Genomic DNA, 115,343 nt, shown 5'->3' on the forward strand with positions numbered 1-115,343 from the left:
AGCCCAGCGAGCGCACCGCCCGCGTCCCGCTCTCGGCGGCCTCCACCGCCTGCTGGGCGTACGGCAGCAGTTCCTGGCCGGCCGCGGTCAGGGTCAGGGTGCGGCTGCCGCGCGCGAACAGCTCTGCGTCCAGTTCCGTCTCGAGGCGGCGCACCAGTTCGGAGGCCGACGCCTGGGCGATGTCCATGGCCCGCGCCGCTGCGGTGAACGACCCGAGCCGCTCCGCCTCGACGAAGGCCCTCAGCTGGTTGAGGGTCATGCGTTCGTCTGTCCTGTCGAGTCGGTGATCCGCGTCGCGGACGCGGTGATCCTCGTTCTACCACGGGCTTGCGGAGCGACCGCCGGACGGACGCCCGTGCGCATCCACTGGGTCTCCCTGTGGATGCCGCTGGGAGAGGGGATCTTGTCCTGTGGAAGGCGCGATGATTGGCTCGTCCGCGCCCCCGGAGACCACCCTGCGCGGAAGGTTGCCCCTGCGATGACGATCCCCCTGCCGATCGGCCTCGTCCAGACGGCCGCACGGCATCACGCCGCCGACGACCCGGACGCGTTCGCCGAAGACGTACGCCGCGTCACCGAGGCGCACCCCGGTGTCCGGCTGCTCGCGTATCCGGAACTGCACCTGTGCGGCCACAAGCCCGGCGAGGATCCCGAGACGGTCATGACCGAGGCGGCCCAGCCGCTGGACGGACCCCGCGGCACCCGACTGGCGGCCCTCGCTCGCGAACTGGGCATCTGGCTCGTGCCCGGCAGCGTCTACGAGCAGGGCGCGGACGGCCGGGTCTACAACACGGCCCCCGTCTACTCGCCCGCGGGCGAACGGGTCGCGGAGTACCGCAAGATCTTCCCGTGGCGGCCCTACGAGACCACGGCGTCCGGCAGCGGTTTCGTGGTCTTCGACATGGAAGACCACGGACGCGTCGGCCTGACGATCTGCTACGACGCCTGGTTCCCCGAGATCACCCGCCATCTGGCGTGGCAGGGCGCCGACCTCGTACTGAACCTGGTCCGCACGCCCACCGTCGACCGCGCCCAGGAAGTCGTGCTCGCGCAGGCCAACGCGATCGTGAACCAGGTGTTCATGGCCAGCCTCAACGCGGCGGCGCCGGACGGCGTCGGGCGCAGCCTCGTCGTGGACCCCGAGGGGCACACGCGCGCCGAGGCCGGGCCCGGCCCGGAGGAGGTGCTGACGGACGTGCTCGACCTCGCCGAGGCCCGCCGGGTGCGGGCGCGGGGAACCGCAGGCCTCACCCGGGTGTGGGACCCGTTCGCGGACGACCAGCCGCCACTCGAACTCCCCCTGTACGCGGGCCGGATCGACCCCGAGCGCTGGCGACGTGGGGCCCGCCCCTGAGGCGGCCGCCCTAGCGGTGACCGCCTGCCCGACCGCTGCCGTCCGTCCGTGAGCTCCCCGGTGTCCGGCCGGACGGCACGACCGGCCGACCCGACGACGCGAGGGGCCGGACACCGCTCCTCAGCGGTCGGACGCGGATCCGGTGCGCAGCCAGGCGGAGGTCCACGGCGGGAGCTCGTCACCGGTCAGCGGGCCGGAGGCGAGAAGGACCTCCCCCCTCGGCAGCGGGACGGGCTCGTCCGACAGGTTGCTGACGGTGTGCCAGCCGCCGGCGCGGGCGAAGTGCAGCAGCCCTCGACGCGTCTGCTCCCGCGATCCGACCCACTCCAGTGCCTCGTCGGCGACCAGGGTGCGGCGCAGCCGCAGGGCCGCGCGGTACAGCTCCAGGAAGGATTCCTTGTCACCGCTCTGCGCGTCCGCCGCGTACCGGCCCCAGTCGGCCGGCTGCGGCAGCCACGAGCCGCCGGGGCCGAACCCGAAGGTCGCCCCCTCACGGGTCCAGGGCAGCGGCACCCGGCAGCCGTCGCGGCCCTTGACGCGTCCGCCGCTGCGGACCCACATCGGGTCCCGCAGGTCCGCGCGGTCCAGGTCGGCGACCTCGGGCAGACCCAGCTCCTCGCCCTGATACACGTACGCGGACCCGGGCAGTGCCAGCATCAGCAGCGCCGCGGCGCGCGCCTTGCGCACACCCGCCGGCAGGTCCGGGGCCGGTTCCCGGCCGTCGGTGAGCAGCCACGCCTCGATGTCGCGCTTGGTGCAGTCGCCGGGCAGGGCGTAGCGCGAGACATGACGGACCACGTCGTGGTTGGACAGCACCCAGGTGCTGGTGGCTCCCGCGCCGCGGGCGTCGGCGAGCGCGCTGTCGATGAGGGTGTGCAGCTCGGCGGCGTCGAGCCGTGCGCCGAGGAAGTCGAAGTTGAACGCCTGCCCCAGCCCGGCGGCGGAGGCGTAGGCCGTACGCCGCGAGGCGCGCACCCAGGCCTCGGCGACGGCGAAGCGCGGCGGGTCGTACGCGTCGAAGACCTGCCGCCAGCCGCGGTAGATCTCGTGCACCGCGTCGCGGTCCCATAGCGGATGGCTGCCGTCGACCGGCAGGGCGTCGGGCTGGTAACTCCGCTGCTCGCCGAGGTCGCGCAGCGGCGCGCGCAGGTCCTTGGCGAGGCCGTGGGCGACGTCGACCCGGAAACCGGCGACGCCCCGGTCCGACCAGAAGCGCAGGGTGCGGTGGAAGTCCTCGCGGACCTCGGGGTTGTCCCAGTTGAAGTCGGGCTGCTGGGGAGCGTAGAGGTGCAGGTACCACTGGCCGTCCGGCACCCGGGTCCAGGCGGGGCCGCCGAAGCTGGACGGCCAGTCGGTGGGCGGCAGTTCACCGTCCGCGCCCCGGCCGTCGCGGAAGACGTAGCGCTCGCGGGCGGCCGAGCCGGGCGCGGCCGCGAGCGCCTCCTGGAACCAGACGTGCTGGTCGGAGGAGTGGTTGGGGACGATGTCGACCATGATCTTCAGGCCGAGCCGGTGGGCCGTGCGGACCATCTCGTCGAAGTCGTCGAGGGTGCCGAGCCGGGGGTCGACGTCGCGGTAGTCGGCGACGTCGTAGCCGCCGTCGGCGAGCTGCGAGGGATAGAACGGGCTCAGCCAGACGGCGTCCACGCCGAGGTCGGCGAGGTAGGGCAGACGGGAGGTGACGCCGGGGATGTCACCGATGCCGTCGCCGTCGGAGTCGGCGAAACTGCGGGGGTAGACCTGGTAGACGACGGCCTGCCGCCACCAGTCCGCGGCGTGCGGGGAGGGGGCGGGGGAGTCGTGGTGGGGCATCTGTGAACCTCTCGGGCGCGTGCCCAGGGTGGGGTGCGGGTGTGCGGACGGGCGGAGGGAACGGCCGGAAGCGGCCGTCACCCGGGCAGGGGGCTCGGTGCGGGCCGCTCAGCCCTTCACGGCGCCGGTGGTCATGCCGGAGACGACCGACCGGCGGAAGATCAGCACCAGGACCGCGATCGGCACGGTGGCCACCATCGCGCCGGCGAAGATCACCCCGTAAGGGACCTGGTACTGACTGGTGAACAGGGCGATGCCGACGGAGACGGTGCGCCGGTCGTCGGAGCCGTTGAAGGTGAGCGCGAGCAGGAACTCCGACCAGGTCGCGGTGAAGGAGAACACGCCGGCCGTGAACAGCCCCGGCCGGGCCAGCGGCAGGATCACCGTCAGGGCGGTGCGCAGCGGGCCGGCGCCGTCGACGACGGCGGCCTCCTCCAGCTCGGCCGGAATGCCGCTGAGATAGTTGCGCATGATCCAGATCGCGAACGGCAGATTCAGCGCCACGTACGGGATGACCAGGCCCGGATAGCTGTTGAGCAGCCCGGCCTGGCGCTCCATCAGGAACAGCGGTACGAGCAGGGCGATCGGCGGGAAGACCGACAGCATCAGCAGCGCCGTCATGACCGCCCCGCGCCCGCGCAGCGGCAGCCGGGCGAGGGCGTACCCGGCGAAGAACGCCAGGGACAGGATCAGCACCGTGGACAGACAGGCCACGACGACGCTGTTGAGGAAGTAGTGGCCGATCCCGTTGCGCTCGAAGGCGGTCTCGTAGTTGCTGAGGGTGGGGTCCTTCGGCAGCAGGGTGGGCGGCGTCGCGCTGATCTCGCCGGGCCCCTTCAGGGACGCGGACGCCATCCAGATCAGGGGCAGGGTGGCGCACACGGCGATCAGCAGTCCGCCGAGATTGACGGCGTTGACGTAACGGCGCACGCCCGTGCGCGGGACGTGGCGGCTCATGCCCGGCCCCCTTCGTCGACTTGGGCGCGGAAGACGCGCAGGAACAACAGGCAGCAGCCCAGGACGATGACGGCGGTGGTGACCGCGACGGCGGCGCCGCCTGCGAAGTCGAGGTTCTGGAAGAGGATCCGGTACCCGAGGATCGCCACCGACTGGGTGGCCGTGCCCGGGCCGCCCTGGGTCAGCACGAACGGCAGGTCGAAGATCCCGAACGCCTGGAGGATGCGGAAGAGCACCGCGATGGCGATGATCGGCCGCAGCTGCGGCAGCGTGACCTTCCAGAAGGTGGTCCACGCCGAGGCGCCGTCGATCTCGGCGGCCTCGTAGACGTCACCCGGGATGAGCATCAGACCGGCGAGTACGACGATGGCGACGAACGGCGTCGTCTTCCACACGTCGACGGCGACCATCGCCGCCATCGCCGGCACCGGCTGCCCGAGAATGTCGGGCTGGGTGCCGAACAGCTGCTCACACATCCAGCTCACCGCACCGTAGGTGCCGTTGAACAAGTACGACCACAGCTGTGCGGCGATCACGTTGATCAGCGCCCAGGGCAGCAGAAGCAGCGCGAGGATCCAGCCCCGTGCGGCCCCGAGCCGCTCCAGGACGAGCGCCGTGAGGGTGCCGAGAACCAGCTCGACGGAGACCGAGACGATGGTGAAGCCGAGCGTGAACGCCAGGGCCCGGTACCACTCGGGGTGCGTCAGGAGCGCCTCGTAGTGAGCGAGGGTGGGCGAGCCGAACCGCAGGCCGCCGTACTCGAGCCGGACCTCGCAGAACGACAGCACCAGCGAGAAGACGACGGGAAAGACCGTCACCGCGGCGATGACCAGGAGGGCGGGGGAGGCGAACAGCCACCCGGTGCGGGCGCGGCGGCGGGCGGTGGAGCCCGGGGGCGCGCTCGGGGACTTCCGCGGGGCCCCGGTGCGCACACCGCCACCCTCGCCCCTCGACGGCGTCTGCGCCGTCTTCGTGTGCAGTACGGACCTCACAGCGCTTTTCCTTCCAGGGCCGTACGCAGCCCCTCGCGAGCGGCGCGGACACCGGCCGCGGGGGAGAGACTGCCGCGCACGACCGCGTTCGCCGGGGTGTACAGCGCCTTGCTGACCTGCGGGTAGTACGGGGTCTGCACGGGCCGGGCGACGAGTCGCAGGTCGGCGGCGCGCAAGACCGTCGGGTCGCCGGCGGCGCGCGCCTCGGGGCCGTCGAGTACGGAGGTCATCGCGGGGATGACACCTGCTTCCCGGGCGAGGAGGCGCTGCACCTCGTCCCCGGCGCAGAACCGGGCGAACTCCATGGCGGCGCCCAGCTCCTGGGAACTGGGGTTGACGAAATTGCTCCAGCCGCCGGCGCAGGAGACGCCGGAGCGGCCGGTGCCCTCGAAGCCAGGACGCAGTGCGGCCCCGATCTTCCCGGCGACGCGGGAGACCTGGGGCGTGCTCGCGTTGACCCAGGCGTACGACCAGTTGCGCAGGAACAGCCCGCGCCCGTTGACGAAGGCGTCCTGCGAGTCCGATTCCTCGTAGGTGGCCACGGTGCGGGGCGTGACCCCGCGGGCGGTGAACTCGGCCATCAGCGAGAAGGCCCGCTCCGCCTCCGCGCCGCCCAGTGCGGCCCTGCCCCGCCCGTCCAGGACGGCGGCGCCCGCGTCGGCGAGGAACTCGGTGACGTTGGCCGTCAGCGACTCGGTCACCGCCGCCTGCCACAGGAACCCGGCCTCGACGTCACCGGCCCGCTGCACCGTGCGGGAGGTGTGCAGCAGCTCCTCCCAGCTGCGGGGAACGCGCAGCCCGTGCTTGGCGAGAAGGTCCTTGCGGTAGAAGAGGTAGGTGCTGTCGGTGAAGAAGGGCACCGCGTAGGTCCTGCCCCGGTACGTGGAGCCGGTGCGCAGGGCCGCCGGGTAGGCGTCCCAGAAGCCGCTCGGGAGCAGCTTCTCCACCGGCAGCGCGAGCGCGGAGTGACCGAACTGCGCGGGCCACGTCGTGTCGCCCAGGTACACGTCGGGCTGGGGGGAGCCGCCGGCGAGCTGGGTGGCGATGGCGCTGCGGTTGCCGTCCGAGGTGGACAGTGCGTTGATCTTCGAGACGCGGATACGGGGATGCCGCCGCTCGAAGGCACGGATGATCAGATCCGCGACGACGGCGCCCCGCCGGGAGGGGATCTCGGAGACCCACCAGGTCAGCCGGGCCGGCCTCCGGGGAACGGTCGCGGCCTGCGCCAGCAGGTCGTCGAGGTCCTTTCCTCCGCATCCGGCCAGCGAACCCGCCGCGGCGGCGCTCAGGGCGCCCGTCAGCAGTGTTCTGCGGTTCAGGGACATGGCGTACTCCTCCCTTCTCGAACTGCCTGATGACAGCGCTGTCACCGTAGGGAGCGCTGCAAAGAGTGTCAATGGTCGCGGCGAATTCAACTTTTGAAGCATGTGGATGACAGCGCTGTCATTACATCTGACCTGGTGAGACGGCCGTTGTGTTAGCGTCCCGCACATGGTCGGTGAAGCCGTTGCAAAGGGCGCCACACTGGCGGATGTCGCCCGGAGGGCCGGGGTCTCGCCCTCGACCGTCTCGCGCACCCTGCGCGGTCTGTCGACGGTATCCCCCGCGACCCGGGCGCGCGTGGAGGAGGCGGCGCGCGAGCTGTCGTTCGCGATCTCGCGCAGCGCGTCCAGCCTGGTCACGGGGCGCACGGGCCGGGTCGCCGTGCTCGTGCCCAACCTCGACGCCTGGTTCCTGGGTGCCGCGCTCGCCGGCATGGCACCCGCGCTCAACGCGGCCGGCCTGGACATGCTGGTCTACAGCGTCACCACCGCCGAGCAGCGCGCCCAGTTCTTCGACCGCCTGCCGGCCCGCCGCAACGCCGACGCCCTGCTCGTCGTCAGCTTCGCGCTCTCCCCCGAGGAGCGAGCGCGCCTGGACGACCTGGGCATGCCCCTGGTCTTCGTCAGCCAGCACGAACAGGGCAGGGCCGGCGTCTCCGTGGACGACGTGGAGGCCGCCCGGCGCGGCACCCGCTACCTGCTCAACCTCGGCCACCGGCGCATCGCCTACCTGGAGCCCGCGGACCCCTCGGGTTTCGCCTGGAGCAGCAGAGCCCGCCTCGACGGGTACCGCGCGGCCCTGGCGGAGGCGGGCATCGACGGGGACGACGACCTCGTCCGCCAGGTCGCCGACTGGCAGGGGCCGAGCCTGGACGCGGCGGTGGGGCGGCTGCTGAGTCTCGCGGAGCCCCCCACGGCGATCTTCGCCGAGACGGACGATATCGCCTTCAGGCTTCTCACGGTGCTGCGCGGCGTCAACGTCCCGGTGCCGCGGCGGATGTCCATCCTCGGTTTCGACGGCCACGCGATGGCGGAGCCGTGGGACCTGTCCACGATGGCCCAGCCGGCCCGCCGACTGGGCGAGGTGGCGGCGGAGCTGGCCCACGGCGTGATCCACGACCCCGAGGCGTACCGGGAGCGGCACGTGGTCCTGCCGGTGGAACTCGTCCCGCGGGGCAGCACGGGCCCGGCGCCGGGCCCGCGCCCGCGGCCCGGTGACGGGGACGGCGTTCAGTAACGCCGGGCGTGACGGGTACGGACCCGGCGCCGGGCCCGCGTCCGCGGCCCGGTGACGGTGTCCAGGAACGCCGGGCGTGACGGGTACGGACCCGGCGCCGGGCCCGCGTCCGCGGCCCGGTGACGGTGTCCAGGAACGCCGGGCGTGACGGGTACGGACCCGGCGCCGGACCTGCGTCCGCGGCCCGGTGACGGTGTCCAGGAACGCCGGGCGTGACGGGTACGGACCCGGCGCCGGACCTGCGTCCGCGGCCCGGTGACGGCGTCCAGGAACGCCGGGCGTGACGCGAGCCGGAACCCGGTGGGGCCGCGGACATCCCGCGCCCCGCCACCCGTCCCACCCTGGCCGGCCCCGTCACCCGCGATCGGGTCCGCGGCCGGCCGCGACGATCAAGCAGCTCACCGTCCAGGAATCCCGCCACGAGCTCGCCCGCGACATCTGCCACGGCAAGAAGGGCACCCTCCACCAGGCATACCGGGACGGGATGGAAGATCAGTTGGGTTCGTTGGGTCTCGTGCTGAACGCCGTGGTCCTGTGGACGACGCGCTACATCGACGCCGCAGTCGCCCAGCTCCGCGCCGAGGGCCACGAGATCAGGGGCGAGGACGTCGCCCGGCTCTCCCCGCTCAAGCACGAGAACCTCAACTGCCTGGGCCGCTACAGCTTCACCGCCTCCCAGCCGGCCCAGGGGCTGCGGCCCCCGGCAGGATGACGACGACGGCCAGGAGGAGTGAACGCCGCATCCGTCGTCCGGGGCGGGTCGTTGTACTCCGGGAAGACCACGGCCGACCGGCGGCTACGGCGGGCCGCGGACACCGCTGTCGGCGATGTCCCGAGTCAACTCAGAGGCGCGGCTCGTCCGGTGCGGCACGCGCCAACGCGGGTTCGAGTCAGCCGATGGAGGAGATGCCGCCCTCGCGGGCGTCGAGCAGTTCGTCCCAGTGCTCGGCCGCCCATCGGCACGAGGCGGCCAGCGGCTCCAGCACGCTGCGGCCCAGCGGTGTCAGCGCGTACTCCACCCGCAGTTTCGGGTCGGCGTGCACCGTGCGTGACACGAACCCGTTCCGCTCCAAGCCGCGGAGCGACTGGGTGAGCGCCTTCGGGGTGACGCGGCCCAGTGGCACGCGGAGTTCGGAGTATCTGCGCGGGCCGTCTTCCAGGCAGCTGAGGACCATGGATGCCCATTTGTCGCCGAAGCGGAAAGGCAGCAGCGAGGACGGGCACAGCTCGTCGAACAAGTCGGGTGGCAGCGGGGGCCGTTGCGCCATCGAGGGTCTCCTGTCTCCGGTCTTGGTATCCAGATGGTGACCGACCTTCTGGATATCTTCCGGAGCATCGACTCGGCGGGAGGTATTCCGACGACGGGCAGGATCGTGGTTTTTCGGGGCGGGTGGCCGCCTGCCTGCTCGGCGACCTCACCGATCCGCACCCGGCCTCCTCCGGCCGGATGAGGGCCCGCGTGCCGATGTGCACCTCATCAGAGTAACGGGCGTCGAATGAATGCCATCATTTCGACCTATAAAGGTAAGGCAGGACATTATGCGTGCAGCCCGTTTCCATGAATACGGCGGAGCGGAGAGCCTGGTGATCGAGCAGGCCCCCGACCCCCACCCCGGACGTGGTGAGATCCGTGTCCGCGTCGCGGCGGCCAGCGTCAATCCCATCGACTGGAAGCTGCGCGCCGGCGCCCTGCACCAGCTGATTGCCCTGGAGCTGCCCGCCATTCCCGGGCGTGACGCCGCCGGCGTGGTCGACGAAGTCGGTGACGGAGTGCAGGGGGTCAGCATCGGCGACCGCGTCTTCGGGCTGGGCGGTGTCACCGGCGCAACCGCAGAGCTGGTCATCCTCTCGGCCTGGGCCCACGCCCCCGACACATGGAACGATGAGCAGGCTGCGGGCGCCGGTCTCACGTCCGTGACCGCGATGCGTGGCCTGAACGCGCTCGGCTCCCTCGCGGGGCGCACCCTTCTCATCGAGGGCGCCGCCGGAGGTGTGGGCAGTGCGGCAGTCGCGATTGCTGTGGCACAAGGTGCCACCGTGATCGGGACAGCCAGCGAACGCAACCACGAGTTCCTCACCTCTCTCGGCGCCGTTCACACCACCTACGGCCCTGGCCTCGCGCAGCGTCTCTCCGCTCTCGCTCCGCACGGCGTCGACATCGCGCTCGACACTGCGGCCTCCGGATCCCTGGACGACCTCGTCGCGATCACGGGCGACCCGACGCGCGTCGCGACGGTCGCCGACTACGCAGGCGGGCAGCGCCTGGGCACGCATGTGGTCAACGCGGAGAACGACTCCACCCTCCTGTCCGCGGCCGCGGAACTGGGCCGGCAAGGCCGCTACACACCCCACATCGAACAGACCTACCCCCTGGAGCGGATCGCCGACGCCCACGCGCACGCCGAGCGCGGACGCACCCGCGGAAAGATAGTGATCCGCATCTGAAGCAGGGCATGGCACAGATGCGCCAACCCGCCAAGCGAAGATCTTGGCGGGCCGGCGCTGACTGTTCAGCGATGGGCGTCAGCCACTGACGGATGCGCGGGTCCGACGGGAACGTGACACGGGATGCCCCGGATCAGCAGTCGAGGCCGGGCCCGTCGGGCTCAACTGCCCACTTGACCGCCAATGTCCGCGGCCAGCGCCGCGTAGATGTACTCGCTGCCCCAGCGATCCCCGTCGAGATCGTTCTCGACCAGTGCGCCTCCCGACGCATCCCGAGGCGCTCAGGGACTCGCACAGACCCGGTGTTCTCCACATCCAGCCGTGCGTAGAGCCGGTGCACGCCCAGCCTGTCGAAGGCAAACCCGGCCAGCGCCTCGGCCGCCTCCGTCGCATAGCCGTGCCCCTGGTGACGTGGGTCGAGAGTCCAGCCGATCTCGGCCTGGGCGGCGCGGGCATTGGCCAGGGTGAGCGTCACCTCGCCAAGGACGCCGGGCTCATCGCGTCGGCACACAGCAAGCGCCGGCTCGTCCCCGTCGGCGCACCAAACCGAGTGCGCCGCGCGCTCGGCCGCAACCTGCTCAGTGCGCTCCCGCGTGTGCGCCGGCCGGTACAAGTAGCGCGCCACGCTCGGCAGGCTCTGGTAGGCGTACAGGTCGTCGGCGTCGCCGGGAGTGAACAGACGCAGCGACAGCCGGGGCGTGGCCAACGGCAGCAGCGAGGTGACGTCCATACGGACCTCCGGAACGCGGATGTGGATCAAAATGCGGAATTGATCGTCGCATCACGACCGACGGACAGCCACGGTCTTTCAACAGCTGCGCCCGACAGCCTCACTCCACCTCGAGGCGCGGTATTCCAGGAGTTGTTCACTGGCGCACGATCCTAGTTAGCGTCAATGGTGTTGCGGGAGGCGCCAAGGAGCTTCGCGATCGAGGTGACCGTGTTTTCCGACGGGCGAGCAGATCGTGGGCGTGACATACCTGTCCTTCAATCATCGCCTGCGGGCGGCCGCAGCGGGCGCAGTTGGCGTTCAGTCCCTCGTTACGGCGAGAACCCCCGGGGCACTCGCCCCGGGGCTTCACATCAACTCATCGGTCAGCGCGCGCCGGGACAGGTTCCGGCGTCGTCGGGGAGGTCGGCTTGGCGCGCTTCATGGAGGGCGAAGCCCAGTCCCGCGCCTCGCCTCACGATCCGTCGATCAGCTCCTGTACCTCGGGGGGAATCTTCTTGTCAGAGCGGAGGACCCTGAAGGCTTCCGCCTGTTCAGGAGATGGCCCGATCGCTATGGCCAGGTCCGGAGAGATGCCGCTCACCGCATAGGCGTTCTCCGAGGTCTCCGGTACTTCGGCGGCTTGGTCATTGGTGTCACGGCACGGCGGACGCGTGGCGGTACCGAGCTTCTGGCCGGCTTCGAACTCGACATTCGAGAGCCTTATGTATGTGCGACCTTCGTAGAAGACGTCGCTCGCGCACACACTCTCGCTCTTCGCGTCGGCACCCTCAGACCCATCTGGTCCACACCCAACCGCGGTGAACGCCACGGCTGCCAATCCCACCGCCATCGCACGTGGTCCGACCCAGCTCACGGAGTCCTCCTAATAGATGCTGCGAAGCCCCATGACGTCGCCCTTACCGAGTGTCCTCTTCTTCACTTCGCAGCGGTCCGCCTTGGTGTACATGGTGAGATTCGAGTGCCCGGAACCCACGTGGCCCAGCCCGAAGATGTGACCGGCCTCGTGTGTGCCAGTGTTGGGCGAGCATGGGCATCCAGGCCAGCAGGTCGAGGGCGATCTGGACGATCTCGAGCCAGGCCTTGTTCTGGGCTGTGGTGTGCAGGGGCAGGTTGCGCAGGCCGGTGGCCCGGGCGGCCCGGATCCGGTCCTCGGCGCGGGCCCGCAGCCGGTGACGGAGCTCGAGTTCGGCGATCGGCCGGCGGTGCGCCCGGCCCCGGCCGGCCCTCACAACGCCGTGGCCCAGCCGGTTTGTCCGCACCTGTCGCGCAGCTCCCGGAACGTGCTCCAACCGGGCGTCGAACGGGCACGTGAGGGGCCGATTCGGAGCTTGCGCGGGCCCCCGTGTGCGGGGGGTGTGTGGCATTCTGGGCTCCCCGGCTGATCAGTGTCGGCGCGCGCATGTGCGTACGGAGTCAAGGGTTCTGGTGGAGATGTGGCCCGGAGGACGGCGAGAGGTAGTGCGAAGTGTGCCCCGGCCGCCGTTCCCGAGACGGGGCGGAGCGCCCGTGGGGCTGAAGTTCACCTCATCGGCACACGCGTTCACGTCCGCGGCACCTCACCATGACACGGTCCGGTACGGATCACACCCGGCCGGGCTTTCGCGGCGGGGATCTCACCAGGCATGATCAGCAGACACGTTGACGGTCCGGAGCAGGACGCACGGACCAGGCGTACGGACCGGATGTACGGAGCGACAGACCGACGCGGAAGGGCGGGGCGGGCGTGACGGAACCGCTGGAGAAGCGTCTGGAGAAGGCGATGGCCGAACTCCAGGCGGCCCAGGAGGCGGTCGCGCGCACGGAGCGCGAGCTGCGGCAGGCGTCGTTCGCGGTGCTCTCCTCCGACCGCGCGGTCCGTGCGACCGTGGGCCCGCAGGGCGAGCTGACCGGGATCGAGTTCCTGGAGAACAAGTATCGCGACATGTCCCCGCAGGAGCTGGCCGCCAGTGTGCTGGAGGCGGCGAGCGCGGCGCGGGTGAAGATGAACCGGCACGTGATGAAGGCGATGGCGCCCTTCACCGAGCCGAGCAGCAATGTGCCGGAGCTGAAGGGTTTCGAGCTGGACTGGGAGCGGATCTTCGGCCCCGAGGTGCTGCACGAGGACGACGAGGACACCGCACGTGGCGGCCGGGACACTCCCGCGTGGCGGGACGCGCTCGGTGAGGACGGGGAGGACTGACCATGGGACAGCGGTACTACGTCGACCCGCACCGGATCGAGGCCCTGGCACGGCAGTTGGAGGAGATCGGCACCCTGGCCAGGGGCATGACCGAGGAGTTCCTCGACGAGCTGGCCCCGACGGTCACGTGGCCCGGCACGCAAGGTGAGTTCGCCGAGAAGGCCAGGCCGCAGGAGCAGAAGGAGCGGCAGACCACCAAGGAGACCATGATGTCCATCCGCGACGCGCTGGTGGGCATCACCGATGCCACGGTCAGCCAGGTCCGGATGATGAAGGACACCCGCGACCACAACCTCGAGGAGATCGAGCGGAGCAACAACCGTGTCGAAACCCACGGGCTGAACGGCGACCCGGGCGGGCATGGCCGCCGCTGACCTGCGCACCGTCGGCCGCTCCCGCACCCTGCCGGGAGTGGCCGCTGCGTCCTGCCCGCACGGCCTCCAGGACGGTCCGCGATGAGCATCATGCCATCGCCCGAGGTCAACGCGATGATCTTCATCCTCACCGGGGAAAGGCTCATCGACGCCGACGAGGACCTCGCCTTCGACAGCCGCCGGCCCTACTCCGGTCTGGGCCGCAAGCTCGACAGGATCTCCTCGCTGATCGACAAGTCGGTCCACGACATCGCCGAGTCCATGCCGGACGACCTGGCCAAGTCGTACGCCAAGGCGATGGGCATGCTCATCGACGACGGCGGCAAGAACTACCTGCGCGAGTTCGCCGAGCAGCTCGACAAGATCGCCGAGGGCCGGCGCAAGACCTCCATGGACATCATGGAGTCCAAGTGGCAGGTCATCGCCGAGGTCATCCGGCTGCTCATCGAGATCGCCATCTACCTGGCGATGTCCTTCTTCACCGGAGGCGCCTCGGCCAGCCAGATCATGATGGCCAAGCTGCGCAGCCGGTTCATGATCCTCACCACGCTCAGCCATCTGCTCCAGCGGCTGCATCTGGCGCCCTCGCTGACCGAGGCGTTCGCCGAGGCGTTCACCACCTTCGCGGTGCGGCTGGCGATGATGAACTTCGCCCCGGACGGCCGCCGCCCCGACGGCATCGACTGGAGCGACATCGGGAAGGCCGCCGCGTTCGGTGCCGCCGCGGGCGGACTCACCAGCATTTTCGACAGCTGGGCCAGGAACATCGTCAAGAGTTACGACAACAACTTCCTCAAGGACGGCCCGGACCTCGACTTCAAGAACAACCCCCCGAACCTGAAGAACGACGGTCCCGGCCCCGACCTCAAGAACAACGGCCCGAACCACAAGCCGAACCCGGACCCCACGCCGGGCCCCAACGGCCCCAACGACCGTCCCGACCCCACTCCGTACGACGGCGGTCCGAACCCCACGAACACGCCGACCACCTTCCGGAACGACCCGCTCTCCTTCCGCAACAACCCCAACCTGTGGCGGAACAACCAGATCTGGCGCAACAACGCCGACCGGCCGGGCGCGCTGGCCGGGCACTACGGGCTCAAGGGCACGGCCGACTTCCTCGCCGCCGGCTCCGGCGAGGCGCTCGCCGAGATCCTCATCAAGGGTGCCTTCGACGGCGACTGGTCCACCAGCTGGACCACCTTCGTCGGCGCGGGCCTCAGCAGCCAGGTCGAGGCCACGCTCACCGACACGGCCATCAACAGCGGTGCCGAACTGCGTCACGCCATCGACAACCTGCGCAACCGGCCGCTGACCGTCTCCGGCGGCGGCAACGATGCCGACACGCGGGACTCCGCCGGTGCCCCGGGCTCGCGCGACACCGACGCGGACGGCGACGGCGCGGACCGCACCGGCGGCCCTTCGGGCGCGGGCCTCACGGGCGGCAACGGCTCCGCCCTCGCCCCGCCGCCGCCCGTCACCGCCCAGAACACGGGCCCCCAGGGGGACTTCACTGGCAGCGAGGCGCCCCCGCCGTACGTCGCGGAGAACCCGCCGCCGTACTCGACGCCGGAACCGCCGCCGTACACCCCGGGCACGCTGCCCGTGACCGCCGCCGAGAACGCGCTGTGGCAGCAGGTCCACAACGGCTCCGCCGAGGTCCGCGAGCAGGCCCTGCGCGACATCGCCGCCCTGCGCGGCTCCCCGCTGCCCGCCGGCGCCGAGATCGGTGTCCGCGACGGCCTGCACAGCAGCCTGTCCCAGCTGCCCGAGGTGCGGGTGGTGCCGGCCGGGAACGGCCCCGCCGCCGAGATCGACGCCGACGAGGTCCGCCGCGCCCTCGACGGCTTCGGCACGCCGGTCACAGTGGACACCCCGCTCACGGGGACGTCTGGTGGTGCGGGGCTGGGTGCGTCGGGAGGCGCAGGGCTGGGGACGTCCGGGGGTGCTGGGCTGGGGACGTCGGGTGGTGCCGGGCTCGGTGCGTCGGGTGGCTCGGTCGGCACCAACGGGTCGGTGGACACGGCCGACTTCACCGCCGGTTCCTCGGGAGACGTCGCCGGGCAGGACGACGGACAGACGTCGCCGACGCCGGGTGAGGGCCTGGGGGACACGGGCTCGGTGGCCTCCGGGGACACCGGCGGTACGACGACGCCCGGCACGGGGACGTCCGAGGCGCCCGGAGCGGGACCGTCCGTGGCTACCGGGCCGGACACGTCCACTGCCTCTGGGCCGGGTACGAACGTCGCGCCCGGGGCGGGCGGTTCGGCGACGCCCGGCACCGGAACCGCGGCGCCCGGTACGGGCACGTCCTCGGCATCCGGGAGCGGTACGTCCTCGACGTCCGGAGCCGGTAACTCCTCGGCGTCGGGCGGCACCGGGGCCCGGGCGAGTGGCACAGGCGCTCCCGGCAGCAGCCCGGCCGCCCCCTCCGCCACGCAGCCGCCCCCGGCCACGCGTACCCCGGACGGCACGGTCGCGGGGGACGGCACGCAGATCACGGCGGACGACGGTGCGCAGGGTCCGCAGATCTCGCAGACCCCGGAGACCTCGGAGACGACGGAGGCTTCGGAGTCCACGCAGACCGCGGATTCCTCCCCGTCCCCGGGGACCACGACCTCCCCGGAGACCACCTCCTCCTCTCCGGAGATCCGTACCTCTTCGGAGACCACCACCTCCCCGGACGGCCTCGCGGCTCCGGAGCCCGGGCCCACGCCCGCACCGGAGACTGTCAACTCGGCCGATTCCAACGACACTTCGGGGTCTCCCGAGAGCGTCACCGGCACGGCCGCCGATCTCACCGGTGCTCCGCCGGAGGTGAGCACGTCGAGTTCGTACGGCGACACCGGCGACACCGGCGACACCGGCGACGTACGTGACCTGCGTGACGCGAGCGACGTTCGTGACGTGAAGGGCGGGCCCGGGGACCCCGCGTCCACGCAGGCGCCGCCGTTGACGATCGTGGTCTCGCAGGTGCCGCCGCCGGGTGAAGGGTCGCCGGAGGCGGCCGAGTTGCTGGACGGCGCGGGGACCGACCGGGCCGTGGTGCTCGGGCCGGCGGTCGCGTCGGACGGGGCGGGGCGCCCGGTGCGTGCCGCCGTCGAGCTGACCCGTGAGGCGCCGGGTGCCCCCGTCAAGGTCCGCCCGCTGACCGGCCCGCCGCCCGCCGTGACGCCGGACGGCGGCAGCACGGACGTCATCGCCCCGGGTGCCGAGGACAAGTCCGGCAGCGACACCGACACCGCGTTCCCGGGCGCGGACGTGCTGCTGCCGCTCGCCGACGCACTCGGTGTGGTGCCCGACCCCGCTCCCCGTCCCGTCACCCAGAGCACCGGGACGGCCGACGGCGACAGCGGTCCGCTCACCACCGACCCGGCCAAGCCGCCGAAGACGGTCTCGGAGACGGCGCCGCCCACCCGCGGCAACGGCACCGGCCCTGACTCCACGGTCACCCCCGAGCCCGCCGCCACCAAGATCGCCACCCTCTCCCGCCCCTACACCGAGCCGGCGACCGACCTCCACCTGGAGTCCGGCAACGACAACAGCGACAGCGACAGCGACATCAACGGCCGCGGCACGGCCGAAGGGGTGGGCGGGTCCGGCCCCGGCAGGGGCGGTACACCGCCTCCGCCCCCGACCACCACCCCGTCGGGCGACACCGCGCCGGTCACCAACGTGACGGCGCCGCCGCCGGGGCGGATCGTGGTGCGGGCCGCGGGGCAGCCGGCCGTCACCACGCTGGACGGCCAGTCGGTGCCCGTGGCACAGCTGCGGCGGCTGGTCCCCGACACGGCCGTACGGCCCGAACCGGGGCGCGCGGTCCAGACGCTGACCATCTCGCAGGGGCCGGCCGAGGACGGTACGGCACAGGACGCGGGGCGGCGCGCGCTGCTCGGGCAGGACACGTTCCGCGGGGTGCGCACCACGTCCGCCGCCCCGGCCCCGACAGCCGCCCCGCCCCGGGGAACCGCCTCCGAGACCGTCGCGGAGCCACCCGTCCGCCGGACCGTGTTCACCGGCCCGCCGGCCGCGCTCCCCGGCTCCGGCACCGAGCGGGGTGCCGACTACTTCGCGGGGCACGGCACCCCCCGTACCGTCACCCTCGGCACCGAGGACGCGGCGCGTCCCACCGTGAAGGTCAGCGGTGTGCAGCTCGGCGAGGTGCTCAAGTCGTGGGCGGGCGACGGCGACCGGGACCGCCCGCTGGTGCTGTTCTCCTGCGAGACCGGGCGGCAGCCGGAGGTCGCCGGTCTGCCCGTGGCGCAGCACGTGGCGAACAGGACCGGACGGCCGGTGTACGCGCCGACGACCGAGGTGGGTACGGCCCGTGACGCGGACGGCAACGTCCGCGCGGTGCTCACCGAGGGCCCGGACGGGCCGGGGCGGTGGCGGCTGTTCACCCCCGAGCCCACCGGCGCCGACCTGGACGCGCTGGCGCGCGACGCCGGCCTGCACGCGGGTCCCGGCCCCGCCGACGCCTTCGCCCTGGCCCGTACCCTCCAGCAGGTCCGCACGCTGCGCGGCGCCCTCGGCCCGGACGCCGAACAGCGGCCGGAGAACCGGGAGCTGCTCGCCGGGCTCGCCCACGTGGACGGCCTGCGCTGGCTCGACCCGGGCACCGCGGCCCGCTACGGCGACGGCCGGATGACCCCGGACCTGCTGGACCGGATGGTCACCGACTGGCACGCCGCCACGGGCGGCACCGCCGTCGATCCGGCGACCGGTCCCACCCCGGAGCAGTACACCGCGTTCCTGCGCGCGGCGGCCGACCTGCGGGCCGCCGCCGGGCCGGACACCACGCTCGACGTCCTGCTGCCCCCGCCGCCGCCCGAACTGCCGCCGTCCACGCTGGTTTCGCGGGAGGACGCGCGCGGACTCTCCTACGCGCCCTCGGCGAAGATCGCCTGGGCGCTGTCGGACGCACCGCTTCCGCTGTCCGATCTGGGCCTCGGCCCCGAGGACACCGCCGAGCTGGCACGCCGCCTGCACGACCCGGCGCCCGCCACCACCGCCCCCGCGGAACAGCGGTCGTCCCTCCCGCCGGCGCCGACCGAGGTCAACGCGGCCACGGCGCGTCAGAGGTTCGGGATGCCGGAGAAGAACTTCAAGGGCTTCCGTGACGTGTCCCGGAACAACAGTCTGGTCATCGATGTACGGCCGACCAATCCCAGTGCCCCGAAGTGGCTCGAGTCCGGGGCGATGGCGAAGCCGCAGGAGATCAAGGCCAAGACCGTCGACGCGATCGACACCTTCCTCGGTGCCGATCCGGGGACCGTCGGGCTTGTGGGGTATTTCAGGCCGGTCCTGCCTGAGCCGGGGTCGGTTCCCGAGGGGCAGTGGGACAGGGTCCTGTCGCGTTTCAACCAGCGTTCCACGGAGTTCCGTGAGCTGGCCGCGTCGATGGCCGCGTACGAGGCGGAGAACAGGTTCGTCGTCAGGGACGGGGTGGTCCACGGTGTGGACGAGGACGGGGAGCGGCGTCCTCTCACGGGCGACCATGACGTCTTCGACGTGTCGACGCCGGGCGGTACGCGCGTCTCCGGTCCGCGGCACGACGCGCTGATCGAGGAGATGCGGGGCAAGGACATCGCCGTGATGCACGGCGCGCACATGTTCTGGAACCCGTCGACCGCCTTCGACAAGTCCGTCTTCGACAAGGTGGTCGATTCCCACCAGGGCCCGGACGGTGAACCGCTGCTCCGGTTCCGCCCCGGCAGCGAACACGCCGAACTCACCTGGCCCGCGCCGCTCGGGACCGGTGAGGTCAACGCGGCCACGGCGCGTCAGAGGTTCGGGATGCCGGAGAAGAACTTCAAGGGCTTCCGTGACGTGTCCCGGAACAACAGTCTGGTCATCGATGTACGGCCGACCAATCCCAGTGCCCCGAAGTGGCTCGAGTCCGGGGCGATGGCGAAGCCGCAGGAGATCAAGGCCAAGACCGTCGACGCGATCGACACCTTCCTCGGTGCCGATCCGGGGACCGTCGGGCTTGTGGGGTATTTCAGGCCGGTCCTGCCTGAGCCGGGGTCGGTTCCCGAGGGGCAGTGGGACAGGGTCCTGTCGCGTTTCAACCAGCGTTCCACGGAGTTCCGTGAGCTGGCCGCGTCGATGGCCGCGTACGAGGCGGAGAACAGGTTCGTCGTCAGGGACGGGGTGGTCCACGGTGTGGACGAGGACGGGGAGCGGCGTCCTCTCACGGGCGACCATGACGTCTTCGACGTGTCGACGCCGGGCGGTACGCGCGTCTCCGGTCCGCGGCACGACGCGCTGATCGAGGAGATGCGGGGCAAGGACATCGCCGTGATGCACGGCGCGCACATGTTCTGGAACCCGTCGACCGCCTTTGACAAGTCCGTCTTCGACAAGGTCGTCGATTCCCACCAGGGCCCGGACGGTGAACCGCTGCTCCGGTTCCGCCCCGGCAGCGAACACGCCGAACTCACCTGGCCCGCGCCGCTCCCGACGACGCCCGACCCGGACCGGCCGGCGAGCCCGGCCGGCGACCTGACCCTGTTCAGCAAGGGCCCCGCCACCCCCGGACCGGCGGACACCGTGCGCGCGGACGGCGTCGTCTTCCAGCGGCTGGACACGCCCGGCGGCGGCAACAGCCTGTTCCGGGCGCTGCTCGACGGCGCGCGCAGCCGGGCCGTGCCGCCCGCCTGGGCGGCGCGCGACATCGCCGGACTGCGCCGGTTGCTGCGCGACCGGATCACCGGGTCCGAACTGGCCGCCGCGGCCGCCGAGGCGTCCCCGGACCCGGTGCTCGCCGTGGTGGACGACCTCCGGATGGGCGCCCTCGCCGGGACGGCCGACCCGGACGAGCAGAGCCGGATCACCGAGGACTGGAACCGGATCGCGCAGGCGGTCGTGACCGACGGCGACGCCGCCCAGTGGCAGGGGATCCTCCGGGACAGCCCCTACCCGCACCTCGCCGACGTGGTGCCCACCCCCGCCGCCGCGCGGCGGCTCGGCACCGGGGAACTGATCGCCGCGGCGGCCGAACTCCCCGGGCTGTGGGCCTCTCCCTTCGCCGACGTGCTTCCGCAGGCGCTGGCCCACACCCTCGACCTCGACCTGCGTCTCGTCCAGCCCGACCCGCAGGCGCCGGGGAACACCGTCGTCACCACGCTCCACCCGGGCGGCCGGGGCGGCACCCTGCACCTGGCGTACAACGGCACCGACCACTTCGACGCGCTGGTCCCCGCGGACGCCCCGCTCACCCCCGTACCGGACCAGGGCCCGGACACGACCGCCCAGGACCAGGCGACGACCTCCACCGCCACGGACGGTTCCACGACCAGCCCGACCCCGGACCCGGCCACCCCGGACCCGGCCACCCCGGACCCGGCCACCCCGGACCCGGCCACGCAGGACCCGGCCACGCAGGACCCGGCCACCCAGGACTCGGACGGCTCCGACCCCTTCGGGGAGTGGCTGCGCGGCATGGGCGGCATCACCGACGTCTACGGCCCCGACGCTCCCGACCGGGGCTCCCCGGTGCCGCTGGAGACCCAGCTCGAACGGCACCGCCCGGCCCGGCTGATGACCGGTCAGGACGTGCGCCCGCCGGGGCCGGCACCGCGCACCGTCACCTTCGACGACGGCAGCCGGCTGCCCGCCGCCCTGCTCAGCCCGGACGCCGATCCGCACGACGGGAGCCCGGACGGGCGCACGAACGGGACCCCGCGGACGACCGGGCTCTTCACCGGCCTCGGCGCCGTCACCCTGCGCTCGCCCGAGCAGGTGGCGCAGGAGATCCTCGGGAAGCTGCCGGAGAAGCTGCGCGCCCAGTTCGACGAGGCGGAGCTGCTGCGTCTGCTGACCGACCAGCCCGGAGCCTTCACCGCCCCGCGCGGCGCCCGCTTCGTGGGCCGGGAGAAGTCGGGCGTCGGCCACGAGATGACGGTCGAGGCGGTCCCGTACCACCGCTGGGAGCGCTTCTCCGAGGTGAACGGCGGCACCACCCGTCTGGACAGCATGCGGCGCGGGCAGGCCGGCACGGGCGGCGGGCGCAGCGTCGGCTTCGGGCGCCGGATCGCCGCGGGTCTCAGCATGGGACCGCCGCTCAACTGGCTGCTGAAGATCGGCCTCTCGCTGGGCTGGACCCGCAGGACCGACTTCACCCTCGGCACCCAGGCCTACAACCAGTCCGAGTACCGGTCCTACGAGGGGTCGCACCTGCACCTGGACGACGTCTACTACCGGGTGCGCGTGGACCGGGTCACCGAGGCGCCGAGGACCGGCGGCCGGGACACCGCGTCCGGCACGCCCGCACCGGTCCTCCGCTGGGAGCGCAGCGAGGTGCACAGCGCCGGGTTCGCCGTGCGGGACGGTCTGAGCTGGCGGCTGCCCGACGACCTCACCGTGCCCTTCACCGGGCCCCGGCGGGCCCCGGAGACGCTCACCTTCCCGGACGGGGCCGAGCCGCGGGCCACCGACGTCACCGCACTGCACCTGGTGGACCCGCCGGAGGACCTGGCGCTCGCCCTGTCCACGGCACGGCCCGGCAGCTCCGCGCACCGCACCCTGGTCTCGTACGTCCGTCCCGGGCGGCTGCTCGCGCTGTTCGGGCGGTTCGCCGGGCCGGTCAGCGGACCGGAGCTGACCCGGGGCGGCAGCCAGCACCCGCTGGGGCACCTGATCGTGGAGCGGTCCATACCGCACCGCGGCACCCTGGTCGCCGAGTCGCTGAAGACGGAGGTGCGCGACCTCGCCCAGACCACGTACCAGAACCAGCGCGCTCACGTCCGCGACACCCGCTTCGGCATCCAGGTCACCTCCGGGCCCAACTACCAGCTCGCCGGCCCGGAGACGGACGTACGCCTCCAGGGCGGCCCGCTGGTCCGGGGGGACTTCAGCACCGGGCGGAGCCACTTCCTCGGCACCGAAGCGGCCCGCAAGATCACCGCGCGCATCCGCAACCACCCCCTCGCGCTGTACCGGGTGGAGCGCACCCTGATGGTGCGCATGGCCGGTGAACCGCGGTCGGCGGTCCGGCCGGTACGGGTGGTCAGCCTGGACTGGATGTCCACCGAGGACGCGCGCCGGCTCGCGGGCTGGGACAGCCGTACGCCCGGACGGACCGGACCCAACCCGGACGCCGAGCCGCCCGTGCCGTGGTACCTCACCCGCGAGGACCCGGTGCACCTGGGCGGCCAGGTCCGCGCCGAGGGCTTCGTCCCCGAACGCCCGCGGACCGATCCGCTGTCGAGCCAGCACCAGGAGCAGGGTCAGGGCCAGGACCAGGAGCAGGGCCGGAACCCCAACCCGAGCCAGAGCCAGGACCCGATCCCGAGCCAGGACCGGAACCCGAGCCAGAGCCAGAGCCAGGACCAGGACCAGGACGGGCGGCCCGCCCCCCAGGACCCGTCCCGGGACGCTCAGGAGCCCGAGACCGCGCAGAAGCCCCTGAGTGTCTTCGCGGACGCCGTCCTCGACACCCTGCACCGGTCGTACCCGTCGTTGTTCGTCCCGCCGTTCATGCTGCGGCACCCCCGGCTGGCCACGTTCTGGTACGGCGACGGGCGGATGCGGACCGCGCGGTACAACGACCGCCAGGTGCGCGAGGCGCTCAATCAGCCGTCGCTGGCCCAGAGCCTGGACGAGCTGACCACCACGGGCGTGCAGGTCACCCTCACCGAGGACGGCAAGGTGCGACGCGGCCACCACACGCTGACCCTGCGGGCGCGGCTCACCGACCGGCGGTTCGAGACCACCTTGAGCGAGCGTTCGCTGCGCAACGCCGTGACCGGCACCGAGGTCTCCGGGCAGGGACAGCAGGCGTCCAGCACCCTCTCCGCCGGCGTCGAACTGGGCATCTCGCCGCGTGACCACGACAAGGTGCCCGGGGTGGGGCTGCCGCGCCAGACCGGCAGCGTGTCCGTCGGCGCCCGCTACGCCCTCACCGACCAGAAGGCCACCCGCAGCACGGTCGCGGTCAACCACGACAACCTCACGTTCCAGAACGGCGCCGACCTCTACAGCTACCGGGTGGAGCTGGGCGCCTCCTTCGAGGGGCACCGCCGCCCGCGCGGCTGGGCGCGGCTCGCCTCGCTCGGGGTGCTCGGCGCGGGCGTCTTCGTCAGCAGGGTCGAGGACCGTCCGCTGTTCAGCCGGGGCAACGAGACCGTGGGCCGGGTCGAGCTGGCCGTGCCCGCGGTGCACGGCTCCCACCGGTACCCCCCCGCCGACCCGCCGACCGCCGGCACCGGGGCCACCCCACCGGCGGCGGCGCCCGCGCCGCGGCGGCTCTCCGCCACCGAGGCGGACCAGCTCCTCGACGGCACCCGCCCGCTGCCGAGGGGCGACTCGGCCGACCGGCGGCTCATCCAGCGGCTGCTGAGCGCCCCGTACGCGGTGCTCGGCACCGAGGGGGGACAGCGGCGCCAGGAGCTCATGCAGGACACCGCCGACCGTGCCTCGGGCACCTCGTGGCACGTCAGCGCCCCCGGTACCCCGGTGCGCACCGCGCTGCGCCGGGCCATGGCGAACCTCAGTGTGGCCGGGCAGCTCGGCCAGTACCTGGGCCCGTTCGGCTCCCGCATCACCGGACTCAACGGCGCCGGGCCCGTGCAGACCCACTACCTGAAGGCCGCGATCCGCGGCGAACTGCACAACCTGCGGGTCAAGAGCGACCCGAAGCCGTCCAGTCTGGAGGCCACCCTCGGCAACGAGCACCGCGTGGCCGGCAGCGCGAGCACCGTCTCGCGCACCACCCTCGGTCTCCAGGGCTCCCACATGCCCCTCCAGCAGGCCCCCGGAGAGCAGGCGCTCGTCGGCTCCTACTCGACAGCCCTGCAGTACGCCTGGGGCAGGGGCCGCGGCCTCACACAGACGCTCACCCGGGGACGCAACACCACCGTCGCCTTCGCCGGCCGGATGTACCTGGTCGTCGCCGACGCCGCCGAGACCATCGCGGTGCGGGACCGCTGGACGGCCGCGATGGGCACGGCGGGCACCCGTGCCGGGGAGCTGGTCAGCTCCGCTGCCGGGCGGCTCTCCGAGCGCCTCGGCAACCGCCTCGCCCCCCGCCGCGCCGCCGCCGCGCTCCAGCACATCCGTGACGCGGTGATGTTCCACCTGCCGATGCAGGACGCCATCGAGGCCGGGCTCGCCCCGGACGGCCTCGACACCAGCACCCCGCGCAACCTCGGCGGCGGCTACCGGGTGCCCGCCTTCCTGCGCGGCCGCCGCTTCCCCACGCATCCCAGCGGCCAGCTCGACGCGAGCCCGGTGGTGCCGGGGCTGATGGCGCAGCTGGAGAAGATCGGGGTGCCGTCGCACGACCGGGAGCAGGTCCTCCAGCGGCTCTCCCCGGACTTCCTCCGCAGCCACCTGCACGAGCTGACGACCGACGGGCTGGCCCTCCCGGTCCGCTACCGTGCCTGGTCCCGGCCGCACCACCTGACGGTCGGCGGCAGCCCCGGGCAGGTCCGCTTCCGGCTGACCCCGGTCACCACCACCGTGGAGCGGCTGCGCACCGGCATCGAGATGGAGGACGTCCGCAGCACCGGGCGCGACGACTCCGACGGTGTCTCCCAGGACCGCGGCGCCGACCTCACGTTCAGCGCGGGCCAGCGCGCGGCGAGCAGCGGCATCCTGGTCGCCAACCCCTCCGTCCAGGGCACCGCGGCCAAGCAGCGGTCGAGCACCCGCACCGACACCGTCGGCAGCGTCACGACGCCGAACATCGCCACCACCCAGGCGCACGCCGAGATCGTCACCGGCTACACCCTGACCGTCACCATGGTCGACGCGTCCGGCGACCCGCTCGCCCCCCACGCCACCACCCCCGTCGGCAGCCTCCACGAGATCGTCCCGGCCGGCCTGCTCACCCCGGACGGTGACGGCGCCGACGGCGCGCTCACCGAGCAGGACGTGCCGGAACCGGAGCGCGCGATACGGCTCCTGACGGCCGAGCAGGCACGCCCCGAGGGCATCGCCGCCTGGCGCACCTCCGCCGCCGGCGACCCGTCCGGCGGGCCCGACCCGGACGTGCTGCCCTTCGACGAGCGGATCGGCGCCGGCCTCCTCGCCGTGGACGTCCGGGGCGCGGACCACGTGCGGGACGCCCTCACCCTGGCCACCGCCCGCGCCGACGGTTTCGGCGACGGCGACCTCGGCCGGCGGCTCACCGGCAGCACGCTCGACGGACGCGTCCGCATGGCCCGCCACACCCCGCTCACCGGCCTCGGCACCGCCCCCGCCGAGGCCCAGCAGGAGGCCACCACACAGGTCGGCCTCACCGCCGCGTTCCGCGAGGCGCTCGGCGCGGACGGCTCACCGCTGCCCACCCAGGCCTCCGCCCGTCTCTTCGGCCAGTTCCACACCGCCGACTCCCGCCTGTACGCGAAGATGCACCGCCGTGGCGCCCGGCTGCTCGCCGTGGAGAACAAGCCGCGCATGGAGGCCATGCGGCGCACCAAGGCCTCCGACGCGATGGAGTCCGGCATCACCGACAACGTCGAGGGCGCCGTCGGCACCGCGCCGCTGGCGGGCACCAGCAACGCGGGCATGACCAACCCGGGTGCCACGGTCCCGATCGGCGGTTCGAACGACGGCACCACGCTCAAGGGCACCACGGACACCCACCAGGCCACCCACGTCAAGGTGGTCGCCGACCGCAGCATGCTCTTCGCGCTGCCGGTGACCTGGCTGTCGGTGGCCGAGGCGGACCACCGGCTCACCGACAGCCGCCCGCTGCGCGCGCTCGGCAAGGCCAGGCGCGGGCCGCGCGGCGCCGAGAGCGAGACCACCGCCCTGGTCTGGCTGCGCGAGGACGTCGCCCGGGAGTACGGCCTGCTGGACGACGGCACGTTCCCCGACGAGGTCGGCGCGGCCTGGGACGACCAGGCGAAGGCGGCGGGCGACCTCGCCACGGCCGAGCAGCGCTACTACGACGCCCGGGCGCGGGCCCGCGAGACCTGGCTCGACCTCAGCGCCGAGGAACAGGCCGCGCTCGGCGACGGCCGGCCCGACCTGCCGACCGTCCTGCCGCGGGCGGTGGCCGAGTCCCCGGCCGTCGCCGCCTGGCAGAACGCCCGCGAGGAGGTGCGCCGCTGGGAGCAGCGCACCGGTGACGCCGCCGCGGACCACCACCGGCTGCACCTCGCCGCCTCCCGCCTCACCGCCCACCACCAGGGTTCGGCCACGGTCCCGGTGCCGGACCGGCCGCAGGAGTACACCGAGCCGGAGTGGCGCTCCGAGGCGCCCGAGCCGTACACGGTCACCGACGGCACCGACGGCGCCCCCCGCACCCTCACCTCGCCCGACGGCGGTACGGTGCGCGAACTGCACGACGTGCCGCACGACGGCGCCTCGTTCTTCCACGCGCTGCTCGCCGCCGCCGGGCAGCGGGGCCGGCTGCCGCACCTGCTCGGAACCGACCTCGCCGGCCGCTTCACCGCCGCCCCCGGCGACCCCGCGGTCACCGCCGAGGCCGTCGGCACCGCCCGTGACCGGCTGGCGTGGGCGCTCGGCGAGGACCGCAACCAGGACCTCCTCGACGCCCTCGCCCTGGACGTCGAGGACACGTTCACCCAGGCCGAGATCGACGCCGCCGGAGTGACGTTCACCCCCTCGCAGCAGGCCGAGTTCGACGCGCTGGGCCGGCTCCCGGTGACGTTCTGGCCGACCCCCGAGCAGCGGGTCGCGCTGGCCGTCGCGGCCCTGTCCCGGCCCTTCACGGCCGAACCCCGGCAAGGCGGCGGGCCGGACACGGAGGCGGGTGGCACGCGGGGCGTGGACGTTTCGCCGGCCGTGCCCGAGCGCCGCGCCGGTGACCACGGCGGCGCCGACCTGCTGCCCGCCCTCGCCGCGCGCGTCCTGGGCACCCCGCTCACCGTCGTGACCGGTGAGGGACACGAACAGCTCTTCCTCCCGCCCGGCACCGACCCGGCCGCCGTCGACCCCGCCGCCGACCCGGTCCTGTTCACCGCCGACGGCTTCTTCCACGCCGCCCTCCCGCCCGGCACCCCGCCCCCGGCCGCCACCCCGCTGCCGGCCCCCGCGGCCACGACGGACCCGGGAACGGGCACCGGTACGGACAGCGGCGCCACGCCCGCGGCGCAGCAGCCGCCCGCGCACCGCAGCCACGCCACCCCGCCCTGGATGCCGCCCGCCGACAGCACCGGCCCGCGCTACCGCCTCGCCCGCGACGGCGTGCTCACCGCACCCGACGGCGCCACCTACACCCAGGGCACCGTCACCGGCCGCGGCAACGGCTTCTTCGGCGCGCTGTCCACGGCCCTGAACCTGGCCGCCGAACAGCCCGGCCTCGACCGGCGCGAGGCACGGCGACTGCGCAACCGCGCGGACTCGCCCCCCGCCCGGCTGATGCGCCTGAACGGCCTGCCCGGCACCCCGGCCGAACGCGACACGCTCTTCACACCCCCGCCGATGAACGTCCGCCGCGGCGCGCCCACGCCCAGCGCGGAGGCCCTGGAAGGGCACCTGCGCCGTCACCTCTCCGAGGCCCCGTGGGGCCCGGCGGCCGACCGCGCGGTGGCCGAGTGGGCCGCCGCCGCGACCGGCACCACCGTCACCCTGGTCGAGGAGAACGGCACCGCCCACACCTACCCCGGCCCGTCCTCCGACTCCCCCCACCTGCGACTGCGCCGCCGAGGCGGGGACTTCGCGCCCCTGCTCCCGCGCACCCCGGCACCCGAGCCGGCGGCGAACTCCGCGCCGTCGGCCGGCACCCCGGCAGCCGAGCCGGCGGCGAACCCCGCGCCGTCGCCCGGCACCCCTGCCGGCGGCGACGTCCCGGGCCTGGACGGCGAGGAGGAGGCGTACGAGCTGAGCACGCTGTCCGGCGCCGAACCGAAGACCGGGCAGACGACCGGGCCCGAGGACGGCCCGGCGTACCAGCAGCCGCCCAGGCGCCGCAGCGGCATGCCGCGGACCGAGTCCGAGGCGCTGGCGCAGTTCCGGTTCGACGACCCGAGCGACAGCGACAGCGACACCGACAGTGAGGACGGCGCCGCGCGGACCGTCCCGGAGGTCTGGCTCGACACCCTCTTCGGCCCCGCCGCCCGCAGCGACTACTCGCACGAGACCCTCGTCGACACGGCGGAGTCACTGCGGGAACTGGCGCGGGCGAACGCCGCGCCGACGTCCGTCGCCACCGGAGTCCGGGACGAACTGAACGAGCTGGCCCGGGAGGTGCTGGGCCTCGACGACGACGCCGCCGTGCAGGGCCGGCACCTGATGATGCTCGGCTCGCTGGCGCTCAGCGCCTCCCCGGAGGAACTCGCCGACGCCGACCGCCTCGCCGAGTACCTGACGCGCCACGACGCCGCCCTGGGCCGGGACACCCACGTGCAGACCGCGAACGGCGTCGCGCGGAACTGGATCGGCACCGGCGACCAGGTGCCGCCCCTGAACGCCTACGGGGTGGAGACCGAGGACGGCGGCCTGACCACCTGGACCGCGCCGTGGACGCAGCCGTACGTCGTCCTCGCCCAGGAGGGCACGGAAGCCGTCCACCTGGTCACGCCCCGCGGCAGGTTCACCCTCGACGACCCCGGTGAGATCGCGCGGCTCGTCACGCGGGACCCGGGGCGGCCCCCGGGCGCCGACATCGTCCTGGCCTTCCCGCACGACGACATCGAGTTCCTGGCCCGGCACGTCGCCGACCTGACCGGCTCCAAGGTCTGGTACTCGGAGCACGACCCCCGTCCGTCCACGGACTGGCGGTCCGGCACCGACCACATCACCCTGGGACCCGTCCCCGATGGCCCCGGCACCGCGTGGACCTCCGTCGGACCGGGCACGGACGACGGCAGCGAAGGGGACGTCGCCGACATCGTCGACCTGTACGGGGGCGACTCCGAGCACGCCGAGGGCGTCGAAGCGCGCCGGCCCAAGCCGCTGACCACGAGGGACTACGGCGTCGTGGACCACCGCGGCGAGGGCGTGCTCTTCCGCAAGCCCGGCGCCGTCCGGGACGCCCGGCAGAGTCCGCGGGCGCTGACGGACTCGGAGGACGCCCCCGAACTCAGCATGTCCATGCAGGACTACCACGAGACGCTCGCCACCGAGCGGCCGGTGCTGCGGATCTCCCCGGACCGTACGCTCGCGGTCGAGAACGGCGCGTACGGGCAGCAGGTCTTCGCGACGCCCGAGGCCGTCGCCCGCGCGTCGGTCGATCTGGCCCGTGCGGGTCTCGCGGTGCGGCTGCGGACCGACGAGGACCTGAGCATCCTGCTGCCCACGCCCGACGGGGGCAGCAAGCGGCTGTTCCGCGTGACGCCCGACTTCCTGACCCGCTCCGGGCAGTCCTCGGAGGAGGTCTGCCGGGACTTCGCCGACATGCTGGCCGAGAACTCCCGCACGTCGCACATGGTCTTCCGCGATCCCCGCACCGGCCTGGTGGTCACCGCGCCGGTCAACGCCTCCGACGGGGTGGAGGTCACCGGCACGCACCACCTCGCCGACGCCCTGGGCCGTGTCGCGGACGGCGACGTGGCGCCGGAGACGGCGGATCCGGCGTGGGCGGCCTCGTACGTCCGCCGCGACGACCGGCCCACCGGCGGCGACGCCGGTCCGCTGCCCGGCCGCGCCTACGGCAGCGCGCTCAGCCTCGCCGAGCCGGTCGACCCGCGCCGCGACGCCCTGTCGGACGCCGCGCGCCGGATCGGGATCAACGAGTACGCGTGGGCCGGCGTCGGCGAGGGCTACGTCGTCCAGTCCGTCGCGGCGCAGGGCGGGGAGGGCCAGCCGAGCCTGGAGCACAACTACGCCAAGCCGCAGGCCGCCGCCAACCGCTCGCACTTCGGCTATCACTTCGGAACCGTGGTCCTGGCCAGCGAGGACGGCAGCACCCAGATCTCCCTGGAGAACCACGCGCGCGCCTCGCAGCGCAACAGCTGGCACCGCAGGGCCGTCGAGATGAACCTCAGGAAACACAGCCTGGACGGTCTGCGGGAGACCGCGGCGCGCCTGCGCGGCGAGATCGAGCAGCGGCAGGAGTCCGGCGGCGAGGAGCACCTCACCGAGCTGCGCGGCTACCTCGATCTGACGCTGGCCCTGGTACGGGCGAAGCAGGCCCAGACGGAGATGCGCGCGGCGCCCGCCGGTTCACCGGAGCGCGCCGCCGCGCAGCGCACCCTGGAGGGCGCCACCCGGGCCGCCGCGCAGCGCGTCGGCCGGATCGAACAGGTCATCCCGGGCAAGCACCAGTGGTACATGCGGATGTACTCGCAGCGTCCGGGCGAGTCGGCTCACGACACCAACGCGGAACTGCTGGCCGACAAGCCCGCGGCGGAGGCCAATCCGCTCACCGCCGTGGTGGTCCGCGGCCAGCAGGCGCTGCCGGTGTCCCTCTCCTTCGACAAGGGCGCCACGCAGACGCCCGACGGCGCCCAGCACTCCCTGCGGTACCTGGCCAAGGTGGTGGCCAGGACCGCCCTGTGGAACACCGCCAACGGGCTGCCGCTCCCGGACGTCAAGGTCACCGGCCGGCGCGGCGGGCTCCTGACCGGCCGGGACATCGCGAAGGCGCGCGCCGAGGCGGTCGCGGCCTCGTTCCGGCAGGAGCTCGCCGACGCGCTGGCGGCGCTCCAGGACGGCACACCGGGGCCGCACGTCACCGCCGACCGGTTCACCGTGGAGCCGGTCTCCGCGCGCGACCGCCGGGTGACCGCGTCCGAGGCGGGCACCGGCACCGTGGACATCACGGTCGAGGACCACCGCGGCGGGCCCCGGCAGGTCGCCACCCGTGGTCCGGGCGGCGCCCGGGGCGGTCTGCCGGGCGGTTCGCCCGACGACGGTCTCGACCCGGTCGCGGAGCAGTGGCCGATCGGCCGCCCGGTCACCGTCATGCGGCCCCGCTACGGCGGTGTCGACCCGAACGCGGTCGTCCCCCTCACCGGCGTACCGGCGCTCGCCGCCTCCGGGCCCACCGCCACGGCGGACACCCCGCCCGGCACAGGAACGGACACGGGCCCGGACACGGGCGAGGGAGCGGGCAAGGGCAAGGGCAGGGCGACGGACACCGGCACCGGCCCGGACGCGGCGCCGGACACCGAGGGGCCCCGGCCCGGCCGGTGGTTCACCTACACCCGTCCCGCCGAGTCGCGCTCGGAACCGTTCCGCTACGACGTCGCCGACACCGGGCACATCAGGCTGCCCGGCGGTCCGGAGATCCCGCCGTCCGGGTGGACGCGCTTCGGCCACGACTTCGTGCACGAGGCGACCGGCGCGATCCTGCGCGGCGACAGCGGCTGGATCGGCCGGGTGGCCAACATGGACACCCTCGCCCTCGTGATGGCCGACCTCGACCACGACGTGACACCGCACCGGATCGTGGCGGACTCCACGGCCCTGTACCTGGTGCCGGAGAACGGCGGCGACACGGCCCTGCGCATCCCGCTGCACCAGGACGCCGACACCGCCCCGCAGCCGCAGCCGCAGCCGCAGCCGCAGCCGCAGACGCAGACGCGGACCGCGACGGACCCGGCGGCCGAGCCCGCACCGCCGCCCCGTGCGCGCCTCGACGACCGCCCGCGGATCGTCGTGCGGTCCGCCTTCGACGTACGGCGCTTCGCCCACGGCGGGGAGACCGTCACCGACCTGACCGTGCGCCTCGCCCTGCGCGGGGACGGCGAACGCACCGACACCGACGCCGTGATGGAGCGGGTGCTCCAGGGCGTCGAGGAGTTCTACAACCGGCCGGGGCACCGGCTGCCGGGCGGCGACCGGCTGCACGTCACCGTCGAGCGGGTCGCGCCGGACGAGGACCCCCACCTGACGGTGGACCTCGTCGACCGGGACCGGCCCATGAACCAGCGGGCCTGGTGGGCCGACGCCGACCCGGTGGAGTTCGCGCACGAGCTGGGGCACCAGCTGTTCCTGCGGGACGAGACGCGCGACGCGGACCACCCCGGCCGGCTGCACGCGCCGGGCAGCCTGCTCGGCCCGTTCCGCGAGACCGCCCCCGACGGGCTGGCGCAGACCGGTCTGCGCCCGCGTCACCTCCAGCTGTGGGCCGCGGTCGCCGGAGACGTCGAACTGCACACCCCGCCGGACGGCACGAGCTGGGCCGACGCCCGCCGCGGCGCCCCGGTGGAGCGCCGGGAGCCGGCGTGGGTCGACCCGGTGTCGCTGCCCGCGCCCACCCCGGACACCGGCCCGGACGGCGCGGTCCCGCCGCCGCTGCCGGCCGGCCGCGGCCTGTCCCCGCTCGCGGAGGCGTCCGACGAGTCGGACTCCGAGCCGGACTCCGACGACGACGAGCCCCCGGTCTGGACCGACCCGGGCTGGCTGGACCTGCTGTTCGGCCCGTTCCGGGCGACCGTGCCGCGCGACCGGCTCCGGGAGACCTCCGAGGCCGTGTACGACCTCGTCGTGGAGCAGGCCGGCGGACGGGAGACGCAGCAGGCGCTGCGCGGCGGACTGGTCCGCCTCGCCCGGCAGGTCCTGCACATGGACAGAGCGGCCGGGCCCGGGCCCGCGGACTTCCACCTGCTCGGCTCGCTGGCGCTCGACGCCTCCTCCGACGACCTCGCGACCGCCGACGCCCTCTCCCTGTACTTCGTCGAGCGGCAGATCGAGACCGGGCGCGGCGCCCTCGACGAGGCCACCCTGCTGCGCGACGACGCCGGCAACCCCGTGGGCCGCGACTACACCGCGCCGGGGCAGAGCGTCCCCGAACTGGAGTCGTACGCCGTGCGCGGCCGGGGCCGGGTCGTGCCGCAGCCCGCGCCGTGGCGGAACCCGTACCTGGTCGCCGCCCGCCCGGCCGGCCGCGCCGTCGAGATCGCCATGCCGGGGCGCACCTTCCTGGTGGACAGCCCCGAAGAGCTCGCCATGCTCATCTCGTACGACGCCCGGCGGCCCCGGGGCGCGGAGATCGTCCTGGCGCTGCCGCCGGCGTACGCCGCGACCGTGGCGTCCCTCGTCGCCGGGACGACCGGCCGCCGCGTCTGGTACCCCGAGGCGCCGGTCGGCGTGGCCACGCACCCCACGGCCGGCACCCGCCACCTCATGCTGGAGCTGGGCGCCGCGGACACGGGCGCGCGCTGGGCCTCGACCGAACCGCCCGCGGACGGCGGTCTGCCCGGGGCCCGCGACCTCGGCGGCGAGAGCGAGCCCGACACCGACGACGACGGGTCCACCAGCGACGGGGACGCGGAGTTCGACCGCATGGTCGAACAGGCCGTCCAGGAACGGCGGATCGAGGAGCGCAGGGCCCGGCCGCTGACGACCCGCGACTACGGCGTCATCGACCGGCACGGCGACGGCGTCCTGTTCACCCCGCCGCCCCCGGTGACCGCCGGGGACGTCCGGGCCGACGACGGCACGGACGCGCCCGCGCTGGTGATGCCGCGCCAGGACCAGGGCACCGTCCGGACGGCCGACCGGCCGCCGCTGCGCATCTCCGAGGACCGCACCCTGGCGACGTTCGCGCCCGAGGACGGCGGGAACGGCCGCAGCCGCCAGGTGTACGCCACCCGCGCGGCGATCGAACGCTCCTCGGCGGCGCTGGCGGCGGCCGGGGCCGGGGTGCGGCTGAAGGCCGACGAGTCGGTGGGCGTGCTGCTGCCGAAGGACGACGGCTCCTACGGCGAACCCCTGTTCCGGGTGGAGCCGGAGTTCCTGACGGAGTCCGGCACCTCGGAGCACGCCTTCACCCGGGACTTCGCCCAGATGGTGGCAGGCGAGTCCGCCGCGCCCCTGTCCCACATCGCCTTCCGCGACCCGTCCGGCGCGGTCACCACCGCCCCGGTGAACGGCCTGCACGGCCGGGAGGTCACCGGCACCCACCACCTGGCGCAGGCGCTGACGGAGGTCGCCGAGGGCGCGCGGCCCGCCGACGGCGTCACCCCCCGCTGGGCCGCCCGCCAGACGGGCCGGGACAACCGCTTCACCGGTGGCGTGGTCGGCGCGCCCACCCCCGGCGAGCGCTACGGCAGCGCCCTGAGCTACGAGCCGCGGGACAACCCGCTGCGCACCCCGCTGGCCGCCGCCGCGCGGCGCATCGGCGTCAACGAGCACGCGTGGGCGGGAGTCGGCGAGGGCTACCTGATCCAGTCGATCAGCACCACGAACGACAGCGGCGCGCAGCTGTTCACACACAACCACGCCAAGCCCGGCGACCCGGTGGGCCCGCACGCCCCGTACCACTTCGCGCAGGTGGTGCTGGCCAGCGAGGACGGCACCCACCAGATCACGCTGGAGAACGAGAACCACTCGCGCGGCGAGATCCCGGCCGGACTCCTCGACGACGTCATCGACGAGAACCTCGACCGCTACGGCGAGGACGAACTCGACCGGCTGGCCCGCTCGGCCGAGCAGCGCGCCGCCGAGGCGCGGCGCGCCGGCGACGACGGGACGCGGACCGCCCGCCTGGACGGCTTCGCGCGGGCCGCCAGGGCACTGGCCGAGGTCCACCGGGCCGAGCAACTGCCCTGGTACTTCGACGAGGACCGGCCCGAGCACGCCCTGGCGGTCCGTGAGGCGGCCGGCGCGCGAGCCCGCGCCAGGGAGGTGATCCGGGCCGCCGCGCCGGTGGTCGAGCACAAGGACCAGTGGTTCTTCCGGGCCTACAGCAAGCGGCCGGGCGAGTCCGCCCACGAGGTCAACGCGGCCCTGCTGTCGGAGGGTTCGCCCGCGGTCGTGAACCCGCTGACGACGGTGGTGCTGCACGGCCACGCGCCGCGCAGGTACCAGCGGACGATCCGGTTCGAGGAGCAGGAGCACGCGCTCTCCGCCGCGGACGCCGACACCATCGACGGCCTGGCCACGACGCTGGCCCGCGCGGGCCTGTGGAACCGCGCGCACGGACTGCCGATGCCGGCGGTCACCGTCACCGGCCACGGCAACCGTTCGCAGAGCAGCGGGCAGAAGCGGGCCGACGCCGTCGCCAAGGCGCTGGGGGCCAGGCTGGGCCAGGTCCTGCGGACGTTCCAGGGCGGCGGGGGCGGGTCGCGGCCCGTCACGGTGCGGGACTTCGCCCTCACCGTGGACGCCAAGCGGGTGCGCAGCGCCACCGACCCGGCGCAGGGGCGGGTCGTGACGGTCGACATCGACGACCGCCGTCAGGTCCCGTCGGCGCCGGCGGGGCAGGCGGGTCCGTCGGCTCCGGCGGTTCCGGCGGGTCCGGGAGCGTCGGGCCGTACGACGCCCGCCGGCGCACCCGTCCGGTCCGACGAGCCCACGCGGCCGGTGAGCACCGCGCCCGCACCGGCCACCGGACCGGGGACCACCACCGACCCGGCGACCACCACCGACCCCGCGACGGCCACCGACCCGGCGACCACCACCGACCCGGCGACGGCCACCGGCCCTGCGACGGCCACCGACCCTGCGTCCACGCGGCCCGCGTCCGCCGGGCCCGTGACCGCCGAGTCCGGTCCGGCCGGTTCCACGGCCGGTGGCGGGCGGGCCAGGTCACGGCCGCCGACCCGTCCCGGGCAGCCGGGCCGGGAGCGCCGGAACAGCGACGCCCCGCCGTGGGTCCGGGCGCGCATCCGCTACGCCGAGGAGTCCGCCGCCTTCGACAAGCGGCTCGGCGCGTACCTGGCCGAGCACGAGGCGGTGGTCGCCGAGTACCGGAAGATGGCGAACGCCGCGTGGGCGACGGCCCGCCGGGACCATCCGCGCAACCTCGCTATGTTCGGCGACACCAGCAAGTACAAGGCGGGCGTCGTCGGCACGTCCCGCCCGGCACTGCAGCAGGTGCTGCGCAGCGGCAACCTGCGGGAACTGGTGGCGCTCCTGTACGAGGGCATCTCCAAGGACTTCGTGCCGTCCATGCTCGGCGGCCCCGAGGAGCAGCACCCGGAGATCGCGGCGGAGCGGCCGAGCCGGCGGCAGCGCGACGCCTACGCCGAGTTCACCCGGCGCTTCGGGGAGATCCAGGCCTCGGACCTGCCCGCCGAGGAGAAGGCGGCGGCGGTCGAGGAGCTGGAGCGGTCGGTGACGATCCGGACACGTCCGGAGGACGCGCGTCCGCCGCTGAGCGGGGCGGAGCGCCTCTTCGCGGTCAACGACTCCGGGCTGACGTGGATGCCCGCCACCTCGGTGTACGACATCGCGATGAGCGCGGACTTCCAGGGGCGTTCGGAGGACACGGGCGGGCTGGTGGCCACCGGCACCGCCGGATCCACGTACCGCTTCATGCTGCACGCCGCCCGGATGCGGGACCAGTGGGGTCTCGACCTGGACCTGGGGCTGATCCGGGCCGGAATGCTCGCCGTCTCGCTGACGGTGGACCACCACACCTTCCACGAGGTGATGCGCGGCGCCCAGCTCGCCCTGAACGACGTGGCCGGCCACGACCCGCGGCTGGACTACACGGACAACTGGGGCCGCTACTGGAACGTCCACCCGTTCAGCGAGCGGGAGTTGCGCGAGCACGTCGCACGCGACGGCCTCTTCCCCGACGAGCATGCCCAGCGCCTGCTGGACGAACTCGAAGGGAATCCGGCGACGGCCACCGGCCCCCGTGACGGCGGCGGCACCCGCTCCGTGCTCCCGCACCGCCCCGGACCGTCCGGCCGGACCATTCACACCCGGCCCGTCGCCGCCGAGCCGAACCACCCGGTGCCGCAGCTGCCGAGCCCTCCGGTGCCGCAGGCGCCGAACCCGTCCGGCACCCCCACCGCCGGGCAGAACCCGGGCGGCACCGCGCCCGTGACCGTGCTGCCCGACGAGGCGGAGCGGCACCGGGAGGCGGTCCTCGACGCGCTGTACGGCCTGGGCGCCCTCAACGGCGTCGACCGCGAGCGGGCCGACCGCGCGCTGGAACGGCTGGACCGGCTCCGGGACGCCGACCCCGACCTGCGCGGCGGCTTCCTGGACCTGGACGCAGTGGTCCGCCGGGTGCTGCTGCTCGACCCGTCCGACACGGTGAACGCCGCGGCGCGCGGCGCCCTGGTCCGGCTGGCGACCGCCCCCGTCACGGCCGGCGCCGGCACCCTGGCCGCGCTGTCCGCCCACTACCTCGCCCAACGCGGCGCGTTCCACGCCGACTTCCGGCTCACCGACGCCCAGGGCCGCCCGCGCGGCTGGAACTGGCTCGGCCGCCCCCTGCCGGCCGACTTCGACACGGGCAGCACCGGCAGGATCTCCCGCGCCGCCGACGGCACGACCAGCCACAGCGGGCCCGAGCCCGCGCCGTGGCGGCCCACGTCCGGCGACCCCGACCCGTATCTCGTGCTGCTGTCCGCCCGGCCGGACGCGGTCGTGGTGCGCGGGCTCGGCGGCTTCGCGCGCCCCGTGCCGCCCGAGGTCTTCCACGAGCTGATGGCCCTCGACCGCGACCTGGCGGGCCACCCCGCCCGGCCGCCGGTGCTGCTCCACGTCGAGCGGTCCGCCGCCGACTCCCTCGACCTGCCGCGCGGGCTCGCCGACCGGCTCGGCCGCGACGTGTGGGCCACCACCGGACGGGCCGGCATCGGCCGCCTGCCGAACGTGCCGGGCCGCTCGATGGTCCTGCTGCTGGACGAGGTGAAGCAGGCGCCGCGCGGTCAGTGGTTCGTCAACACCCCGGCCCCCGCCGGTACGCTGCCCGCCGCCGAGCCGGACGACCGGGTGTCCGCCCTCTCCGTCGCCACCCAGGACCACCGGTCCATGGGCTACATCTCGATGGACCTCTCCGAGGCGCCGGGCGGCGGCTGGGCGCGGACGCTGGCGCACAGCCGGCTCGGCACGGTCACGTCCTACACCCACCTGCGCAACGCCTACGGCCCCGGCGGCGACCCCGCCCCCCTGCCGTGGACCGAACTCAACCTGCCGGCGCCGTACTTCGCCAACAACCACGGCACGCCGGGCGCCGTCGTCTGGCACACCCCGCAGGGCCGGCGGGACGACGACGGGCCGCGCTTCGCCCGCACGCTGGCCCGCCGCCGCAGCCTGGCCTCGCTCGCCCCGGAGCACCCCGTGGTGCTGCTCATCTGCTACGCGGCGACACCCGCCGGCATCGGCGAGGTGCCCGGGTACCACGTCGAGGGCCCGCTGCCGTTCGTGCCCGACCCGCTCGGCACCGTCGCGGTCGGCCAGGACACGGCCAACGAGACGGGCCGCACGGTGTTCGCCACGCAGTTCATGAACTCCACCGGCGAGACCCGGCCCGGTGATCCCACGACGTACATCGGGGTCTTCTCCGACGCGCGCGGCCGTACCCGGCCGTGGGTGATGTTCCGTCCGGAGCCGGCTGGGGACGCGCTGGACCGGCGGGCCCGCGACGCCGGGCTGCACCAGGGCCCCGGGCCCGTCCCGGAGGCGACCCGCGAGCGGACCCTCAGGCTGGTGCGCGCGCTGCGGCAGGTCTTCGGCCCCACGGTCGACGAGACCGCCGAATACCCGGACCTGCTGCGCGGCATGGGCGCGCTCGACCTGATGCGCGAGGCCGACCCGCGGCTGGACCGCGACGGCGCCCGCCGGTTCACCCTCGACCTGTACCAGCAGATCCTCACCGGCTACCACGGCGGATTCCCGGCCGGGCAGGTCCCGCAGTACACGCCGGACCACCACCGCGGCCTGCTGGCGGAGGCGGCACGACGGTGGGACGCCGGCGCGCGCGGCCCCCTGACCGGCTGGATCGGACTGCCGGGCCTGGTCCGCATGCTCGACAGCCTCGCCGCATCCTCCCACCGCGAGACCGTCGCCCGGCAGGTCCTCGGACTCGACGCGGGTGACCCCTTGGGCGAGGACGAGTGGTCGCGGCTGCTGTGGGCGTCGTACCGGATCGCCGAGGTGACCGGCCCCCAGCCGGACCGGGGCGCGTTCGCCGCCGCGGTGCTGCACCTGCCCGCCCCCGACCCGGCGCGGTACGGCGAGGCGGTCCTCGTGGCGCGGCGGGCGGCGGCCGCGGGCCGCGACCCGTGGCAGTTCCACGAGGTGGCCGCCCACCACCTGGAGCAGCAGGGCGCCCTGGACGCCGACCGGCTCCTGACGGACGGTCAGGGCGAGGCCTGGGGCCGGGGGCTGGACGGCGCCAACCGGCCGCCCGGCACGTTCGACCCCTCCGTGGTCACCCTGCTGGGGTACGCGCCCGACGGCACGCTCGTGCCGGTCGGCACCGAGCCCGCGCCCTGGAAGGCCGACCCGTACCGTCCGGCGCCCTTCGTGTACGTCGCCGACGGTGACGCCGGCGGGCTCCGCATGCCGGGTCCGGTGCCGCCGAGCGAGTTCGGCGAACTGGTGCTGCGCGACCCGCAGTTGCTGGGCATGGACGGGTACGCCGAGGTCGTCGCTGTGGTGCCGCACGCCCGGCCGTCGGGCGCCCCGGCGCAGGGCAGCATCCCGGGCGAGGGCGCCCGCAACTCGGCCCGCAACTGGTGGAGCACCGACAGCGCCACCACGCTCCACCACGACCCGGCGACGGGGACGTACACCGTCGCGCTGCTGCCCGGCCCCGACGGCCGGCCGGCCGCGCCCGGCACGTGGGGGCGGACCACACCCGCCGAGGGCGACCCCGCGGGCACGGGCACGGTGACCAACGGGACGGCGCCGGGTATGGCCGTGGCGGCGCCCAACACCGCCGCGCCCGCGCCTTCTTCCACCGGAACCCGAGCCGATGACACGGACGGCACGGACGGCGCGGACGGCACCGGCGAGGCGGTCGGCCTCGCGGCCGCCTGGGACGCGCACGCGTCGGCGCTGGCCGGGTTCCGCGCGGCCGCCGCCGAAGCCGCGACGACGGAGCGGATCAGCGGCGACGGGACGGCGGTGGCCGACGCCTGGGCCGCGGTCGACGACGCGCGCCGCGCCCTGGAGGACGCCGAGGCGCACCTGTGGACCCTGGGCGTCACCCCGGACGAGCTGGGCGCGGCGCGGGACACCGGCGACCCGGCCGGCACCGGGAGCGGCCTCGGCGCGGACACCGGGGACGCGGTCCCGGCCGTCCCGGCGGACGCCGACGGGCGCCGCTGGATCGCGGCGCGGATCACCGACGACGACCTGCCGTCCGGCCTGCCCGCCCCCTCACCGGACGAGACCGTCGGCACGGACGAGCTCGCCGCCGCGGGCATCACGCTCTCCCCGGGCCAGCAGATCGAGCTGATGCTGCGCGGCGACGACCGGCTGCCCGCGACCACACTGGAGGCCCCGGACCTGGCCCGGGTGCGGATGGCGCGGCCCGGCGCCTGGACGGACGCGCAGGCCACGGCGGCCGCGAACGCGTCGCGGCGGCTGTGGGCGCGGGAGTACGCCGACTTCGCGGACGCGGTGCCCGAGGGCACCGACGCGGCGGACACCGCCCGTGCCTGGTCCGCCGCCGTCTCCCTGGTCCTGCCGGCGGAGCCGCACCCGGTCCTGGCCGACGCCCGGTACGCGGGCGACGGCTTCCGCGACGCGGTGCGCCGGGTCGCCGGACACCTGCTGGACGAGGGGACCGGCACCGGGGCCGTACCGGTGTCCGCCGCGGAACTGGCCGACACCCTCCGCACCGGCCTGGGCCTGCACCCGCGCTGGACCACGCCCGCCACGGACGCTGCGGCCCCCGACGGCACGCATGTCACCGACCCCGCGACCGCGGCCACCCCGGACGTCACGGCACCCGCCGGAACGGGCTCGCCGACGGCGGCCCCGGCGCCGCTGCCGCAGACCGGTACGAGCAGTACGACCGGTACGACCGGTCCGGAGGCGGCGGCGACCCCGCTGCCGCAGTCCGGAACCGGCGCGGACATGCCCGACATCGACATGACGAACGCCGGCGACATCGACATGTCGATCCTCGACGACCTCGACCTGTCGGCCTTCGACGCCTTCGACTTCGACACCGTCGACTTCGACGCCTTCGACTTCGATTTCGGCCTCGACCCCTCCGGACCGGACGCCGGCGACCAGGAGATGACCGACGCGGGCCCGACCGGAACCGACGCGGACCCGACCGCCGTGACCACGGAGAACGGGCAGCAGGTGTTCGCCGCACCGGCGGCGACCGCCTCGTCGGGCCGCCCGCTCGCCCCGCTGCCCCGGCTGAGCCTCGTCCAGTTCGACCAGGGACGGACGACCCCCTCGTCCGACGCGCGGCAGGCCGTCGAACGGCTGGCGTTCCAGGTGGCCAGGGCCGGTCTGCGCAACCGGCGCACCCGGGTGCCGCTGCCGAAGGTCGACATCGCCGGGTACGGCGCCGACGGCCGGCAGGAAGGCACCGCGCAGGTGCGGGAGCAGGCCGCCCGGCAGCGCGGCGACCAGCGCGCGCGAACCGCGCACGACCTGTTCACGCAGAAGCTGGAGCACGCGCTGAACACCCTCCAGCGGAACCTGCCGCAGGACCGCCCCCGGCTGACCGCGAGGGACTTCAAGGTCACCTCGCGCGGCCGGGCCAGGGTCCCGGGCCAGGGCGCCACCGTGGGCTCCGCCCAGCAGGTGAGCCGCGCGGACCTCGGACGGCAGGCCACGATCGCCGTCACCTCGACCGGCCACGCCGCCGCCGTGGAGACCCTGGACGCGCTGCGCCGCGCCGACCGGACGCTGCGCACCGGGGCGCTCGACGTGGACGCGGTCGCCCGGCGGATCCTGCACCTGGAACCGTTCGTGCTCGTCGACCCGGAGATGCGCAAGGACCTGTACGCCATGGTGGAGCGGGCGACCGCGGCCGGGCGGGCGGACAGCCTGGCGGCGCTCACCGCCTTCCAGCTCGACGAGGCGGGCGTGCTCGCGGCGGACCGCGCCCGGCACCTCACCGTCGTCGGGAACCGCGTACCGGGCCTGAACTGGGACGGGTCCGACACCGCCGAACTGGACGGCCTCTTCATCGAGGGCCTCACGCCCGACCCGTCGGGCGGCTTCCTTCCGGGGATGCCCGACCTGGCCCCGTGGGCGTGGGACGTGACGCCCTACGTGGTCCTGGCCGACGGGCGCCACGACGCGGTGACGGCACGGCTGCCCGACGGCACGACACAGGACCTGGACCCGGACGAGTTCGCCGAACTGGTCGCCGCCGACCCGGCGCTGAAGGGCCTGCCCGCGGGCGCCCCGATCGTGCTGGCCGTGCCCTTCGCCGGCGACCGCTACCTCGACCTGCCGAGGAAGGTCGCGGACCGCACCGGCCGCACCGTGTGGGTGCACAGCGGCCTGGCCCGCCGCCACCCCGACCCGGCCACCGCGCAGAGCACCATCGCCGTGATCCGGCGGGACGGGCTGCCGCACGGCTCCTGGCTGCCGGTCCGGCCCGGACTGGCGCCCGACACCGACGACGGCGCCCCCGACTGGCACCGCGACGTGGTGTCCCAGCCCGTCGTCAGCACGCTGACCGGGCAGCAGATCGGCCGCAGCCTGCACGATCCGTCCGAACTGCCCTCGCGCGAGGACCACTTCGCGGCCCTCGACCAGATGACGCAGTTCGTGCACTTCAACCCGGCCACGGGCACGTACTCCGCCAAGCTGCCGCTCCCCGACCCCGGCCCGAAGGACAAGGCGTACCACCTCGCGGGCCACGGCCTGCCCGGCGCCCTGATGATGCCGCTGGCCGGCGGCGGGTCGCGGACGGCCGACCGGCACGAGGCGGGGGAGTGGCTGCGCCGCCGCAAGAGCCTGTCCGGACGGCCCGCGGACCACTGGGTCGACATGGTGGTCTGCTACTCCTCGGCCCCGCAGGACGGCGCGGTGCAGGACCTCTCGCAGGTCGGTTCCTCCTTCCCGGTGCCGTTCGCCGCCGATCCGCTCGAGGACGACGCGATCTCCCTGGGCCAGCACCTGTCGAACACCACCGGACGCACGGTGCGCATGTCCTACGCCCTCCAGGGCGCCTTCCACTACCAGGACGACCCGGTGCGGGTGCTGTTCACCGACGCCCGCGGACGCCGCTGGTGGTGGGAGACCAGCCGCCCGGAGCCCGGCGAGGCCGAACTGGACCGGCTGGCGACCCTCGCCGGCATCGAGGGCGAGCCGACACCGCGCACCCGGGCCGAACTGCTGCGCGTGGTGCGGACCCTGCGGCTGGTCCTCGGACCCGACGTGGAGGACGCCGACGACTACCCGACGCTCCTCCTCGGCGCCGCCGCGATCGACAACATGTGGCACGTCGATCCGGACCTCGGCCCGACCGGCCCGTTCTCGCCGGACCTGCTGCGCCGGGTCGTCGCGGCGCACCCGCAGGCCGCGTCCGGGGCGGACCGGCAGGCCACCCGCCGGGTGCTGGCCGCGGCGGCGCGGACGTGGCGGTCCGGGGCCCGGCTGGGCGTGAGCCGGTTCGTGCACCTGCCGGTGCCGCTCTCGGCCGCCGGATGGCTGCGGGACACGGCCGCGGTGGAGGCGGCGGCCGTCGCCGCGCTGAAGCTCGCCGGCCCCGACGACGTGGGACCGGCCGTGCGGGCACGGATGTTCTGGGCGCGGGTCAAGGCGGAGGAGACACTGCGGGCGGCTGGCCCGGACGCGGACGCGCTCACCACGAGGGTGCTGCACCTCGACCCCGCCGTCGAGGTGGACGACACGCTGCGCGGCGACGCGCTGACCCTGCTCACCCGCGGTTTCGCGGCGGGCCGTGACATGACCGACGCGGACGTGGCGGCGGCGTACGACCTCGAGGCGCGCGGTGCCTTCGACGGGTCCGAGGCGTCCCCGACCATGGGGCTCGTGCTGGGTGACGGCCGCGACTGGAAGGACGGCGCGGCCTCGCTGCCGGCGCTGGACAGGTTCCGGGTGGCGGACGCGGTCGTCGACGCCCCGTGGGCCGGACAGGACGCGTCGGGCAAGGACAAGCCCGTCCCGTACCTGGTGCGGGCGTCCGTCGACCTCCAGGACGGCAACCTCCTGCACGTGGGCTTCGGCGGCGAGTCGTTCCCGGTGCCGGCCGCCGAGTTCGCCGAACTGCTCGCCGCGGACGTGCGGTTGCGGCGCAAGGACCTGACGACACCGGTCCTGCTGGTGGTCGACGGGTTCGACGGGCCCGCCCCGGGCGTCGCCGACGTGATCGCCCAGCGGCTGGGCCGCGGCGTGTGGTGGAGCCGCTTCCCGGTGGAGCTCTCCGGGACGGACGACGCGGGCACTCCGGTGCCCACGCTGGTCGATTCGCTGATCACCCTGACCAGCCCGACGGCCGCCGACTGGCAGGAGGCCCGGCCCGTCGACCAGGGCACGGCCCAGGAGGGCCGCCGCCCGGTCGACCCGCCACTGCCCGCGGCACCGCGCACCGACAGCGGTATCGCTACCGAAACCGGTCCCGGTACGGACGCCGGTCCCGGTACGGACACCGGTCCCGGTACGGACGCCGGTCCCGGTACGGACACCGATGGCGGTACGGACGCCGATGCCGGGAGCACGGGCGGTGACGGCACGGCGAGCGCTGCCCCCGCCAAGGCGCGTTCCTCGGCCGGGGAGCCCATGGAGGGCGTGGAGATGACCTCGGTGCCGGTGCCCACCGGCCCCGCATCCACCACCCCGGTGTTCACCAGCCCGGTCGCCCCGCCGTCGGCCCGCCCGCTGCCCGCCCTGCCGTCCCGCGGCCTGGTGGCCTACGACCCGGGGAAGACCGCGCCGTCCAGGAGCGGCGAGCAGACGCTCGAACGGCTGGCGTCGCAGGTGGCGGCCGCCGGACTGCGCAACCGGCGGGCGGGCGCCGCACTGCCGCGCCTGTCGATCACCGGGTACGGCGCCGACGCCCGCCGCGGGGACGGCCCGCAGACCGCCGAGCAGTCCGCGACGGCCAGGCGGCGCGGACAGACCGCGCGCACCCAGTTCCTGCGGAGGCTGGACCGCGCGCTGAACGACCTCCAGCAGGGCCTCCCCGCCGGTGAACCGCGCCTGGCCGCAGCCGACTTCACCGTCGGACTGCGCGCCCTGGCCCGCGTCCCCGCCGACTGGACGGGCACGGGCGCCCTCGACGGTGTGACCCCGTCCGCCCTGGGCCGGCAGGCGCTGTTCAGCGTCTCCCTGACCCCGGACGCCGCCGCCGTGCAGACGCTGGACACCCTGCGCGGCCACGAACGGGCCCTGCGCGCGACCCCGTTGGACGTGGACGGGATCGCCCGCCGCGTGCTGCACCTCGGCCCCGGCGCGGCCGTCGGCCAGGACACGCGCGAGGCACTGTTCGGTCTGGTGGACCGGGCGACGGCGGCCGGCGCGGCGATCAGCCTGGCCACGCTGGGCGCGTTCCACCTGGCGGAGCTGGGCGTCCTCGCGCCGGACCGCGCACACCACTTCACCGTCGGCGGCCACCGCGTCCCGGGCCTCAACTGGAACGGCGACGACGACATCGCCGAGCTGGACACCACCCGCGGCGACCGGCTGGAGGACAACGCCACCGGCGGCTACGACATCCTCGACACCACGCCGACCCCCTGGCCCACCGGCGTGACCCCCTACGTCGTCGCCGCCGACGGAGGGCACGACCGGGTGGAGGCACGGCTGCCCGACAACTCCACGCGTGAGCTGGGCGTCGACGAGTTCGTGGAACTGGTCGCGGCGGACATCGCCCGGGAGGGACTGCCCCAGGGCACCCCGGTCGTGCTGGCCGTCCCCTTCGCCGCCGACGGCTACCTCGACCTGCCGCGCAGGCTCGCCGACCGCACCGGACTGACCGTGTGGGCGCACAGCGGCGAGGCGACCCTCAGCTCGGCCCCCGGCTCGGTGAGCACCGTCGACACCGTCCGGCGCCCCGGAGTCCCCCAGGGCGACTGGATCGCCAGCCCGCCCGGCCTCGGCCCCGACCCCGACGACGACGTCCCGGACTGGTACGACGAGGTCGTCACCCGGCCCCTCGTCAGCTCGGCGACCGGCAGGCAGATCGGCCGCGCCTCCCACCACGCCGCCGAGTACGCGCGGGACTTCGAGGACGACGACCGCCACCTCGACCGGATGTCGACGTTCGTCCACCTCTACCCGGCCACCGGCCGCATCTCCACGGAGTACGACCTTCCGCGCCCGGGCCCGGAGAACACCGCCTACCGCCTGGACATGCACGGCGAACCCGGCCTGCTCCAGCTGGCCATGCGGGACGGCAGCGTGCGGCTGGTCGACGAGCGGGAGGCCGGGCCGTGGCTCAGGCGCCGCAAGAGCCTGGCGAGCCTGCCGAAGGACCACTGGATCGACCTGGTGGTCTGCTGGAGCGGCGCGCCCAGGGGCAGCGCCGTGCCGGCCCCGGACACCGTCGCCGACGCCTTCCCCGGCCCGTTCGTCCCCGACCCGCTGCGCGACGTCTCCATGGGGCAGCACCTGGCGAACTCCACCGGACGCACCGTGCGCCTGGCCTACAGCGCGCAGGGGACCCGGGGGAGCAACGGCCGGTACACGCGCACGCTGTACGCCGACGCGCAGGGCCGCCACCGGGCCTGGGACCTGTTCCGGCCCGAGCCCGCGGACGCGGAGCTGGACCGCCTCGCGGAGCTGGCCGGGATCTCGCCCGGCGACGGGCAGGTGTCGGACGAGATGCGCACCGGGACGCTGCGCCTGGTGCGGGCGCTGCGTCTGACATTCGGGCACGACGTGGACGACGCCCCCGACTTCACCGACCTGCTGCGCGGCGCCGCGGCGATCGACCACATGTGGCGCGCCGACTCCGACTTCGACGACGCCGGCCCGTTCACCCTCGACCTGCTGCGCCGGGTGGTCGCCGCGCACCCGGAGGCCGCGTCCGGAGTGAACCAGGACGTCACCCGCCGGGTGCTGGCCGCCGCCGCCGAGCAGTGGGCGATGTGGCCCGGCGACCAGCTGGCCGGCTTCGTGGACCTGCCGGCGGTGGAGGCCGCCGCCCAGTGGATGCGCGACGGCGACCCCGACGACGAGGCCGCCACCGCCCTGGACATCGAGGCCGACGAGGTCGGCGAGGTCGAGCGGTCGCGGATCTTCTGGGCGCGGGTCAAGGCCGAGGAGGCGCTCACCGCGCCCGGCCTGGACCTGGAGGACTTCATCGGCCAGGTGCTCCACCTGACGCCCGGCGCCCGCCCCGGCGTGGCGGAGCGCGACGAGGCGCGCGACCTGCTCACCCGCGCCTTCGCGGTGGGCCGCGACGCCTCCGACCCGGACACGGCGGCGGCGTACGAACTGGAGGAGACCGGGGCGTACTCCGCCACCGGGCTGCGCACGGTCCAGGACGGGGCCCGCGGCGGCGGCCGCGACTTCACCGGCGGACAGCGGCCGGCGAGCGTCGACCTGGCGCAGTTCCGCACGCCCGCGGGGCTGGTGGACGCGCCGTGGAAGCAGGGCCCGGACGCTCCGGTCCCGTACCTGGTGCGGGTCACCCCGGACCGGCAGGACCCGGAGCAGCTGCACCTGTCCTACGACGGTGCGTCGTACCTGGTGTCCGCCGACGAGTTCCTCGAACTGATGACGCACGACCTGCCGTTGATGCGCAGGGAGCTGACCACGCCCGTCGTCCTGGCGTTCGCGGGCCCGTCCGCCGACGCCGGGGACCTGGCGGCGCGGACCGCGCAGTGGCTGGGCCGGTCCGTGTGGTGGACCGACTTCCCGTCGGACCTGTCCGGGACCGGTGACTCCGGCGAGCCGGTGCTGACGCTGCACGCCTGGTCCGCGTTCGGCGGCGCACCGGGCACCGACGCCTGGCACCGGGCGAGCCCGGCCCAGTCCGCCTCCCCGGAGGACGCGCCGCGCACCCTCCCGGCACCGGTGCCCCGCTCCACCGGCCGCGACACCGCACCCCCGGCCGCCCCCACCGGGCCGGGCCGCACCCTGCCGGCCGACGCGGACTGGGCCTTCAGCACGGCGCCTGACACGGCGACGTCTGACACGGCGGTGTCCGAGACGGCCGGGTCCGGCAGGGCTGCGTCCGACATGGCTGGGCACCACACAACCGCATCCGACATGGCCGGGCGGCACACAGCCGCGCCCGACACAGCCGCTCCCACCACCGCCCCCACCGCCCCCACCGCCCCCACCGCCCCCACCGCCCCCGCCGCCCCGGACCCCCTGCTGTCCGCCGCCACGCTGCTGACCGGACGCGACGGCACCCCGCGCGGCCGCGACTGGACCGGCACCGGCCTCACCACCCCCGACGTCTCACGGATCCGGCTGTACGAGCAGCGGGACGGCCGGCTGAGCCGCGTCTCCGACGAGGCGGCGCCCTGGGGGGACACCGCCTACGTGGTGGCGGCCGAGGCCGGCTGGCACGAGGGACTGATCGCCGACGGCCGTGAGCTGGACCCGCGGGGGCTGGCCAGGCTGCTGGCCGCCGACCCCGCGCTCGCGGCGCTGCCGCCCCACGTCCCGGTGGTGCTGGTGAGCCCCTACGCGGGCGCCCAGGACGGCCAGTTGGCGCGGGCCGTGGCGGAACGGCTGGGCCGCAGGGTGTGGGCGCCCAGCGGCGACGGACGCCTCCTGGACCACGGCACCGACGGCACCGACGGCACCGACGAGGCAGGCGCCCCCGTGCCGGCGCTCGTCGACGCCGACCCGGACGACGCGTACGGCGACTGGGTGCCGTTCGATCCGCCGGCCGACGCGCCCGCCCCGGCCGTGGACCGCGAGTGGGTCACCGTGGACGGCGTGCGGTTCCGCGACAGCGACGTGGACACCCGCCCGCTGGTCGGCGCGGACCACCGCTTCGAGGGCCGTGAGTCGATGCCGGACGACGGCCGCAGGCGGCTGCGCGAACGACGGCTGCGGCACTACCGCGACATGCGGGAACGCGCCCATGTGCTCCGCCTCGGCGACGAGTTCCACGTCGTCGGCACCGAGGAGACCACCCCGGACCCCGAGGCGTCCGTCTACACCTTCCACGCGCACGGCGTGCCCGGCGGCCTGAAGCTCGCGCACAAGGACGGCCGGGTGCTGCTGCTGGGCGCCGAGGCCGGCGGACGCTACATCGGCGGGCTGCCCGAGGTGGTCCAGCGGGCGGCCGGCGACGACCTGCACGTCGCGGCCTGCTACGGCGGCGTGGCGGGCGACCCGCGGCGCGAGCAGTCCCTCGTCCGGCCCGCGCCGCCCGTCGAGGACCCCCTGGAGGAGGTCCCGCTCGCGCAGCACGCCGCCAACCACAGCGGACGCACCACCACCGCCGCCACCGGCAGGACCGGCTACAACGACACCGTGCGCCTGCTGGCGGCGACGCCCGACGGCACCCTCACCCGCATGGAGACCTTCCTGCCCGAACCGGTCGACGCGATCGAGGAGGTGGCCGAGGCGGCGGGCCTGCGCCCCCTCCCGCGCCCCTCGGGCGTCCCCGCCTGGGACGAACCGGGCCCGCGCGCCCTGCGCCTCGTGCGGGCGCTGAAGCTGGTCTTCGGCAACGAGGTGGAGGCCGACCGCGGTGTGCCCGGCGGCCGGTACGAACGTCTGCTGCGCGGCATCGGCGCGCTGGAGAACCTGCGGGCGAACGACCCCGCCCTGAGCACGCTCACACCACTGCGCATGGAACTGTGGGAAGCCCTCGCCGTCGCCCCGCCCGGCCAACCGGCCCCCGGACCCGCCGACTTCGAGGCCGTCCTCGACCGCGCCCTCGCCGCGCCGCCCGACGCCGCGCTCACCGCCGTATGGGACGCGCCCGCGCTGCGGTCCGCGTTGGACAGGATCGCGGCGGACGGCGACGCCGCCGTGCGGGCGGTGCTGCGGACACCGCCCACCGAGCCGGTCCCGCCGCGCGCCCACGCCCGCGCGCTGTGGGCGATGACCGGCGCGTCCCGCCTGCTGGACGCCAAGTCCCCGCAGGAGCGGGAACGGTTGGGCCGCGCGGCGCTGCATCTGCCCGCCGACGCCCCGTGGGACACGGCGGCGGACACCCGGCTGCGGGACCTCGCCGAACAGGCCCTCGCCGCCGGGCGGAACGCGACCCGCACCGGCGACCTGGCCGTCTTCCACCTGGAGACGCTGGGCGCCTTCGCCGACGAGGCCCGCATCCGCACACCCGACGGCACCCTCCAGGGCCGCGACTGGGGTCCCGCCCCGCTCCCCGGCGGGCTGGACCCCGCCCGCCTGCGGACGACCACCACCGGCCCCGACGGCACCGCCACCGCCACGACCCGGTTCGCGCCGTGGACCCGGCAGGGCGCCCCCGCCCCGTACTTCGCGCACGCGGGGACGGACCCCGACGGCACGGCGGTGCTGCGGCTGCCGGGCGGCACCGTGCGGGTCACCGAGGACGAGTTCTTCGCCCTGCTGGAGTCCGACCCCGAGCTGCCGCTGACGGACCACCGCCGGCCGCTCGTCCTGCTGGCGTCCGGCGACGGCGCCGGCCGGTGGAGCGCCCAGCGCGACTTCGCCCTCCGCAACGACCGGACCGTATGGACGTACGACGGCTCGCTCACGGCGTCCGAGGGCGACCCGGCGCGGCCCGGCCTCGTGACGGACCTGCCCACGAGCACGCCGGACGGGCCCCGGCACGGCACCTGGCACCGGACCCGCCCGGCCCTGCCCTCCGCCGACCCGACCGAACCGCGGGACGACGCCGAATGGCAGGCGACCACCGGCACACCGGCCGCGGCGACGGCCCTGCCCTACTCGGCCGACGGACAGTTCGACCGCCGGTACGAGGAGACGCTGGAGGCCTTCCCGGCCGTCGAAGCGACCGACCGCCACACGGTGTGGGGCTTCGGCCAGGACGACCCGGACTTCCACGTGTTCGCGGCCGAGATCCCCTCGCTCGGACTGCGCGGCGAGTACACCGCCGACGGCCCCTCCGCCGGCGGCGTCACCGACATGGACGGGCGGCTGTACTCCGAGGGCCCGTCCTGGGACTGGTACCTGCCCGGTCGTGGACTCGTCGCGTCGTCCCGCCTGGTGACGCGGCCGCAGGACCCGTCCGACCCGGACTCCCCGCCCGTACCGGTCACCTGGCCCGCCACCGGACCGGTCAGCGCGACACCGCCGGTCGACCCGGCCACCGTCGCCGCGGACCCGGCCGCGCTGGCCGGCGCCACGCTCCCCGACGCGCTGTGGCGCGACCACGACGGCCCGCTGTACCGCTTCAGCCCCGACGGGCCCGAACAGGTCTTCCGCGAGGGGCTCAAGCCGTACGGCCCCGAGATGGTGCACCTCATCGACCATGTGTACGGCGGCAGTTCGCTGGTCCCGGACACCGTCTTCGCGAGCACGACCGCGAACGCCGACTACGTCCGCGACAGCGCCCTCATGAACCCGCGGGGCGCCCCCGCCCTGTTCCGCCGCTACCGCTGGCGCTACGACATCCAGGCCCCCGGCGGCATCGACGTGAACGCCACGCTGGGCCTGGCCTCACCCTTCCCGGACCAGGAGGAGGTGCTGTTCCCGGGCGGCATCGACCGGCGGTTCATCCGCGGGGTGCAGCCGATGGCCGGTGGCACGCCGGTGGGACCGTACGTCGCCAACCCGTTTTTCGCCCCCGCCGCGACGGCGGTGACGGACGCGGACTTCGCGGGCCCGTCGGGGCAGACCGCCCGCCCGATCCTGGAGTCCTTCCCGGCCCTGTCCCTGGACGACGACTCGGACTCGGACGACGACCCGCGCCCGCTCCTGTCGCGCGACGACGACTCGGACGACGACCCGCGCCCGCTCCTGTCGCGCGACGACGACTCCGACGACGACCCCCGCCCCCTGCTCTCCCGGGACGACTCCGACTCCGACTCCGAGCCCGACTCCGACGACGACCCCACGCCCGTGCCTTCGCCCGCGCGGCGCCGGGAGCCGGCCACGGACCGGGAGGACACCCCGGTGCCGGAGGACCACCGGCACCGGACCGGGCCCGCCGGACGGACCGGTGACCTCCCCGCACCCCCCTGGGCCCTGGCCCGCATCCGCTACGCGCAGGAGGCGCTGATCTTCGAGCAGCGGCTGGCCGACCACCTCGGCGAGCACGAGCAGGTGAACGCCGAGTTCGGCAAGGTCGCACGGGCGTTCTGGGCGATCGCGCTGCACAACCGCACGGACTACCGGCTGTTCGGCAGCAACAGCGGTCTGGGCGGCGGCGCCGTCGGCACCTCGTTCGAGGACCTGGCCCGCGTGGTGGAGTCCGGGAACCTGCGCGAGCGGGTGAACTTCCTGTTCAACGGCGTGGCCAGGGACCTCGTCCCGTACCTCATGGGCGGTGTCGAACCCCAGCACCCGGTGATCGGCATCGAGCGCCGCGACCGGCACCGCACCGAGCAGATGAGGCGGTACGAGCGCGAGCGCGCCGAACTCCTCGCGGCGGGACTCGACCCCGAGGACGAGGAAGAGGAGATGGAGGAGCTGGAGGCGCTGGTGCGCACGCCGCTGCGCCCCTGGGAGGTCCGGCCCCCGCTCAGCCCGGCCGAACGGCGCCTCGCGGTCCGGGACGGCGTGCTGCTCTGGTCGCCCGCCGGACAGACCCACACCCTGCCGATGGCCGCCGACTTCCAGGCGCGTTCCGAGGACTCCGGAGGTCTGGTGCTCACCGGTACCTCCGGCAGCGCCTACCGGATCATCACGCACGTGGCGCGGCTGACCCGGCTCGCCGGTGTGCCCGTGGACCTCGGCCTGATCAGGTCCGGACTGGCGAGCGTGCTGGTGGGCGTGGGGCACCACAGCTTCCACGAGGTGATGGTCGGCGCCCAGCACGCGCTGGACGAGTTCGACCCCTCGGTGGCTTCGGTCTACGTGAACAACTGGGGCCGCTACTGGGACGTCCACCCGCTCACGGAGGAGGAACTGCGCACCCACGTCGCCCGCGAGGGCCTGTTCCCGGACGAGCACGCGCGGGCCCTGCTGGCCGCGCTGGAGGCCGACCGGGCCGCGGAAGCGGCGGCCGGGGGCGCCGGGGGAGCCGGGGGAGCGGGACGAGCCGGCGGGAACGCCGGAACGAGCGAAGGGAACGACGCCGATGGCCGCCGATGAGGAGACACCCGCACAACCCCCGCCGCCCGCCCCCCGCCCGGCGCCCCCCGCGACCGTCGCCCGCGACCAGCCCGGATTCCCGGTGCCGCCCGAGGACATCACCGCCGCGGCCCGTACCGCCCCGGACCACTGGCTGTCGGTGACCGACCGGCACTGGCTGGGCGAGACGGACGACGAGGTCCCGCCCCCGTGGGCGGTGCTCGGCCGCTGGCGCAGCGACGCGCACGGCGAGATCGTCGAGTGGGAGGCCAACCCGGACTACCGGCCCTCGCCCGCCGCGCTCGGCTGGGCCCCGCCGGTCAGCGACGCCGACGCCGCCGTGCAGCTGGCCGCCACCGGCTACGGTCCGGACGCCGACGTGGCCGAAGCCCTCGCGGAGGACGGCTCCGTGGCCGTGTGCGTGACCGAGGACGGGCAGCCGGCGTGGACCAGGGCGCCCGGCGGCACGTACGCGGTGCCCGTCTTCCCGCCGTCGCCGCGGGCGGCGGCCGACCGGCTGCCCGCGCATGTGATGATGACGCTCCCCGATCTCCTCGACCGGCTGCCGCCCGGCCGGGACGTGCTGTTCCTCAGCGCCTCCGCACCGGCGTCGCTCCTCGTCCCGGCGGACGAACTGCGGGCACGGGCGCAGGAGACGACGGGCGGCCCCGCCCCGCGCCCCCGGCACGGCCCGCCGGACCCCCCGGCAGCGGACGCCGCCCGCCCCAGCCCCGACAACACGGACCACCCCAGCAAGCGAGGACACGATGAGTGAGCCCGGCGCCGACGGCCCCGCCGCAGCCCCCCTGGACCCCGCGCCCCCCGAGGAGTTCGTCGAAGCGGCCAGGATGGCACCCGACCACTGGCTCTATCTGACCGACCCCGCCTGGCAGGGGGAGGGCGCGCCGCCGGAGTGGGCCGTGGTCGGCCAGTGGCGCTCCGACGCCGACGGGGAGATCGTCGAGTGGGAGGACAACGAGGAGTACCGGCCCTCACCCGAGGCGATGGGATGGCCCGAACCCGCCGACGACGTGGACCGCGCCATCCAGCTCGCCACCACCGGGTACGGCCCGGCGGAGGACGTCACCGCCGCCCTGGCCCGGGCCGAGGTCGCGGTGCTGGTCACGGCGGACGGCGAACCGGTGAGCGCGTCGGCGCCCGACGGCACGGCGGTGGTCCCCGTCTACACCTCCCCCCGCTACCTCCAGGCCGCCGGCCCGCTGGGGTTCACCCAGCTTCCGGTCGCCGACCTGCTCACCCGCATCCCCCCGGACCACAGCCTCTGCCTCAACAGCTCCGGCCCGGTCAGCATGGTGCTGTCCACGGACGGGCTCGCGGAGGTGCTGCGGGAGGCGGCGAAGGATGCGGTGGCGGGGGAGCGGGAGGAGACAGCGGCTCCGGCGGAGGAGCCGGTGGAGACGGCAGACCTCCACCGCGGGCCGTGAGCCCGCAGAAGGAAAAGTCTCCTTTGACGGGTCGCCGGTGGGTTCGGCGGTGGATTCGGCGGCCCGGCAGAAAGCGCTACAGCCATGTCGGTCCCCTCTGTTAGCTTCATGCGGCTCGTGTGATCCGCGAGCAGCAACGGCGAAGAGGGTGGGACGAGTTGGAACGAAGACGAAGAGCCGGTGCCGGACGTCTGGCGGCGGTGTGCTGCGCCGCGGTGACCATGGTGGCGGGAGCGGGGCTGTCCGGCACGGCGCACGCGGCGGAGAACCTGCCGCCGAGGCAGCCGCTGGTACAGGATCTGAAGACGGGGTTCAAGGCGTGCGCCACCGGTGACGACAGGCCGTACGTCTCGGCGCCGCCGACGCTGATCGCGGTCCTGTACGACCCGGAGGAGGACAACCAGCCCGTCGAGGCCAACATGGTCGGGGGCGAGTTCGAGGCGTGGTGGACCGACGCGGCGGGAATTGAGCAGCGCCGCGCGTTCACGTCCCACGACATGTCGTCGGGCGCGCCGGTGCAGTGGCGGATGCCGGAGGACATCCCGGCGGACACGGTGGTGTCGTGGCACGTCCGCGCGAACGACGGCACGGCGACCTCCGCCTGGAGCTCCGAAGGCGACGGATCCGTCTGCGAGTTCGTGTACGACGACGTCAGCCCGGAGAAGGCGGTCGTCACCTCCGCCGACTATCCGGAGGAGCAGATCCAGGACGGCGTCGGTGTGTACGGCGGCTTCACCATGGACTCGCCGTCACCGGACGTCGTCGAGTACCGCTACAACTTCATCGGCGGCCCCTACGGCACCGCCCGGCCCGCCGAGCTGGGCGGACCCGCCACGATCCGGTTCCTGCCGCTCAGGGACGGCACGGACTACTTGAGTGTCAGCGCCATCGACCGCTCGGGGCGCATCAGCGCAACCACCACGTACTGGTTCCGTGTGAGGGACGGGCGGGGGCCTGTCGCCCACTGGAACCTCGACGACGCCGCGGGATCGACCACGGCCGCCGCCACGGCGGGTGTCGCCGCCCGCGCCGGCTCGGGCGTGACCTTCGGCGGTCCGGCGCCCAGGGGCGCCGGCGTCACCGCCACCGCCGCGCTGAACGGCGGCAGACACGGCTACCTGACTTCGGACGCCCCGGCCGTCGACACCGGCGGCACCTTCGCCGTCAGCGCCTGGGTGCGCCCCGCGCGGACCGACCGGACGATGACGGTCGCCAGCCAGGACGCGGGGGAGACGGCCGCCTTCCGCCTCGGACTGAGCAGCCGGGACTCCGGACCCGTCTGGTCGTTCGCCCTCGGTGACGCGCGGGTGGCGGGCGGCGCTCCCGAGACCGGCGAGTGGGCTCATCTGCTGGGCCTCTACGACGAGGAGACCGGCACGGCGCGGCTGTACGTGAACGGCCGCGCGGTGGGCACCGACGCCGAGGCCGCACCCGCCGGGGCGAGCGGCGCGTTCCAGATCGGTCGCGCCCGCAGCGGCGACCACTACGGGGCCCGTTGGCACGGCGACCTCGGTGACGTACGGGTCCACGACCGGGTCGTGGTGCCGGCGGAGGTCGCCGAGATGGCGTACCGCACACCACAACTGCTCGGCCACTGGTCGCTGGAGACCGCGACGGACGGGGCCAGCCCGGAGCAGACGGACGGTGCGCCGCTGCGGCTCGGCGACGGGGCGACGATCTACCGGGGCTCCGACAGTTCCTGTATCCCGGACCTCGACCCCGACTGCACCTACGTGCCGCCCGCCCTGGTCGGCGACGGCCATCTGCGGCTCGACGGCGAGCGCGGGCACGCCGTCGCCGAGGGACCGGTGGTGGACACCGGTGACAGCTTCACCCTCGGTGTGGTCGTACGGCTGGCGGACGCCGAACCGGCGCACCCGATGACCGTGCTGTCCCAGGCCGGTGAGCACACCGACGCCTTCAAGCTGCGCTACGAACCGTCGCAGCACCGGTGGCAGCTGATCATGCCGCACAGGGACGAGGCCGGTGCCGCCGAGACCGTGGTCGCCCAGATCGAGGGGGCGGACGGCGGCGAGGGCTCGGGCCACCGCCTCGCCATCGTCTACGACGACGCCGCCGACACGGTCAAGCTCTTCCTGGACGGCTACACCAACGACCGGGCGACCGGGACCGTTCCGAACGGTTGGCGCAGCTCCGGTGCGCTGCAGATCGGCCGGGCCCAGGTCGGTGACGGCTGGGGCGAGTACCTGCACGGCGACGTGGACGAGGTGCACGCGTACGCCGGCGCACTGAAGGACGAGAGGATCAGCGGCCTGGGCTGGGGGACGAACCCCTGCGTCGACTGCTAGACCGCACCTGACCGACCGTTTCCACGCGGACCCGGCCTCCTGCCGGGTCCGCGTGCTCGTTCTCGGGCAGTAGTAGACTTTCCGGGAAGTTGCTTCCCCGAAGGAAGTGGCTGACGGGAAGCAGATCCGGGAAGACGGGACGACCGACCGATGGTCACGAGCTGTACGACGGAGCGCCACGACCACCACGACGTGTACGCGGCGCAGTGCCCGTGCCGGGAGGTGCTGGACCTGCTGGCCAACAAGTGGTCGGCGCTCGCGATCGGGGCGCTGGAGGAGGGGCCGCAGCGGTTCGGCGCCCTTCAGCGCCGCCTGGAGGGCGTCAGCCCGAAGGTCCTGACCAGCACCCTGCGCCGCCTGGAGGAGAAGGGTTTCGTCGACCGGACGATCTACCCCGCTGTCCCCCTCCACGTGGAGTACGAGCTCACCCCGCTCGGCCGCAGCGTGGCGCAGCCGCTGGCACAGCTGCGCGGCTGGGTCGAGGACCACCTGGACGAGATCCCGGTGGGGTGACGCCGGGCGCCGGCCGGGTCAGTCCGGGAAGCCGGTGAGGGTGATCTTGCCGATGGCGGTGCCGGATTCGAGGATGCGGTGGGCTTCGCGCAGATGGGCCGCGTTGACGATGCCGAGGTCGGTGGTGGCGGTGGTGGTGAGGATGCCGGCGTCGACGAGGCGGGCGATCTGGGTGAGGATGTGGTGCTGCTTGGCCAGGTCGGGGGTGTGGTGCAGGGAGCGGGTGAACATCAGCTCCCAGTGGAAGGAGATGCTCTTGGCCTTGAGCAGTCCGATCTCGACGGGACCGAAGTCGTCGATGGCGACGAGGCGGCCGAAGGGCTTGAGGATGTCGGCGTAGGCCGCGAGATTCCGGTCGGTGCCGTTGGTGCTGAAGATGTAGTCGATGCCGTCGGGGGCGATTCCGGCCAGTTGCCCGGGCAGCGGCTGGTGGTGGTCGACGGTGTGGGTGACGCCCATCCTGAGGGCGTACGCGACCGTTTCGGGCCGGGAGGCGGTGCCGACGACGGTGAGGCTGGTCAGGGCACGGGCGAGCTGCGCGACCATGGCGCCGACGCCACCGGCCGCGGCGGTGACCAGGAGGGTGCCGGTCCTGTCCAGTGCCCCGTCGTGCAGACCCAGGCGTTCGAAGAGGCCCTCCCAGGCGGTCAGCGAGGTCAGCGGGAGGGCCGCGGCCTCGGTGAAGGAGAGGGTCGCGGGCTTGCGGGCGGCGATGCGCTCGTCGACCGCGTGGAAGCGGGAGTTGCTGCCGGGCCGGTCGATCGCGCCGGCGTAGTAGACCTCGTCGCCGACCCGGAAGAGCTCGACCTCGTCGCCGACGGCGACGACGGTGCCGGCCGCGTCCCAGCCCAGCACCCGCGGTTCGCCGCCGGGGTCGTTGTTCTGCCGGACCTTGTAGTCGACCGGGTTGACGGCGACGGCCTCGACCCGGACGAGGAGGTCGCGCGGGCCGGGGGTGGGTACGGGCAGTTCGACGTCGAGGAGGCTCTCGGCGTCCTCGACGGGCAGGCTCTTGCGGTAGGCGACCGCGGGCATCGTCGAATTCTGCGTTGCGCTCATCGGGAAGGGCTCCACACGTGGTTGTCGTGACGGGGTGAGGCGCCGGCCGGCCTGGTTGCGCGGCGTGCCCCTGCCAGGGCCGGCGGCCAACGACTGCAACCTAGGACCACGGGGGTGGAATCCCGCAAGGGGAGCTACTTCCCCAGGGGAAGCATGCAGGTAAGGCCTTCCTGGCGTGTCGGGCGCCGATGGCTTCAGGGAGCAAGTGTACGAACGTACGCTCTGGTCTGTAGGCTCCCCGCATGACTGTTGACGTACTGCGGGGGCCCACCCGGGCCGACCGGCAGGCCCGTGCCGCCGTTGCCGTGCTGTTCCTCACCAACGGGGCCCTGTTCGCCAACCTGCTGCCGCGATACCCGCAGATCAAGGCGGATCTCGGCATCGGCAACGCCGCCTACGGCCTGGCCGTCGCGGCGTTCCCGACGGGCGCCATCGCCGCCGGCCTGGCGGCGGGGGTGCTGGTCCGCCGACTGGGATCGGCGCGCGTCGCGGTCGCCGGGACCCTGCTGACGGGCGCCGGAGTCCTCGCCGCGGGCCTGGCCGACTCGGTGGCCGTGTTCGCGGCCGCGCTGTTCCTGGCCGGTGCCATGGACGCGATCACGGACGTCGCGCAGAACGCGCACGGCCTGCGGGTGCAGCGCCGCTACGGCCGGAGCGTCATCAACTCCTTGCACGCCATCTGGTCCGTCGGCGCCGTCACCGGAGGGGCCATGGCCGCCGGCGCGATCGCACTGGACCTGTCCCGGGGACAGCATCTGCTCCTCTCGGGAGTGCTGTTCGGGATCGCCGCCTGTGTCGCCCTGCGGTACTGCCTGCCCGGACCGGACACCGAGCCCACCGCGCGGGACGAGGACACGACGGACCGCGGTCCGCGGCAGGAGCGGAACGCGACGGCGTCGAGGCGCACCGGGTACGTGCTGGCCGCCCTCGTCCTCATCGCCACCGCCGGCACGCTGGTCGAGGACGCGGGCAACTCCTGGGCGACGCTCTACCTCTCGGATTCCCTGCACGCGTCGGTGACGCTGGCGGCCTGCGGATTCATCGCCCTGGTCGGAGCACAGTTCGTCGGCCGGCTGATCGGCGACCGGCTCGTGGACCGCTTCGGCCAGCGGCAGGTGGCCCGCGCCGGCGGGCTCGTCGCCATGGCCGGGATGGGCCTGGCGCTGGCGGTCCCCACGGTGCCGGGGACGATTCTCGGCTTCGCCGCGGCGGGCTTCGGCGTGGCGACCCTGGTGCCCGCCGCGATGCACGAAGCCGACGAACTGCCCGGCCTCAAAGCCGGATCGGGCCTGACGATCGTCTCCTGGCTCATGCGCCTGGGCTTCCTGCTCTCCCCGCCCGTCGTCGGACTCGTCGCCGACGCCACCAGCCTGCGCGCGGGCCTGCTCGTGGTACCCCTCGCCGGACTCCTCGTCATCCTGGTCGCCGGAGTACTGCGGCCCCGGCGACGCTGAGCACGGACGGCCGGACACCACCACGGAAGTCGTGCCCGTCCCGGTGCTCCGTCCCGGTGTCCCGTCCCGGTGTCTCGTCCCGTGCGCCGACTCACCGGGCGCCGGTGCCGAGCCGGTCCGTCGGCAGCCCTGGAACGGGAGCCGGCGGCGGGCTTCGCGTACGGTCGTGGCCGTCGAGCCCAGCCCCACGGAAGAAGGACGGGGGCGGCTCAGCGTTTCACGTCGGGGTCGCCCACCGTTTTCGTGAGGGCGACGGTATACGGTGGGCTCGGGCTGGTCAGGATCCGCCGGGCCGGTCCCTGTTCGACGAGTGCGCCGGCGTCCAGGACGGCGATGCGGCGGGCCAGGGCGGCCGTGTCCAGGTCCCGAGGCGAAGACCGCCACGTACTGCCCATCCGGACGTATGCGCCGCAAGCGGCCTGCACGGCGACGAGCGGATGGCCGCCCACGAAGCGGAGTGCGTGCGCGTCGTCGGACTTGGCACCACCCGCTTGCGCCGGGACGAGCCGGCGCCTGTCACCAACGCGGGTTACGGGGTGGCGGCCGATTCGGAGCGGAGCGGGTTCTGCTTGAACTCGGCGATGGGGAACTGCACCCCGGTGAGGTCTTCGGAGACGGCCCACAGCCGCTGCTGGACGGCTGCCTCGTACGACTGCGGGCTGGAGGTGACCAGCCGGGGGTGGCCCTTGACCTCGAAGCGTCCGCCGGGGCCGTAGTACTGGCCGCCGAGCGCGGCGGGGTCGGTGGCGGCGCGCAGGGTCGGCAGCGCGCCCATCGCCGGCGTCTGGGTGATCAGCGGCGCGAGCCAGGTGAGCGGAAGCCGGAGGGCCGCGGGGCTGTTGCGGGCGAGCTCGGTGCTGGACAGGCCGGGGTGTGCGGCCACCGCGACGGTGGTGCCGTGCGTGGCGAGCCGGCGCTGCAGCTCGTAGGTGAACATGAGGTTGGCCAGTTTGGACTGACCATAGGCGGCGGCCCGGCTGTACGACCGCTCCCATTGCAGGTCGTCGAAGTGGATCGCGGCCCGGATGCGGTGGCCGGTGCTGCTGACCGTCACCACGCGCGAGCCGGGCAGCGGCAGCATCAGGTCAAGCAGCAGCCCGGTGAGCGCGAAGTGGCCGAGGTGGTTGGTGCCGAACTGCATCTCGAAGCCGTCCTGGGTGGTCTGCTTCGGGGTGTACATCACGCCGGCGTTGTTGATCAGCAGGTCGAGCCGGTCGAGCCGGGACCGCAGCGCCGCCGCCGCGGTCCGGACGGAGTCGAGCGAGGTCAGGTCCAGCGCTTGTACGGTCACGTCGCCGGTCATGCGGGCCGCGGCCTGCTCGCCCTTCTCGACGTTGCGCACGGCGAGCACCACGGACGCCCCGCGCTCGGCGAGCGCCTTGGCGGTCTCGTACCCCAGTCCGGTGTTGGCCCCGGTCACCACGGCCACCCGCCCGCGCTGGTCCGGAATTCTCGCCGTCGTCCACTTGTCACTCATGTCGAGCTCCCCTCTATTACGTACCGGAGGTATCTTCCTCTTGGAACGCTAAAGTACTCCCGGTACATTGTCAACGTACCGGAGGTACCTAAGTTAGGGTGGTGATCGTGACTTTTCAGCGGGCGCGAACCGAAGAGCAGCGGGAGATACGCCGACGGGCGATCCTCGACACGGCGTCGGCGATGCTCGACGAGATGCCCGTGGCCGCGGTCACCCTGAACGAGCTCAGTCGCCGCGTAGGGCTGGCGAAGCCGAACGTGCTGCGCTACTTCGAGTCTCGCGAGGCGGTGCTGCTGGAACTGCTGGACCGCCTCCTGCAGGAGTGGCTGACGGAACTGGCAGGCGAGCTGGCCGCCGGCATCGACGAGAATCTGCCCATGGCCGAGCGAGCGGCAGCGGTGGCCGAGATTCTCAGCCGCTCTCTCTCCGGCCGAGTGGTGCTGTGCGACCTCTTCGGCGCACAGAGCAGCGTCCTGGAACACAACGTCTCCGTCGAGGTCGTCGCACGCTATAAGCGCGCATCCCTGGACCGCCTGACCACCATGACCGCCCTGCTCCAGAAGTCCCTGCCGGAGCTGGGCGAGAACGCGACACTGTTCAGCCTGCAGACCATGCTCATGGCCGGCGCGCTGCCGGCGTACAGCACACCCCCACCCAGCCTGCGGGCGGCCTACCAGGCCGAGCCCGACCTCGCCCGCTTGCACCTGGAGCTGAAGGACTATTTGAAGCTGGCCCTGACCGCAACCCTCCTGGGCGCGCTACCCCGCAGCTGACCTGCGACGCACTGGAACAGGCAAAAAGACTCTGTGCTTCTTGCGCGTTCGGACGGTGGATGCCGGGGTGCCCGAACTCAGCGAGCCGTGCATGTGACCTGATGCTTGGCGGGGGCCGCGAGGGCGGAAAGGTGTGACGGTGACTGAGGCGTTGGAACGGCCTGAGCCCGGTTCATGGTCGCGCGACCGACCTGGGCTTCTTTGGAGGGATTCTCCTTTGTGGGGCGCCCCACCCTTAGCGGGGCGCAGGGTGACGAGTGCGCCGCCGACCGTCATGGTCGGGTTGCCCGGGGCGCGCCACGGGGATGTGCGACGGTCGTGGAACCCGTCGCACACCCCCGCCGTATCGGTGTCAGGTCGACCAGACGACGTTGCCGTTGTGTACGACGACCACCTTGGCGTCGGCCCGCAGGACCAGTTGGGCGCCCTCGTGGCCGTAGCTTCCGGCGCCCCAGATGGGACGGTCGTCCCCGTTGTGGATGACGAGGTTGCCGTCGTTCTGGAAGATCGCCCGGTGGTTCTGGCCGAAGGTCATGGACGCCCAGATGGGCTTGCGCTCCTCGTTGTAGACGACGAGGTTGCCGTCCGTCTGCATCACCATGCGGATGCGGTTGGTGGTCCAGGCCTGGTTGACCTCCAGGACGCTGGTCGCGAAGACGGTCTCGGTGCTCCAGTTCGGCTTCGGTGACGGCTTGGGCTTGGGCTTGGCCTTCTTCTCCGCCGTCTTGCTCGGCTTCGGCTCCGGCTCCGGCGCGGGCGGGGGCGGCGCGGCGACGACGGCCTGAGGGGGTTCGGCCTTCTTCGGCTTCTCCTTCTCCTTGCTCGGGGACGAACTGGGCTTCTCGGCCACGTAGTCGTCGAGTGCGGCGGGGGCGGAGTTCGGGTTCAGGACGGTGTCGGAGCCCTCCACGGCCAGCCCGGTGGTGTCCGGGGGGCCGTCGTCCCTCGCGGTGCCGGCCAGCAGCAGCGGTATCGCGATCAGGGCGGCGCCGATGATCGCGGCGCCCGCCAGGACCGGCTTGCGGGGGCGTCCGGTGTCGACGCCGGTGTCGGTCTTGACGCCCGGCGGCGTCGTTCCGACGGCCGCCGCCACGGCGACGCCCTCCCGGGAAGCCTCGGGGGTCGTGGTGCCCGTGGCCGCCGGGGCCGGGGCGGCGGTCTCCCCGGCCGGGGCGGTGCCGGACCCCGCTTCGGGGGTGGCCTTCCCCTCCGGGGTGGTGTCCGGCTCCGCTTCGGGGGTGGTCTTTCCCTTCGTGGTGGTGCCGGCCTTGGCCTCGGGGGCGGCGGCCGGGCTCGGCGCGTTCTCGCCCGGAGCGGAGGACGTGGGCGGGGGCCCGGCCTCCCCTTCGCGGGCGGCGGCCGCCTCCGCGTTCGCGCCGGGGGTCTGGTGCTGGGGGGACATGCGGTACTCCTCCTCGGTGGCGGAGCTGTCGGTGGTGGGCAAGAGCCCGGGCAGCGGACGGGTCGGGCGAACGCCGAGAGCCCGGCGGGCGTTGGGCGAGTGCCGCGTCGAGGTGAGCCGGTTCGGCCCGGTTCCGGTCGTCGAGTTCCGCGTGACCCCCCGCGGTGACGGCCGCAGGCCGCTCCGACGCCTTTCCGAGCTGCGAGGTCTTCCCGTACGGCCCTGGCCTGGACGTCCGGCCGGAAGGCGCTGTACGTCGACGGGTCCGATGGCGTGCCCAACTTAGCCCGTCGACGGGGGAGACGTCCGCTCACTCCGCCTCAACCGTTCCGTCGCTTTGTCCACGCGCGCCTCACTGCTCCCGGAAAGTCCTCGACTCGGGCGGCAAACGGGCACGCGGAGGGCCGATACGGACCTTCCCTCAACCCCAACGGACGGAACCGGTGTGGCATCCTGATGGCTCCCCGATCTGATCAGTGTCGGCGTGTGCGCATGTCGTACGGCACCCCGAGACCTCGTACGAACCCAAGAGTTCAGGTGGAGATGCGGCCCGGAGAACGACAAGAGGGCAGGCATGGCGACGTGTTCGCAGCGCCTGATGATCCGGGTCCGGCCGCCGCCCCTCGGCCCTCGGCACACGAACCACCCGCGCCCGAGCCGTCCGTCGCCGACGCCACCGAGGCCGTGGACACCCCCGAGATACCCGAGGCCGTGCGGGACGCCGCCCGCCGGGCGCCGGGGCACTGGATCGGCGTGGTGGACCCGGAGTGGACCGAGCGGCGGACGCCGCCGGAATGGGCGGTGCTGGGGGAGTGGCAGTCGGACGAGAACGGGGGCGTGGGGGACTACCGCGCCAACCCGGCGTACCGGCCCTCGGCCCGGGTGCTCGGCTGGCCGGAGCCCACCGACCCGGTCGACGCGGCGGCACAGCGGGCCGCCACCGGCTACGGCTCGGTGGACGAGGCACTCGCCGCGCTCGCCGAGGCGGAGGTCACGGTGGTGCGCGGGCCGGACGGCGGGCCGCTCACGGCCGCGGGGCGGGACGGGGCGCCGGTGGTGCTGTTGTTCACCTCGCCGGCACACGAGTTCATGTCCGCGGCACTTCGGCATGACACGCTGCCGGCTCGGGAGCTGGCCCGTTCACTGAGCGGTTCGGGCACCCTGCTGATGGTCAACGCCGGGGCCGCGGCCCCCCTGCTCGTCCCGGCGGACGGTCTTCCCGGCCTCGCGGGCCACGAGGCCGCGCCCGCGGCGGACGCCGCGGCGCGGAAGGGTTCCGGCGCACCCTCCGGTACGGCGGACCGTACCGGCCCTCCGGCCGCGGCGCCCGCCGCCGACCGGACCGACAGCTCTCCTGAACCCCGGCCCCACATCGCAGGGAGGACCCCGTGACGCGTTCGGCGCAGCAACCCCCCACCTCCCCGAGGTCACAGTCCGGTACCGACGGCGAGGAGACGGCCGCGGCCGCCACAGCCGTGGCCGCCACCGTCTCCGAGGCCAAGGCCAAGGCCAAGGCCGAGACCGAGACCGAGACCGAGGCCAGGGCCAAGACCGAGACCGAGCCGCAGTCCCCATCCGATCCCGGGCCCGCGCAGGCGAGGACCCGGGCCGAGGGTGGTACGGCGGCGGCCACCGAGGCCGAGAAGACGGCGGCACCGGGCGCGACCACCGGGCCCGAGGCCGACACCGAGGCCGGGGGCGGATCCCGCACCGGACCCGGCAGCGGAGCGGCCTCGGGAAGTCGGCCCGAGGCCGAGGCCGAGGCCGACCCCGGTGCCGCCGCGGCGGCCAAGAGCCGGCTGCCCGCGCTCGTACGGACCATGACCGCGACCGCGATCGACCGGCCGCAGCAGCGGACGGGAGCGGTGGGGCGGCCCGGCAAGGCGGTGCTGAGCGGGGCCGCGATCGCGGGGGTGCTGCTCGTGTCGGTGCCGTTGCTGATGCTCGGCGGGAACGACGACGACGACCCCAGGACGACGTCGGCGGCGGCGGGAACCGTGCTCGGCGGGAACGGGCAGGAGGCACCCGGCGACTTCGCCGTGACCGAGCCCGACACCGGTTCCTCGGGCGACGACGAGAAGCAGACCGACAAGCCCGACAGGCCCGAGAAACCGGTGCGGGAGGCTCCCGCGTCCGCCCCGGCGAAGGACAAGGACGAGGACGAGCCGAAGAAGGACGCCGACGAGAAGGACGAGCCGGAGAAGCAGAGCGGCGGGAACACGGCCGGCGGCGCGAAGGACCGGCCCGCCCAGCCCCCGGGCGTGACGTTCAGCGCGCCCGTCTCCCTGCGCAGTCATCTCTCGGGCCGCTGCATCGACGTACCGGACGGCGACTTCGGGGACGGCGCGGCGCTGTGGGTGTGGGACTGCAACAACAGCGAGGCGCAGAAAATGCGGTTCGCCTCCGACGGCACCATCCGCATCAAGGACAAGTGCCTGGACGTGGCCAACGCGCAGTTCACCAACGGCACCCCCATCCAGATCACCTGGTGCAACGGCAACGTCGCCCAACAGTTCGTCCTGAACGAACGCCACGACCTGGTCAACACCGTCGTCGGCATGTGCGTCGACATCAAGGACAACAACGCCGGTAACGGGGCCCAGCTGCACCTGTGGACCTGCCTGGGCACCGACAACCAGAAGTGGAGCGTCTGACCCGACGCCCCGGTGATCCGACCGGGAGTACCCCTCCCGACATCCGCCCGCCCCGAGGGCGAGGCATGATGACACTGTCGGCTCGCCGACATCAGCCCCCGATTTCCCGGGGGCTCCCGCTCAAGACGCCGTCGTGGCAAGGAGGTTGGTGCGTGTCGCGCCAGGTACTGACGGTCGGTCCCGGGGACCGGGACCGCTACCGGACGATCGGTGAGGCACTCGCGGCTGCCCGTACCGGCGCTCTCATCAGCGTCCGGCCCGGGACGTACGCCGAGAACCTGGTGATCAACACCAGGGTGACCCTCACCGCCGCCGAAGGGCGGGGCACCGTGGAGATCCGGCCGCGCTCGGGCAGCGTGCTCGCGCTGCGCGCCGACGCCGTGATGCTGTCCGAACTGACCCTGCGCGGCGGCGACGCCGAGCTGCCGGCCGTGGACGTGCGGCGCGGGCAGGCCGCGCTCGACGGCTGCGAGGTCGTCGGCGCCGCCTGGACCGCGATGCTGGCCGGGGGCACCGGCTCGCTCGCGCTGCGGGACTGCCGGGTGAGCAACCCGCAGGGCGCGGGCATCGTGGTCACCTCGACCACGCCCACCACCGTGGAGTCCTGCACCCTCGAGCACCTGGGCACCAGCGGCCTGGTCCTCGCGGAGCAGGGCGAGGCGCGCATGCGCGGCTGCACGGTGCGCGGCGCCCGCGGCAACGGCCTGCTCGCCAACGGCGAGTCCCGCGGCACCGTCGAGGACTGCGACATCTCCTCCACCGACAAGCCCTCCATCGCCCTGGAGCAGAACTGCTCCCTGACGGTGGTCCGCACCGTGGTGCACGACACCGGCACCGGCGTGCACCTGAGCAGCGCGGGCCGTACGACCCTGGAGGACGTCCGCGTCACCGGGGCCTCCGGGAACGGGATCACGCTGGCCCAGGGCACCGACCCGGTGCTGCGCCGCTGCCGTGTGTCGCGCACCCGGGGCCACGGCGTGCTGGTCACCGACCGGGCGCGCGGCACCTTCGAGGACTGCTGGGTGGACGGCGCGCAGGGCGCCGCGCTGCGGGTCTCCGGGGCCGCTTCCCCGGCGCTGACCGGCCTGACGGTGCGTGACTGCGACGACACCGGGCTGCTCCTGGAGGAGGACTCGGCGCCGGAGCTGGACCGCCTGGAGGTGATCGGGGGTTCGCCCGCGGTCATGCTGCGCGGCGGCGCCAACCCGCTGCTGCGCCGGGCCCGGCTGGTGGAGCCCTCCGGCGACGGCATCGTGGCCACCAAGGACGCCCGCGGCCGCGTCGAGGACTGCGAGATCGTCCGGCCGAACGGCGCGGGTGTGCGCGTGGCCTCCGGCAGCACCCTCTACCTGGCCGGCGGCGGGGTCTCCGACACCGCCACCAGCGGCCTGGTCGTGGAGGACGGCGGCAACGTCACCGTCCGCGACTTCCGCGTCGAGATATCCGGCGAGGAGGGCGTGGTGGTCGACGCGGGCGGTGAGCTGACCGCCAACCGCACCGCCGTGCACGCCCCCCAGGGACACGGCTACCTGCTCCGCGAGGGCGCGCTCGCCTCGCTCAGCGGCTGCGAGGCCACCGGCGGCGCCCAGGACGGCTTCCGGGTGGAATCCACCGCGCCGGTCTCCCTGGTGAACTGCCTCGCCCGGGAGAACGCGGGCGGCGGCCTGGTGCAGACCGCGCCCGGCGAGCGGCTCGCCGTGGAGGGCCTGAACAGCACCGGCAACGGCAAGCGGGACGCCTGGGGCAGCGGCAGCGCCGAGAACACCGACCCGGCCGGCTCCGGCGCCGCGGACGCGCCCCCGCCGGACCGCGCGGACGGCCCGCTCGGCGCCCTCAACGCGCTGATCGGCCTGGAGAACGTCAAGCAGCAGGTGGGCACCCTGGTCAACCTGACCCAGCTCGCCCAGCGCCGCGAACAACTCGGCATGCCCGCGCCGCCGATGAGCCGGCACCTGATCTTCGCCGGTCCGCCCGGCACCGGTAAGACCACCGTCGCCCGCCTCTACGGGTCGATCCTGGCCGAACTGGGGTCGCTGCGCAGCGGACACCTGGTGGAGGTCTCCCGCGCCGACCTGGTCGCCCAGGTCGTCGGCGGCACCGCGATCAAGACCACCGAGACCTTCCAGCGGGCGCTCGGCGGCGTGCTGTTCATCGACGAGGCGTACACGCTCACCGCGGACAGCGGCAACGGCGGCGCCGACTTCGGCCGCGAGGCGGTGGACACCCTGCTGAAACTGATGGAGGACCACCGCGACGACGTGGTGGTGGTCGCGGCCGGCTACTCCCGTGAGATGGAGTCCTTCCTCGGCTCCAACCCCGGCCTGGCCTCCCGCTTCTCGCGGACCGTCGAGTTCGAGAACTACTCGGTGCCCGAACTGGTGGCGATCATGGAGAACATGTGCGCCCAGCACCAGTACGAGCTGGGTGAGGGCACCGCGGCGGCGCTGGCCGCGCACTTCGAGGCGATGCCGCGCGACGCCGGTTTCGGCAACGGCCGTGCCGCGCGCGGGGTGTTCGAGGAGATGGTGGACCGGCAGGCGGTCCGGCTCGCCTCCCTGCCGCAGGTCGGCGAGCGGGACCTGCGGCTGCTGCTGCCGGAGGACGTCTCCGCCACCGCCGCCGCGAAGGCCGCCCAGACCGCCGCCCCGGAAGACGACCCGCTGACCCGCCTCGGCGACATGATCGGCCTGGCCGAGGTGAAGCGCGACGTCGCGGACCTGGTCAACCTCATCACCACCGCACGCCACCGGGCCGCCGCCGGGCTGCCGGTGCCCTCGCTCAGCCACCACCTGGTCTTCACCGGCCCGCCCGGCACCGGCAAGACCACCGTCGCCCGCCTCTACGGGCAGATCCTGACCCAGCTCGGCATCCTCCAGCGGGGCCAGCTGATCGAGGCGGCCCGCGCCGACCTGGTCGGCCGCTACATCGGCCACACCGCCCAGCTCACCCGCGAGGTCTTCGAACGGGCCCGCGGCGGTGTGCTGTTCATCGACGAGGCCTACACCCTCACCCCGCGCGGCGGCGCCGCCGACTTCGGCCAGGAGGCGGTGGACACCCTGCTGAAGCTGATGGAGGACCACCGCGACGAGGTGGTCGTCATCGTCGCCGGCTACACCGACGAGATGGAGCGCTTCCTCGCCTCCAACCCGGGCCTGTCCTCCCGCTTCCCGCGCCGGATCTCCTTCGCCGACTACTCCTCCGAGGAACTGGTCACCATCGTGCGCTCCCAGGCCACGAGCATGGGCTACGAGTGCGGCCCCGGCACCGGCCCGCTGCTCAAGGAGTACTTCGACGCGCTGCCCCGGGACCGCTCCTTCGGCAACGCCCGCCTGGCCCGCCAGGTGGTCGAGTCGATGGTCACCCGCCAGGCGGGACGGCTCAGTTCGCTGGCCGCGCCCACCCTGGACGACCTGCGCATCCTCCTGCCCGAGGACGTGGCGGCCGCGGCGACGCCGAAGGCGGCCGGCCGATGAGGCCGCCCGCCCGCGGGGTCGCCCGCCTGCTGTCCGGCGCCGGTCTCGCCGCCGCCCTGCTGCTGCCCGCGGCCGCCACCGCCCAGGGGGCACCCCCCTCGCGCATGCCGGCGGCCGACGGGAAGGGCCAGGAACTGCCCGGCATGCCCTCCGCGCTCGACCCGGAGGCCGATCAGGTGGCCTGCACCCCCGCCTCCCGCGAGCAGGCGAAGAAGCAGGACTGGTCGCGCCAGCGCCTCGACCTGGACCGCCTGCACCGGCACAACACCGGTGCGGGCGTGACCGTCGCCCTGATCGGCACCGGTGTCGCTCCCGGCGCCGCCGGTCTCGCCGACCGGGTCACCGCCTCGGGCGCGGCCGCCGACGACTGTGTCGGGCACGGCACCTTCCTGGCCGGGCTGATCGCCGGGACCGGAGGGGACGCCCCGCGCCTGGCCGGGGTCGCCCCGGGCGCGGAGCTCCTGGCCCTGCGCGGCACCGACGAGCGCGGCCGGGCGAGCGCCGACCTGGTGGTGGCGGCGCTCGACGAGGCGACCGAGGCCGGGGCCGCGGTGATCGCGGTCGCGGTGGCCCTGCCGAGCCGTGACAAGGAACTGACCCGTGCGGTCGCCGAGGCGCGCGGCGAAGGCGCCGTGGTGGTCGCCGCGGCCACCCCGGACCCGCCCCGCGGCGGCACCGACGAGATACCGTCCCGCACCTACTGGCCGGCCGGTGAACCCGGCGTCCTCTCGGTCGCCGACATGCTTCCCAGCGGCGCCCGCCCGGACAACTCCCTGCCCACCATCGGCATCGACCTGGCCGCCCCCGGCGCCGGGGTGGTCTCCGGCGGCCCGCGCGGCGCCGGCCACTACCTCGGCGCCGGCGCCTCGGTGGCCGCCGCCTATGCCGCCGGAGCCGCCGCGGTGGTCCGCGCCGCCCACCCCGACGACTCGGCCGACGCCGTCATGCGCCGCCTGACCGCCACCGCCTATCCCGCCGACATCCCCCAGCTCGACCCGTACGCCGCCGCCACCACGGTGCTCGGCGACTCGGGTGCGCCCGCCGCGGCCGAGCGCGCCGCGGATCCCGTCACCGTCCGCGACACCTCCGCCGCCGACCGGGCCACCGACCGCGCCACCCTCTTCGCCGGCCTCGGCTCCGCCGCCGTCCTCGTCGTCCTCTGGGCCGCCTTCGCCCTGCCCCGGGCACGCGCCCGGGGATGGCGTCCCGCGGCAGCGGACACGACCGCCAAGGACTGAACCCGGGGGCGGGCGTCGCAGGCGTACCGCTCACGGAAACGCCGGTGGGGGCCACCTTCCCAGGTGGCCCCCACCGGCGTTCGCGCGCGCTTCCCTCTCCCGTCCTCTCAGTCCTCCTGGCCCCGGATCTCCTCCACCAGTGCCGTCTGCATCAACCGCGCCCGGCGGCGGGCGATGTGCAGGGCCCGGCCCGGAGGGAGGTTGAGGGGCTTCGCGTCGCCGAAGAGACGTCCCTCGGTGGGCGGGCAGGAGAGGAGGACGGCGGGGTTGTTGGCCTCGTCGAGGCGGCGGATGAGGGCGTCGCTCAGGCCGCGGCCGGCGCCCATGGCGCTGCGGGCGACGATCAGGTGCACGCCGGTCTCGAAGCCCAGGGTCAGGTACTCGAAGAGCGGCTCGAAGGGGCTCTGGAAGGAGCTGCCGGACACCATGTCGTAGTCGTCGACCAGGATGAACAGGCGCGGGCCCGTCCACCAGTCGCACCGGCGCATCCGGGCGGGGGCGATGTCCGCCCCCGGGACGCGGGTCTTCATCGCCCGGGCCGCGCCGTCGATGGTCTCCTGGAGGTTGTCCAGGGAGATCACATGCCCGATGCGGTACTCCTCGGGGATGGCCTCCACCAGGGTGCGGCGGTAGTCCACCGCGATGATCTTCGCCTCGTTGGGGGCGTAGCGGGTGGTGATGCCCTGGGTGATGCGGCGCAGCAGGTTGGTCTTGCCGCTCTCCGTGTCGCCGACCACGATCAGGTGCGGGGTGCGGCTGAAGTCGTGCCAGACCGGTTCCAGGGCGTCCTGGTCGATGCCGAGCGGGAGGCGCATGCCGCCGCCCTCGGTGGCCTCGGGCGCCGGGAGTTCGGCCAGCGGGAGCCGGTGCGGCAGCATCCGGACCTGCGGGGCGGCCGGACCGGACCAGTGCCGGGCGATCTCGGCGACCAGGTGGGCGACGCCGTCGCCGAGGTCCTCGAGGGAACCGCTGCCGTCCAGGCGGGGCAGGCCGGCGAGGAAGTGCATCTTGCTGTCGGCGGTGATGCCGCGACCGCCGCTGCGCGGCACCGAGCGGGCCTTGCGGGTGTCGATCTCGGAGTCCATCGGGTCACCCATCCGCAGCTCCAGGCGGGTGGCGGCCTGGTCACGGACCTGCGCGGACAACTCCACCCAGCGGGTGGTGGTGATGAGCAGGTGGATGCCGTAGTTGAGGCCGCGGGCGGCGAGTTCGTTGAACTTCGGGATCAGGTCGTCGTAGTCCTGGCGGACCGTGGACCAGCCGTCGACCACCATGAACACATCGCCGAAGGGCTCGTCGGGGAACTCCCCGGCGGCCCGCCGGCGGCGGTAGGACTGCATCGAGTCGAGGGTGTGGTCCACGAAGAACTGCTCGCGGCGGGCCAGCAGCGTCATCACCTCGGCGACGGCCCGGTGCACCCGCTCCGGGTTGAGCCGCGCCGCGACACCGCCGACGTGGGGGAGCGCGGCCAGCTGGGAGAGGCCACCGCCACCGAAGTCGAGGCAGAAGAACTGGATCTCGGCGGGGGTGTGGGTGAGCGCGAGGGCGGCGATCAGGGTACGGGCGAGGGTGGACTTGCCGCTCTGCGAGCCGCCCGCGATGGCGACGTGGCCGCCCGCGCCGGAGAGGTCCACGACCAGCGGGTCGCGGCGCTGCTCGAAGGGCTTGTCGACCAGGCCGACCGGGACCCGCAGCCGGCCGGTCCCGGACCAGCCGGTGGCGGTGAGGCCGCGCTCGGGGTCGGGGGCGATGCCGGGCAGCAGGGCGTCGAGTGGGGAGGGCTCGTCCAGCGGCGGCAGCCACACCTGGTGCGCGGCGGGGCCGGAGTCGCGCAGCCGGTCGAGGGCCACGTCGAGCAGGGTCTCCTCGTCGCCGGTCTCCTCGGTCTCCGGCTCCGGCTCGGGAGCGGCCTCCAGCGTGCGCGGCACCACCCAGCCGCTGGTCCACGGCACCACCTGGCTGGCCACCCGGGCCTGCACCACCGCGCCGGTGCGGCGCCGGTACGTGCCGGACGAGTAGGCGGCGCGGAACCGGGTCAGGGACTCCACGCCGGACTTCAGGTAGCCGCTGCCGGGCTGGGCCGGCAGCTGGTAGGCGTCCGGCACGCCGAGCACGCCGCGGCTCTCCATGGCGGAGAAGGTGCGCAGGCCGATGCGGTACGACAGGTGGCTCTCCAGCTGGTGCATGCGGCCCTCGTCCAGGCGCTGCGAGGCGAGCAGCAGGTGCACCCCCAGGGAGCGGCCGAGGCGGCCGATCATCACGAACAGGTCCATGAACTCCCGGTGCGCGGAGAGGAGCTCACTGAACTCGTCGACCACCACGAACAGGCTGGGCAGCGGGGCGAGGTCCGTCCCGGCGGCGCGGGCCCGCTCGTACTCCAGGGCGGAGGTGTAGTTGCCGGCGGCCCGCAGCAGCTCCTGGCGGCGGATGAGTTCGCCGTGCAGGGCGTCCTGCATGCGTTCCACCAGCGCGACTTCGTCGGCGAGGTTGGTGATGACGGCCGAGGTGTGCGGGAGTTCCTCCAGGCCGAGGAAGGTGGCGCCGCCCTTGAAGTCGACCAGGATGAAGTTGAGGGTCTCGGAGGAGTTGGTCAGGGCGAGGCCGAGAACCAGGGTGCGCAGCAGTTCGCTCTTGCCGGAGCCGGTGGCGCCGATGAGCATGCCGTGCGGGCCCATGCCGCCCTGCGCTGACTCCTTGATGTCGAGTTCCACCGGACGGCCGTCCACGCCGACCGCGATCGGCACCCGCAGCCGGGCGGAGCCGGTGTTCCTCGCGAAGAGGGCGCGCGGGTCGTGCCGGTGCAGATCCGGAATGCCCAGCAGGGTGGTCAGCTCGACATCGGTGTCCAGCGGCTGCGCGATGTCGGTGCCCAGGCTGATCCGGCGGGGCGTGAGCAGCCGGGCCAGTGACTCCGCGCCGAGCGGGCCGAGCCGGTCCGGCCGGCCGAGCGGCACGGAACGCTCCTTGCGGCTGCGGTCGGTGCGCACCAGGCTCACCCGGTCCGGTCCGACGGTCAGCCGCAGCGTGTTGCGGCCGGGGCGCCAGCGCAGCGCCCCGGAGACGTCGAGGGCCAGCGCGTTGCGGTAGCCGTGCCCCTCCCAGCGGTGGCCCTCGGGAACGGTGACGCCGTCCAGGATGACGACCGTATACGGCTCGTCGCGGCCGGGACGCGCGTCCGGGTCGAAGCCGGGACGCTCGGCGAACTCGGCGCCGAGCAGGTCGTCCAGTTCGGTGAGGTCCGCGGTGATCCGGCGGACCTGGCCGGCGCCGTCCTCCTCGTGCGGGTGCAGCGCGTGCGGCAGCCACTTGGCCCACTCCCAGTCGGGCCGCCGCTCGTCACTGACGCACAGGACGATCCACAGCTCCTCGGGTGCGTGGAACACCGCGAGCTGGCCGACCATGGCGCGCACCAGGGCGCGTACCGCGTCGGCGCCGGCCTCGCCGCCTGCCGCCTCGCCGTTTCCCCCGAGCGCGGAGGCGGCCGGACCGGCGGACTCGTCGCCGGGAGCCTCCTCGGGGCGCAGCTGAACCCGGGCCGAGGAGCGCAGGTAGAGGCCGAGGGGCTGATCGGGGATGGTGGAGTAGGCGCGGATGAAGCGGCGCAGGGCGTGCGCGCAGAGCGGTTCGAGGTCCTCCACCGGGCGGGTGGAGACCGGGCTCAGGGTGAGCGCGAGCTGCTGTTCACCGACCGCGAGACGGACCTCGCCGAAGTCCTCGTCGGCGGGGCGGCGTTCCCACAGCCGCGAGGTGCGGGCCAGGGAACGCAGTGAGGCGGGCTCGGGGTGGCGCCAGGCGAGCGCCCGCTGCTGCTCCGCGATGGTGGCCCGGACCCGCTTGCGGGTCTGCGTCAGGTAGCGGAGGTAGTCGCGGCGTTCGCCCTTCAGCCGCTGCTTGCGCTCGCTGGAGCGGCGCATCAGCTGCCCCAGCAGCATGGCACCGGCGGAGAGCGCCATGACGCCCATCGCCAGATACATGAAGACGCCGTTCCCGCCGCCGGGGCGCAGGAACATCAGCATCATCGACACCGACATCAGCGCCATCGGCAAATACGTCCATATCGCCGAGGTGTCCGGCACCGTCTCGGCGAGGACCGGCGGCTCCTGGAGGGTCAATTGCCCGTCGGGCATCTCCGGTCCGCGCCTGCGGGCGGGCCGGCGAAACAGCACCACACTCAAGGAACAAAACCTCCGGTTTCAGTGGCTTTCCGGCCCGCGCCGAATACCGGCGCACGCGGGAGGGGGAAACACCGAACCGCGCCGATTCTCCGGGTCCCACGTGAGGCGGTGAACGCCGGGTGAATGTTTCGAGCTGATAGCGGGGGACGGCCAACTCCCGTGACGGTGAACTCCATACCGGACGAGGAGTCCGGTCCGCAGCACGATCCGGCGGGCGTAGGCAGTAGTCTGCATTCACGGAACGCGACCTGTCCACGCGGGAGAGGTGGTAGCCGGCCGCGGGAACACAATTCCCGACCCGGCCCCCCGGTTCCTGGCCGCGCGGGCCTTCCGTACTCTTCGCACGTCCCCTCTGCCGGGGGAAGTCCTCCGGTCAAAGCCCCACGGAAGCCGAGAGTTCTGCTGATGAGCGACAGCGCGGTGGCCGAACTGTGCCGCCTGACCGTACGTGCGCCGAGCGTCTCCGTCGATCTGGCCGTCCCCGCCGACGTGCCGGTCGCCGATCTCCTGCCCACACTGCTGCGCTACGTGGGCGAGGAGGCCGAAGAGGCCGGACTCGACCACGCCGGCTGGGTGCTCCAGCGGCTCGGTGACGCCCCGCTCGACGAGGAGACCACCCTGGCCCGCGCCGGGCTCGCCGACGGCGCCGTGCTCTACCTGCGCCCGCACACCGAGGCGTTGCCCGAGGCCCGGCTCGACGACCTGGTGGACGGGATAGCCGACACCGCGGGGCGGCGGCTGCACACCTGGCACCCCGGGGCGGCCCGAGGGTTCCTGGTGGGCACCGTGATGGCGACCGTGGCGGCCGCCCTCGTGCTGGTGCTCTGGCCCGGGGTGACCACCGCCTCCGGCGGCTCCCGGGCCGCCTGCGCGGCCGTGACCGGGCTGCTGCTGCTGGCGGGCGCGGGCTCGGCCAGCCGCGCGGTCGGTGACCGCCTCTCCGCCATCGCGCTCGGCCTGCTGGTCGCGCCCTGCCTGGCCCTGGCCGGCTGGCTGCTGCCCGGCGGCGACCTGACCGGCCCGGACGCCGCCCAGGTCGCGGGCGCGCGGCTGCTCGCGGCGGGCGCGGCGGGTGCGGGCGGCGCGGTCCTCGCGCTCGCCGCCACCGCGGTCGGCGCCCCCGCCCTGCTGGCCACCGCGGTGGTCGCGGTGGCCACCGCGATCGCCGGCGCCCTGATCGGGTACACCGGCCTGCACGTGCCCGCCGCGGCGGCGCTGGTGTCGACGGTGGTCGCGCTCGCCGCCGGAGCGGTGGCACCGTTCGCGTTCAAGCTGGCCGGCATGCGGATGCCCGCGCTGCCGTCCTCCGCCGCCCAGCTGCAGGAGGGCATCGAGCCCTACGCGGGCGACGAGGTCGCCGAGCGCACCGAGCTGGCCGGGCGCTGGGTCACCGCGCTCTTCGCCGTCACCGGCATCGTCGCCGCGGCCGCCCTGGTCGTCCTCGCCGAGCGCCCGAACCTGCCCGAGGTACTGACCTCCCTCACGCTGAGCCTGCTGCTGCTCCTGCACTCCCGCGGCCTGGTGCACATCGGGCAGCGGCTGACCCTGACGGTGCCCGGCATCTGGGGACTGCTGCTGCTCGCCCGCGCCTGGGCGGTGGACAGCGACGCGGACGGGCGCGTGGTGGTCTTCGCGGTGCTGCTCGCCTGCGCGGCCGCACTCGTGATCGCCGCCTGGACGGTCCCCGGCCGCCGGGTCCTCCCGTACTGGGGCCGCGCGGCGGAACTGGCGCACACCGGCCTCGCGGTGGCTCTGCTGCCGCTCGCCCTCTGGGTGGCGGGGCTCTTCGGCTGGCTGCGCGGCCTGTTCGGCTGAGCCCCCCTGAACGCCGGACAACGAGTAGGAGTTGAGGAGAGGCCGTGCAGTCCAAACGCGACCAGGTACACGCCCACAGTTTCATGATGGGCAGGCTCAGCTCGGGCCTGCTGATGGCAGACCCGGACGCCCCGGAGAGCCCGCTCGGGCGCACCACCCGCGGTGTGGTCTTCGGCGTCCTGGTCACCGTACTGATCGGCGCGGGCGCCACCGTCTACGGCCTGCTGCGCCCCGGCGGGAACGACGGCTGGCGCGACGGTGAGCACCTGGTGGTCAACCGCGACACCGGCGCCCGGTACGTGTGGACGGGCACCGACGGCGTACTGCACCCGGTGCGCAACTACGCCTCGGCCCGGCTGATCGGCGGTTCCGACCTGCCGACCGCGGACGTGCGCACCCCCTCGCTGCAGGACGTTCCGGTGGGCGCCCCGGTCGGCATCCCCGGCGCCCCGGAAGCGGTGCCCGAGCCCGGCCGGCTCGACGCCGGCGCCTGGCACATGTGCGTCACCGGACCGGACGGCGCGCTGCCCGACACCTCCGGTGCCGTGGCCGGCACCGGCGTGGACAAGCCCGGGGCCACCACCGTGGTGGCCGGGGCGCCCGTGGACTCCCGCGGCATCGGCGGCGACCGCGGTGTTCTGGTCCGCGGCCCGGACGACACCGAGTACCTGGTGTGGCGGGGCAGCAGGCTGCCGCTGGACCGCGCCTCCGACGCCCGCAACGCCCTCGGCTACGGCTCCGAGCGGCCGATGCCGGTCTCCGCCGCCTTCCTCGACGCGCTGGCCCCCGGACCCGCCCTGAAGTCCCCCGAGGTGCCGGGGCGCGGAGAGGAGGGCCCCGAGCTCGGTGGCGAAGCCAGCCGCGTCGGCCAGCTGTTCAAGGTCAGCGTGCCCGGTGGCGGCAGCACCTATCACCTGCTGCGCGAGGACGGCCTGGTGCCGCTGACCCGGCTCGGCGCCGCTCTGGTGCTGGGCGACCCGGCCACCCAGAAGGACGCCTACCAGGGGAGCTCGCCCGAGGTGCGCACGGTCGGCGCGGACGCGCTGCGCGAGCACCGGGCGAAGGACTCGGGCACCGCCGGATCCGCCGAACTGCCGGACGCGCCCCCGGTCCCGCAGTCCACGCCGCGCGGTACCGCGCTCTGCGCGCAGGTGGACGGCGACGACGGCGGTGCCCGGATCAGGTCGGTACTGGTCCCGCTGACCGGGCTCGCCCCGGTCGCGGTGTCGACGGGCACCGCCCAGCCGCTGGAGCCGGCCTGTGTCCCCACGGACGCCACGGTCGTACGGCCGGGGCACGGCGCCCTGGTCCGGGCCCTGCACGCGAGCGGCGCCGCGCACGCCGGCACCACCTATCTGGTCGCGGAGAACGGCGTGAAGTACCGCGTCGTGGCCGAGGACTCGCTGAAGGCACTCGGATACGAGACCTCGGACATCGGCTCGGTCCCGGCGCCGCTGCTCGCGACTCTCCCGACCGGCGCGGACCTGGACCCGGCCGCCGCCTCGGGCGCCGCGGAGCCCAGGGTCACGGCTCCCGAGTGCGGTGCCGCCAAGAAGAGGACGGGGCAGGGCGAGGCCGCGGAGGAGACGGACGGGCGCGAGGCCGCCGAGGAGACGGACACGGCGGACACAGCGGACACGGCGGGCACCGCTTCACGCGGCTGACGCAGCCGCGACCACACGCGGATCGCAGGCAAGGGACACTTATGGCGCCGCGGATGCAGAAAGGAACCGGTGCGGGAAAACCTCGAGCCGAACTCGTCGCCAATGGCGCCGGGTCGGCGGAGTCGGCATGGGTTCGGATAGGAAGGCGCAGCGTCATCGGACGCGAAGGGGAATCCTCAAATGAAGCTCAAATATTCCGGCCGGCCGCACCGCGCAATTCCGCGGACGCGTCCGCGCCCGAAGCGGGCTTCCCGATGACCGTTCGCCGTCTTTCCGTGCCCGTTCTCCGCCCGTATCGGACGCCGCCCCGGGAACAGTGCACGTCGCGCTTCCCCGGCGGCCGGGCGTACGTGTTCATCCCCGTGCAACCTCCGCACAACTCCATTGCCACACAAAACAATTCTCCTGAGCTGACCGATGCTCAAATCTTCCCTGCACGCGTTGCGCGGAACCCCGGGTTCTCTTTAGCCTCAGCGGGCAACGGTGCGACGAGAGTCCGAACGAAGGGAACACGTCATGGCGGACAGTGCCGCGAGGAAAGCGGACTATGCCAAGGGCTTGGGGGGCGTCTCCTCCCTGGAGTCGGCCCGGGACCAGGTCGAGAAGATCCAGAACAACGTCGCCGAGATCGCCGCGCGTTCCGGCGTCGGCGGTGACGAGGGCCAGGCCCTGCTGAAGCTCTTCCGCAGCTGGAACTCCGAGGCGCAGAAGGTCGTCGTCCAGATCAGCAAGATGATCGACGCGCTCCAGGAGAACGTGACCTCCGCCAACCGCCTGGCGCAGGAGAACCAGGACCTGACCGAGGTCCTCAACAGCAAGACCAGCCAGGGCGTCTTCGAAGCGCTGCGCTGACCCACCCCCCCCGGCGGCGCCGGCCCCCTTCAGGTGAGGCCGTACCCGTGAGCCCGCCGGGCCCCGGAGACCGGAGCCCGGCCCCCCGAGAGGAGACGTCATGGCCGACGGCATCATCGACGTGCAGTACCCCAAGGTCCGGCAGGCTGTCGAAGAGCTGATGGACCAGACGCAGCAGATCATCAAGACCCTCAACAACCTGGAGGACGAGCTGAAGCCGCTCGTCATGTCCTGGGAGGGTGCGGACCAGGAGACGTACCGCCAGGTCCAGGCGGAGTGGGACCAGGCCACCAAGAACATGGCCCTGCTCCTCGGTGACAACGGTGAGCTGATCAGCACCATCCACGACAACCACTCCCGCGACGAGCGCCGGAGCGCCGACAACTGGGGCAGCGTGCGGGCCCGCTAGGTCCGGCTCCTCCCTTCGCCGCTCCGGAAGCAGGCCCCGGCGTCCGGAGCGTGCGACCGGAAGGCGCAGAGCCGCCCGCACGGCGTCCGTGCGGGCGGCTCGGCACCCGTTTTCCGGGCCGCCGCCACGCCGGCGCCCGGTCCTCCCGGACGCCCCGCAGTGTTGAACCATCCCCGGGGCGCCCCGGGCCACCCCACCCCGTCCGTCCGGCACCAAGCGGCAGGAGAACGTCCCATGGCCGGTGAAAAGGCCGACGTCAAGCACTTTGACCTCAAGCAGATGGAGAACTTCCGGGACCACGAGGTGCAGCCGGTGTACACCGCGGCGAAGAAGCACCGCGAGGACGGCGACGGCGCCCACATCCGCCCGCTCGGCCACCTCATCGACGGGCACACCACCCCGGACAACCTCGCCCAGGACAAGCAGCTGTTGCGCATCGGCAAGATGGTCACCGAGCCGCTGGTCTCGGGACCGAAGCTGATCGAGGGCATCCGCGCCGCGGCCGAGGCCATCGACAAGCTGCTCGGCGACCAGATGGAGCTCTTCAAGGAGCTCCAGGAGGCCCTCACCGAGACCATCGACGAGGCCAACAAGACCAAGGACAAGAACCTGAGCGCGATCGACGCCCAGACGCTGCTCCAGACCTTCGACGAGGTCGACACCCTCACCTCCGGCAGCACCGGCGACCCGACCGAGGGTTCCTGACCCCGCGCCGCACGCGCCGACGGAGGCCAACGGCAGCCCGGCGCACCCGTGTGAGACAACCCCGGCAGCGCCCCCGTACGAGGAAGCGGTGCGCCGGAACGGACGACAACCGACCAGAAAGGGCGCCCGGTGGCCGATCGGTACGATCCCAACTCCGGCACGAACCTCGACAAGTTCGACAACGCCGGTGACCCGTCGAGCGACACCTGGGCCACTCTGGTCACCCACATCACCGGCTATCCGGTGCCGGACCGCAGCACCGTCTTCGACACGCTTCGCTCCGACCACGGCGGCAAGCTGTTCCGGATGGACATCAAGGAGCGCAGCCTCGGCCTGCTCGTCAAGGACTCCGGCTTCCTGCAGAACAAGGGCGAGGACTACGACATCTGGTTCTTCGACGGCGGCAAGAAGCGCTCCATCATGCAGGCCCGGATCGTCTTCGAGGGCCGTGTGAAGGCCGGCGACGAGGTCCTCTTCGCCGACATCAACGCCGACCGCGTCGAAGACGCCCAGGTCCGTGAGGGCAACGAGTTCACGGACTACAACAAGGACAAGATGAGCACCATCCCGCTCGCCCGGTACATGAACGGGCCGCGGACGGCGCTCCTCGAACTGCTCGGCGGCGGCACGCAGAACGCCCGGTTCAGCAACCTGGGCGTGGGCGGCGGCGACGCGGTGGACCTCAACTCCTTCAACACCACCGGCGAATCCTTCGACTTCGCGGCCAAGTTCTTCAAGGACCACGCGACGGTACTCAAGGACTGGGAGGACCGCTTCGGCCGGGACGACGCGAGCTGGAAGGGCGAGGCGGCGGAGGTCTTCCGCAGCCTGCTGAAGAAGGTCCGCGAGAACTACGACGCCTACGTCGAGACCTTCAACTCCGAGGTCACCGGCGGCGGCACCGGCCAGACGGTGTACTCGCGCGCCCTGTCGGTGGGCCGCCAGTACCTGGAGGAGTCCGCCAGGAAGCTGCTGGAGGCCTGGATGAGCTGGGCCAAGTCCCCGTACTACGACCCGCACCGGGTGCTGCGCTACGTCCTGGACGACCTCGCCCAGTGGGTGGACACGAACAACGTCGCCAAGACGGAGATCACCTCGACCACCACCCGCTACAGCACCACCGTCCGCCACAGCCCGCAGGCGGGCTTCTCGCAGACCCACCCGGAGTACGGCGACCTCACCGACATCGCCAACTGGGCGAAGGTCGGCGACAAGGCCGTCAAGATCTGGAGCCAGGGCGTCGACGAGTACCTGGGCAAGCCGGCCGCGCAGGTGCAGTCCGACCTGAACAACCACTTCCTCGACCTCAGCAAGGACTTCTCCGAGAACGTACCGAAGCCGAAGTCCACCGGCACGGCCTCGGAGGAGTACGAGGAGAGGAAGCTGGAGGAGGAGAAGGAGGAGATCAACCGGCAGAACGAGGAGAACCGCAAGTACCAGGACGAGCTGCGCGAGGAGCAGGAGCGCCAGCGCGAGGAGGACCGCAAGTACCAGGAGGAGCTGCGCGAGGAGCAGCGGCAGCAGCGGGAGGAGGACAAGAAGTACCAGGACGAGCTGCGCGAGGAGCAGGAGCGCCAGCGCGAGGAGGACAAGAAGTACCAGGACGAACTGCGCAACGAGGCGAACCAGCAGAAGGAGGAGGAGCAGAAGCTGCAGGACGAGTTGCGCAACGAGGCGAACCAGCAGCGGGAGGAGGACAAGAAGTACCAGGACGAGCTGCGCGAGGAGCAGAACCAGCAGCGCGAGGAGGACAAGAAGTACCAGGACGAACTGCGCGAGGAGCAGCGCCGCGAGCAGGAGGAGGCCAAGCGCGAGGCCGAGGAGCAGGCCAAGGCCGTGGAGGAGAGCCTCGGCGGCATCAACGACCCCAACTCCGTCGCGGAGCAGACGCTGGGCAACCTCGACGACCTGCTGAACCAGAACAACGCCGTCACCACCGAGAGCCTCGGCGACCTCGGTGACGTGAACGGCCAGAACGGCGACGACAGGCAGGCGTTCACGGGCGACGGTGCCCCGCTGACCCAGACCCTCGGCGGTCTCGGCGCCCTCAACGGCGGCCCGGGCGGCACGAACAACTCCGCCAACGACGCGCTCACGCAGAGCCTGGGCAACCTCGGCGGCCTCAACAACGGCACCGGCGGCAGCGGCCTGAAGACCCCGACCGGCGGCAGCACGCAGCTCGACGGAGGCCAGCTCACCACCGACTTCCCGGACGGCAGCAGCACCTCCTTCGACCCGGACAGCGGGGTGCTCACGACCACCCACCCGGACGGCTCCGTCACCACGCAGAACCTGGGCGACGGCCTGAAGGTGACCAACCCGGACGGTTCGGTGACCTCCCTGGGCGACGACGGGAAGCTGACGACCACCTTCCCGGACGGCACCTCGCAGACGGTCGACCCCACGACCGGCCAGGCCACCACCACCAACCCCGACGGCACCACCACCACGACCGACCTGGGCAACCTGGGCAACCTCAACGGCAGCCTCGGCGGGGACGGGGTGCTGGACACGCCGACGGGCGGCAGCACGGAGCTGACCAGCGGCGGCGGTCTGACGACGGACTTCCCCGACGGCAGCAGTACGACGTTCGACCCGGACAGCGGACTGATGACGACGACGCACCCGGACGGCTCGGTCACCACCGCCGACCTGGGCGACGGGGCCACGGTGACGAACGCCGACGGTTCGACGACGTCCCTGGGCGACGACGGGAAGCTGACCACCACCTTCCCGGACGGCTCCACACAGACGGTCGACCCGACGACCGGTCAGGCCACCACCACCGACCCGGACGGCAAGGTCACCACCGAGAGCCTCGGCAACCTGGGCGGCCTCAACGGCGGCGACGGGGTGCTGGACACGCCGACGGGCGGCAGCACGGAGCTGACCAGCGGCGGCGGTCTGACGACGGACTTCCCCGACGGCGGCAGTACGACGTTCGACCCGGACAGCGGACTGATGACGACGACGCACCCGGACGGTTCGGTCACCACCGCCGACCTGGGCGACGGGGCGAAGGTGACCAACCCGGACGGTTCGGTGACCTCCCTGGGCGACGACGGGAAGCTGACGACGACGTTCCCGGACGGCTCCACGCAGACGGTCGACCCCTCGACCGGCCAGGCCACCACCACCGACCCGGACGGCAAGGTCACCACCGAGAACCTGGGCAACCTGGGCAACCTCAACGGCGGTCTCGGAGACCTCGGAGACCTCGGGGGCATCAACTCCGACATGACCACCGAGACCATCGGCGACCTCGGAGACCTCAACGGTTTCGACGCCGACCAGTCGGGCCTGGAGACACCGACCGGCGCCCGCACCATGCTCGACGACGGCGACTTCTCCACGCTGTTCGAGGACGGCAGCAAGGCGTCGTTCGACCCGGACAACGGGACGCTGACCACCACCGACGCCAACGGCGAGACCACGACCACCGACCTCACCCACGGGGCGAAGGTCACCAACCCGGACGGCTCCACCACCGCCCTGGACAACGGCATGCTGACCACCACCTTCCCGGACGGCAGCACCCAGGTCATCGATCCGGACACCGGCATCGCCACCGTCACCGACCCGCAGGGCAACACCGAACGGGTGGACCTGAACGACCTCAACACCTCCGGTCTCGACACCTCAGGCCTCGGCTCGCTCGGCGACCTCGACAGTTCCGGCCTGCTCGACGGCCTCGGCTCGGGCGGCGGCGGAGGCGGCGACGGCATCACCTCCCAGCAGGTGTCGGCGTCCGAGCTGGGCCTCGGCTCCGGCGGTGCGGGCAGCGCGGGGGGCGCGGGCAGCGCGGGCATCGGCGGCGGACTCACCGGCGTGGGCTCCTCCCCGGACGGCCTGGGAGCCGGCGGGGTCGCCCCGCTCTCCGACAGCGCCTCCACCACGGGCACGGGCACCCCGCTCGCCCCGGCGGCCGGCGCCCCCGGCGCGCCCGGCATGCCCGGCTCACCCGGCATGCCCATGGGCGGCATGGGCGGTATGGGAGCCGGCGCGGGCGGCGAGCGGGGGAACGGCGAGCGGGTGCGCGCCGTCCTGGTCGACGCCGCGGAGGAGAGCGAGCGCCGCAACCGCCGACGGCGCAACCCGTGGCACCGGCAGGAGGACAGCGACACCTTCCTGTCGCCGGCCTCCCGGGTGACGACCACCGGCGGTGACTCCCCCGAGGAGGAGACGGAGCCGCGCCGCAGCGCCACCAGTTCCGCCGACTACTTGGAGGAGGATGCCGACGTGTGGGGCACCGAGGACGGTGGCGCCCCGGCCGTCATCGGCCGGTGACCACCGCCGGGCCCGTCACCGGGCCCGTCACCGGGCCGGGCGGCCCGGCGGCGCCGGAGCCGGTGTCATAGGCGTCGCATGGCGTCGGCCCCGGCCCGGATCGCCTCGCGGATGCGGACGTACGTGCCGCAGCGGCAGATGTTGCGCAGGCCGTCGAGGTCGGATTCGGTGATCTCGTGGCCTTCGTCGGTGACCCGGCGCACCAGTGCGACGGCGGCCATGATCTGGCCGGGCTGGCAGTAGCCGCACTGGGCCACGTCCTGGTCGAGCCACGCCTGCTGCATCGGGTGCAGGTCCGCTCCTGCGGTGGCCGGCAGCCCTTCGATCGTGGTGACCTCGTCGGTGGGGCGAAGGGCCCCTACGGGGACCGCGCAGGGATTGACGGCCTTGCCGTTGAGGTGGCTGGTGCACGCCTTGCAGACGTTGATGCCGCATCCGTACTTGGGTCCGGTGACGCCCAGGACGTCGCGCAGTACCCACAGCAGGCGTACGTCGTCGTCGACATCGACGGTGACTTGTTCTCCGTTGAGGCGGAACGTGTGTTCGGGCAAGGGTTCTCCAGGCGTTTCAGCGGACGTGGTCCAGGCCGTCGGCGGGTGACGCGGGGACGGGCGGAACGGTGGGTTTCGGTTCGAACGACAGGGTGCCGTGGTTGATCGGGAAGGACGTGGGCATGGTCCCGGTGGCGCGGCCGTAGGCGCAGGCGACGGCGGCCATCGACGCCGCGACCCCCAGTTCGCCGGCGCCGCCGGGTTTCCCCGTGGTGGGCGGCATGACGATGATGTCCAGCTCGGGCGGCGTGTTCCACTGCCGGGTGTAGAAGTAGTTGTCCCAGCTGGCTTCCAGGAAGTACCCGTCGCGCAGGTGCAGGCTGGAGGTCAGGGTCAGGGCGATGCCGTCCATGAGACAGCCCATCATCTGCGCCTCCAGACCGCGGGGGTTGACGGCGAGGCCGACGTCCACCGCGATAACGGCCTTGGTGACGCGCGGTCCTCCCACGCCGTCGCGGATGGGGCGGTCGACGGTCTCGGGGCGGCAGTCGATCTCCACCAGGACCGCGTTGACCGAGTGGTACTCGGAGTGGAAGGCGATGCCCTGCGCCGTGCCCGGTGGCATGGTGCGGCCCCACCGGCCGGCCTCGGCGACCTTGTCCAGCACCGCACGGGCCCGGTCGTCCCGCAGGAAGTCGTGCCGGAAGCGGTACGGATCCTTGTCCATCCTGGCGGCGAGCCGGTCGACGAGGAGTTCCCGGGCGCAGGTGACGTCGGGGGAGTAGACGTTGCGCATGCTGCCCGTGTTGAAGCTCTTGTCGGTCTCGCTCAGCAGCCGGCTGTTGACGCCGAAGTCGTAGGGCATCGACTGGGAGAGCTGGAAGAACGTCTCGGAGAACCCGATGTCACCCACCGGCAGTTTCGCGGCCAGGGCGGTGAAGATCTCGCCGAGACCGTGGCTCAGGTCGGTGGCGACGCCGGTGTGCCGTTGCCGGTAGCTGAGGACGGTGTCCCCGAGGTAGGCGATGCGCACGCGGGAGGTGGCCATGGGGTGGGTGCGGCCCTGACGGGAGTCGTCGGCGCGGTGCCACATGAGCTTGACCGGTTTGCGGATCTTCCGGGAGATCTCGACGGCCTCCAGCGCGGCGTCGAAGAAGAGTCTGCGCCCGAAGGAGCCACCGCCCTCGGTGACATGGACGGTCACCGCACCGAGCGGCAGGCCGAGCTTGGCGGCGATCGCCTCCTTGGCGACGATCGGCGCCTTCAGACACGACCAGACCTCGGCGCGGTCGGGGCGTACGTCGGCGATCGCGCAGTTGGGTTCCAGCGCGCTGTTGCTGCGGAAGTGGAACGTGAACGTGCCCTCGACGCTGGGTGTCAACGGCGGTGGACCGAGCGGCAGTTCGGCGGCCCGCAGGGTGCGCAGGACGGACTCGTCGGACTTGCCCTCCGCGCTGCCCGGTTTCCATGACACGCGCAGGGCGCGCACGGCGTCGATGCACTGGCCGAAGGTGGCCGCACGCACCGCCACTCCGGTGGAGACGACGGCGACGTCGGTGACACCCGGCATGGTGCGGACCTCGGCGGCGTTCGACACCGATCCGACCTTGCCGTTGATGGTGGGCGGACGGCACACCATGGTCGGCAGGGCGTCCGGGACCGCCAGGTCCATCGTGAAGGTCTTGCGTCCGGTGACGGCGGCGAGGGCATCGACACGGTTGTGCGGCGTGCCGATGACGGTGAACTCGTCGCGTGGCTTGAGGTCCACGGACACCTGCCGGGTCCGGACGCTCGCGGCCTTCTCGGACAGTGCGCCGATGCCGACGCGCCGGCCCCCGGGACCCGTGACGGTCCCGTCCTTCAGGACCAGTTCGGTCACGTCCGTTCCCCATGCGGTCGCCGCCGCCCGCAGGAGCCGGCCGCGGGCGACGGCCGCGGCCACCCGGATCGGGGTGTACGTCGAGAACGTCGTGTTCGAGCCGCCGGTGAGCTGGTTGAACAGCAGCTCCGGTCGTGCGTCGGCCAGGGTGACGCGCACCCGGTCCAGGGGCACGGTCAGTTCCTCGGCGATCAGCATGGCCGTGGACGTGGTGATGCCCTGCCCCACTTCGGCGCGCGGCAGGGCGAAGGACACCGTGCCGTCCGGGTTGACCTCCACGGTGATCAGACCGGAGGTCGGCAGGGCCGCCGCCGTCATCACGTCGTTGAGATCCACCAGTTCGGTGATCTCGGGCGAGGGGATCTGCGGTGAAGGGGTGTCCGACGAGGGGGTCTGCGCCCGTGCCTCGGCCGCGGGGACGAGTTCGGCGGCGGCCGTCAACACCGGGGCGGCGAGCACGTATCCGAGGAACCGACGTCTTCCGGGGGTGTACGGCTCGGTCCGCCCGTCGGCCCGGACGGGGAGCGGCCCTGTCGTTCCGTCACTGCGCGATGTCGTCATGGTCCCGTCTCGCGTTCGTCGTCGGAGTGCTCGTGCGGTGGCGCGGGGTCCAGCCTGTGACAGCGGGACCCCGCGCACCAGTGGTGTGGTGTATGCGATTCAGGAGGGCCGGTTCGTGTCGGGGATCTCGAGGTGGATGCCTCGCCCCTCGGAGAGGAAGAGCAGGACGAACCGGCGGATGGCCTCCTCCACGGTCCAGGCGGCCTCGGGGACCAGTGGCAGGGGGATGAGCCCTTCGCGGAAGGCCACCAGCAGCGGCCAGGCGGCGCTGATCAGCGGCTGCCAGAAGGGCTCCCGGTCCAGCCCGATCAGGTCGCCGGTGCGGTCACCGAGGGTGTACCGGGAGAAGGCGCTGATCAGGGGACGGGTGAGGCCGGCGTCGAGCTCCGCGACGATGTCGAGGAGCACCCTCGTCAGCTCGTCCCCCTCGGGTGTGGAGGCGAGGATCGGATCGAGGACCTGCCTGGACTGTGCGTTGGCCTCGTCCCAGGTGGCGGGGATGTACTCGTCCAGGACGCCGAGCATGTGCGCGGTGACCTGCCACACGTGCAGATAGCCGTCCGACTCGGCGGTGGTGACCGGGATCCTCCAGTCTTTTATCTTGTGCATGACAAACGTGGCCAGGCTGTGCCAGGTGACCATGATGTCGGCCTGGCTGATCGGGATCGTCTGGCCGCCGCTGGTCCTCGACCAGCCCGGCGACTGCGGCAGCAGATGCCGTACGGCCGCGTGCACCAGACGGGTCTTCACGGCGGTCACGATCATGCCGCCCTGCGGCTGGTAGGCGTCCAGGTCCCCGACGTCGTACCCGAGTCGCGCCGTCTTGGCGATGCGGTCCTTCATGTCCGCGCCGCCCTTGGAGTAGTAGACGGCGCGCGCCTCCCGGGGGATGGCGGTGCTCATCAGACCGCTTCCCAGCCCGTACAGGGCGCCGGTGTAGATCCCCTTCTTCTTGGTGAACTGCGCCGCCGCCTCGAGCTTGCGCCGGTCTGTCCAGGACGGCAGCTGACGTGCCTTCTCCATGAAGTCCCGCAAATCCGCAGGGAGACCGGAGGGCAGCGGCTGGTCGTTGCGGGTCCACTTCCGCAGCGCGTCGTTCACCTTGGGCACGTCGCCGCGGTCGATCACGGCGGCGAGCACCGGGTCGGCCTCCTCGTCCCAGACCCAGTCGGGGTCGACCCCTGCTCCCTCACCCGCCACCGAACCGCTCGGCGCCCACGTCCACAGGGACCGCGCGTGGGCCGGCGACGCCGCTCCCAGCGCACCGAGCGCTCCCAGCGCCCCTCCCGTGATCAACATCCTGCGCCTGCTGAGTCCGTCCATGTGTTCTGTACTCCTCCGTGAGTGCTACCGATGGGCGCTCCGATGGGAACGTCGTACACACGCGGGCGTTGCCGTGGTTCAGGCGGGACGGTTGGTGTCGGGGATCTCGATGCGCGTTCCCCGTCCCTTGGTGAGGTAGAAGAGGATGTACTGACGGGCCGCCTCGTCGATCGTCCAGGCCAGCGGCGGCACCAGCGGCAGCGGAATCAGCTTCTCGCGGAAGGCGACCAGCTTCGGCCAGGCGGTCGCGATCGCCTTCTCCCAGAACGGCTCGTGGGGAATGCCGTCCCAGTCGGCGACCTGGTCGCCCACCAGGTACCGGGCGAGCGCGTTGACGAGGGGACGGTCGATGCCGCCGGGGCTGGTCTGCTCGGCGAGCTGGCGCAGCAGGATGTCGGTCAGCTCGACGCCCTCGCGGGTGGGGCCGAGGATCGGGTCGAGGACCTGCCTGGACTGGTCTTCGGCCGCGTCCCAGGAGTTGGGGATGTACTCGTCCCGGATGCCCAGCAGGTGCGCGGTGACCTGCCACAGATGGAGATAGGCCGCCGAGTCCGCGGGCGGGACGGGCACCTTCCACTCGAGCAGCTTCCGCATGGTGTAGGTGGGCAGACTGTGCCAGGTGACCAGCATGTCCTGCTGGCTGATGGGGATCGTCTGGCCGCCGCTGGTCTTCGACCAGCCCGGCGACTGCGGCAGCAGATGCCGTACGGCCGCGTGTACCAGCCGGGTCTTGACGGCCTGCACGATGACGTCGCCGTCGGGCCGGAAGGCGTTCAGGTCCCCGACGGCGAAGCCGAGCAGGCTCGTCTTGGCGACCCGGTCCTCCATGTCGGCGCCGCCCTTGGAGTAGTACACGGACCGCGCCTCCCGGGGGATGGCGGTGCTGAGCATGCCGCCGCCCACCCCGTTGAGCAGGTTGAGGTAGATGCCCCGGGACTTGTTGAACTCGGCCGCGGCCTCGAGCTTGCCCCGGTCGGCCCAGGACGGCAGTTGGCGCGCCTTCTCCATGAAGTCGCGCAGGTCCCCGGGGAGACCGGAGGGCAGCGGCTGGTCGTTGCGGGTCCACTGCCTCAGCTGCTCGTTGACCCGGGGCACGTCGCCGCGGCCGATCACGGCGGCGACCAGCCGGTCGACCTCCTCGTCCCACACCCATTCCGGGTCGAGTCCCGCTCCCTCACCCGCCACCGAACCGCTCGGCGACCAGGTCCACAGTGACCGGGCACGAGCCGGCGACGCCAGGCTCAGGGTCCCGAACGCCCCCAGTGCACCGCTCGCGATCAACATCCTGCGCCTGCTGAGTCCGTCCATCGCCTGGAACTCCTCCTTGAGTCCTGTAGCTCTGTCCTGCGTGCTTGGTACGATGAAACACAGTGCGCTTCCCTGTTTCATCAGGGGAGCACAGACGCGACGTGAACGCCAGAGGCTTCACAGAATCAGGGAGGCAATCGTGGAATCCGTCCCGTCGGCCCTCATGGGGCCGTCCGGCTCCCCTTCCGTACTGGAGATCGCGTTCACCGAGGCCACCGAAGGCGCCGACCAGGACGACGAGGTGACCGTGCGTCTGCTCGACGCCGCCTACGAGCAGTTCTGCCGCATGGGCATCAAGCGCTCCACCATGGCCGACGTGGCACGGCTGGCCGGCGTCTCACGGATCACCGTCTACCGCCGCTTCGCCACCAAGGAGAAGCTGGTCGAGCAGGTGGTACGGCGCGAGTTCCGCCGGTACTTCGACCGGTTCATCGTGGACATCCAGGATGCCGAGACCGTCGCCGACCGGGTTGTCCTGGGATTCGTCAGCTCACTGCGGGTGATCCGCCACAACCGGCTCATCGGCGGTCTGATGGCCGCCGAACCGGACGCCGTGGTGCCGTCCATGACCGGCGACGGGGGCCGCACCCTGGCCGTGGTACGGCAGTTCCTCGCATCGCGACTGCGCCGGGAACAGCGTGCGGGGAACGTCTCCGACGAGGTGGACGTGAACCTGGTCGCCGAGATGATGGTCCGCGTCTGCGCGTCGTTCCTCGTCATCCCCAGCCAGGTGATCGACCTCGACGACGACGAGCAGATGCACGCGGTGGCCCGGCAGTTCCTCGTCCCGATGCTCGGGCCGCCGCACACCCCTCACGCATAGCGTTCGCCCCGCTCGGCCTTGGCCACCAGGGACGCGGGCGGCTCGAACCGTTCCCCGTACCGGGCGGCCAGCACCCGTGCTCTGGTGACGAAGCCGGGCAGTCCGCCCGGATACCCGTTGATGTACTGCAGGACACCCCCCGTCCAGGCGGGGAAGCCGATGCCCAGGAGGGAGCCGACGTTGGCGTCGGGCACCGACCGCAGCACGCCCTCGTCGAGGCACCGGACCGTGTCCAGGGCCTCGGCGAAGAGCATGCGCTCCTTCATGTCCTCGAACGGGATTTCGCGCCCCGGCACCGTGAAGTGCTCGTACAGGCCGGGCCACAGGCTCTTGCGTGTGCCGTCGGTGTACTCGTAGAAGCCGGCGCCCGAGGAGCGTCCGCCCCGCCCGAACTCGTCGATCATGCGGTCCATGACCTGCTCCGAACCGTGCGGCCGCCACTGCCCGCCCTCGGCCAGGACCGCCGCCCTGGTCTCGTCGCGGATCTTCCGGGGCAGGGTGAGGGTCAGCTCGTCCAGCAGCCGCAACGGCGGCGTGGGGTAGCCGGCCTGCGAACCGGCCTGCTCCACCGAGGCGGGATGCAGGCCCTCACCGACCATGGCCACCGCCTCGTCGATGAACTTGGAGATCACCCGGCTCGTGAAGAAGCCCCGGCTGTCGCCGACCACGATGGGCGTCTTGCCGATCTGCCGCGCGAAGTCGACGGCCTTCGCCACGGTGTGCGGGCCGGTCTTCTCCCCGGTGATGATCTCCAGCAGGGGCATCTTGTCGACGGGTGAGAAGAAGTGCAGGCCGATGAAGTCCTCCGGTCGGGTGACGCCCTTGGCCAGCCCGGTGATCGGCAGGGTGGAGGTGTTGGACGCCAGCACCGCGTCCGGCGCCACGACGCCCTCGATCTCCCCGAAGACCCGCCGTTTGACGCCCGGGTCCTCGAAGACCGCCTCGATCACCAGGTCACAGCCGTCGAGGTCCGCCGGGTCCTCGGTCGGCACGATCCGCGCGATGATCTCGTCGGCTGCCTCCCGCGTGAGCCGGCCACGCGCCACGGCCTTGCCGACGAGCCGCTCCGAGTAGGCCTTGCCCTTCCTCGCGGCGTCGTGGGAGACGTCCTTGAGCACCACGGGCAGACCGCTCCTGGCGCAGGAGTACGCGATCCCGGCCCCCATCATGCCGGCGCCGAGGACCCCCACCCTGCGTGCGGTGTGGCGCGGGTAGCCGTCGGGGCGGCTGCCCCCGGAGTTGATGTGCTGCATGTCGTAGAAGAACGCCTGCATCATGTTCGTCGAGACCTGGCCCGTCATGAGCTCGACGAGGTAGCTCGTCTCGATCTTCTGCCCGGCCTCCAGGCCCACCTGCGCGCTTTCGACGGCCGCGGCGAGGATGTTGCGCGGTGCCGGCATGTTCGCGCCCCGCAGGTGCTTGCGCAGCTGGGCCGACAGGACGGGCAGGCTCGCGGCCACCTCCGGCTGCGAGGGGGTGCCGCCGGGGATCCGGAAACCCTTGGTGTCCCACGGCTGGGCGGCGTCGGGATGGGCCAGCACCCACTGCCGGGCCCGGGCGAGCAACTTCTCACGTGTCGGAGCGAGTTCGTGGACCAACCCCTTGGTCAGCGCCTCCTGGGGCCGGTACTGCTGCCCCTTGAGCAGGACGTCCGCCAGCGCGTCCTGGAGCCCCAGGAGGCGGACCGTACGGCTGACCCCGCCGGCGCCGGGCAGCAGTCCCAGGGTCACCTCCGGCAGGCCGAAGCGGCTGCCCGGCAGGTCCAGAGCGATACGGTGGTGGCAGGCGAGCGCGATCTCGAGACCACCGCCGAGCGCGGTGCCGTTCAGCGCCGCGGCCACCGGTCTGCCGAGTGTCTCCAGCCGGCGCAGCTGCGACTTCAGCACCGTGCACAGCTCGCTGAGTTCCGCGGCGTCCTTTGGCCGCGCCCTGCTCATGAGGCCGATGTCACCACCGGCGAAGAAGCTCTTCTTGGCGGACGTCAGGACGACACCAGCGAGGGTCTCCCGCTCGGCTTCGAGCCGGGCGACGGTCGCCTCCATCGAGTCCACATAGGTCTGGTTCATCGTGTTGACCAGCTGACCGGGATCATCCAGGGTCAGTACGACGACACCGTCGGACCCCTGTTCCCAGCGGATCATGTTCTTGTCCAGCATCGGTACGGCGTTCCTCTCCACGGGACGTGCGCGGCCGTCGTAGGGGCAGGGCGGCGGGGCGGGGTCACAGCCGTTCGATCACGGTGGCGATGCCCATGCCGCCGCCGGCGCAGAGGCTGACCACGGCCCGTCGCGCGCAGCGGCGTTCGAGTTCGTCCACCACGGTGCCGACGAGCATCGCCCCGGTGGCGCCGAGCGGGTGCCCCATGGCGATCGCGCCCCCGTTGACGTTGACCTTCTCCCAGGGCAGGCCGAGCTCCTTGACGTAGCGGAGCACCACCGAGGCGAACGCCTCGTTGATCTCGAACAGGTCGATGTCGTCCGTTGTGAGACCGGCGAGGTCCAGCGCCTTGCGGGTCGCCGGGGCCGGCCCGGTGAGCATGATGGTCGGGTCGGCCCCGCTGACCGCGGTGGCCACGACGCGGGCGCGCGGCACCAGGCCGGAGACGGCCCCGGCCCGTTCCGAGCCGACCAGGACCAGCGCCGCACCGTCCACGATGCCCGAGGAGTTGCCCGGCGTGTGCACGTGCTCGACGGCCTCGACCCAGTGGTACTTCTGCAGGGCCACGGCGTCGAACCCGGCCAGGCTGCCGGCGTCGGCGAACGAGGGCTTCAGCGCGCCGAGTGTCGCCGGCGTCGTCTCGGGGCGCATGTGCTCGTCCTGGGCGAGCACGGTGACCCCGTTGCGGTCCCGGACCGGAACCACGGACTTCGCGAAGTAGCCGCCGGACCAAGCCCGGGCGGCCCGCTGCTGGGACCGTAGCGCGTACGCGTCGACGTCCTCGCGCGAGAAGCCCTCGATCGTCGCGATCAGGTCGGCGCCGATGCCCTGCGGGACGAAGTACGTGTCGAAGGCGGTCTCCGGGTCCGTGGCCATCGGACCGCCGTCGCTGCCCATCGGCACGCGCGACATCGATTCCACACCGCCCGCGAGCACCAGGTGCTCCCAGCCGGAACGCACCTTCTGCGCGGCCGTGTTCACGGCCTCCAGCCCGGAGGCGCAGAACCGGTTGAGCTGAACCCCGGCCACGTGGTCCGGCAGCCCGGCGACCAGCGCCGCCGTCTTGGCGATGTTCATGCCCTGGTCACCGACCGGGGAGACGACACCGAGCACGATGTCGTCCAGCCGTTCGGGATGCAGGTCCGGGTGGCGGCGACGGAGCTCCTGGATCAGACCCGTCACCAGGGACACCGGTTTGACGTGGTGCAGCGCGCCGCCCTTGCCCCGGCCGCGCGGGGTGCGGATCGCGTCGTAGACGAATGCCTCGGTCACTGTCCTTGCACTTCCTCTCCGTCAGCAGGCGATGTCCTGCCGATCCGGGCACGCCCGGCGGGTGTGGTGCATCCGGCGAAGACAGGTAAGGGCATCTATTGGCTTCATGTCAATAGGAGGAGTTCGATGGCAACTAGCCTCAGAACATAGGCATGTAGCGGGTATTTGCCGCCCTGGCGCCTCCCCGTCGGGCTCGCCCTGTGCGATCTATTGACACTCTGCCAAGAACGCCTTCACTCTGGGTGTCCCGCTCAACGAGTCCGCTCACGGTTCGCGATGGAGGGAGCCCGCCGTGGCCACAGCCGAGCAACTGCACGAGTCGGTCGAGGGGCTGACGATCACCAGGCTGCTGCGTCGAAACGCCCAGCAGTTCGCGGACCGCCCCGCGCTGACCACGGGGCTCGGCCCGGACGCCGGAACCCTGTCGTGGTCGCAGCTCCGCGCCGAGGTCGCCGCCCTCGCCCGCGGACTCACCGCCCTCGGACTGAACCGGGGCGACCGGATGCTCATCGCCATGGCCAGGCGGGCGGAACACTGGATCGCCGACCTGGCCGCGATCCATGTCGGCGCCCTGCCCTGCAGCACGTACGACACGCTGAGCACCGAGCAGATCGGCGCCGTCGCCCGGCACAGCGGGGCCACCGTCCTCGTCCTGGAGGGCGAGGAACAGGTGCGGCGCTGGCGACCGGTCCTGGACGACCTGCCGAACCTGCGCGCCGTCGTCGTCCTCGACTGGAACGCCGCCCCCGCCGACGACCCGCGCTTCGTCGGCTACACGGCCGTGCGCGGCGCGACACCCCCCGACGACGCCGCGTTCGAGGAGCTCACGGACGCCGCCACCCCCGACCAGCCGCTGACCCTGGTGTACACCTCGGGCACGACCGGTGACCCCAAGGGCGTGGTGCTCTCCCACCGCAACGTCATCCACGAGTCCCTGATGCAGGACCGGCTCGTCCCGGTCCCGGACCACCCGCGGTCCGTCGCCTACCTGCCGCTCGCGCACATCGCCGAGCGGGTGCTCGGGATCTACATGCCCATCTGCAACGCCGGCCACGTCACGATCTGCCGCGAGCCCGACCAGCTCCTGCCCACACTCCTCACGGCGCGCCCGCACGGCTTCTTCGGAGTGCCCCGGGTGTGGGAGAAGCTGACCGCCGGCCTGCGGGCGAAGCTCGCGACCCTGCCCGGCGACCAGGCCGAGGCGGTGACGCAGGCCCGAAAGACCGCCCTGGAGGTGTACCGCCTCCGCTCCGAGGGCAAGGACCTCCCGGCGCAGCTCGTCGAGCCGCTGGAGCAGCTCGACGCGCAGGTGATGCGGACCTTCCGGGCCGCCATCGGGCTCGACGACTGCCGCAGGGCCTTCAGCGGCGCGGCGCCGATCCCGGTCGGCGTCCTGGAGTACCTGGCGAGCGTGGGACTGCCGGTGTACGAGGTGTGGGGCCTGAGCGAGACCACCGGCGCGGCGACGGTCAGCACACCCGAGGCGTTCCGGCTCGGCTCGGTCGGGCGGCCGGGGCCCGGCATCGAGGTCAGGGAGGCCGACGACGGCGAACTCCTCGTCCGCGGCCCGGTCGTGTTCGCCGGCTACCTCCAGGCCGACGGCAGCATCGAGCCCGCCACCGACGCGGAGGGCTGGCTGCCCACCGGAGACGTCGGCACGGTCGACTCACGGGGCTTCGTCACCCTCACCGACCGCAAGAAAGAGATCATCATCACCGACGGCGGCAAGAACATCGCCCCGACCAGGATCGAGTCCCTGCTGCGCGCCCACCCCCTGGTCGCCCACGCCGTCGCGATCGGTGACCGGCGGCGCTACGTCACCGCCCTGTTGGTCCTCGACGAGGAGACGGCCCCGCTCTGGGCGCGGGCGCACGGGATCGACACCGCCGACCCGGAGGAGCTGACCCGCCACCCGGAGGTACTCGCCGCCCTCGACCGGGCGGTCGCCGATGCGAACGCGATGCTCTCCCGGGCGGAACAGGTGAAGAGGCACCGGGTCCTGGCCGGCCCCTGGACCGCGGAGACGGGCGAACTGACGCCCAAGCTGAGCCTGCGCCGCCGGGCCATAGCCGAACTGCACGCCGCCACGATCGAGTCGATGTACACATAGGTCCGGCAACACCGCGACCACGGAAGGACCACCACATGGGCGTTCAGCGCCAGGCCCAGCGCCGCAGGATGGAGCCGGACGCCCGGCGGGCCGAGATCCTCGGCGTCGCACGCAGGCTGTTCGGGGCCAGGAGCTACGGCACGGTGTCCATCGCGGAGATCGCGGCCGAGGCCGGCGTGGCCCGTGCCCTGGTCAGCCACTACTTCGGCGGGAAGCGGCAGCTCTACCTGGAGGTGGTCCGGCAGATGATGGTCGTCCCGGCGTCGGTCTCCGAACGGCTCCCGCCGACCACCGCGGAGGAACGCATCTCGATCTGCGTCGACCGCTGGCTCGAAGTCGTGGAGCGCAACCGGGAGATGTGGCTGTCCGCGATCGGTCTGGAGGCCCTGGGCAACGACCCGGAGATCGACCAGATCATGCTCGAGGCCGACGAGATCGCGACCGACCGCGTCCTCGAGGCCGCCATGATGACCGACGTCAGCGAGGGCCGGGAGAAGCTCCGGGCGATGATCCGGGCGCACAGCGGCATGCTGAAGGCCGCCTCCCGCGAATGGCTGGTGCGCGGCGCCCTCAGCCGGAGCGACCTGCACGTGATGCTGACCCGCACCGTGCTCCACCTGGTGCACACGGTGTTCCCCGCTCTGCGGGACGGCTGAACCCCCTCACCGGATCCCCAAGGAGAGATGAGCGTCATGCCCCGAGTGCTGTCCGACGAACGCCGCGATCTGGTCAAGGCGATTGCCGACTTCTGCCGCCGCGAGTGCGGTACCAAGGAACAGCGCGACAAACTGACCGCCAACGGTCAGGAGCAGCACCACCAGAAGCTCTACGAGAAGATGGCGGCGCTGGGTTGGCTCGGCATCGCGATCCCGGAGGCGTACGGCGGCGCCGGCCAGGGCATGACGGACCTCTGCCTGTTCCTGCGGGAGACCTCCTACGGGCTGGCGCCCATCAGCGGCTTCGGCACCACCGTCATCGCGGCCGCCGCATACGAGAAGTTCGGCACCGAGGAGCAGAAGCGCACCGTCCTCCAAGGCGTCGTCAACGGACGGGTCGAGGCCATCTCGATGTCGGAACCGGGCGCCGGCTCCGACGTGGCCGCCCTGACCTGCCGTGCGGAACGCACCGGCGGCGGCTATCTGGTCAACGGCCAGAAGACCTGGTGCTCCAACGCCCACTTCGCCGACCACATCCTGCTGATCGCCCGCACGGAGCGGGGCGAGTCGAAACACGACGGGCTCACCCAGTTCATGGTGCCGACCGACGCCGACGGCCTGCGGATCAGGGGCATCGACACCATGGGCGGCAAGGACGTCAACGACCTCTACTTCACCGACTGCTTCGTCCCCGACTCCGCGGTCGTCGGCACTCCCGGACAGGGGTGGACCCAGCTCATGGCCGGACTGAACCTCGAGCGGATGATCCTCGCCGCCCTGATGCTGGGCGTCGCGCAGCGGGCGTTCGACGACACCCTCACCTATGTGCGCCAGCGCGAGCAGTTCGGACGGCCCATCGGCTCCTTCCAGGCGCTCAGGCACCGGATCGCGGACATGGCCACCGAGCTCGAATGCGCCCAACTTCTCCTGGACGACGTCGCCGCCGCGATCGACGCCGAACCCGGCCGGGTGTTCGCCCGCGAGGCGTCCATGGCCAAGCTCAAGTGCACCGAACTCGCCAAGCACGTGACCCTGGAGGGCATGCAGATGATGGGCGGCTACGGCTACGCCACCGAGTACGGCATGGAAGCCCTGCTCCGCTCGACCGTCGTCTCCACGGTGTACGGCGGAACGAGCGAGATCCAGCGGGAGATCATCGGCAAGACCTACGGACTGTAGGCGGCCGCGATGCCGACCACACGCTTCTGTGAGACGTTCGGAGTGGAACACCCCGTCGTCCAGGGCGGCATGCAGTGGGTGGGACGGGCGGAACTCGTCGCGGCGGTCGCCGAGGCGGGAGCACTGGGCTTCCTCACCGCGCTCACCCAGCCGACACCGGAGGCGCTCGCCGAGGAGATCGCGCGGTGCCGGGAGCTGACGGACAAGCCGTTCGGCGTCAACCTGACCATCCTGCCGTCGATCAACCCGCCCCCCTACGACGAGTACCGGCGCGCGATCATCGAGTCCGGTGTGAAGGTCGTCGAGACGGCCGGCTTCACCCCCGAGGCACATCTGCCGGAATTCCGCGCGCACGGCGTGAAGGTGCTGCACAAGTGCACCAGCGTCCGGCACGCGGTGAAGGCCGAGAAGATCGGCGTCGACGGAGTGAGCATCGACGGGTTCGAGTGCGCCGGCCACCCCGGTGAGGACGACATTCCCGGCCTGGTCCTCATTCCCGCGGCGACGCGTCGGCTCACCGTTCCGGTGATCGCGTCCGGCGGCTTCACGGACGGACGCGGCCTGGTCGCGGCCCTCGCCCTGGGCGCCGAGGGCATCAACATGGGCACACGCTTCCTGTGCACCGTGGAGTCACCGGTGCACCGGCGCGTCAAGGAACAGATCGTCGCCAACAGCGAACTCGACACCGAGCTGATCTTCCGGCGCCTGCGCAACACCGCCCGGGTCGCGAGCAACTCCGTCAGCCGGAAGGTCGTCGGCATCCTCGACGACGGGGGCGAGTTCCCGGATGTACGGGACCTCGTCGCCGGCGCACGGGGGCGGAAGGTGTTCGAGGACGGCGACCTGGACGCCGGTATCTGGAGCGCCGGCCTGGCCCAGGGTCTCATCGACGACATCCCGACCGTCGGCGACCTCGTGCGGCGCATCGTGGCGGAGGCCGACGAGCTGATCACCGGACGGCTGGCCGCCGCCTGCCGCGGTGACTGAGGCCAACCGGGGCGCCGAGTTCCCCACGACGCTGCCGCACGCGACCGGCGCCGAGGGCGGCCCCGCGAAATCCTCGGCAGCTTCGACCGCGACGCCCGCCGCGGCCATCAACGGGACGGCAGCGACTGAGAGGGGGTGACGGCGGCGGCACCGCACGGCGGGTGCCCGGGGCGTGGACGAGCGGGTGCACACCGTACGGGCCGACCTCGACGACACCGTCCGGCCCGACCTCGGCACGCCGGACCTGGTGTGGGCCTCGGCCTCGATGCACCACTTGGCCCGCCCCGACCGCGCGCTGCGCACGGTCCACGACGTCCTCGCGCCCGGCGGGCTGTTCGCGGTCGTCGAACTGGCCGGCTTCCCCCGCTCCCTGCCCGAGACCGCTCCGGAGGACCGGCCCGGCCTGAAGGGACGCCGCCACCTCGCGGGCGAGCGCCACCACGCCGATCACGTTCCCACCGCGGCGCCGACCGGTGGCCGAAGCCGACAGCCGCCGGATTCACCCTGGCAGGCGAACGCACCCTCACCGCGCACATCGAGGGCTCCCGCGACGGTAGGCGCCTACGCCCGCGGCAGCCTGCGACGCGTCCGCGGCGGCGTCGCCGACGCGCTCCCGCCCGAGGACCTGGCCGCGCTCGATCGACTGCTCGACACCGACAGCCCGCACAGCGTCCTGCGCCGGGACGACCTCGCGGTACGCACCCGGCGCAGTGTCTGGGCCGCACGCCGCGGCCGGTGAGCCCGGACGGGCCGGTGGGACGCGGCCGGTGAGCTCAGGCGTGGTCGGGCGTCGTGGTGCGGCGGTGCTCGGTCAGTTCGAGCTCGATGAAGGCCCCGACCATGGCCCGCCACACGGCCTCGGCGACCTCGGGGGCCAGACCGGCGGTCTCGGCCCGCGACCGCGCCGCGGCGACGACGCGCTCGGCCCGGTCCGGGGCCCGCACGGCCTGTTCGTCCGCCTTGAGGACCGCCGCCGACCGCACCAGACGCTGACGCCGGGCGAGCAGGTCGACCAACTCCCCGTCGAGCGCGTCGATCTGGGCACGGATCTCGGCCAGTGACTGAGGCTTGAGGCTCGGCATGACGTCATCATTCCACGCGGTGATCCTCGCAACAGCCGTCCCTGACCATCTGCTCGGTGACCGCGCCCCAGCCCCGCCGCGGTGCCGTCCGTGCCGCCGGAGGGCTGAAGGCCGTGTGCAGGTCCGCCCGCTCGTGCAGCACACCGCCGCGGACGACGGCGCTGGTGCGGATCAGGGCGTCGAAGTCCTCGAACGGGTCGCCGTCGACGAGCGTCAGGTCGGCCAGCTTGCCCGGTTCCACCGTGCCGAGGTGACGGTCCACTCCGAAGACGCGGGCCGGGGTGCGGGTCACGGTGGTCAGGGCCTCGGCGGGCGTCAGTCCGTGGCGGTGCAGGGCGCGCAGCGCCAGGTGCAGCTGGAGACCCACCGGGGAGAGCGGGGCGTCGGTGCCGAGGAGCAGCTGCCCGCCGCCGCGCACCACCCGGCGGTAGGCGTCGACCTCCCGTGCCAGGACCTCCCGTTCGAGGTCGGTCGGGGGTGTGGCCGCGATGCCCCGGACGAGGGACACGTCCCAGGGAGGCATCATCCGGGTCACCCGGTCGTCCTCGGCCACCCGCGGATCGGCGCCGATCAGCGGCATGGCGGTGAACGGGGTGGCGATCAGGTGGAAACGGCCCCGGTTGTAGATCTCCAGCGTGTCCTGGTGGGTGTACCCCTCGGCGCTCGCGCCATGGCCGTACTCGGCGCGGTCGGTGGCCAGCAGATGGGTGGTGAGGTCCTGCCCGGCGTGGATGCCGGCGGCGCACAGGTGGGTGCCGCTCAGCACGCCGAGCCGGTCGTGGGCGTGACGGGCGGCCCGCTCCATGTGCCGGAAGGGGGCACGCACGTACGTCTTGACGAAGTCCCAGTCCAGCGCCCGGGCCCGGGCCAGCGAGCGGGCGAAGCCCTCGTCGGTGCGGTGGGCGCGGCCCATGCTGTAGCCGACGCGGGAGCCGTCGAGCAGCTCGCCGGTGGCCAGCAGACGGGGCGCGGCGAGCCGGCCGGCCGCGATGTCCTCGCGCAGCCGCACCTGTTCGTAGGCGAAGCCGCCCAGCGAGACCGTGGTGGTGATGCCGTACGCGAGCTGGACGGCGCCCTGCCGGGCACCGTAGGTGTACTGCCAGGGGTGGACGTGCGCGTCCCACAGGCCGGGCAGCACGGTACGGGCGGAGGCGTCCACGGTACGTGCGGCGGCACGGCCCGGCCGGTGCGGTTCGATCCCGCTGATCCGGCCGTCGCGCAGGAGGATGTCCACGTCCGCGCGGGGTGCGGAGCCGGTGCCGTCCCACAGCAGGCCGGCGTGCACGACCGTGTCGACGGGGGCGGGGCGCCGGTAGTGGAGGGCGACGGGCACGGTGCGGGCGGGTCCGGCGGGTGTGCCGTCGGCGGCGAGGCGCAGCAGCCGCAGCCGGCCGCCGGACTGGTAGAGCAGGGTGCGGGAGTCGCCGCACCAGGCGGGGTGGTCGGCGGGCTCGTCGGTCAGCCGGCGGGCCTCGCCGTCGGGGGTGCCGTCGGGGGTGACCGGCAGCAGCCACAGTGCCGACTCGCTGACGCAGGCCATGGCCCGGCCGTCGGGCGACCAGACGGGGCCGGAGGCGTAGCGGTCGGACAGGGAGGCGTGCGGGGCGAGACCGTGGCGGCGGTCCGCGCCGGTACGGGTGTCGACGACGCGGATGATGTTGTGACCCTCGCGGAAACGGAGGTTGAGACGGTTGCGGTCGCACAGGGCGAGGTGGCGGCCGTCCGGCGACCAGCTGGGGCGGCCGGGCAGACCACCGCCGCCGAGCGGGGCGACGAGCGTCCGCTCCTCATCGGTCGCCAGGTCGCGTACGAGCAGGTTGCCCGCCATGTCCAGACAGGCGAGGCGGGTGCCGTCCGGGGAGACCACCGCGTGGACCCGGCCGCCCGGAGCGAGGACGCTCTCGGTGCCGTCGGCCAGGTCACGCCGGCGCACGGTGTTCAGGCCCTCCCGGTCGTCGGTGTAGACGAGGGCCCGGCCGTCCGGGGTCCACACCGGGCCCTGCACGTACGCGGTGGGCGCGTTCTGCCGTACCTTGCGCGGGGTGCCGCCCTTGATGTCCACCACCCACAGGGCGTTGAGCGCGGCGAAGGCCACCTCGCGGCCGTCGGGGGAGGGGCTGGGCAGGTGGATGCCGCGCACCGGCCGGGTCCGCTCGGCCTCCAGCGCGTACGTCTTGACCGTGTACCCGGGCCGGGGGATCTCCAGGGCGGCGTGGAAGGCGAGGTCGCGGCCCGCGCCGTCGCGGTGCGGGCGGATCACCCGGAACCGGCCGCCCACGGTGAGGAGGAGTTGCTCGTCGTCGATCCAGCGGGGCGGCGCGGGCGCCAGCTCGTCGTCCAGGGCCACCCGACGGCCGTCCACGAACAACGCGATGGCCTCGGTCTTGGGTGGTCCGGGCACACTCCGCAGCCAGGCGAGGCGCCCGGCCGGGGAGACGGCGGGAGCCAGCAGATTGCCCTCGGCGGTGGTCTGTTCGACGCGCGCCCCGGTGCCGTCGAGGGCGACCGAGACGATGGTCCGCGCGGTGAGCGCGGGGGCACTGTATCCGGCGCGGACGAACAGCAGCCGGGAGCCGTCGGCGGACCAGACCGGGTCGAAGTCCTCCCAGGGACCGTCCTGCACGGGCCCGTCCTGTCCGGGGAGCCCGGTGACCCGGCGCGGTGCGCCGTCGCGGACCGCGACCGTCCAGATGCGGTACGGGCTGCCGTGGACCGGGTCGCCGCCGCGCTCCGAGCAGAAGGCGAGGGTCCGCCCGTCGGGAGACCAGGCGGGCGCGCGGTCGTCGAACGGGCCGTCGGTGAGGCGCCGCAGCCCGGAGCCGTCCGCGAGCATCAGCCACAGGTGGAACGCTCCGTCGCGGTAGGCGCTCATCGCGATGTGCCGTCCGTCGGGAGAGAACACCGGCCGGCTGGGCTCCAGATCGGGCGGGGTGAGCGCGGTGGCGGCGGAGCCGTCACCGGGCACCGACCACAGCACGCCCTGCACCTCGGCGACGACCCGGTCGCCTCCCGGGGCCGCGGTGGCGGCGCCGTTGGTGACACCGGTGAACCGCAGACGCACCGTTTCACCGGGGGTCGCGGCGACGGGCGGCTCCGCCGGGTGCGGGGCCGCGGTGGCGGGCGGGGCGAGACCGTCGGCGAGCAGCGCGCCGGACAGGGCCGTTCCCGAGGTGGCCTGCAGGAACCGTCTACGGGGCAGAGCCGGGGACATGGGGCCTCACTTCTTCGGGTCGGGGCGGGGTGACCGCCGCCCGGACGCGGGCATTCCGTAGTACGCGGCGACGGCGGCGAACGCGGCGACGGCACCGCACAGCAGCCAGACGGTGTCACCCATCAGGGCCCAGGCGGCGACGCCCGCGGCGGGGCCCACGGCGGAGCCGACGCCGAACATCGCCTGGGAGGCGCCGAGATACCGGCTGCGGTTCTCGGGGGCGGCGGCCAGCGCGGGATAGGCCGTCATGGTGGGGGAGCCGATGATCTCGCCGACGGACCACACCACGGTCGCGGCGACGAGCCCCGCGACGCCCAACGGAAGCGCGTACGCGGTGAGTCCGGCGCCGACGGCCAGGATGCCGGCGATGGCGGCCAGCCGGGCGGGCCAGCGCTGCACCTTCCGGGTCACCGCCAGCTCGCACACGATGACGATGGCGCCGTTGACGGCGACCAGGACGCCGTACACGAGGGTGTCGAAGCCGTGGGCGCGCACCGCGAGCGGCAGCGTCGACAGGTACTGGGTGTAGACGGCGGAGAAGCCGAGGATGGCGGCCAGGAACAGCACGAAGGGACGGTCGCGCAGCACCGCGCGGTACCCGGTCGCCCCTTCCGGGCGTCGGGGCGGGCCATCGGCGGCCCGGGCCGCTTTCGTGGGGCGGTCGGCCGGCAGCAGCAGGTGTCCGAGGACGGCGACGGCGAGGGCGGCTGCCGCCTCCCCCCAGAACAGCAGCGCGTACGAGTGCGTCAGGAGCGCGGCGCCGATGAGCGGGGCCGCGGTGGTGCCGATGTTGGTGGCGAGCCGGTACATCGCGAAGACCATGACGCGGCGCCGCTCACCGGTGAGGCGGCTGACGAGTTCCGCCGACGCGGGCCGGTAGACCTGGCCCGCCGCCCCCGTACCCGCCGCCAGCAGCAGCATCACCGGGTACGACGACGCGTACAGCACCGCGGCGGTGAGGGCGGCGTTGAGCGCCATCGAGGCCACGACGGACAGGCGGACGCCGATCCGGCCGATGAGCCAGCCGCCGAGCAGGATGCCGGCGACCGCGCCCGCGCCGTGCGCGGCGACCGCGAACCCGGCCCGCACCTCGGGGAATCCGCGCGCGACCATGAACAGCACGAGGAACACCTGGAGGAAGCCGCCGAGCCGGTTCACCATGATCCCTGCGATCACGGCCTTCACCGGGAGGGGCGCCTCCCGCCAGGTCCGCGCGATGCCGGCCGCGGCCTCGGCGTCGGTGCCGAGGGCCGTCTCCTCCACACTCATCGCGGTACGGCGACCGGTGCGGCAGCCGGTTGGAGGTGGACGGCCCGCTCGGCGGCGTCCAGGATCCGCCGGCAGGCGTCGGCGGTGCCGGCGGTGGCGACCAGCATGGCGTAGCGGCCGGTGTGCGAGGCGGGCGGCAGTTCCAGGACGTGGCCGGGCCGGGCGACGACGCGGGCGATGTCGATGCCGGCCGGCAGCCGGTCCCGGTCGATGGTGACCCGGCCGACGACGGTCTCCACCTCGGGGTAGAGGAAGCGGACGGCGGCGGCGCCGTGCCGGGCGGTGCCCGGCCGGGGGCGCTGCCCGAGGGCCAGGCGGGCGGCGGCGTCGCCCGCGTCCCAGCCGGTGGCGAGCAGACCGAGGTAGGAGATGAAGTCGCCGCCGCTGCGCGCGTTGACCTCGACCAGGGCCGGGCCGCGGGCGGTCAGGCGCCACTCCGAGTGGGTCCAGCCGTGGGTGATGCCGACGGCGGCGTGCACCGTGGTCAGCGCGCGCAGCAGCGCGGCGTCGGCGAGCAGCGGGTCGGCCGCCGCGACGCCGTGGCCGACCTCCTCGAAGCTGGGCGGGGGGCTCAGTTCCTTGCGGGCGACGAAGAGCGGGGTGACCTCGCCGTCCCAGATCAGGGAGTCGACGCTGATCTCCGGTCCGTCGAGGTACTCCTCGACCAGGACGGGCTGTTCGAAGCGCTCGCGGACCTCGGTCATGGTGGTGCCGCGGATCTCCGGGAAGATCGCGGCGAGTTCGTCGGGGGTGCGGGCCATCCGGGTGCCGGTGCTGCCGACCAGCGCGCGCGGCTTGACCACCACGGGGTAGCCGGTCGTGGCGGCCGCCGCGTATGCCTCGTCCAGGGTGGACACGGCGGTGGAGCGGGCCTGCGGCCCCCCGGCCTCCGCGACCGCGAGGCGGGTCAGGTGCTTGTCCCGGCAGGTCAGTACGGCCTCCGGGGACAGACCGGGCAGGCCGAGGGCGCGGGCGACCCGGGCGGCGGGCAGGATGCGGGTCTCGTCCCAGCACAGGATCGCGTCGGCGCCGACGGGGAGGGCGGCGCGGGTCATGGCCTCGGCGTCCAGGGTGTCCACCAGCGTGTGACCGGTGATGAAGGGGGACTCCCAGTCGGCCGCACGGTCGGAGAACAGCCAGATCCGGTACTCACGGGCCACGGACTCCAGCAGGTGGCCGCGGGTCTCCCGGTCCATGGGACTGATCAGGACCAGCAGCGGCGCGGAGGACGAAGGCAAGGAGGCGGAAAGCATCGACGTCGCCTTTCGATGGGAGGGACTACGGCCCGGACCGGACCGGCGGACCGGACGGCGGGCCCGTGCTCAGGGCGGTGGTGGCGGGCCGGGGGCCGTCGCGGCCGACGGGCCGGGTGGCGGCCGGGCGGGTCGGTGGCCCCCGGGGAGGTCCGGGGATCAGGGCGTCGCCGGCTTGGTGGTGGTCTCCGACCAGCGGGTGAGGAGGTCGGTGGCCGTGCCGGAGTCGATGGCCGCGGCCATGGTGGAGATGCCGGCGGTGCCCGCCCGGTCGCCGCCCGTCCCCACCACGTCGACCGTCGGGCCGGGCACGTCGACGGGCAGCGCGAGGGCGCGCAGGGCGACGAGGAGTCCCGCCAGTTGGACGGGGGCGGCGGCTCCGGTCATCACCTGGTCCATCGCCCAGGCGGTGTCGGACGCCTCCGGATCGTGCCCGTCCAGCAGCGCACCGAGCAGGTCCGGCCACGTTCTCGTACTTTCGCGGACTGTCACAGCCGCAGTCTTCCGAGCCGGGAAAGGGGGCACCAGACCAGTTGAGAGGCGCGTCACCGGACCAATTCCGAACCGCACGCACGCCGGTGGCGTCCTTACGGGAGCAGGACGCCGGGGAGGATGGGCGGCGTCCTCGAGGACCGCGGAACAAGGGGGAGATGTGACGTGGCACGTCATGCTGGAGGTCGTACGGGACGGTCCGGTACCGCTCGGCGCGCAGATCGCCGACCAGTTGCGGCACCAGGTCGAACGGGGGCTGCTGACCCCGCGCACCCGGCTGCCGTCCAGCCGGCAGCTGGCCGAGGACCTGCGGGTCTCGCGCAGCGTGGTGGTGGAGGCGTACGAGAAGCTCACAGGTGAGGGGCTGCTGGAATCGGTGCGCGGCTCGGGCACCCGGGTGGCGGCACACGCGGACACCCGGATCAGGAAGCCCGTGGTGCTGGTCGACCGGGCGATCCCGCCGGTGCGGTTCAACCTGCTGCCGGGCACGCCGAACCCGGTGACGTTCCCGCACCGCGAGTGGACCGCCTCCTACCAGCGGGCGGTGGAGTCGGCCCGCTGGCAGGGGCTCGGCTATCCGCCGCTGCTCGGCGTCGACCAGCTGCGCTCGGAGCTGGTCTCCTACCTCGGGCGGGTGCGCGGAGTGCTCGGCAGCCCCGAGGACACCATGGTGACCGGCGGCTTCGCGCACGCCCTGGGGCTGGTCTGCGGCGCGCTGCGCGAACTGGGCATCGACCGGCTCGCGGTGGAGGACCCCAGCCACGACCGGCAACGGCAGTTCATCGAGGAGAACGGCGTCCGGACGGTGGCGGTGCCGGTGGGCCCGGACGGGCTGGAGGTCGAGCCGCTGTACGCGAGCGGGGTGCGGGCCGTCCTGGTGACGCCCTCGCACCAGTTCCCGCTGGGCGTGCCCATGTCGCCGCGGCGCCGGGAGGAACTGGTGCGCTGGGCCCGGGACACCGGCGGCTGGATCATCGAGGACGACTACGACGGCGGGCTGTGGCTGGAACAGCGGGGCCGGCACCTCGCGTTGCAGCCGACCGGGCCGGACCGGGTCATCTACGCGGGGACGGCGAGCAAACTCCTCGCGCCGGGACTGCGGTTGGGCTGGATGGTGCTGCCACCGGAGCTGACCGGGCTGATGGAACGGGTGCGCGTGCGCCGGGACCTGGGCTGCGACGGACTGATGCAGCTGGCGTTCGCGGACTTCCTGCGCAGCGGGCTGCTGGACGGGCACCTGCGGAAAATGCGGAGCCGTTACCGTGCGCAGCACGGCGCGTTGACGCGGGCCGTGGAGCGTTTTCTGCCCGCGGCCACCCTGATCGGTCCGGTGGCCGGCCTGCACGTGTTCGCGGCGCTGCCGGAAGGCGCGGACGAGGAGGCACTGGTGGCGCGTGCGCTGGGGCTGTCTGTCCTGGTCAAGGGCGGCCGGGTCTTCCACGACCGGCCGCACACCGCCCGGCCCGGGCTGGTCCTGGGGTACACGGCCCTGGGCCGGTCGGGCGTCGAGGAGGCGATCCGCCGGATCGGACAGGCCTACGACCAGCAGCCCGGCGGCGCCTCATGGGCCTCCTGAACACGGGCGGCCTCCCGGCCGGGTGACTCGGGGCCCCCGGCCAGGTGACTCGGCCGCATCCCTCGTGAGGTGACGCGGGCGGTCACCCGGTCAGTGCTGCGGGCGGTCACCCGGTCAGTGCTGCGGGCGGTCACCCGGTCAGTGCTGCGGGCGGTCACCCGGTCAGTGCTGCGGGCGGTCACCCGGGCAGTGACGCGGGCGGTCACCCGGCCGGTGACGCGGGCGGTCACCCGGCCGGTGACCCGGGCGGCCTCCTCGGTCAGTTGAACGGGGACAGCGCCGGGCGGGCCCGCACCCAGGCGTCGGGCGCGGCCGTCGTGGCGCTGCGGTGCTGCGGCAGCAGGGTGCGGTCGGCGTCGAACAGGCGGTCCTGGTAGAAGCTGCGCAGATAGGGAGCGCCGGAGGTGCCGCCCGACCCGGTGGACTGCTGCGGCAGATAACGCACCGCGACCCCGTAATGGATCTTCCGCCAGGCGTACAGCTCCTGGTCGAGGCGGTGGGCGGCGTCCAGTACGTGTCGGCCCGCCGCCTCCCCGGGCACCCGGTGCAGCAGGTCCCGCAGCGGCTCGAAGTCCGGGTTCTGGTGCAGCAGGACGTAGGCGTTCTCGGTGGCCTCGTGCAGGGCCTCGACCTTCTCGGGGTGGACGCCCAGCAGATGGATGTGCAACAGCTGGGTGGGAAAGGCCTGCACGGCGCTGGCGTCGCCGGTCGCCGCCCGGAAGCCGTGGAAGTGCTCCACGGGCATGGTCCGGCGCATCACCAGCAGGGCCTGGGTCTGCGCGGCGGCCAGGACCGCGGCCCGGTCGAGGCACTCGGCCGCGTACTCCCACCGCCGGGCGCGCAGCCACTCCGCGGCCGACATCACCCGGGCCAGCACGCCCCAGGTGGTGGCCTCGACGAGGTGGATCACACGCAGGAAGGTGACCTCGTCGTGCTGGGTGGTCTGCGGCAGCACGGTCAGATGCTCCAGGATGTTCGCCCGCCCGTGCGGCAGCAGGTAGTCCCGCCAGTGGCGGGGCGGGGTGGCCGCGGCGGGCCGCAGCGCCGGTGCGCGGCCGGCGGTCAGCGACACCAGCGCGTCGAGCCGTTCGATGCGTTCGGCCAGCTGCCCCGGCTCGGGCAGGGCGTCCCGGGCCCAGGTCTCGGTCCCGTCGACGGTGCGCTGTTCATAGGCCCGCCAGCCGGACGCGACGGCCCGGACCGCCTGCCAGCAGGCGCGTTCCACGGCGCCGTCCGGGGCGTGCCACCGGGTGCCGAGCACATGGTTGAGCAACCGGACGTTGCCGTACGGCTGGTAGCGCTTGCCGCGCCGGTCCAGTGGCCCGCCGCCCCGGGCGGCCACCTGCTGGGGGCTCTCCCCTTCGGGGAGGGCGAGTTTCCACTCCGCCTGGAAGACGAGTTCGGCCAGGCGCAGCACCGCACGCTCCTGGCGGCCGAGCCGGTGCCCGTCGAGGGCGAGGGCGACGGTCACGTCCTCGTACGCCTCGGCCATCCGGGCCCGCAGCGCGGGGTCGAGCCGGTCGCGGCCCACGCTGCGGGCGTGGTCGATGTAGTGGGCCATGTCGAAGTCGAGTACGGCACGCAGTACGGCGGCAGTGCGCATGACAGAAGTCCCCCCGTGCGCCCCGAGGGGCGCTCGTCTCTGTGTCGCTGTTCTCAGGTGGTCGGTACGGTCACCGCCGGCACGGACCGGCGACCGCGGTAGTGCGGGACACGGGTGCCGGCGTCGTCCGGCAGCCGGTCGAACATCTCCAGGCGGCATTCGGCCTCGGCCGCCAGTGCCCGCGCCGTCTCGGCGAAGTGGTCCTCCAGCTCGGCCGGCGCGAGGTCCCTGGCGGCCTGCCGTTCGCCGGCCGGCCCGGCGGTCGCGGGGACCGGGGTGGCCTCGGGCCGGACCAGCCAGTCCTCGCCGAGACGCGCGTTGACGAACGCGGCCACGGCACGCGCCACCGCCAGGTCCCCCGCCGGGTACGGGCCGACGACGTCGGTCGCGCCCACGACGAGGAGCTCGGCGGCGCCGATCGGGTCGCAGTCGCTCCCGTCGAGCAGTTCGGCGATGCGGTGCGCCAGCGGGCGCAGGGCCGCCAGGTCGCCGGGACGGTAGAAGTGCGCGGTCTGCGGTGAGCAGCCGGCGGCCGTGAACTCGGCCACGACGCGCTGCTGTTCCGCCCCGGCCGCGGGGACCCGGACGAAGACCCCGCCGATGTACTGGCGCTCCCAGCGGGCCGTGGCCCGGTGCAGAGCGCGGTGACCGGTGGGGGCGGGTCCGGCGCAGACGAGGATGCGGCGCTGGTGCCTGCTGGGCACTGAGCCCTGGGACAGGTCCGCGTACTCCGCGTCGCGTTCCCCGTTTTCAGGGTTTTCAGCGTTTCCAGCGTTTTCCGCGTGCCCCGCGGACGCCGTGCTGCCGGCCGACGGGTTCACAGTGCCACCTCCCGCACCTCGGGGACCGACCCGGCTTCCCGGAGGAGGCCGGTCAGGACCCGTACCCCGGTCTCGAAGTCCTCGCCGTCCAGACCGGGCGCGTCGTAGACGGTGAACACCAGATGGCGGGAGGACGGGGTGACGCTGGTACGGCGGTCGGGGCCCCGCAGCACCGAGGCGACGATGGCCGTGCCGTCGCGGACCACGGGTTCGTCCTGGGAGCAGACGACGGTGGAGCGGAACCCCGTGAAGGTCTCGCCCCGCGCGGCCCAGTCGAAGTGCAGCCCGCCGTCGACGGCTTCGGCGTCCTGGACCCCCATCAGCACGCCCGTGGTCAGCTCGCCGTACAGCAGGGCGTCGACGGCGGGGCCGATCGCGGGCAGGCCCTTGCGGCGGGCCGAGGCGATCTGGCCGGGCAGCGGGCAGGTGAGGGCGTGTGCGCCGAACCACCGGGCGTAGACCCGCGCGACCTCGGCCGCGCGGTCGTAGACGTCCCCGGGGTCCTCGGCGAGTTCCTGGCGGCGCAGGGCGAGCCGGTCGGTGAGGGCGGCGGGATCGACCGCGGCCGCGACGGCGGCGAAGCGGGTCAGGTCCGCCGCTCCGGACGGTTTGGTGCCTGCGCTCAGTGCCGGCACGTTCAAGGCAGTCTCCCGATGTTCCTTGTCGAGCTGGTTTTCCATGACTGGTTTTCCATGCCTGCGCGGTCCGGTCGGTGATTCCAGCAGCCGGGCCGGGTCCGTCCCAAGGCCACTGGTGACCCGGGGGTCCGTACCACTCCCGGCAACCGGACAACTCCGGTACGCCCTCAGTGGGCACGCACCCGTCCGGCGCGTTCGTTGCGGTCGTGCGGCGGCAGCACGGGTTCACCGGTGACGTCCTCGTGGCGCCGCAGCAGAAGGATCATGTCGAGCATCCGCTCCACCATCCGGTCCACCGCCTCCAGGCCCTCGGTATCGGCCAGTTCCGGGGTCCGGGCGGTGTTGCGCAGCAGCGCGGGGAAGCCGCTGCCGACCAGGATCATCCGGTTGAGCAGCAGGTTGTCCACGAGCTGGTTGTGCACGGAGCCCTCGCTGTAGCGGCGGCCCGTGACGATGATCCCGCCCACCTTGTTGGCGAGGGGCCGTTCGAAACGCAGGAATCCGACGCCCGCCCGCTCGATGAAGATCTGCATGAGGTGGGCGAGACCAAAGCCGTGCACGGGGGTCGCGTAGATGATCCCGTCGGCGCGCTTCATCTCCTCCACGATCCGCGGCATCGCGTCGGGCAGCGCGCACGGGGCGTCACGGTAGTTGCAGTCGCCGCACGGGCTGCACGGCGAGATCGGGTGGTCGCGCAGGTGGATCGTCCGGAACTCGGCGCCCCGGAGCTCCACCAGCCCGGCCGCGTACTCCAGCGCCAGGTCGGTGTTCCCGCCGGCCCGTTCGGAGCCGCATATGCCGAGGACGACGGGTCGTGGTTCCAGCATGGTTTCCCCCAACGTTTCGGCGGGTCAGCGGGCGTCGGCGGCGAGCGCCGGCTCCTCACGGGTGCGGACGCGGGCCACGGCGAAGGCGGTCACCAGCGAGAGCGCGGCCAGGCAGCCGCCCACCACCCCGAGGGTGTCCGGCGCGTCGGCGCCGCCGCCGTCCACCACCTGCCCGCCGAGGAAGCCGCCCAGCGAGATCCCGAGGAAGGTGGCCGAGGAGTTCAGCGACAGCAGCAGCGGCCCGGACGCCGGCGCGATGCCGAACAGGCGGTGCTGCTGGGGCGGCTGGGTGGCCATCGCGGCCAGGCCCCACAGCGCCATCGCCACCACGGCGCCGGTGACCGACGTACGGGTCAGGGGCAGGGTGACGAGGACCACGGCGAGTCCGGCGACGGACACGGCGAGCACGGGACCCGCGCCGTACCGGTCCGTGGCACGGCCGCCCAGCGCCGTGCCCGCGAAGGCGGTGACGCCGAACGCCAGCAGGAGCAGGGCGAGGACCGAGCCGTCGCCGTCGGTGACGGGGTCGAGGATCAGCCCGATGTAGGTGAGCGCCAGGTAGCCGCCGGTCATGAACAGCAGCGTGGTCGTCACCGTGAGCAGCACCCGCGGGTCCCGCGCCGGGGCGAGCCGCGCGGCCAGTCCGGGGGCGGCGGGCAGCCGCACCTGGGGCAGGCCGGCCGCCACGGCGGCCGCGCACAGCACGCCGAGACCGGCGAGCAGCCAGAACGTGGCGCGCCAGCCCAGGTCGGCGGCGACCCAGGTGCCGAACGGGACGCCGGCGACGGTCGCGGCCGACAGCCCGCCGAGGACGACCGCGAGGGCCCTCCCGCGCCGTTCGGGTGGCGACAGCGCGCCGGCGGAGGCGGAGGCCGCGGGCACGTACAGCGCGGCGCACGCGGCGGTGAACACCCGCGCGGCCAGCAGGGTGCCGAGACTCGGGGCCAGGGCGGAGGCGGCGTTGCCCACGGCGAAGCCGGTCAGGGACACCACGAGGACGGCACGCCGCTCCCAGGCGCCGGTGAACGCGCCGAGCACGGGCGCGAACACGGCGTAGGCGAGGGCGAACAGGGTGCTGAGCCAGCCGGCGTCGGCGGTGCTGACCCGCAGGTCGCCGGCGACCTCCGGCAGCACTCCGGCCACCACGAAGGTGTCCGTGCCGATGGCGAAGGCGCCGACCGCGAGCAGCGGCAGGACGGGGACCCGGGCGCGGATGTCTGTCATCGGACCGCTTCCGTCGGGGCGCGGTAGGCGTCGAGGCTGCCGGCCACGGCGTCACCGCCGAGCAGGACCGTCTCGATGCCGCCGGGCCGGCTGAGCACCGTGATGTCCTCGGCCGGGTCGTCGCCGGTGATGACCAGGTCCGCCAGACGGCCCGCCTCGACGGTGCCCGCGTCGTCGCCGCGGCCCGCCAGACGCGCGCCGTTGGCGGTGGCCCAGGTGAGCACCGTGGCGGCGCGGATGCCCGCCATGGTCACGTACAGCTCCAGTTCCTCCGCGTAGGTGCCGTGCGGGGTCCAGGCGAAGCCGAAGTCGTCGCCCGCCACGACCGGGATGCCCATCTCGACCATCAGCGGCAGGATGCGCAGGGTGTTGTCGATCTCCGCCTGGAACTCCAGGGTCTCCAGGTAGTCGGTGGTCTTGCCGTGCCGCGTGCCGGTGGTGAGCAGCTTGTACGGCTGGAACAGGCTCGGCACGACGAAGATGCCCCGTTCGGCGATGGCCTCCAGCGCCGCGTCGTCGGCGTACGTGGCATGGTCGATCACGTCGACGTCGGCGGCGATGGCGTTGCGGATGCCGTCCAGCCCGCGCGAGTGGGCGCGGATGCGGGCGCCGTGCTCGTGCGCGGTGCGGCTGGCGATCTTCAGCTCCTCCGCGGTGAACAGCAGTTCGTGGGAGCGCCCGTTGGGGAAGGTGTCGTCGCCCGAGGAGAAGACCTTGACGATCTCGGCGCCCTGGGCGATCTCCGTGGCCACGTACTCGGCCATCTCCTCCGGGGTGTCGGCGAGCCGCATCAGGTCGGTCGGGATGCGCTTCTTCACCTCCGGGTTGCGCCGCTCGGGCGGCCCGGACACCATCAGGTCCCGGCTGCACGGGGTGATCCGGGGGCCGCGCAGCCGGCCGGAGTCGACGGCCCGGCGCAGCGCCATGTCGATGCCGGAGACCGAACCCGCGCCCACGAAAGCGGTGTAGCCGAGGGAGAGCAGGCGGGTGGCGTTCTCGGCGGCGCCGAGGGTGACCTCGGGTATGGAGTACTTGAACAGCATCTCCCGCCCGTCGAGGACGTTCAGATAGGCGATGTGCGTGTGCCCGAGCGTCATGCCGGGCATCACGGTGCGGCCGTCGAGGTCGACGACGTCCACGTCGGGCGAGTGCAGCGGCGCGAGGTCCTCGGGCAGCACCGCCTCGACGCGGTCGCCGTCGATCAGCACGCTGCGCCGGGGCACCGACGCCTTGCCCAGGCCCTCCTGGACGGTGGCGCGGTGCAGCAGAGTCTTGCGGGGCATGGTGGATTCCCTCCAGTCTTCACAGGGGGGACGGTTCGGCGTGGCCGAAGACCGTCCAGAGGATTTCGGCGCCGGGCCGGCGGGCGACCCAGCTCAGGCCGTGGGCGCGGACGCCGGGCGCGTTGGTGACGGCGAGGTCGGCGCCTCCCGCCGCCAGGATCTCGGCGGCGTGCTGAGTGGAGTCGGCGTCGACCCAGTGGACCTCCCGCTCGCCGAGCGCGGCGGGCACGACCTCGGCGTAGATCCGCCGGACCTCCCACATGGCCGCCACACTGACCGGCCCGTGGCCCGCCGGCGGCGCGGTGTCCGAGACCGCCGCGATCCCGTACTCGGGGGTCGCCTGCGGGAAGAACGCCACCAGTCGCAGGTCGCGGTGCCAGTGGAACCGGGTCAGGCCCTGGTAGGCGCTCGGGACGAGCGCGTACTCGACCTTCCGGTCGACCAGCGCCGCCAGCACGTCGTCGAAGGTGTCGAACAGCCTGACGTGCAGACCGTGGCGCTCCACGAGCAGGCCCGCGGCGAGGTGGCTGGAGGTGCCGGACGGGCCGAGCGTCCCCAGGG

57 protein-coding genes and 5 pseudogenes (2 of these 62 running past the window's edge) are annotated in these 115,343 nt (G+C 73.5%); 31 read left to right on the forward strand and 31 right to left on the reverse strand.

The window, feature by feature from the left end; all coding sequences use genetic code 11:
* On the reverse strand, positions 1–259 hold the 5' end (the start) of the coding sequence (locus tag IE178_RS14400) for a LysR family transcriptional regulator (protein WP_184761675.1). The gene continues 653 nt to the left of window position 1, outside the view; 259 of the gene's 912 nt are visible here — the first part of the coding sequence; it begins with the start codon at positions 257–259; the stop codon falls past the left edge of the window.
* A gap of 219 nt (positions 260–478) precedes the next feature.
* On the opposite strand from IE178_RS14400, the gene IE178_RS14405 reads away from it, so the two are divergent.
* Positions 479–1,354, forward strand: coding sequence for a carbon-nitrogen hydrolase family protein (locus IE178_RS14405; protein ID WP_184761674.1), 876 nt, complete (start codon positions 479–481; stop codon positions 1,352–1,354).
* A 120-nt stretch (positions 1,355–1,474) separates the two neighbouring features.
* On the opposite strand, the gene IE178_RS14410 is transcribed toward IE178_RS14405, so the two are convergent.
* The 4 genes from IE178_RS14410 to IE178_RS14425 form a co-directional block, all read right to left on the reverse strand.
* Positions 1,475–3,166, reverse strand: a complete 1,692-nt coding sequence (locus IE178_RS14410; protein ID WP_193512530.1) for a glycoside hydrolase family 13 protein — start codon at positions 3,164–3,166, stop codon at positions 1,475–1,477.
* A gap of 108 nt (positions 3,167–3,274) precedes the next feature.
* Entirely contained in the window at positions 3,275–4,123 is an 849-nt protein-coding gene (locus IE178_RS14415) for a carbohydrate ABC transporter permease (protein WP_193512531.1), read from the reverse strand.
* Complete coding sequence (locus IE178_RS14420; RefSeq protein WP_229876271.1) at positions 4,120–5,115, reverse strand: carbohydrate ABC transporter permease; 996 nt, start codon at positions 5,113–5,115, stop codon at positions 4,120–4,122. Before IE178_RS14420 ends, IE178_RS14415 begins: the two co-directional genes overlap by 4 nt.
* On the reverse strand, positions 5,112–6,440 hold the full coding sequence (locus IE178_RS14425) for an extracellular solute-binding protein (RefSeq protein WP_193512532.1): 1,329 nt from the start codon (positions 6,438–6,440) through the stop codon (positions 5,112–5,114). Before IE178_RS14425 ends, IE178_RS14420 begins: the two co-directional genes overlap by 4 nt.
* 166 nt (positions 6,441–6,606) lie before the next feature.
* Between IE178_RS14425 and IE178_RS14430 the strand changes: the two genes are divergently transcribed.
* Positions 6,607–7,674 carry a LacI family DNA-binding transcriptional regulator gene (locus IE178_RS14430; protein WP_229876272.1) on the forward strand — a complete coding sequence of 356 codons (1,068 nt, stop codon included), beginning with the start codon at positions 6,607–6,609 and terminating at the stop codon, positions 7,672–7,674.
* 394 nt (positions 7,675–8,068) lie between these two features.
* A pseudogene (locus tag IE178_RS14435) lies at positions 8,069–8,386 on the forward strand (Tn3 family transposase); the annotation flags it as partial.
* Between the two features lie 178 nt (positions 8,387–8,564).
* Here IE178_RS14435 and IE178_RS14440 read toward each other — a convergent pair.
* Entirely contained in the window at positions 8,565–8,942 is a 378-nt protein-coding gene (locus IE178_RS14440) for a winged helix-turn-helix transcriptional regulator (RefSeq protein WP_184761670.1), read from the reverse strand.
* 271 nt (positions 8,943–9,213) lie between these two features.
* On the opposite strand from IE178_RS14440, the gene IE178_RS14445 reads away from it, so the two are divergent.
* Complete coding sequence (locus tag IE178_RS14445) at positions 9,214–10,119, forward strand: NADP-dependent oxidoreductase (protein ID WP_193512533.1); 906 nt, start codon at positions 9,214–9,216, stop codon at positions 10,117–10,119.
* A gap of 161 nt (positions 10,120–10,280) precedes the next feature.
* Here IE178_RS14445 and IE178_RS14450 read toward each other — a convergent pair.
* The 3 genes and pseudogenes from IE178_RS14450 to IE178_RS14460 all read right to left on the reverse strand — a co-directional run.
* Positions 10,281–10,849: pseudogene (locus IE178_RS14450) on the reverse strand (GNAT family N-acetyltransferase).
* A 454-nt stretch (positions 10,850–11,303) separates the two neighbouring features.
* The gene (locus tag IE178_RS14455; protein ID WP_193512534.1) at positions 11,304–11,705 is read right to left on the reverse strand and encodes a DUF6281 family protein; all 402 of its coding nucleotides are present in this window, start codon (positions 11,703–11,705) and stop codon (positions 11,304–11,306) included.
* 166 nt (positions 11,706–11,871) lie between these two features.
* A pseudogene (locus IE178_RS14460) lies at positions 11,872–12,051 on the reverse strand (transposase); the annotation flags it as partial.
* Positions 12,052–12,575: 524 nt separating this feature from the next.
* Between IE178_RS14460 and IE178_RS14465 the strand changes: the two are divergent.
* From IE178_RS14465 to IE178_RS14495, 7 genes are all read left to right on the forward strand, one after another.
* Positions 12,576–13,031, forward strand: coding sequence for a YbaB/EbfC family nucleoid-associated protein (locus IE178_RS14465; RefSeq protein ID WP_184761667.1), 456 nt, complete (start codon positions 12,576–12,578; stop codon positions 13,029–13,031).
* 2 nt (positions 13,032–13,033) lie between these two features.
* Positions 13,034–13,405 carry a hypothetical protein gene (locus IE178_RS14470; RefSeq protein ID WP_184761666.1) on the forward strand — a complete coding sequence of 124 codons (372 nt, stop codon included), beginning with the start codon at positions 13,034–13,036 and terminating at the stop codon, positions 13,403–13,405.
* Between the two features lie 81 nt (positions 13,406–13,486).
* A complete protein-coding gene (locus tag IE178_RS14475) occupies positions 13,487–53,074 on the forward strand; it encodes a lonely Cys domain-containing protein (protein WP_193512535.1) in 39,588 nt (13,195 codons plus the stop codon).
* A complete protein-coding gene (locus tag IE178_RS14480; RefSeq protein ID WP_193512536.1) occupies positions 53,061–53,828 on the forward strand; it encodes a type VII secretion system-associated protein in 768 nt (255 codons plus the stop codon). Before IE178_RS14475 ends, IE178_RS14480 begins: the two co-directional genes overlap by 14 nt.
* Positions 53,821–54,498 carry a type VII secretion system-associated protein gene (locus IE178_RS14485; RefSeq protein ID WP_193512537.1) on the forward strand — a complete coding sequence of 226 codons (678 nt, stop codon included), beginning with the start codon at positions 53,821–53,823 and terminating at the stop codon, positions 54,496–54,498. Before IE178_RS14480 ends, IE178_RS14485 begins: the two co-directional genes overlap by 8 nt.
* A 221-nt stretch (positions 54,499–54,719) precedes the next feature.
* Positions 54,720–56,807 carry a LamG domain-containing protein gene (locus IE178_RS14490; RefSeq protein WP_193512662.1) on the forward strand — a complete coding sequence of 696 codons (2,088 nt, stop codon included), beginning with the start codon at positions 54,720–54,722 and terminating at the stop codon, positions 56,805–56,807.
* 150 nt (positions 56,808–56,957) lie between these two features.
* Positions 56,958–57,320, forward strand: a complete 363-nt coding sequence (locus tag IE178_RS14495) for a winged helix-turn-helix transcriptional regulator (RefSeq protein ID WP_193512538.1) — start codon at positions 56,958–56,960, stop codon at positions 57,318–57,320.
* 18 nt (positions 57,321–57,338) lie between these two features.
* Here IE178_RS14495 and IE178_RS14500 read toward each other — a convergent pair whose 3' ends face one another.
* Positions 57,339–58,379, reverse strand: a complete 1,041-nt coding sequence (locus IE178_RS14500) for a zinc-binding alcohol dehydrogenase family protein (RefSeq protein WP_318280046.1) — start codon at positions 58,377–58,379, stop codon at positions 57,339–57,341.
* 242 nt (positions 58,380–58,621) lie between these two features.
* Here IE178_RS14500 and IE178_RS14505 point away from each other — a divergent pair, with 242 nt between their 5' ends.
* The gene (locus tag IE178_RS14505; RefSeq protein WP_193512539.1) at positions 58,622–59,833 is read left to right on the forward strand and encodes an MFS transporter; all 1,212 of its coding nucleotides are present in this window, start codon (positions 58,622–58,624) and stop codon (positions 59,831–59,833) included.
* A gap of 529 nt (positions 59,834–60,362) precedes the next feature.
* On the opposite strand, the gene IE178_RS14510 is transcribed toward IE178_RS14505, so the two are convergent.
* Positions 60,363–61,310, reverse strand: a complete 948-nt coding sequence (locus IE178_RS14510) for an SDR family NAD(P)-dependent oxidoreductase (RefSeq protein ID WP_184761660.1) — start codon at positions 61,308–61,310, stop codon at positions 60,363–60,365.
* Between the two features lie 107 nt (positions 61,311–61,417).
* Here IE178_RS14510 and IE178_RS14515 point away from each other — a divergent pair, with 107 nt between their 5' ends.
* Complete coding sequence (locus IE178_RS14515) at positions 61,418–62,083, forward strand: TetR/AcrR family transcriptional regulator (RefSeq protein ID WP_193512540.1); 666 nt, start codon at positions 61,418–61,420, stop codon at positions 62,081–62,083.
* A gap of 352 nt (positions 62,084–62,435) precedes the next feature.
* On the opposite strand, the gene IE178_RS14520 is transcribed toward IE178_RS14515, so the two are convergent.
* On the reverse strand, positions 62,436–63,485 hold the full coding sequence (locus IE178_RS14520; RefSeq protein ID WP_193512541.1) for a mannose-binding protein: 1,050 nt from the start codon (positions 63,483–63,485) through the stop codon (positions 62,436–62,438).
* Between the two features lie 543 nt (positions 63,486–64,028).
* Here IE178_RS14520 and IE178_RS14525 point away from each other — a divergent pair.
* The 4 genes from IE178_RS14525 (at position 64,029) to IE178_RS14540 (ending at position 70,850) form a co-directional block, all read left to right on the forward strand.
* Positions 64,029–64,877: a type VII secretion system-associated protein gene (locus IE178_RS14525; RefSeq protein ID WP_193512664.1), complete on the forward strand. Its 849-nt coding sequence runs from the start codon at positions 64,029–64,031 to the stop codon at positions 64,875–64,877.
* On the forward strand, positions 64,874–66,139 hold the full coding sequence (locus tag IE178_RS14530) for a ricin-type beta-trefoil lectin domain protein (RefSeq protein ID WP_193512542.1): 1,266 nt from the start codon (positions 64,874–64,876) through the stop codon (positions 66,137–66,139). The genes IE178_RS14525 and IE178_RS14530 overlap by 4 nt, the downstream gene beginning before the upstream one ends.
* Positions 66,140–66,291: 152 nt before the next feature.
* The gene (locus tag IE178_RS14535; RefSeq protein ID WP_193512543.1) at positions 66,292–69,612 is read left to right on the forward strand and encodes a right-handed parallel beta-helix repeat-containing protein; all 3,321 of its coding nucleotides are present in this window, start codon (positions 66,292–66,294) and stop codon (positions 69,610–69,612) included.
* Entirely contained in the window at positions 69,609–70,850 is a 1,242-nt protein-coding gene (locus IE178_RS14540) for a S8 family serine peptidase (protein WP_193512544.1), read from the forward strand. Before IE178_RS14535 ends, IE178_RS14540 begins: the two co-directional genes overlap by 4 nt.
* A gap of 107 nt (positions 70,851–70,957) precedes the next feature.
* Here IE178_RS14540 and eccCa read toward each other — a convergent pair whose 3' ends face one another.
* Complete coding sequence (gene eccCa / locus IE178_RS14545; protein ID WP_193512545.1) at positions 70,958–74,977, reverse strand: type VII secretion protein EccCa; 4,020 nt, start codon at positions 74,975–74,977, stop codon at positions 70,958–70,960.
* 453 nt (positions 74,978–75,430) lie between these two features.
* Here eccCa and eccD point away from each other — a divergent pair, with 453 nt between their 5' ends.
* The 6 genes from eccD to IE178_RS14575 all read left to right on the forward strand — a co-directional run bounded on the left by eccD (position 75,431) and on the right by IE178_RS14575 (position 84,757).
* The gene (eccD, locus tag IE178_RS14550) at positions 75,431–76,840 is read left to right on the forward strand and encodes a type VII secretion integral membrane protein EccD (RefSeq protein ID WP_184761653.1); all 1,410 of its coding nucleotides are present in this window, start codon (positions 75,431–75,433) and stop codon (positions 76,838–76,840) included.
* 44 nt (positions 76,841–76,884) lie between these two features.
* Positions 76,885–78,504, forward strand: coding sequence for a type VII secretion protein EccB (gene eccB / locus IE178_RS14555; protein ID WP_193512546.1), 1,620 nt, complete (start codon positions 76,885–76,887; stop codon positions 78,502–78,504).
* Positions 78,505–79,020: 516 nt separating this feature from the next.
* Positions 79,021–79,356, forward strand: coding sequence for a hypothetical protein (locus IE178_RS14560; RefSeq protein WP_184761651.1), 336 nt, complete (start codon positions 79,021–79,023; stop codon positions 79,354–79,356).
* A 100-nt stretch (positions 79,357–79,456) separates the two neighbouring features.
* Positions 79,457–79,765, forward strand: a complete 309-nt coding sequence (locus IE178_RS14565; protein ID WP_184761650.1) for a WXG100 family type VII secretion target — start codon at positions 79,457–79,459, stop codon at positions 79,763–79,765.
* A gap of 234 nt (positions 79,766–79,999) precedes the next feature.
* Entirely contained in the window at positions 80,000–80,470 is a 471-nt protein-coding gene (locus tag IE178_RS14570; protein ID WP_193512547.1) for a type VII secretion system-associated protein, read from the forward strand.
* 129 nt (positions 80,471–80,599) lie between these two features.
* A complete protein-coding gene (locus IE178_RS14575) occupies positions 80,600–84,757 on the forward strand; it encodes an AAWKG family protein (protein ID WP_193512548.1) in 4,158 nt (1,385 codons plus the stop codon).
* Positions 84,758–84,822: 65 nt separating this feature from the next.
* Here IE178_RS14575 and IE178_RS14580 read toward each other — a convergent pair whose 3' ends face one another.
* The 4 genes from IE178_RS14580 to IE178_RS14595 form a co-directional block, all read right to left on the reverse strand.
* Positions 84,823–85,308, reverse strand: coding sequence for a (2Fe-2S)-binding protein (locus tag IE178_RS14580; protein ID WP_193512549.1), 486 nt, complete (start codon positions 85,306–85,308; stop codon positions 84,823–84,825).
* 16 nt (positions 85,309–85,324) lie between these two features.
* Positions 85,325–87,586: a molybdopterin cofactor-binding domain-containing protein gene (locus tag IE178_RS14585; protein ID WP_318280047.1), complete on the reverse strand. Its 2,262-nt coding sequence runs from the start codon at positions 87,584–87,586 to the stop codon at positions 85,325–85,327.
* 201 nt (positions 87,587–87,787) lie between these two features.
* The gene (locus IE178_RS14590) at positions 87,788–89,011 is read right to left on the reverse strand and encodes an oxygenase MpaB family protein (RefSeq protein WP_193512551.1); all 1,224 of its coding nucleotides are present in this window, start codon (positions 89,009–89,011) and stop codon (positions 87,788–87,790) included.
* 78 nt (positions 89,012–89,089) lie between these two features.
* Positions 89,090–90,319, reverse strand: a complete 1,230-nt coding sequence (locus IE178_RS14595; RefSeq protein ID WP_193512552.1) for an oxygenase MpaB family protein — start codon at positions 90,317–90,319, stop codon at positions 89,090–89,092.
* Between the two features lie 139 nt (positions 90,320–90,458).
* Here IE178_RS14595 and IE178_RS14600 point away from each other — a divergent pair, with 139 nt between their 5' ends.
* Positions 90,459–91,142, forward strand: coding sequence for a TetR/AcrR family transcriptional regulator (locus IE178_RS14600; RefSeq protein ID WP_318280049.1), 684 nt, complete (start codon positions 90,459–90,461; stop codon positions 91,140–91,142).
* Here IE178_RS14600 and IE178_RS14605 read toward each other — a convergent pair.
* Complete coding sequence (locus IE178_RS14605) at positions 91,133–93,298, reverse strand: 3-hydroxyacyl-CoA dehydrogenase NAD-binding domain-containing protein (RefSeq protein ID WP_318280050.1); 2,166 nt, start codon at positions 93,296–93,298, stop codon at positions 91,133–91,135. The two genes, IE178_RS14600 and IE178_RS14605, sit on opposite strands and share 10 nt — an antisense overlap.
* A gap of 64 nt (positions 93,299–93,362) precedes the next feature.
* Complete coding sequence (locus IE178_RS14610; protein WP_193512553.1) at positions 93,363–94,571, reverse strand: acetyl-CoA C-acetyltransferase; 1,209 nt, start codon at positions 94,569–94,571, stop codon at positions 93,363–93,365.
* A gap of 292 nt (positions 94,572–94,863) precedes the next feature.
* Here IE178_RS14610 and IE178_RS14615 point away from each other — a divergent pair, with 292 nt between their 5' ends.
* The 6 genes and pseudogenes from IE178_RS14615 to IE178_RS14635 form a co-directional block, all read left to right on the forward strand.
* On the forward strand, positions 94,864–96,681 hold the full coding sequence (locus IE178_RS14615; RefSeq protein WP_193512554.1) for an AMP-dependent synthetase/ligase: 1,818 nt from the start codon (positions 94,864–94,866) through the stop codon (positions 96,679–96,681).
* A 35-nt stretch (positions 96,682–96,716) separates the two neighbouring features.
* Positions 96,717–97,337 carry a TetR/AcrR family transcriptional regulator gene (locus IE178_RS14620; RefSeq protein ID WP_194959034.1) on the forward strand — a complete coding sequence of 207 codons (621 nt, stop codon included), beginning with the start codon at positions 96,717–96,719 and terminating at the stop codon, positions 97,335–97,337.
* A gap of 36 nt (positions 97,338–97,373) precedes the next feature.
* Positions 97,374–98,516 carry an acyl-CoA dehydrogenase family protein gene (locus IE178_RS14625; RefSeq protein WP_193512668.1) on the forward strand — a complete coding sequence of 381 codons (1,143 nt, stop codon included), beginning with the start codon at positions 97,374–97,376 and terminating at the stop codon, positions 98,514–98,516.
* Between the two features lie 9 nt (positions 98,517–98,525).
* A complete protein-coding gene (locus IE178_RS14630; protein WP_193512555.1) occupies positions 98,526–99,503 on the forward strand; it encodes an NAD(P)H-dependent flavin oxidoreductase in 978 nt (325 codons plus the stop codon).
* Positions 99,502–99,620, forward strand: a pseudogene (locus IE178_RS35940) (XRE family transcriptional regulator); the annotation flags it as partial. The gene IE178_RS14630 and the pseudogene IE178_RS35940, both read left to right, overlap by 2 nt.
* Positions 99,621–99,642: 22 nt before the next feature.
* Positions 99,643–100,242: pseudogene (locus IE178_RS14635) on the forward strand (class I SAM-dependent methyltransferase); the annotation flags it as partial.
* A 34-nt stretch (positions 100,243–100,276) separates the two neighbouring features.
* On the opposite strand, the gene IE178_RS14640 reads toward IE178_RS14635, so the two are convergent.
* The 5 genes from IE178_RS14640 to IE178_RS14660 all read right to left on the reverse strand — a co-directional run bounded on the left by IE178_RS14640 (position 100,277) and on the right by IE178_RS14660 (position 106,810).
* A complete protein-coding gene (locus IE178_RS14640) occupies positions 100,277–100,585 on the reverse strand; it encodes a chorismate mutase (protein WP_184761639.1) in 309 nt (102 codons plus the stop codon).
* A gap of 7 nt (positions 100,586–100,592) precedes the next feature.
* Positions 100,593–103,796: an amidohydrolase family protein gene (locus IE178_RS14645; protein WP_193512556.1), complete on the reverse strand. Its 3,204-nt coding sequence runs from the start codon at positions 103,794–103,796 to the stop codon at positions 100,593–100,595.
* 6 nt (positions 103,797–103,802) lie between these two features.
* Complete coding sequence (locus IE178_RS14650; RefSeq protein ID WP_193512557.1) at positions 103,803–105,065, reverse strand: MFS transporter; 1,263 nt, start codon at positions 105,063–105,065, stop codon at positions 103,803–103,805.
* The gene (locus tag IE178_RS14655) at positions 105,062–106,318 is read right to left on the reverse strand and encodes an ATP-grasp domain-containing protein (protein ID WP_318280051.1); all 1,257 of its coding nucleotides are present in this window, start codon (positions 106,316–106,318) and stop codon (positions 105,062–105,064) included. The genes IE178_RS14650 and IE178_RS14655 overlap by 4 nt, the downstream gene beginning before the upstream one ends.
* Positions 106,319–106,477: 159 nt before the next feature.
* Entirely contained in the window at positions 106,478–106,810 is a 333-nt protein-coding gene (locus IE178_RS14660; RefSeq protein ID WP_318280052.1) for a hypothetical protein, read from the reverse strand.
* A 160-nt stretch (positions 106,811–106,970) separates the two neighbouring features.
* Here IE178_RS14660 and pdxR point away from each other — a divergent pair, with 160 nt between their 5' ends.
* Positions 106,971–108,386 (forward strand): MocR-like pyridoxine biosynthesis transcription factor PdxR, encoded by a 1,416-nt coding sequence (gene pdxR / locus IE178_RS14665; RefSeq protein ID WP_184761635.1) that lies wholly within the window; start codon positions 106,971–106,973, stop codon positions 108,384–108,386.
* Positions 108,387–108,645: 259 nt separating this feature from the next.
* Here the strand turns inward: pdxR and IE178_RS14670 are convergent, their stop codons facing one another.
* The 7 genes from IE178_RS14670 to IE178_RS14700 all read right to left on the reverse strand — a co-directional run.
* The gene (locus tag IE178_RS14670; RefSeq protein WP_184761634.1) at positions 108,646–109,989 is read right to left on the reverse strand and encodes a hypothetical protein; all 1,344 of its coding nucleotides are present in this window, start codon (positions 109,987–109,989) and stop codon (positions 108,646–108,648) included.
* Positions 109,990–110,042: 53 nt separating this feature from the next.
* Positions 110,043–110,693 (reverse strand): hypothetical protein, encoded by a 651-nt coding sequence (locus IE178_RS14675; RefSeq protein WP_184761633.1) that lies wholly within the window; start codon positions 110,691–110,693, stop codon positions 110,043–110,045.
* 113 nt (positions 110,694–110,806) lie between these two features.
* On the reverse strand, positions 110,807–111,490 hold the full coding sequence (locus IE178_RS14680) for a hypothetical protein (protein ID WP_193512559.1): 684 nt from the start codon (positions 111,488–111,490) through the stop codon (positions 110,807–110,809).
* A gap of 125 nt (positions 111,491–111,615) precedes the next feature.
* Positions 111,616–112,275: a flavodoxin family protein gene (locus IE178_RS14685; protein WP_193512560.1), complete on the reverse strand. Its 660-nt coding sequence runs from the start codon at positions 112,273–112,275 to the stop codon at positions 111,616–111,618.
* A 24-nt stretch (positions 112,276–112,299) separates the two neighbouring features.
* Positions 112,300–113,499 (reverse strand): MFS transporter, encoded by a 1,200-nt coding sequence (locus IE178_RS14690; RefSeq protein WP_193512561.1) that lies wholly within the window; start codon positions 113,497–113,499, stop codon positions 112,300–112,302.
* Entirely contained in the window at positions 113,496–114,782 is a 1,287-nt protein-coding gene (locus IE178_RS14695; protein ID WP_193512562.1) for an amidohydrolase family protein, read from the reverse strand. The genes IE178_RS14690 and IE178_RS14695 overlap by 4 nt, the downstream gene beginning before the upstream one ends.
* 19 nt (positions 114,783–114,801) lie before the next feature.
* Positions 114,802–115,343: the 3' portion of a prephenate dehydratase gene (locus IE178_RS14700; protein WP_184761628.1), read on the reverse strand. 91 nt of this gene lie beyond the right edge of the window; 542 of the gene's 633 nt are visible here — the last part of the coding sequence; the start codon falls outside the window, past its right edge; the stop codon is at positions 114,802–114,804.

Source organism: Streptomyces griseoloalbus, assembly GCA_014650015.1.
GTDB lineage: Bacteria > Actinomycetota > Actinomycetes > Streptomycetales > Streptomycetaceae > Streptomyces > Streptomyces griseoloalbus.

Coding starts and splice junctions, on each gene's coding strand:
- IE178_RS14405 (WP_184761674.1), top strand. CDS start 479: ATGACGATCCCCCTGCCGATCGGCCTCGTCCAGACGGCCGCACGGCAT.
- IE178_RS14410 (WP_193512530.1), bottom strand. CDS start 3,166: ATGCCCCACCACGACTCCCCCGCCCCCTCCCCGCACGCCGCGGACTGG.
- IE178_RS14415 (WP_193512531.1), bottom strand. CDS start 4,123: ATGAGCCGCCACGTCCCGCGCACGGGCGTGCGCCGTTACGTCAACGCC.
- IE178_RS14425 (WP_193512532.1), bottom strand. CDS start 6,440: ATGTCCCTGAACCGCAGAACACTGCTGACGGGCGCCCTGAGCGCCGCC.
- IE178_RS14430 (WP_229876272.1), top strand. CDS start 6,607: ATGGTCGGTGAAGCCGTTGCAAAGGGCGCCACACTGGCGGATGTCGCC.
- IE178_RS14440 (WP_184761670.1), bottom strand. CDS start 8,942: ATGGCGCAACGGCCCCCGCTGCCACCCGACTTGTTCGACGAGCTGTGC.
- IE178_RS14445 (WP_193512533.1), top strand. CDS start 9,214: ATGCGTGCAGCCCGTTTCCATGAATACGGCGGAGCGGAGAGCCTGGTG.
- IE178_RS14470 (WP_184761666.1), top strand. CDS start 13,034: ATGGGACAGCGGTACTACGTCGACCCGCACCGGATCGAGGCCCTGGCA.
- IE178_RS14475 (WP_193512535.1), top strand. CDS start 13,487: ATGAGCATCATGCCATCGCCCGAGGTCAACGCGATGATCTTCATCCTC.
- IE178_RS14480 (WP_193512536.1), top strand. CDS start 53,061: ATGGCCGCCGATGAGGAGACACCCGCACAACCCCCGCCGCCCGCCCCC.
- IE178_RS14485 (WP_193512537.1), top strand. CDS start 53,821: ATGAGTGAGCCCGGCGCCGACGGCCCCGCCGCAGCCCCCCTGGACCCC.
- IE178_RS14490 (WP_193512662.1), top strand. CDS start 54,720: ATGGTGGCGGGAGCGGGGCTGTCCGGCACGGCGCACGCGGCGGAGAAC.
- IE178_RS14495 (WP_193512538.1), top strand. CDS start 56,958: ATGGTCACGAGCTGTACGACGGAGCGCCACGACCACCACGACGTGTAC.
- IE178_RS14500 (WP_318280046.1), bottom strand. CDS start 58,379: ATGAGCGCAACGCAGAATTCGACGATGCCCGCGGTCGCCTACCGCAAG.
- IE178_RS14505 (WP_193512539.1), top strand. CDS start 58,622: ATGACTGTTGACGTACTGCGGGGGCCCACCCGGGCCGACCGGCAGGCC.
- IE178_RS14510 (WP_184761660.1), bottom strand. CDS start 61,310: ATGAGTGACAAGTGGACGACGGCGAGAATTCCGGACCAGCGCGGGCGG.
- IE178_RS14520 (WP_193512541.1), bottom strand. CDS start 63,485: ATGTCCCCCCAGCACCAGACCCCCGGCGCGAACGCGGAGGCGGCCGCC.
- IE178_RS14525 (WP_193512664.1), top strand. CDS start 64,029: ATGCGGCCCGGAGAACGACAAGAGGGCAGGCATGGCGACGTGTTCGCA.
- IE178_RS14540 (WP_193512544.1), top strand. CDS start 69,609: ATGAGGCCGCCCGCCCGCGGGGTCGCCCGCCTGCTGTCCGGCGCCGGT.
- eccCa (WP_193512545.1), bottom strand. CDS start 74,977: ATGCCCGACGGGCAATTGACCCTCCAGGAGCCGCCGGTCCTCGCCGAG.
- eccD (WP_184761653.1), top strand. CDS start 75,431: ATGAGCGACAGCGCGGTGGCCGAACTGTGCCGCCTGACCGTACGTGCG.
- IE178_RS14560 (WP_184761651.1), top strand. CDS start 79,021: ATGGCGGACAGTGCCGCGAGGAAAGCGGACTATGCCAAGGGCTTGGGG.
- IE178_RS14565 (WP_184761650.1), top strand. CDS start 79,457: ATGGCCGACGGCATCATCGACGTGCAGTACCCCAAGGTCCGGCAGGCT.
- IE178_RS14570 (WP_193512547.1), top strand. CDS start 80,000: ATGGCCGGTGAAAAGGCCGACGTCAAGCACTTTGACCTCAAGCAGATG.
- IE178_RS14590 (WP_193512551.1), bottom strand. CDS start 89,011: ATGGACGGACTCAGCAGGCGCAGGATGTTGATCACGGGAGGGGCGCTG.
- IE178_RS14595 (WP_193512552.1), bottom strand. CDS start 90,319: ATGGACGGACTCAGCAGGCGCAGGATGTTGATCGCGAGCGGTGCACTG.
- IE178_RS14605 (WP_318280050.1), bottom strand. CDS start 93,298: ATGCTGGACAAGAACATGATCCGCTGGGAACAGGGGTCCGACGGTGTC.
- IE178_RS14620 (WP_194959034.1), top strand. CDS start 96,717: ATGGGCGTTCAGCGCCAGGCCCAGCGCCGCAGGATGGAGCCGGACGCC.
- IE178_RS14625 (WP_193512668.1), top strand. CDS start 97,374: ATGCCCCGAGTGCTGTCCGACGAACGCCGCGATCTGGTCAAGGCGATT.
- IE178_RS14630 (WP_193512555.1), top strand. CDS start 98,526: ATGCCGACCACACGCTTCTGTGAGACGTTCGGAGTGGAACACCCCGTC.
- IE178_RS14640 (WP_184761639.1), bottom strand. CDS start 100,585: ATGCCGAGCCTCAAGCCTCAGTCACTGGCCGAGATCCGTGCCCAGATC.
- IE178_RS14645 (WP_193512556.1), bottom strand. CDS start 103,796: ATGTCCCCGGCTCTGCCCCGTAGACGGTTCCTGCAGGCCACCTCGGGA.
- IE178_RS14650 (WP_193512557.1), bottom strand. CDS start 105,065: ATGAGTGTGGAGGAGACGGCCCTCGGCACCGACGCCGAGGCCGCGGCC.
- IE178_RS14655 (WP_318280051.1), bottom strand. CDS start 106,318: ATGCTTTCCGCCTCCTTGCCTTCGTCCTCCGCGCCGCTGCTGGTCCTG.
- IE178_RS14670 (WP_184761634.1), bottom strand. CDS start 109,989: ATGCGCACTGCCGCCGTACTGCGTGCCGTACTCGACTTCGACATGGCC.
- IE178_RS14680 (WP_193512559.1), bottom strand. CDS start 111,490: ATGGAAAACCAGCTCGACAAGGAACATCGGGAGACTGCCTTGAACGTG.
- IE178_RS14685 (WP_193512560.1), bottom strand. CDS start 112,275: ATGCTGGAACCACGACCCGTCGTCCTCGGCATATGCGGCTCCGAACGG.
- IE178_RS14690 (WP_193512561.1), bottom strand. CDS start 113,499: ATGACAGACATCCGCGCCCGGGTCCCCGTCCTGCCGCTGCTCGCGGTC.
- IE178_RS14695 (WP_193512562.1), bottom strand. CDS start 114,782: ATGCCCCGCAAGACTCTGCTGCACCGCGCCACCGTCCAGGAGGGCCTG.